This window comes from Pseudomonas sp. MWU16-30317, assembly GCF_020515695.1.
GTDB lineage: Bacteria > Pseudomonadota > Gammaproteobacteria > Pseudomonadales > Pseudomonadaceae > Aquipseudomonas.
Map to the genome: position 1 here is coordinate 55,578 of NZ_JAIWJA010000011.1, position 113,727 is coordinate 169,304.

The window sequence follows — 113,727 nt, forward strand, 5'->3', positions numbered from 1 at the left end:
AAATAGTCCAAGTTCTTTCTGGGGCAGAAGCCGGTATCGACTATCCCCACCTCGATATGCTGCTCACCCAAACGCGCAGCCCCAGCTTGACTCCCGCTCAAGTACTGGCAGTGGTAACCGAACTGCTCAACAGCGGAGTTATTGTTTATGGTGTCAAGGGTGGCCGATATACGAAGGGGCCGCAGTGGACCGCCGTTGATACTTCAAGGCTGAAGAGCTGACTTATCTGCAATACTGCCGATTATCGTGAGATCCCTGCGCCCGCAGAGCTGTTTGAATAGTTCGCGGGCCCAGACCGCCCCCCCCCACAAGCGGGGCGGTGCCTTGATCAAAGCTCAGGGGTGTTCTTCTTCCACTCACCGCCACCTGGCAGCAGAAGGTTCAAGGCAATCGCTACAACCGCGCACAGTGCAATCCCCTTCAGGCCGAAGTCGCTTGGCCCCGTCCCGGTACCGATCAGTACCCCGCCAATCCCGAACACCAGGGTCACCGAAACGATCACCAGGTTTCGCGCTTCACCGAGATCGATCTGGTTGCGGATCAGGGTATTCATCCCCACCGCCGCGATCGAGCCGAACAACAGGCACAGAATCCCGCCCATCACTGGCACCGGGATGCTTTGCAGCAACGCGCCGAACTTGCCGATGAACGCCAGGCTGATGGCGAACACCGCTGCCCAGGTCATGATCTTGGGGTTGTAGTTCTTGGTCAGCATCACCGCGCCGGTGACTTCCGCGTAGGTGGTGTTGGGCGGTCCACCGAAGAGTCCGGCGGCTGTGGTGGCGATGCCATCACCCAGCAACGTGCGGTGCAATCCCGGTTTTTTCAGGTAGTCGCGACCGGTCACGCTACCCACCGCGATCACCCCGCCGATATGCTCGATGGCTGGCGCCAAGGCCACCGGCACGATGAACAGAATCGCCTGCCAATTGAACGCTGGCGCGGTGAAGTGCGGGATGGCCAGCCAGGGCGCGGCGGCGATCTTGGCGGTGTCGACCACGCCAAACCAGAATGCCAGGGCAAAGCCCACCAGCACGCCTGAGATGATCGGCACCAGGCGGAAGATGCCTTTGCCGAACACCGCCACCAGCAGGGTGGTCAGCAGTGCCGGCATGGAGATCAGCATGGCGGTGCTGTAGGGGATCAGCTCGCTGCCATCGCCGGCTCTGCCCATCGCCATGTTGGCGGCGATCGGCGCCATGGCCAGGCCGATGGAAATGATCACCGGGCCGATCACCACCGGCGGCAGCAGGCGGTCGATGAATCCGGTGCCTTTGATTTTTACCGCCAGGCCCAGGAAGGTGTAGACGAAGCCTGCTGCCATCACCCCGCCCATGGTCTCGGCCAGGCCGAACTGGCCCTTGGCGAGAATGATCGGGGTGATGAAGGCGAAGCTCGAGGCCAGGAACACCGGAACCTGCCGCCCCGTGACGATCTGGAACAGCAGCGTGCCCAGGCCGGCGGTGAACAGCGCCACGTTGGGGTCCAACCCGGTAATCAGTGGCATCAGCACCAGGGCGCCGAAGGCCACGAACAGCATCTGCGCGCCAGACAGAATCTGGCGCCACAGCGGGTCGTTGAACTCGTCCTGCATGCTTAACCGTCCTTCTGCTTGGTGCCGAAGATCTTGTCGCCGGCATCGCCCAGGCCGGGAATGATGTAGCCGTGTTCGTTGAGCTTTTCGTCGATCGAGGCGGTGTAGATCTGCACGTCGGGGTGGGCTTTTTCCACTGCGGCGATGCCTTCTGGCGCCGCGACCAGGACCATGGCGCGAATGTCCTGGCAACCGGCTTTTTTCAGCAGATCGATGGTGGCGACCATTGAGCCGCCGGTGGCCAGCATCGGGTCGATGATCATCGCCAGGCGCTCGTTGATCTCGGGCACCAGTTTTTCCAGATAGGTATGCGCTTGGAGGGTCTGCTCGTTGCGGGCGATGCCCACGGCACTCACCTTGGCGCCCGGGATCAGGCTGAGCACGCCGTCGAGCATGCCGATGCCGGCTCGCAGGATGGGCACTACGGTGATTTTCTTGCCGGCGATCTTCTCGACCTCGACGGTACCGGCCCAGCCTTCGATGTTGTAGGTTTCCAGGGGCAGGTCCTTGGTCGCTTCGTAGGTCAGCAGGGCGCCGACTTCTTGGGCGAGTTCGCGGAAATTCTTGGTGCTGATATCAGCGCGACGCATCAAGCCGATTTTGTGGCGGATCAGCGGATGGCGGATTTCGCGGATGGACATGTGAAAAAACTCCCTGATCGGTCAGAAAAATGCGGGCTAGATTAATCTATTCGACACAATGTGTCTGTGAGCACATAGGACGTTAGTCCAGAAAAGCTTGATCTGATCGAAGCGGGTGCGTACCTTTGCCCGCTTTTATTCCGCCACCCCCCAGGAGAGCGCCATGTCCGCTGATCTCGAGCACATCCGTCAAGTCATGCGCGAGGCCGATTGCCTGTACAGCGAAGCTGAACTCGAGGCGGCCATCGCCCGTGTCGGCGCACATATCTGCAGCGAACTGGCCGACACCAACCCGGTGGTGTTCTGTGTCATGAACGGTGGATTGATTTTCGCCGGCAAGCTGCTGACCCATCTGAATTTCCCGCTGGAAGCCTCGTACTTGCACGCCACGCGCTATCGCCACGAGACCCGCGGCGGCGATCTGTTCTGGAAGGCCAAGCCGGAAATCTCCTTTATCGACCGCGATGTGCTGATCATCGACGACATCCTCGACGAAGGGCACACCCTCAGCGCCATCATCGATTTCTGCAAGCATGCCGGCGCCCGTGCGGTGCACACCGCCGTGTTGATCGACAAACTGCACGATCGCAAGGCCAGCCCGGATCTCAAGGCCGATTACGTCGGCCTGACCTGCATCGATCGGTTCATCTTCGGTTACGGCATGGATTACAAGGGTTACTGGCGCAACGCGGCCGGGATCTACGCGGTGAAGGGGCTCTAGGCGTTTCACGCGCCACTGTGGGACTGGGCTCTACCCAGGGAGGCGCATGTCGAGGCACCTCGGTGTCTGCTTCGTGGGCAGAGCCCACTCCTACATTAGAGCGGTCTTTGCCCTTCGGGCTCTAATTCACCGTGCTAAAGTGCAGGCCTGCCGATCTGGAGCCTGCCATGCGCCTTGCCGTTGCCGCCCTCGCTGTTCTCGTCAGCCTGCCCCTGGCTGCCGCCCCTTTGCACTCCCAGTACCTGCCCCCTGATGACCAGTCGCTGCGCGAAGGCGAGCCTGAGCAACAGCAATTGTTGCAGGTGACCGAGTATTCCATCGTCGCGGGCAACGAACGGCTGTCAAATCAGCAGCCGATCCCGGTGACGGCGCCGCTGTTTCTGCGCCTGAAGGGCAAATCCCTGGCCAAGGCGGCGACGCTCAATCAGGTGCTGATCACCTTCGACGGTGAAAGCAAAAGCCTGAAAAAACCGGCGTTCGACGACGACACCAAGACCCTCACCCTCAACTACCCGTTGTCGATGTACCGCAGCTTGATCGACATGCTGCGCAATGAAACGGTCTACGTGCAGTTCCTCACGTACGCCAACGGCCACATCTGGGCCGACCTGCATACCATCGGCGGCCCACGCGCGCGTTGAGTGTCGGCTGCAGGCAGGTATAAACTGCGTGCCCCGTGAAATGACCGCGACAGCAAGTTGGAGTCGGCAATGCGTAAAGACAAGAAGCAAGTGATCGGTGACGAGATTGGCGATGGGCAAATCAAGCTGTTTCTGGATTTCGAACCCGTCGATGCCACTTCGCCTTCGTTGCACAAGCTGATCAAGGCATACCGCGGTTTGCGGGTGGATGATTTCGAGCGTTTTCTGGTGTTCTTCCGCGAAGCCGGCCTTGATCTTGACGGCAAGGACGAGCACGGCCAGACCTTCATCGAGCTGATCAAGGATCAGCGCAACGCGCCGGAATATATTGAATTGATCGAAAAAGCCCGCGGTTGATCGAGCACAGATGGCGCTCTCACGATCCTCTTCGCGGGCAGGCCTTGCCCCCACAGGTGTGCGCTTGACACTGTGAGAGCAGAGCTTGCCCGCGAAGGGGCCGGTACGACCAGCCCATCAGCGTCAGACAGCGTCAGAGCGATGAAACGATCGGCTCTGGTGTCGCCTGAACCAGCTCCAACCGCGTATTACTCTGCGCACTGACCCGGTTGTACAGCTCGGCATCGCTTTCGAGGGCCTTTTCCCGCGCCGGGAAGATTTCCTTGAGCTTGGCTGTCCAGGCCTCGGACCTGTACTGCTCAGGGAAGCAGCGCTCGATCAGCTCCAGCATGATCGACACCGTGACGGACGCGCCCGGAGAGGCGCCCAGCAACGCTGCCAGGCTGCCATCGGCCGCTGACACCAGCTCGGTCCCGAACTGCAGCACGCCGCCTTTCTTGGCATCCTTCTTGATGATCTGCACACGTTGGCCGGCCACTTCCAGGCGCCAGTCTTCAGCCCGCGCGCCCGGATAGAAGCGCCGCAGCGATTCCAGACGTTGCTCCATGGACTGCATCACTTCGCTGATCAGGTACTTGGTCAGGTCCATGTTGTCACGGGCCACGGCCAGCATCGGGCCGAGGTTGCCGGCGCGTACCGACTTGGGCAGGTCGAGGAGCGAACCGTGCTTGAGGAACTTGGTAGTGAAGCCGGCGTAAGGCCCGAACAGCAGCGATTTTTTGCCATCGACCACACGGGTGTCCAGGTGCGGCACCGACATGGGTGGCGAGCCCACGGCGGCCTGGCTGTAGACCTTGGCCTGGTGCTGCTTGACGATTTCCGGGTTGTCGCAACGCAGCCACTGGCCGCTGACCGGGAAGCCGCCGAAGCCTTTGCCCTCTTCGATGCCCGAGGCTTGCAGCAGCGGCAATGCCGCACCGCCCGCACCCAGGAACACAAAGCGCGCATCCAGCTGGCGAGTGCTGCCGCTGTTGACGTCCTTGATGTCGACGGTCCAGCCGCTGCCGTTACGGCGCAGGCCGGTGACGCGCTTGGAGTACTTGACCTGGGCATCGGCGGCGCTGGCCAGATGGCCAAGCAGCTTGTTGGTCAGGGCGCCGAAGTTGACGTCGGTGCCTTTTTCGACGCGGGTCGCGGCGATGTGCTGGTCGGCCGGGCGGCCGGGCATCATCAACGGCATCCACTCGCCCATCAGCGTTTTGTCTTCGGTGTACACCATGCTGGCGAAGGCGTGGTGCGGCTTGAGCGCCTCGAAGCGTTTTTTCAGATAGGCCACGCCCTTGTCGCCTTCGACGTAGCTCAGGTGGGGGACGGGGCTGATGAACGACTTGGCCGAGCCGAAGGTGCTCTTTTGCGTGAGGTAGGCCCAGAACTGCTTGGACACCTCGAACTGGGTGTTGATGTGTACGGCTTTCTTGATGTCTATCGAACCGTCGGCAGCCTGTGGCGTGTAGTTCAGCTCGCACAGGCCAGCGTGGCCGGTGCCGGCGTTGTTCCAGGGGTTGGAACTCTCGGCGGCTCCCGAATCCATCAGCTCGACGACTTCCAGTCGCAGGGTCGGATCAAGCTCTTTGAGCAGTACGGCCAGGGTGGCACTCATGATGCCCGCGCCTACCAGTACTGCATCGACTGCTTCATTCTGCGCCATTAACGCGTCTCCAAAATCTTCAGCACCAAATTGACAACATGGGATCCTGATTCTGGACAGCCCATGTCCGATTCGTAGCAAAATCCTTGCAGTGTCAGCGGGCGTCTGCTGTCCGGCCAGAGTGAGTATGAACTCACGTCAGCGCGCGGCAGGCAATTCGACCATTGGTCGAGACGGCCGGAAACACTCGATGCGTCACTCTTGTTGTGAACAGGAGCTGCCTGGTCGGTTCATTTGGGTCTGTGCTTGCGACTGGGGCCCCAGACGCGATGGACGGAGTAACGGTGCATTTGCTGATGCAATATTGTTCATTTTGCTCGCCACACTCTTGTGAAGTTGTGAAAACCCGTGTTTTTCACGCTCTTTTGGAGTCGTGAACCTCAAAAAAAGGTTCGCCGTGCAGCGTGTGGCGCAACCCTGGGATCAAGACAAGAGTACCGAACAGGCAGGCACACTGTAATGCTTGACCCTTGTGGGCGGCTCTCTGTGGGCGGTGCGAGGGGGCAAATGCTGAGCATTGGCGGTGCTGCGAGGCCCGATCAGGAGACGTCCTTATAATCGGGGGAAGATTATAACGGCGAACGCCGCGCATTTGTCCTGATTTATGGACTTTTATTGCGTGCCCACATCACGGTCCGGCGAGACCCACGGCACGCGCGGGTTACAGCCCGATGACGGGAACGGCCAGCGGTAACAAGGGTCTAGGAATCGAGGCTGTACCGCGCGGCTGTCGCGCCCGCTATACTGCGCCGCTAGTGCCTAACCCTGGAGACTTGAGCATGTTGCAACGCCTGTTGTTCGGTTTGATCGCAGTGACCACCCTGACGCTGGCCGGTTGTGCCAACAGCCCGCAGCAACTCAGCCCGCAACCTCGCGTGACCGCGCAGCTGGCGGCGGTCGGCCACGGCCAGCCAGTGGTGGTGCGCGTGGTCGATGGCCGTGCTTCGCCGACCCTCGGTACTCGGGGTGGCCTGTACCCTGAGACCAGCGCCGTGACCGTCAATGCCAACGACATAGTGCCCAAGCTGCAGGCACAAACCGAAGCCGCCGTGCGTTTGCTGGGGTTCACCCCGAGCAGCAACGGCCCGCAGCTGACCGTGACCCTGACGGATCTCAAGTACCAGTCGCCTAAAGAAGGCATGTACGTGACCGAAGCGACCATCAGCGCCAATTTCCGCGCCGATGTACGCAACTCGGGCGGCAGCTACAGTGGCCGTTACGCCGCGTCGCTGAACCAGCGTTTCGGCATGGCGCCGAATCAGGAGACCAACACCAAGCTTGTCGGCGATGTATTGAGCGACGCGCTGACCCGTCTGTTCCAGGACCCGACCATCGGCCAGAAGCTGTCTCAGTAAGCGCCTGACGTAAAAAGCCCGCCGCCATCTCATCGATGGGGCGGGCTTTTTAGTGGGCGCGTGATGCCTGGGCAGCGGCCTGTACGACGGCTCAGGCCGCCTCGACGGAGAAGTCCAGCATGCTGATGCCGGTGCCCGCGTCGAGCTCCGGCCAGTGCTCGTGCTGATGGCCGCCCAAGGCGCAATAGACCAGCCAGTTGCGGTCTTGCACGTTGAAGGCGAGGGCATCGATCAACGCTTCCTGCTCGTCACTGGGGGCGATCAGGTAGAGGCGATCCTGGTTCTGGGCGTGCAGCATGACAAGCTCCGTGGCAATCCGGTTCGATTCGGTGCAGCAGCATGGCTTGTTTGAATGACGAGCGTGTGACAGGGGGATTTAGCGGCGCGGTGATATTTTGTTGTGATGTTGCTGGCCTCTGCGCGAGCAAGCTTTGCTCCCACAGGTGTACATATGTGGGAGCAAAGCTTGCTCGCGAAGAGGCCCGTGAGGTTACCCTCGAATCAAAGGGGAATACCCGCCTTGACCCGATACTGATTGCGCACCGGCGTGGCGTATTGCAGCACCAGGTAGGGCCGCTGCTCAACCGGGCAGGCATCCAGACGGCGCTGCCATTCGGCTTTGGCGCGCTCCAGTTCATCGGCGGGGAACAGCGTGCTGGCGGCAGGCACCTGCAGCGCCGGATCGGCTTCGGCCCACTGCGCGTAGGCCAGGTAGTGCACCGGGAACAATCGGTACCCGCCCAGGATCTGCCGATCGATCTCGATGGCCAACAACTTGGTGTCCTCGAACGACTCACTGATCGGCGCGGCGAAGTTCACATGCACGCGGCCTTTGTAGCCGGTGATGCCCAGGGCGATGCTGACGTCATCCTCGCCCGGCGCCTTGGTATAGCTGCCGGTGGTGGCCCGGATATACAGCTCGCGCGCCTTGGCCTGATCGCAGGGGTCGTATTCGTAGCTGATCGACACCGGGGTCAGGTTGAGCGACTGAATGACTTCACCGAATGGCTCGTCCTTGCGGCTCATGTGGAACATCTTCAGGATCGCCGACTCGGTACGGTCGTCACCGTCCTTGGCGCGGCCTTCGGCCTGGGCGATCCAGATCGAGGCGATATCGCTGCGGATCGAGTGGTTTATGTACGCCGACAGCAGTTGGTAAGCCGCGAGTTTTTCGCGTCGGCCGATGATCGAGCGGTGCACGATGAAGCTCTTGTTCAGGCGCATCAGATCGCTGACGAAAGGCTTTTGCAGGAGGTTGTCGCCAATCGCGATACGCGGGGTCGGCAAGCCGGCGTGGTATACGGCATAGTTGACGAAGGCCGGGTCCATGACGATGTCGCGGTGGTTGGCGAAAAACAGATAGGCGCTACCGGACTTGAACTGCTCGACGCCGGTATAAGTCACACCGTCTGTGGCGCGATCGATGGTGTGGTCGACGTAGAACTCGACCTTGTCCTGCAAGGTAGCGACACTGTCGATGCCGGCGAACTCACGGCGCAGCTTCTTGGCGATCATGGGCTTGAGCAACCAACCCAGGGCACCGGCAAATTTGGGGAAGCGGAAATGAACGAGGATATCGAGAAACGCCTGGTCACTGAGCAGACGCTTCAGAACAGCTGCGACTTCGCTATCGTCGTACGGTCGGATGGCATCGAATTCGCCCATCATGCTCTCTTGTTGGAAACGGCTAATGTAATTAGGCAGGGCTCGAACACCGGGCGATACGCTCTCGGCGGCACGACTGACCCTGCAGCAGACCGCCGATTATACGCATAACTGATCAACGAGGCCCTGATGCTCGAAACCGAACCCTATGATTGCCCGTATTGCGGCGAGCCGGCCGAGGCGGTACTGGACCTTTCCGGTGGCGACCAGCAGTACATCGAGGATTGCCCGGTGTGCTGCCGGCCGATCAGTTTTGTCCTGCAGACCGATGGCCAGGAATGGCAACTCGACGTCTACAGCGAGAACGAGTGATGCAGCGCATCTACGAGCCGGCCAACCTGATGGAAGCCGAGATGCTCCTGTCGATGCTTGCCAGCGAGGGCATCAACGCGCACCTGGCCGGGCGTGATCTGCTGGGCGGCATGGGCGAGCTGCCCGCTATGGGCTTGCTGGGCATGACGGTCGACAATGACCAGGCCGAGTACGCACGCCAGCTCATCGCCGAGTACACTAGTGCCCTGCCGGTCCTGGGCGATGAGCCCGAGAACTACGCGGGCGAGCTGCTGTGTTGAGCCTGCCGGTGTCGATGGCACCCTTTGCCGAGAGTTGTGTTTAGCCATGTGTGGACGTTTTGCCCTTTTCCGCTGGTCGCCGTCGTTCGCCGCGCTGCCGGGGTTCCCCGCCGACCAGCAGGCGCAGTGGAATATTTCACCCGGCGACAACGTGTTGATCCAGCGTGTTGCCGGTGAAGGGCGCGAATTGGTTAGAGCGCGTTGGGGCCTGACCCCGCCATGGCTGACCGATCTGTCGCGCACGCCGGCCCACGCCCGCGCCGAAACCCTGGCCGAGCAGCCGATGTTTCGCGACGCCTTTCGCTTGCGCCGCTGCCTGATCCCGGCCAACGGTTTTTATGAATGGCGCGGTACGCTGCGCAAGCAGCCGTTCTGGCTGACGCCGGGGGAGGGCTCGTCGCTGTTTTTCGCAGCGGTATGGGAGGCTTATCCGGTAGAAGGGCATACCTGGCTGAGTACGGCGGTGGTCACTCAAGCGGCCGCCAGCCAGCGTCGGCCCTTGCTGCTCGATGCGGCTGGGCAAGCCGCCTGGCTCGACCCCGCAACGCCCGTGGCCGTGCTCCATTCGCTGCTGGCCAGCCCGCAGCAGCCGTTGCGCGAACGGCCGCTGGCCAATCTGATCAACGATCCCAAGCTCAATGCGCCGGAGTGTCTGACGCCGGCGTAATGCACGCAGTTCTGTCATGTGTGCCGATCATCCACGCATGTATCGGATCTGACACCTACTGTTGATTTTCTATCTGAAAACTGGCATCCAAGGCGCGGCCGTCCTAGGCTATCGGTCATTTTTCAGGGAGAGCGTCATGCGTAAGGTTTTAGTTACATTGTCGGCCACCATTGCCCTGGCGGGCTGCCAGGCGGTCAACACCACCCATGGCGACGCCGTAGGTGTCGAGCGCAAACAGTACATGTTCAGCATGTTGTCGACCGATCAGGTCAACCAGATGTACGCCCAGTCCTACAAGGAGACAGTCGGTGAGGCGAGCAGCAAGGGCGTGCTCGAAAAGGACACCGCCGATGCCAAGCGCGTGCGGGCGATCGCCGATCGCTTGATCGCCCAGGCGCCCAAATTGCGTGCCGATGCAGCCCAATGGCAGTGGGAGGTCAACGTCATCAAAAGTGACGAGCTCAATGCCAATTGCGGGCCCGGCGGCAAGATCATCGTTTATAGCGGCCTGATCGATCAGCTCAAACTCACCGATGGCGAGCTGGCGGCGGTAATGGGTCATGAAATCGCCCACGCCTTGCGCGAGCATGGCCGCGAAGCCATGTCCAAGGCCTATGGCGTGCAGATGGCGCGTCAGGGAGCAGGTGCGCTGCTGGGGCTGGGCGAGAACAGTCTGCAGTTGGCCGATACGGTGGTGCAGTACAGCCTCACCTTGCCCAACAGCCGCAGCAATGAAAACGAAGCGGACCTCATCGGCCTTGAGCTGTCGGCGCGGGCCGGTTATGACCCGAACGCGGCGATCACTTTGTGGAACAAGATGGGCGCCGCCGCCAACGGCTCGGCACCACCGGAGTTCATGAGCACCCACCCGGCGTCGGCCAACCGCATCAGTTCGCTGCAAGCGGCGATCCCCAAGGTGATGCCGCTGTATCAGCAGTCGAAAAAATCCTGAGACCGGCGCCTTCTGCGGCCAGCGATTTAGCCGCGGATGGCGCTGTAGATCTTGAACCCACCCCCCTCGTGCAGCGTCTTGCAGGGCCCGACATGCTCCTGCATGAGCGGCTGATAGCGCAGGAAAGCATTGGCGACGATTCGTAGCTCGCCGCCTTTTTGCAGATGCTCGCGGGATTTTTTCAGCATGGTTTCCGACGCGCGATAATCGGTGTGCACGCCGGTATGGAACGGCGGATTGCTGAGGATCGCTGCCAGTGGCTGCGGGGCGGCGTCGATACCGTCACCGATGAGCACTTCGCCTTCCAGGCCGTTGGCGGCCAGGGTCAAGCGGCTGCTGGCCACGGCGAAAGCGTCGACGTCCAGCAGGGTGACCTGGGATTGCGGGTAGCGACGTTTGATCATCGCCCCCAGCACCCCGGCGCCGCAGCCAAAATCAAGCACATGCCCGGTCGGCAAGCCGTCGAGGAAATCGAGCAGCAGCGCGGTACCACGATCCAGCCGGCCGTGACTGAACACCCCAGGCAGGCTTATGACGCTCAGCGGACCGTCGGCCAGCTCCAGCTCGTAACGTTGCGCGAGGCTTTCGAGGGCCAACGGTTGCGGTGCGACCTCGATATCTACCGCCCACAACTGGCAATGCCGGGCGCTGTCGATCTTGCGCGGCTTGCCGAAGTCCTGCAGTTGCTTGGCCGCACCCTCGATGCCACCGCGCTTTTCGCCGACCAGGTACAAGGTGCGGCCCGCCAGGCGCGAGGCCAGGGCATTGAGCAGGTAGTGGGTCAGGTCGCGGGCCTTGGGCAAAAACAGCACCGCGCCGTCGATCTCGTCATTCGGTGCTTCGGTGCCGAAGTGGCTGCGTCCGGCGAAGCGTGCCTCCAGGGCGGCATGGTCGCCGGCATGCCAGCTCCAGCCGCAGGCCTGGGGCAGTTGCCCAAGCAAGTCATCGGCCGGGAGACCGGCCATCAGCCAGCGACCCTGAAAAGAATCGGCCTGACGAAGCAACACTTCACTGCGCGGGTCCATGAAATGGCTCCTGAAAAAAAGTCCGGCAGTCTATCAGTTCACCTGTCGCAGCGGCGTGCCGGCAAAGAACCCTGCGGCGTTGTCCGCCAACTGCCCGACGATACGCTGACGTGCCTCGCGGCTGCCCCAGGCGCTGTGGGGGGTGACGATCAGGCGCGGGATGTCGTCGGCCAGCAGCGGGTTGCCGTTGACCGGCGGCTCGACGCTGAGTACGTCGGTGGCAGCGCCGCCCAGTTGGCCGCGGCGCAGCGCGTCGGCCAGTGCTTGCTCATCGATGATGCCGCCGCGGGCGGTGTTGACGATAAAGGCGCCGGGTTTCATCAGGTTCAATTCACGGGCGCCGATCATGTGCCGGGTATGTTCGTTGAGCGGGCAGTGCAAGGTCAGTGCATCGACCTGGCCGAGCAACTCATCGAGCGGCATGCGGTCGGGGCGTGCCGGGCGGCCGGGAATCTGCCCGGGCAGCACGCGCATGCCGAAGGCTTCGGCCAGCCGCGCGACGGCGCTGCCCAGTTCGCCTTGGCCGAGCAGCCCGAGGGTCTTGCCTTCGAGCTCGACGATCGGGAAGTCCAGCAGGCAGAACTGCCTGGAGCGCTGCCACGCACCCGCAGCGATGGCTTGCTGGTAGTCGCTGACGCGGGTAGCCAGGGCCAGCAGCAGCATCAGGGTGTGCTGGGCCACCGACGGCGTGCCGTAGCCCTGGCAGTTGCTGACGCTGACACCTTGGGCGCGGGCCGCCGCCAGGTCGACGTTGTTGGTGCCGGTGGCGGCGATCAGGATCAGCTTGAGGTCGGGGCAGGCCTGGAGCACAGTGGCATCGATCACCGCCTTGTTGGTGATGGCCACGCTGGCGCCTTGCAGGTGCGCGATGGTCTGCTCGGGTAGGGTGCTGGCGTGCAGCTGCAGATCGTCGAAGGCTGCATGCAGCGGGGCGAAATCGAGATCGCCCAGATCCAGTGTGCTGTAGTCGAGAAAAACCGCGCGGCGAAGATTGCTCATCAACTGTACCTGTCCTGATCCGTGGTGGAGCTTCTATGATCGTGTAACGAGGAGGCTTGGCCCTCGCTACAGGGTGTTCGAGATGGGTCATCCTACAAGAATTGTTTCTGAATGAATCGTGAGGTAGTGGCATGTATTGGGCAGAGTTTTTGACCGTGGCGCTGATTCACCTGCTGGCAGTGGCCAGCCCCGGTCCGGATTTCGCCGTGGTGGTGCGCGAAAGCGTAGCCCACGGTCGACGCGCCGGCACCTGGACCGCACTGGGCGTGGGCTCGGCGATTTTCCTGCATGTCGGCTATTCGTTGCTGGGCATCGGCCTGATCGTGTCGCAGTCCATCGTGCTGTTCAACCTGCTCAAATGGCTGGCAGCGGCCTATTTGCTGTACATCGGTTTCAAGGCCTTGCGCGCCAAGCCGGCAGTTGCGGGCGCAGAAACCGTCGCCGCGCTGCCGGTCGAGCGTTCAGCGGGCGCGGCCTACCGTGCCGGTTTCATGACCAACGGCCTGAATCCCAAGGCCACGCTGTTTTTCCTGTCGCTGTTCACCGTGGTGATCAACCCCCATACGCCGCTGGCGGTGCAGGCCGGTTATGGCGTGTATCTGGCAGTGGCCACGGCGGCGTGGTTCTGCCTGGTGGCGCTGTTGTTCAGCCAGCGGCGGGTGCGAGCCGGTTTCGCGCGCATGGGCCATTGGTTCGACCGCACCATGGGGGCTGTGCTGATTGCGTTGGGTGTAAAAATTGCGCTGACCGAGATGCATTAAGCGAGTCAGTTAAATTTGCGTTGGTGCCGATGGCCTCTTCGCGAGCAAGCTTTGCTCCCACAGAGCAAACAGCACTAGAGTCGAACACCTGAGGGAGCAAGGCTTGCCCGCGAAGAGGCCGGTTCAGACACCATTGTCAGACAGGTCCTACGGGCGAAATTGGCATGCAGTGCTAGGGTAATCATCAGACTCTCGCACTTAGCCAAAGGACTCCCGAGATGCAGACTCGCGTTATTCCACCCGCTGACGGTGCCTATACCTTCCCCCTGCTGATCAAGCGCCTGCTGCTGTCGGGCAGCCGCTACGAGAAAACCCGCGAAATCGTCTACCGCGATCGAGTGCGCTACAGCTACCCGACCCTCACCGAACGCATCTCGCGCCTGGCCAACGTACTGGTCGCCGCCGGGGTGCAGCCGGGCGACACCGTGGCGGTCATGGAGTGGGACAGCCACCGCTATCTGGAATGCATGTTCGCCATCCCGATGATCGGCGCGGTGATCCACACCATCAACGTGCGCCTGTCGCCCGAGCAGATCCTCTACACCATGAACCACGCCGAGGACAAACTGGTGCTGCTCAACAGCGAGTTCGTGCCGCTGTTTCAGGCGTTGGCGGGCCAATTGACCACGGTGGAGAAAACCCTGCTGCTGACCGATGGCAGCGAAAAGACCGCCGCGCTGCCCAATCTGGTGGGTGAATACGAGCAACTCCTCGCGGGCGCCAGCAGCCGGTACGACTTCCCGGATTTCGATGAAAACTCGGTGGCCACCACGTTCTACACCACTGGCACCACCGGCAACCCCAAGGGGGTGTACTTCACCCATCGTCAGTTGGTGCTGCATACCCTCGCAGCGGCCACCATTACCGGCAGCATCGACAGCGTACGGCTGATGGGCACCGATGACGTCTATATGCCGATCACGCCGATGTTCCATGTGCACGCCTGGGGCATCCCGTACGTGGCCACCATGCTGGGCATCAAGCAGGTCTACCCCGGCCGCTACGAGCCGGACATGCTGGTCAATCTGTGGCGCACGGAAAAGGTCAGTTTCTCCCATTGCGTGCCGACCATCCTGCAGATGCTGCTCAACGCCAAGGGGGACACCGATTTCGGCGGCTGGAAGATCATCATCGGTGGCAGCGCCCTCAATCGCGGCCTCTACGAAGCGGCCAAGGCTCGCGGTATTCAGCTGACCGCCGCCTACGGCATGTCGGAAACCTGCCCGTTGATCTCCTGTGCGCATTTCAACGAAGAACTCCAGGCCGGCACCGACGAGCTGCGCGTCACCTACCGGATCAAGGCCGGGGTGCCCGTGCCGCTGGTGGATGCCGCCATCGTCGACAGCGACGGCAACTTTCTCCCGGCCGATGGCGAAACCCAAGGTGAGCTGGTACTGCGTGCACCTTGGTTGAGCATGGGGTATTTGCGCGAGCCGCAGAAGGGCGCCGAGTTATGGGACGGCGGCTGGATGCACACCGGTGACGTCGCCACCCTGGACACCATGGGCGTGATCGATATTCGCGACCGTATCAAGGACGTGATCAAGACCGGCGGCGAATGGGTCTCGTCGCTAGAGCTCGAAGACTTGATCAGCCGTCATCCCGGCGTGCGCGAGGTGGCGGTGGTGGGCATGGCCGATGCGCAATGGGGCGAGCGGCCCTTCGCATTGCTGGTGCTGCGTGACGGTCAGACACTGGATGCGCAATCGCTCAAGGCGCACTTGCTACCGTTCGTCGAATTGGGCCTGATCAACAAGTGGGCCATCCCGAGTCAGATCGCGGTGGTCGGCGAGATCCCCAAGACCAGCGTCGGCAAGCTCGACAAGAAGCGAATCCGGGTTGAAGTCCTGGCCTGGCAGGCCGATAACAGTCCGTTCCTGTCGTCATTGTGAGCGATGCAGGTGAGGACCTGATGGCCGTGAAAACTCTTCATTGAGGACCTGCCTTCCTGCATATGGCTTGTTACAATCCCGCTTTCGGGCTTGTCATCGCTTTGACGTTGGCCAAATGACATTATCCGTGGGAGAGGGCCAATGGCCTCAGCACCTTCACTTTGGCAGCTGGCCAAGCTGCCATTGGCCATCGGCTTCGCCTCTTCGCTGGCGGCGCCGGCGTATGGCATCGCGTTCAACGTTGGCGATGTCGAGGGGCAGTTCGATTCCTCGCTGTCGATCGGCTCCAGTTGGTCGACGCAAAACCCTGATCGCCATCTGATCGGCGCCAACAATGGCGGCGTGGGGTTATCGCAGTCCGCAGACAACGGCCGCTTGAACTACAAGGCCGGCGACGCCTTCAGCAAGATCTTCAAAGGCGTGCACGACCTCGAGCTGAAATACGGCGACAGCGGCCTGTTCGTACGCGGCAAGTACTGGTACGACTTTCAGCTCAAGGATGAAAACCAGCGGTTCGCCGATATCAGCGACTCGGGGCGCGAACAAAGCGCTCGGTCGTCGGGCGCCGAGTTTCTCGATGCCTTCGTCTACCACAATTTCGCCATTGGCGATTTGCCGGGCACCGTGCGCCTGGGCAAGCAAGTGGTCAACTGGGGCGAGAGCACCTTCATCGGCGGCGGCATCAACAGCATCAACCCGATCGATGTTTCGGCGTTTCGTCGTCCCGGCGCCGAGATCAAGGAAGGCTTGATCCCGGTCAACATGTTCTACCTGTCCCAGAGCCTGACCGACAATCTCACCGCCGAGGGCTTCTATCAAATCGGCTGGAAGGCGACGGTCAATGACAACTGCGGCACGTTTTTCTCGCAGTCCGATGTGATCACCGGCGGCTGCAACGACAACCTCGGCGTGCTCGGCACCCAGAGCGCCACGCTGGCGCGCCTGCCTGCCGGGCAGCGCACCGCCGCGGCAGCGGCCCTGGCGGCTCAGGGAGTCAGCTATGGCTCGCCGGACGAGGGCGTGATCGTGCATCGCGGCGCCGATCGCGATGCCCGCGACAGCGGTCAGTTCGGCCTGGCCCTGCGTTACCTCTATGACCCGCTCGACACCGAGTTCGGCGCCTATTTCATGAATTACCACAGCCGCCTGCCGATGTTCAGCGGCCACGCTGCGCCGGCCAGCGCCTACTCCAGCGCCACCGCGTTGCAGGCCGCCGGGCTGTCGCCGGCCGCGGCCCGGTCGCTGGTGCCGACGGTGGTCACGGCCAACTCCAATTACTACCTCGAATACCCCGAGGACATTCGCCTGTACGGCTTGAGTTTCGCCACCACGCTGCCGTCGGGTACGGCCTGGAATGGTGAAGTGAGCTACCGGCCCAATGCGCCGATCCAGATCAACACCACGGATATTCTGTATTCCGGTCTGGCAGTGCCCGGCGTCTCGCAGTTGACCGGCACGCCGGGCAGCGATCAGCAGGGTTATCGCCGCAAGGAGATCACCCAGGTGCAGACCAGCCTCACGCATTTCTTCGATCAGGTGATGGGCGCCGACCGCCTGACCCTGGTGGGTGAAGTCGGCTGGACCCACGTCGGTGGGCTGGACAGCACCTCCAAGCTGCGCTACGGCCGCGACGCCAGTTACGGCCCCGGCCCGCTGGGCAACGGCACCTGTCAGCGCCTCAACAGCGCGACCCTGGCCGGCACCGGGCAGAACGGCGTCAGCCGCTATTGCGAGAACGACGGCTACACCACCACCGATTCCTGGGGCTACCGGGCGCGGGCGATCTGGGAGTTCAACAACGTGATCGCCGGGGTCAACCTCAAACCCAACATCGCCTGGTCTCACGACGTCGACGGTTACTCGCCGGGCCCGGGGGGCAACTTCGAAGAGGGCCGCAAAGCGGTCAGTCTCGGGCTCGATGCCGAATACCAGAACACCTACACAGCGAGCCTGTCGTACACCAATTTCTTTGATGGCAAATACAGTACGGTCGATGATCGGGACTTCGCTTCACTGAGTTTCGGTGTGAATTTCTAGCGCCCGGGGGCTTGATTCGATGAACGCTACCAAAGTCCTGTTACAGATCGGCATCCTCAGCCTGGCCCTGTTCGCCGCTGACGTGTTGGCAGAGGTGTCCGCCGCCGAGGCCAAGCACCTGGGTGCCAACCTGACGCCGATGGGGGCCGAGCGTGCAGGCAATGCCGATGGCTCCATCCCGCCCTGGACGCCGATGGCGAAGACCGCCGCGCCAGTGGACGACCGTGGTTTTCTGGGCAATCCGTACGCCAACGAAAAGCCGCTGTTCGTCATCACCGCGCAGAATGTCGAGCAGTACAAGGCCCGGCTGACCCCAGGCCAGATGGCGCTGTTCAAGCGCTATCCGGACAGCTATCGGATGCCGGTCTATACCTCCCATCGCGGCGCTACGGTGCCGGAGGAGGTCTTTGCCGCCATCCGCCGCAACGCGACGCAAACCACGCTGGTATCCGATGGCAACGGCTTGCAGGACTTCAGCAGTGCAGTGCCTTTCCCGCTGCCGCACAACGGCCTGGAAGTGATCTGGAATCACATCACCCGTTATCGCGGTGGCAGCATCAAGCGTTCGATCATCCAGGCGATGCCACAGCAAAACGGCTCGTTCAGCCCGGTATCGCTGCAGGAGCAGTTGGTGTTCCGGGATCGCATGAAGGATTTCGATCCGGCCAATCCGGGCAATGTGCTGTTCTATTTCAAGCAGGAAGTCACTGCGCCTGCACGTCTGGCAGGCAGCGTGCTATTGGTCCACGAGACCCTGGACCAGGTTGCCGAGCCTCGTGAAGCCTGGCTCTACAATGCCGGCCAGCGCCGCGTTCGACGGGCTCCGCAAGCAGCCTATGACGCGCCTGGGACCGCCGCCGACGGTTTGCGCACCTCCGACAACCTCGACATGTTCAATGGCGCCCCGGATCGCTACGACTGGCAATTGGTGGGCAAGCAGGAGTTGTACATCCCGGAGAACAGTTATGCGCTGGATTCGCCCAGCTTGAAATATGCAGACATACTTCAGGCTGGGCATATCAATCAGGATTTGGCGCGCTACGAGCTGCGCCGGGTCTGGCACGTGGTCGCCACACTCAAGCCCGGACAGCGGCATGTATACGCCAAGCGTGACTTCTACTTCGACGAAGACACCTGGCAAGCGGCGATCATCGATCACTACGATGGCCGCGGGCAGCTGTGGCGGGTGGCCGAAGCCCATGCCGAAAACTACTACAACAACCAGGTGCCCTGGTATGCGTTCGAGGTGCTCTACGACCTGCAGGCCGGGCGCTACGTGGCGTTGGGCCTGAAGAACGAGGAGGCCCGTGGCTACCAGTTCGGCGTGCCGGCCAGCACCAGCGAGTTCACGCCTGCAGCGTTGCGTCAGGAGGGTGTGCGCTAGCAGGCCCGGCCCCTTCGCGAGCAAGCTCGGCTCCCACAGAGGCGGTGTCGTACTCAGGTGCGAGCAAGCTCGGCTCCCACAGAGGCGGTGTTGTACTCAGGTGCGAGCAAGCTCGGCTCCCACGGAGGTGGTGTCGTACTCAGGTGGGAGCAAGGCTTGCCCGCGAAGGGGCCGCAACGGACACCCTGATCCTCCATCCATAAATATTTTTTTACCTGCCCGACCCCTCTCCATAGTGGCACCCCGCCCACTGTCACAAAAGCATTCGACTGACTGTCATCAAACTTACACATTCAAAGCATTAAATCTGCAACGTCTTCTCCAGTGGGCTTTCCCACAAATCCCTTGACTGAGGTGTTGCCGTGATTCTGCTGACCAAAAATCGTCTCTCGATTTTGCTGGCTTCGTTGTGCCTGAGTGGCATGGCGCATGCGACTGATGTAACGGGTGCAGGTTCGAGCTTCGTATTTCCGGTGGTGTCCAAGTGGTCCCAGGACTACAGCAAGGCATCGCCTAACCGCATCAACTACCAGTCCATCGGTTCGGGTGGCGGTATCGCGCAGATCAAGGCAGCCACGGTCGATTTCGGTGCTTCCGACGCGCCGTTGTCGGCAGAGGACCTTCAGGCCGCCGGCCTGGGTCAATTCCCTAGCGTCATCGGCGGTATCGTACCGGTCGTCAACATCGAAGGCGTCGAGCCGGGCAAGTTGAAACTGGACGGCCCGACCCTGGCCAAGATTTTCATGGGCGATATCAAGAAGTGGAACGACCCTGCCATCGTCGCGCTGAACGCTGGCGTGACGCTGCCTGACCAGGCCATCACCGTCGTGCACCGCTCGGACGGCTCGGGTACCTCTTTCAACTTCACCAACTACCTGTCCAAGGTCAGTCCCGAGTGGAACGAAAAGCTCAAGTTCGGTACCACCGTGCAGTGGCCAGCGGGTGTGGGCGGCAAGGGTAACGAAGGTGTTTCGGCCTACGTGAAGCAGATCAAGGGCTCGATCGGCTATGTCGAATTCGCCTATGCACTGCAGAACAAAATGGCTCACACCCAGCTGAAAAACGCTGCGGGCAAGTTTGTCGAACCTAGCGCCAAGGCGTTCGGTGCCGCTGCCGATACCGCTGACTGGGCGAGCGCCAAAGACTTCAACCTGATCATGACCAATGCCCCGGGCGAGGCCGCATGGCCGATCACCGCTACCACCTGGATCATCATGTACAAGACGCCGAAGAACGCCGAGCAAAGCAAGGCCGCTTTCGACTTCTTCAAATGGTCGCTGGAAAACGGTCAGGAACAAGCCGCTTCGCTGGACTACGTGGCCCTGCCGAAATCGCTGGTCGCGAAGATCGAAGGCTACTGGAAATCCGATTTCAACAAGTGATTCGATCCCGTTGAAATCCAAGACTGTAACGCTCTTTCCGGGTGCCCCCACGGGGGTATCCGGATCGGGCTTTTTCTGCGAGTGGACCTGACATGACCGAAAACACTCAATACCTGTCCACTGCGATCTCCAAGAGCGACAGTCCGGGCGACAAGCGTGCCGCCCGCGACCATCGTCATGACGTCTGGTTTCGCCGTACGATGCAAGGCGCTGCCATGCTGGTGCTGTTGTTGCTGGCCAGTATTGCCGGATCGACCCTGTGGGGTGGATTCGAAGCGTTCAAGACCTTTGGCTTCGGGTTTCTGACCAGCACCGAGTGGGACGTCGTAGGCGGCCATTTCGGCGCTGTAGTGCCTATCTACGGGACCCTGGTGACTTCTTTTCTCGCCCTGTTGATCGCCGTACCGGTCAGCTTCGGCATCGCGATTTTCCTTACTGAAGTAGCGCCGCCCTGGTTGCGCATGCCGATCGCTTCGGCCATCGAACTGCTGGCGGGCATTCCATCGATCATCTACGGCATGTGGGGCCTGTTCATCTTCGGCCCGTTCATGGCCGAGTACATGGCTCCCTGGATCAACGACAACCTCGGCGCACTGCCGCTGATCGGCAGTCTGTTTCAGGGCCCGCCACTGGGGATCGGCATGCTCACCGCCGGTATCGTGCTGGCGATCATGATCATTCCGTTCATTACCTCGGTGATGCACGAGGTGTTCCGCACCGTGCCATCGGCGCTCAAGGAGTCGGCCTACGCCTTGGGCGGCACCACCTGGGAAGTAGTCTGGGACATCGTCCTGCCATACACCCGCACCGCAGTGGTCGGCGGTATTTTCCTGGGTCTCGGCCGGGCGTTGGGGGAAACCATGGCAGTGACCTTCGTGTTGGGTAACGCTCACCAGTTCTCTTCTTCGCTGATGATGCCCAGCAGCTCGATTGCCTCGGTGATCGCCAACGAGTTCAGCGAGTCGTATACCGACCTCCACCGCTCTTCGCTGATTGCCCTGGGCTTCCTGCTGTTCGTCGTGACCTTCGTCGTGCTGGCCTTGGCGCGATTGATGCTGATGCGCCTGTCGCGCAAGGAGGGCCTGTGAGTAACGAAAGCATTTATCGCAAGCGCGCGTTGAAGAACCGCCTTGCGATGGTCCTCAGCTGCGCCGCCACGCTGTTCGGCCTGTTGTGGCTGGTGTGGATTCTGCTGACCACCATTATCAAGGGCGCCAGCGCGCTCAACCTCGCCCTGTTCACCGAAATGACGCCGCCGCCCGGCAGCGCCGGTGGCCTGGCCAACGCCTTTTACGGCAGCGCCCTGATGTCGCTGATCGCCTTGCTGATCGGTACGCCGATCGGCCTGGCGGCCGGTGTCTGGCTGGCGGAGTTCGCGCGCCACAGCAAGCTGGGCAATACCGTGCGCTTCATCAACGACATCCTGCTGTCGGCGCCGTCCATCGTGCTGGGGCTGTTCGTGTACACCGGGGTGATTCTGCCGATGAGTGCCTTGAGCAATCATCAGATCGGTTTCTCGGCCTTCGCCGGCTCGCTGGCTCTGGCGCTGCTGGTCATCCCGGTGGTCGTGCGGACCACCGACGAAATGCTCCAACTGCAACCTTCCACCATGCGCGAAGCAGCCCTGGCACTGGGTGTCCCGCAATGGAAGCTGACCTTGCAGATCGTTCTGCGGGCGGCCAAGGCCGGGGTGGTGACGGGGGTGATCCTGGCCCTGGCGCGTATTACCGGCGAGACCGCGCCGCTGCTGTTCACCGCCTTCGGCAACCAGTTCTGGAGCAGCAACCTGCTCAAGCCGATCGCCAGCGTGCCGGTGGTGGTGTTCCAGTACGCCATGAGCCCCTACGACGACTGGCACTCGCTGGCCTGGGCCGGTGCGCTGGTCCTGACCCTGTTCGTGTTGATGCTCAGCTTGCTCTCTCGCCTAATCCTTTTGCGCAATAGGTCTCACTGATGAATGTTCTTCCTGCGGCTCCGCAAACCAAGATTCAGGTCCGCGATCTGGAGTTCTACTACAACGATCAGCGTTCGTTGAAGAAGATCAACATGGACATCCCGGAAAAGCACGTCACCGCCATCATCGGCCCGTCGGGCTGCGGCAAGTCGACCCTGTTGCGCGTGTTCAACCGCATCTACGCCATGTACCCCAAGCAAGAGGCGCGCGGCCAGGTGCTGCTCAATGGCGAGAACATCCTCGACTCGCACTACTCGATGAACCGCCTGCGCAGTAACGTCGGCATGGTGTTCCAGAAGCCGGTGCCGTTCCCGATGTCGATCTACGACAACATTGCCTACGCCGTGCGCCATCACGAAAAGCTCTCGCGCCGCGAGATGGACGAGCGCGTCGAACAGGCTCTGCGTGGCGGCGCGTTGTGGGATGAGGTCAAGGACAAGCTCAAGCAAAGCGCCCAGAGCCTGTCGGGTGGTCAGCAACAACGCCTGTGCATTGCCCGCACTATCGCCTTGCGCCCGCAGGTCCTGCTGCTCGACGAACCGACCTCGGCGCTGGACCCGATCTCTACCGGCCGCATCGAGCAACTGATCACCGAGCTCAAGGAGCAGTTCACTGTGATCATCGTCACTCACAACATGCAACAAGCCGCGCGCTGCTCGGATTACACCGCATTCATGTTCATGGGCGAGCTGATCGAGCATGGCGACACCGACACCATCTTCACCAAACCCAGCAAGACTCAGACCGAGGATTACATTACCGGGCGCTTTGGTTGATGGCGCGGCCTGCCTGGCAGGCCATTCGCAATATGCGGTTAAAAATCTTGTCACGGAATTTTTCTTCACAAATGGGTCAAACTCCAAGCAGAGTTGTGCAGCATCTGTCTTCTGCCTTTCGAATTACTGCCCAGGAGTTTTCCATGTTCACCTCGCATCGCTTGTTGATCGCCGCCACCGCCGTTGCCATGCTGTCGGGCTGTGTTTCGCAGGGCAATCCCTATGACAATCAGGGCCAGGCTCAGCAGGGCGGGGGCGTGAGCAAGACCGCCAAGTACGGTGGCCTTGGGGCGCTGGCAGGGGCTGTAGCGGGTGCGGCGATCGACCATAACAACCGTGGCAAAGGCGCGCTGATCGGTGCGGCGGTGGTCGGTGCCTCGGCGGCCGGCTATGGCTATTACGCCGACCGGCAAGAGAAGGCCCTGCGTGCGAGCATGGCCAATACCGGCGTCGAGGTGCAGCGCCAGGGTGACCAGATCAAGCTGATCATGCCCGGCAATATCACCTTCGGTACTGATTCTTCCGCGATCGCCAGCAGCTTCTATGCGCCGCTCAATAATCTGGCCACCTCGTTCAAGCAGTTCAACGAAAACACCATCGAGATCGTCGGCTTCACCGACAGCACCGGCAGTCGCCAGCACAACATGGACCTGTCGTTGCAGCGCGCCCAGGCGGTCAGCACCTACCTGACCTCCCAGGGCATCGATGCCTCGCGCCTGTCGGTGCGCGGTGCCGGGCCTGATCAGCCGATCGCCAGCAACGCCGATGCCAATGGCCGGGCGCAGAACCGTCGGGTCGAGGTCAACCTCAAGCCGATCCCCGGTCAGCAGTACCAGCAGGCGCCTCAGCAGTAATCGCCGCATCCCAGAATCCCGCTTCCGGCGGGATTTTTTGTGGGCGTGTGGATTATCCGTCGCTGGTTTTCAGCGTGCGTGCGGCCGACGAAAAAGTGCGACAATAGCCCATCTATCTGCTCTGGCCCCGAGCCCCGTGCTGGCCTTGAGCTGCGCCTGCCGAAATGGCACCGCGACCGTCCCTGGAGGCAACGTTCCATGAAAATCCTTGTGGTTGAAGACAACCGCGACATCCTCGCCAACCTGGCCGATTACCTCGGGCTCAAGGGTTACACCGTGGATTGCGCCCAGGACGGCCTGTCGGGCTTGCACCTGGCCGCCACCGAGCATTACGACCTTATCGTCCTCGACATCATGTTGCCGGGTATCGATGGTTACACCCTGTGCAAGCGCCTGCGTGAAGATGCCCGCCGCGATACCCCGGTGATCATGCTTACCGCCCGCGATCAACTGGATGACCGCCTCCAGGGCTTCCGCTCCGGGGCCGACGACTACCTGCTCAAGCCGTTCGCCTTGTCGGAGCTGGCGGCGCGTATCGAAGCGGTCATGCGTCGCGCCCAGGGTGGCGGACGACGCAACCTGCAGGTCGGCGATCTGGTCTACGACCTCGATACCCTCGAAGTGACCCGCGATGGCCGCCTGCTCAAACTCAACCCGGTAGGCCTCAAACTGCTCGCCGTGCTGATGCAGAAAAGCCCCCACGTGTTGCGCCGTGAAGTGCTCGAAGAAGCCTTGTGGGGCGACGACTGCCCAGACAGCGACAGCCTGCGCAGCCATGTTCACCAATTGCGTCAAGTGATCGACAAGCCCTTCGACAAGCCGCTGCTGCACACGGTACACGGCGTGGGCTACCGCCTGACCGAGGGGCGGGATGGAGTTTAAACAAAGCCTCTCCCAGCGCATCATCATCGCTTTCGGCTTGATGAGCGCACTGGTAGCGGGGGCCTTTGCAGGCGGCATCGTGTTGACGGTTCACCTGGTGGAAGAGCGGTTGATCTCCACCGAGCTGGGCGGGGACCTGCAGCGGCTGCTGGCAGCTGACACGCTTGAGGATTGGAGTCATACCCCCGAGCCCAACCAGCTGTTCTACTTCAGTGGCGGCGAGGGCGAGTATCGCCTGCCCCACGACCTCAAGCACCTGTCCACCGGTTTTCACGAAGTGTTCCGCGGCCCGCTGTCCTATCACGCGATGGTGAAATTCGTGGACGGGCGACGCTATGTGCTGTTGCAGGACCAGAGTGATTTCGAGGACCGCGAGCGACTGCTGTTCGCCGTGGTATTCGTGGGCTTCGTCCTGAGTTTAGGCGTGGCGGCGCTGTTGGGCTGGCTGCTGGCGCGGCGGGTCATGGCGCCGGTCATTCGTCTGTCGCGCCAGGTCCGCCATCGCGATCAGTTGCTGGGGCTGGCACCGCCACTGGGGCCCGACTACGCCGGCGATGAGGTCGGGCAACTGGCCGTAGCCTTCGATGCCGCCCTAGGTCGGCTGCGCCATGCCTTGACCCGCGAGCGGCTGTTCACCAGCGATGTCAGTCACGAACTGCGCACACCCTTGATGGTGTTGGCCGGCTCGTGCGAGTTGCTGCTGGAATACCCGATGCTGGATGAGGCTTCGCGCAGCCAGGTGTTGCACATTCGCCATGTCAGCGAGGAAATGCGCGAACTGGTGCAGACCTTCCTGATGCTGGCCCGGGCCCAAAGCAACGAAGGTGTCAGCACCAAGACCAGCCTGGTTCGGGTGGCCGACGATGTGGCCGCGCTGTGGCGTGTACCCGTCGAACGCAAGGGGCTGCAGTTGGTCTACGAGCGGATCGATGTTGACGACACCCACTACAGTTCGACCTTTCTACACGCGGTCATGGGCAACCTGTTGCGTAACGCCTTGCATCACACCGAGCAGGGCATGATTCGCCTGCAGGTTCGCACGCACAGCTTCGTGGTCGAAGATGTCGGGGCCAGTGTGGCCGAGTCGCAGCGCGATCTGCTGCTCTCCCAGGCGAGCGCTCTGCCCATGGAACGTATGGGTTTGGGGCTGTCGCTGGTGCAACGCATCTGCGCCGACCAGGGCTGGCGCATCACCTTGACCCCACTTGCGCCCACGGGCTGTCGTTTCCAGGTTGATTTGGAACCGCTGCACTGACATCTGCGTACTGCCTCGCTTAACGAAACTTTCACATAGGCATCACTGCGCTATCACTTCGGCGCGCCTATCGTCGGCCGGCATGATCAAGGACCCGTGGCAGGTGTGGCACCATTCGTCGCTCAGGGCTGCGTCACGATAGGAATTAATCTACTTTTATCGGACGGCGTTTGGCAGCGTTGTCAAAGGGTTGCAGTCATGAAGCTAGAAATCGCTCGAAGTTTGTTCCTGGTAGCAGCGCTAGCGGTCACTTCGGTCGCCATGGCGGCGTGGCAGGAGCCACGTTCGCAGGTGCTGAGTGCCGAAGACGGTGAAGGAATCGGTGGGATGTCCAAGGCACCAAAAGCCCAGACCACCGAGCGGCCGGATCACAGTCTGCTGCTCCTGATGTTCGGTCTGGCGCAAGGCAAGAAGGCAGGCTGACGTGCTGTAGTCGATGCAACAACTAAAAGGCCCCGGGATGGGGCCTTTTTGCGTGGGGTCAATCACCTGTCGATCTGATCATTCGACCCGGCGGGGCGAGAACTCCAGGACTTTGTCAGGGGCGATGCTCACCACCGTGCCATTGCTCAACTCGGATTGCCCGACGGTGACCACGCGATCGCCCGGCGCCAGACCATCGTTGACCACCACCAAGCCTTCACGTGTTTCGCCGGTATCGATCGAGCGGCGCTCGACGATGTGCATCGGCTGATCGTTGCTGTCAGCTTTGTCGATCACTACGTAGACCGAGTCACCCGACAGGGTATACGCGATCGCACTTTGCGGAACCACGATCTGGCGGCCCTGCCACTGGCGTTGTTCGACGGTGGCGACACCCACGCTGACGGGGGCCTTGAAGGCACTGAACCGCTGGATCTGATGGTAGACGGTAAGGCCCTTGTAGCCTGCGAGGGCCAGTACCAGCAACAACACCACGGCCAACATGATCAGCAAACGCCGACGGAGCATATCCGCTTCCTTGGAAAGACTTTGAAAAACAACACTGCACATTATGCGCGATGAGCAAGGGTTTCCAGTAGCCCGTGTTGCTGGATATGAAACAAGGTCTGTCAGCGCAAGGCGTGCAAGTGGTTGTCCCACCAGCCTGAAGGCAGCGTGAGCGCAGTTGCGATCGGTGTATCCGGCCGGCAATCGTAATAGCGACAGCGACCCTGCCCAGAGGTCACCACAAAGCCGTCATGCACTGCGGCCACCCCTGCACAATCGGGCAGAGGGGCATCCAGGCGCACGGCCGCGGTGTCCAGGTCCCAGATAAAAAAACGGTTGGCCCTGGGCGCTGTCAGTGCCACCAGGCGCTGGCCGTCATGCACGGCGACGCTGGCGGTGTAGTGAGCCATGGACTGCAGTTGCGCGTCGGCCACGGCAAAGGCGGCGAAGGCGGCGCCCGGTCGCTTGATCGCCAGCAGCGGTGCGACTTCTCGGGCATCGCCCATGAATTGCTGGCACGTGAGAATCGTGCCGTCATCGGCGATGGCCAGGTGGCGCACGCTGTTCATGGCCTGAGGCAGGGCTTCGTGGCTGATGAGGGTACCGTCGCGGCGCATCAATACCAGGCTGGGCTGCATGGCGTGCAGGTTCATGTCCACCCGGCTTTCGGCCTCGGTGCGAATGCCGCCATTGGCCACGACCAAGGTTTCGCCATCCGGCAGCCACGCCACTTGATGAGGGCCAATACCATGGGTGGCGATTTCGCCCGTGCGTTGCAGGTGGGGCCCGTCGAAACGGTAGACGCCCAACAGGCCACGCCCGGGGTCGGTGGTGTCGTTCTCGGTGGTGTACAGCCATTCGCCGCCTTTGTGGATCACGGCATGGCCATAGAAGTGCCGATCGGCGGGTGTGTGCAGCGTCTGCAGCAGGCGCCCGTCGCGCAGGTCCAGCAGATAGCTTTCGGTGCCTGGGCGACGGGCGACGAACAGTGCGATGGGCTGGCTGGGGTGGTGGATGATGTCGTGGCACCGCTGCCCGACCTCGGTAGCGAATACCTGCCGGCCGTCCAGCCGATAGCCGACGGCGTAGTGGCGGCCGTCGCTGTCGTCCCGTGCCGACAACAGCAATGGCGACGCCTGGCGGCTCTTGAACAGTTTCCAGCCGCCGAGGGTCACCGCGCTCAGCAACGCGCTGCCCAAGTTGAGGCGCTGAGGGATGGCCATATCAGTCACCGTCGTTGGCATTGAAGCCCAGTTGAATGTTCAAGGCCTTGGCCAGTTCGTTCTGGTGCAAGCGATGGACGCCATCGAGGCGCGCGTAGATATCGTCGAGCACTGGCTTGCCGGCGGGGTCCTCCAGCAGCGCGGTGAGCGAGCGGCTGTTGGCATCCAGCGCGTGCAGGGCGGCGGCGTAAGCGCTATCGATTTTTTCCGCCAGTGCCTTTTGATCCGCTGGCAGCAGGCCGCGCAAGCCCTTGCCATCGACCCCCAGCCATACGCTCTGGGCCGCCAGCAGCGAAGCCTGCAGGCTTTTCAGCGACGATTGGCTGCGCCATGCCTCGGCCTGATACGGCTGCGGCACGCCTTTGCTCTGGCGGCCCATGGGCGTGCCGAGTTTTTTCTTGAGGGTGTCGAGTGCAGTCACTTGCACGCGCAAGACTTCGGCGATGGCCTCGTGGGAATCGGCGTAACGCTGGTTGGGGAATTTCGACATCTGCGCGAGCACGCCGTCGGTGCCGGTCCAGCCCGCGAGAATGGCCTCGGCGAGGTGTTTCTGCCGTTCGCCAATGGCTACCAACAGTGGGCAGTAGCTGGCCTTGCGCGTGGCATCCGCCAGTTCCGGTTTGCTGTCGAAGAGGATGTATTCGTAAGCCGACAGCCCCTGCACCACCACGCTGGCGTTGGTCAGGGACTGGGCGTCGATGGGCTGCCCGGCGCTGATCAGCGCCTCGACCTGGCGCCCCACCAGGTTCTTCTTGTCTGGCCAGAACTGTACCGACCAGGCGCGGTTGCCCTCGGCCAGGGGGCCGATCAACAGCGGCTGCAAGGCGGCCCAGGCCTTCTGTGCGTGAAGAAAGTCAGCGCGAGCCGTGGTCAGGTCGGCGGTGCCGGCGCAGAAGGCGAGGGCGCTGATCGCCAGTTGCCGATCGGCCTCGACCCAGCGGGAGTAGGTGGGCAGGATCACCTGATTGGCGATGGCGGCACTGGTGTCGGCCTGTGGGTCCTTGGCCTGTGGCGGCGAACAGGCCCCCAGCGCCAGCGCGGCGAGGGTGGTGAACAAGAGCTTGGGGCGCAGTAACAATTTGTGTGGAGGCATGGAATGGGCGCTCGTGCGAATCACAGTGAATTGAGGAACGCCAGCAGGGCATCGCGCTGCTCGGCATTGAAGGTCAGGACGTGGCGTTTGGCGGGCTCGGCCTCGCCGCCGTGCCAAACCACTGCTTCGAGCAGGTTGCGGGCACGGCCGTCGTGGAGGAACTGGCTGTGGCCACTGACCGTTTCGCTCAGGCCTATGCCCCATAGCGGCGGTGTGCGCCAGTCGCTGGGGCCGGCCAGGAACTCGGCACGGCCGTCGGCCAGGCCGGGGCCCATGTCGTGCAGCAGCAGGTCGGTGTAAGGCCGAATGATCTGGCTCGCCAGGGCAGGATCGTCGGCGTCGCTGGCGGTGGTGTACTGCGGCACGTGGCACGCCTGGCAACCGGCCTGATAGAACAGATTCTTGCCGGCGAGTACCTGCGGCGCGGCAACATCACGGCGCGCCGGTACGCCCAGATGGCGGGTATAGAACTGCACCAGGCGCAGGATGTTGTCGCTCACTTCCAGACCGCCGTCCGGCTCGTTGCCATTGGCCGCAGCAATGCAGGCGGTTTGCGCGGCCGTACAGTCATCGGCCGGTTTGAGGCGGCTGGTCAAGCCCATGTCGCCCGCAAAGGCGTGAGCGTTCTGCTGCAGGAGGCTCGGTTGCCCGGCCTTCCAGCCGAAGCGTCCGAGTACGGTGCTGCCCAGGGTGTCGTCCCACACGCGATTGGCTTTGCCTTGCACGCCTTTACCCTGCTTGGCCTGGGTGCTGGCGTTGGCCAGGATCGCCTCTTCAGGGATGGCTTCGAGCAGGCCCAGGCCGATCATCGGCGGTGCGATGCGTGCGGACATCTGTGTGTCGGGATGCAGGGGGCCATAGCCAAGTTGGCTGATCTGCACCTGCGGTTTGCGCAACGCCACTCGAAAACCGTCGTCGAACCACACCTCGACCGCGCTGTACTCGACCCGCACCTTGCCCTCCGCAGGCACCCCGGGGATGGCCATGTCCTGCAATTGCGTGCCATAGGTGGGTTCGGGGATCACGCCGGTGCGTTCCAGCAGCGCTTGCTGGCCGGTCGCCGGGGCGATCGAAAGGCGCACCAGCATCGATACTGCATTGAGCGTCTCGGGCCCTGGTGGATGGCCGCGACCGTCGCGGATATGGCAGTTCTGGCAAGCATTGGTGTTGAACAGCGGCCCCAGGCCATCCCGTGCTGTGGTGCTCGATGGCGCGATGACCCAAGGGTTACGAAAGAAACTGTTGCCCACGCTGAAATCCAGGCGTTGTTCGCGAGACAGATTGGCTGACGGCTGGGAGTAGGCCAGCCGATCCTGACGCTTGACCGTCGCCTCCCCGGCCGAACGCGCCTCACCGGGCTCGGGCTCGGTGAAGCGCGGTGGCGCATCGCAGGCGCTCAGGCATGCGCTGAGGGCCAGGGCAAATAGGCGAAACCATGAGGCGTACATCGGCGAGCCTGTTGCCGGATAACCTGTGGGAGCGAGTTCTGCTCGCGAAGCTGGCAAAGGCTTCACGGGCAGCGCCGCTCCCACAGGTATTCTCCTTGCAGGATCAAAACTCGTGATCAGCGGTATCCGGGTTCAGATCCGTGATGCCCAGTTTGCCCGCTGCCTGTTCGATGGCACCGGTCTGCTTCACCAGCGCAGCGATGGCATCGCGGATCACCTGATTGCCGGCACTGTTGCCCGGCGCAATCAACTGGTCGAAATGCTCGCCCTTGTTGGCGTGATCGACAATCACTTGCATACGCGCTTCGGTGTCGGCGAGATCGGCCTGCAAGGTGAGGTCGGTGGTCTTGTCGGCCTTGGCCACCAGCGACGACAGACTGGCGCCTGTCAGTTTGCTGCCATCGACGCGGGTGTATTCGCCCAGGTAGATATTGCGGATGCCCTTGGCGTTATAAAACGCCGAGTTGTAGGTGTTATCGCTGAAGCAATCGTGCTCGTCTTCCGGCGAGTTGGCTTCCAGCGCCACCTTCATGCGTTCGCCGGCCAGCTCACCCAACGACAGGCTGCCGATGCCGAACAGCATCTTGCGCAAGCCCGCGTCAACGGGTTCCTTGGCCAGGGTGGCGCGGTAGTTGTCGGCCACATTGGGCTGCCATTGGCCGACCATTTCCTTGAGGTCGCTGACCAGCAGATCGGTCACAGCCTTCAGGTAGGCACGGCGACGCTCGTTGTGACCGCCGGTGGCGCCAGCGCCTTCGAGGTAATCGGACGACGGGCGATTGCCGGCCCCCGGGCCGGTACCGTTGAGGTCCTGGCCCCAGAGGAGGAATTCGATGGCATGGTAGCCGGTGGTGACGTTGGCTTCGGAGCCACCCAGCTCGTTGAGGCTGGCGAGTTTTTCAGGGGTGATGTCCTTGACGTCGACTTTGTCTTCGCCCACCTGGATTTCGGTGTTGGCGATGATATTGGCCGTGGCTGCGGGGTTGCCGAGGGCGTGCTCGTAGCTCTTGTCGGTGTAGTCGATCAGGCCCTCGTCCAGGGGCCAGGCGTTGACCTGGCCTTCCCAGTCATCGATGAGGGTGTTGCCGAAGCGGAAGGCTTCGGTCTGCAGGTACGGCACGCGGGAGGCAACCCAGGCGTCGCGTGCGGCCTTGAGGGTCGCGTCGCCGGGCTTGGCGAGGAAGGCGTCGACAGCGCTTTGCAGGGTTTGGGCGGTACTCAAGGAATCGCTGAACGCGGCATAGGCCAGCTCGGCGTAGTGGTCGACCACGACTCTGGCGGCGCTTTCGTCGACGTTGACGGACGCTGTGGCGGTGGTCGCAGTGGCGGTGCTTGCAGCGGGCGTCGGCACCTTGTCGGCCGCTTTTTCCTTGTCGCTGCTGTCACCGCAGCCGGCGAGGGAGATGGCAATGGCCAGCAGACTGGCGCTGGCCAGGGGCATACGAATCATGGCGAAATCCTGCGTCAAAAATGGGCTCGACCGCGCGCTGCAGCACGCGAAACGGCGCCATGATGCGAAGGATTTGCATTTGCTGTAAAGGAGGAATATTAAAAATATTTCATGTAACTTTATGTTGCCAGGCATGTAACTGAATGTTGCAAGTCTTTATCTAAAAAATACTTAAATTTCATAGGGTTACGTCGTTAAGGATTTCAGTCTGTCGGCTTGTTTCAGAAAGGCCAGTAATTCGCGAGCGGGCAGCGGTTTGCTGTACAGATAGCCCTGACCTTCATGGCACCCTTCGGAAATCACATAGGCTTCCTGGGCGCTGGTCTCCACGCCCTCGGCGATCACCTGCATGCCCAGGCTTTTGCCCAGTTGGATGATGGCCCGCACGATGGTGGTGTCATCGTCGTCCTGAACCAGATCCTGCACGAAGCTCTTGTCGATCTTGATCTTGTCCAGCGGCAACGATTTCAGATAACTCAGGGACGAGTATCCCGTACCGAAGTCATCGATGGCGATCAACGCCCCGGAGCGACGCAGGCTGAGCAGATGCTGGGCGGCGGTGCTGATGTCTTCCATCAGGCCGGTCTCGGTGACTTCCAGCTCCAGGCTGCGCGGCGGCAGACGGTACATTTGCAGGAAGTTGTTGACCACCCGCGGCAGCTCGTTGTGGTGCAGCTGCACGGTGGACAGGTTGACCGCCATGCGCAGGTTGCTGAAGCCCAGGTCGTGCCACTCGCGCAATTGCTTGCAGGACTGGTCGAGCACCCATTCGCCCAGGGCGATAATGGTGCCGTTCTGTTCGGCCAGCGGGATGAACTGGTCGGGCGGGACCATGCCGTGTTCCGGGTGGGTCCAGCGCAGCAAGGCTTCCACACCGACTACGCTGTGATCGCGATAGCTGATCTGCGGTTGGTAGACCAGGTGCAGCTGGTTTTTCGCCAGGGCCTCGCGCAGGTCCTTCTCGAGCTCGCGGCGCCGGCGCATTTCGCTGTCGACGCTGGCGATGTAGAACTGATAACGATTGCGCGAACGGCTTTTGGCCAGGGTCATGGTCTGTTCGGCTTTTTGCAGCAGTTTTTCGGTGCTGTCGCCGTCTTCCGGGAACAAGGTGATGCCGATGGTGGCGCGCAGGCGGATTTCTTCGAGGTCCAGACCAAAGGGCGCCTCAAGGCCGTCGAGTACATTCTGGGCCAGCTCGGCGGCCTCGTAGGGTTGTTCGATGTCGGCCTGGACCAGTGCGAACTGATCGCCGCCCAGCCGCGCCAGCGCCCCGAGACGGCCGCTGTAGCCGCGCAGACGGTCGGCCAATGCCAGCAGCAACTGGTCGCCGGTCTGGTAGCTGAACTGTTCGTTGATGCCCTTGAAATCATCGAGGCCGACGCACAGCACCGCCACCCGCCGTTGCAGGCGGCCAGCGTCGACGAGGATCTTGTCCAGTTGCTCCTGGAACTGCTGGCGATTCGGCAGGCCGGTGAGAAAGTCGTACTGGGCCATGCGCAGCAGGCTGTTCTCGGCCTCATGGCGCAGGTGGGTGTTGCGATCGATAGAGGCCAGCAGTTGATTGGCGGTATTGACCCACACGCCCAGTTCGTTTTTCTCGTGCCCCTTGAGCAGCGGAATCTGGTGCTGGCTGGGGCGGTCGGGGTTGATCTGGGTCAGGTGCTCGATGATCTTGGACAGCGGCTTGGTCAGCAGCCAGTGGTAGATCAGGTACAGCACCAGCGCCAGAGCGAGTGCCCGCAGGACGCCGGAAATGAAGATGATCACCGAGCTGGCGATGAAATCCTCGCCATAGGTGGCAGTGTCGAGGGTGATGCTGAGATCACCGTAATACTCGCTGTACTGGCCCTTGCCCACCAATTGGGTGGTGAAGGTGCGTTCCTGACCGAGGATCAGGTCGGTCATCCAGCGCAGCGGGAATTGCTGCAGCGGCCGGGATTTTTCCGCCAGCATGGTTTCGTTCGGGTGGCCGATGGAGGCCATGCGCACGGCATCGTTCTGGAACAGGCCTTCGATGACCTGCATGCCCATCTCGCGGTCCAGGCTATACACCGCCTGGGTGGAGGGATCGCGGAACATGTCGAGGACACGATTGGCATCGTTGGCCACGGCCTGACGCGTCTTGTGAATATCGAAGACGATCTGCGCACAACTGAGCACTACGCCCACGATCAATGCCGAGAGCAGCACGACCCTGAGCAGCTTGACCGACAAGCTGTGTTTAAGCTCCAGCTTCAATGGGGTATTCCTTGGTGGGTGCGCTTAACATCATTTAGCCATCATCTTTCGCAATCCCCTGCGCTACGTCAAGGGATCGGTCAATGAAACCTGGGGGTTTTGCTCTGATGTACTACAAGGCGCAGCATTGGCTGTGTCTATGTGTCGGTCGCCGAGGGCAGAAACTTGAGGAGCCCGGGGGCAATATTGCCACGGGTTGATCTTAGCGTGCTATGAGCTTGGGGCAAGCGTTAATTTATGCTGCTCCAGGCATGAAAAAACCCGGACATACCGGGTTTTTTCAGGGGCTGCATCGTGATGCAGCGACGGCTTACGCCTTGAAAGTCTTGCCTTCGAACTGCTCGGCGACGAACTTCCAGTTGACCAGGTTCCAGAACGCCTCGACATACTTCGGACGGACGTTGCGGTAGTCGATGTAGTAGGCGTGTTCCCAGACGTCGCAGGTCAGCAGCGGGGTGTCGCCGCTGGTCAGCGGGTTGCCGGCGCCGATGGTGCTGGCCAGGGCCAGGTTACCGTCAGCCTTTTTGACCAGCCAGCCCCAGCCGGAGCCGAAGGTGCCGACGGAAGTCTTGGTGAACTCTTCCTTGAACTTTTCGAACGAACCGAACGCGGCGTTGATGGCTTCGGCCAGGGCGCCAGTTGGAGCGCCGCCAGCGTTTGGAGCCAGGCAGTTCCAGTAGAAGGTGTGGTTCCAGACCTGAGCGGCGTTGTTGAAGATACCGCCCGAGGAAGAGACGACGATTTCTTCAAGGGTCTTGCCTTCGAACTCAGTGCCTGGGACCAGGCCATTGAGGTTCACGACGTAGGTGTTGTGGTGCTTGTCGTGGTGGAATTCCAGCGTTTCCTTGGAGATGTGCGGCTGCAGGGCATCATGAGCGTACGGCAGCGCAGGTAATTCGAAAGCCATGGTGGTTCTCCTAATCAGGTCAGTTTGCGAGATACGCTAGGCCGATCACGGGCGGCCTGAGTACGCCGGCGAGTTTGTACTCTTTGCGGCGCAAGCCAAGGATCATAGCACCGGCTGTCCGGTAGAACCACGCAACAACTGTGTGGAATAGCCGCTGCAGACACCTCGTCGCCGAAACGGGCCAAGGCACGTCGACGCGTTCAGCCGGCGATCAATTGCCCTGCCACGGCGAACATCATGATGGCCACCAGCAGATCGATCAGGCGCCAGGTCGCCGGTCGTGCCAGCCACGGCGCCAACCAGGCTGCGCCGAGGGCCAAGGTGAAAAACCACAGCAGCGACGCGCTGGCGGCGCCGGCCACATAGGCACTGGGCGCTGCCTGTTGGGCGCCGAGCGAGCCGATCAGCAGCACCGTATCGAGGTACACGTGGGGGTTGAGCAGGGTCACGGCCAGCGCGCTCAGCAATACCGCCTTGAGCGAGCGCACGCCAGTGTTTTGCCCTTCTTGCAAGCTCTGCCGGCTGAGCGCGCGGCGCAGTGCCTTGCTGGCGTACCAGAGCAGAAACGCGGCGCCGCCCCAGCGTGCGATCGACAGCAGTAACGGGCTGTGCGCCAGCACCGTCGCCAGGCCGAACACGCCGGCGGTGACCAGCAGCGCGTCGCAGACCACGCATAGCGCCGCTACCGGCAGGTGATGTTCGCGGCGCAGGCTCTGCGCGAGCACGAAGGCGTTTTGTGTGCCGATGGCCATGATCAGCCCGGCGGCCACCAGCAGGCCATTGAGATAACTTTGCAGCATGTTGGCAGGCTCCTTTGAATGGGGGCAGTCTGCGCAGATGAGCGGAATAAGAAAAATCAATGTTGCTGATGTCTCATTAGAAAATATGATAACGGCGAGAGCGCTGGGCATCTTCGTTGTCATCAAGCATCATTCCCGGCCCGCGGCGCTGTCGACCCAGCGCGAGCGCCGCACTGGGCCAGGCGCTTGCAGATGCAAGCGCCAGCTCGTTGAAATACTGCAACCGAAACACAGGCGGAGCGCTTCATGAAAATTCTGGTCACCGGCGCGAGCGGGTTTATCGGCGGACGTTTTGCCCGTCACGCCCTGGAGCAGGGCTTCGAGGTGCGCGTCAATGGCCGTCGCGCCGAGGGCGTCGCCCATCTGCTGCGTCGCGGTGCACAGTTCGTCGAAGGTGATCTGAGCGATCCGCATCTGGCCCAGCGCCTGTGCATCGGTGTCGACGCGGTGGTGCATTGCGCAGGCGCCACGGGGCATTGGGGGCGCGCGCAGGATTTCCAGCAGAACACGGTGCAGGCCACCGAGAACATCGTCGAGGGCTGCCTCAAGGAACATGTGCGGCGGCTGGTGTACCTGTCGTGCGCATCGATCTATCGCAATGGCCGCTCGCAGCTGGCGATCAAGGAAGAGCCGCTGGCGCGACGCTTTGCCGATGCGGCTACGCGCAGCCGCCACCTGGCCGAGCAGAAGGTGTTCGGTGCGGCGGAGTTCGGCCTCGAAGTGATCGCCCTGCGCCCGGCCACCGTCATTGGGGCGGGAGACGTCAGCTGGTTGCCGCCTTTGATCGATCTGCAAGCCAGGCGGCGCCTGTCGATTGTCGGCAATGGCTTGAACAAGGTCGATTTCACCAGTGTGCACAACCTGACCGAAGCGCTGCTGAGCAGCGTGCTGGCAGACCCTGCTGCACTGGGCAAGGCCTACAACATCAGCAACGACACACCGATCCCGCTGTGGGACGTGGTCAATTATGCCTTGCGCCAGTTGCAGATGAGTCAGGTGACCCGTTATCGGGGGTATCGCTCGACCTGGCTCAAGGGCGCTGTCAACGAGGGCGCTTGTCTGCTTTGGCCTGGTCGCCCCCGGCCGCGGTGGTCGAGGCATGGCGCGCACAGCCTTAATGCGGATTTCACCCTCGATATTGCACGGGCACGGCATTATCTGGATTATCAGCCGCAGACCACGCTTTGGGCGGCTCTGGATGAGTTCTGCGCCTGGTGGCAGGCGCAGTGAACATCGGGTAACCCGAGCGGTTTATACTGGCGCCCCTGTAGCAAGGGGGCTTGCTCCCGAAGTAGCGTCAGCACCCTCTATGTGGCTGACATACTGCGATCGGCGTCGCACGCGCAGCCCCCACGCTACCGATGTTATCGTTTGTCAATTTTCCAAAGGGCTTTTTCAATGCGTAACGATGCTCACGATGATTTCGACGACGTACCCAGCTTGAGCGCCAGGCAGGGTGATGACGACGATGACCTCGTGCCGGCTGCGGCCTTGCGCGATCGCAACAGCGTGACGTCCCGCACCGCGCCAGTGGTCAAGGTCAAGGCGCCGGCCAGCGGCCCGTTGTGGGCCTTGGTGGTGGCGTTGTTCATCGCTCTGGGCGGCCTGGGTTGGTGGAGCTTCCAGCAGATATCGCTGATGGAGCAGCAACTGGTGGCGACCCAGGAAAGCTTCGCGCGCATCAGCGAAGACGCGGCCGGGCGCCTGCAGGCGATCACTGGCAAAGTGGCAGCCACCGAGAACCTTTCCAGCACCGACAGCGAAGCCATGAAGCTGCAACTCAAGACGCTGCAAACGCGCATGGACGAGCAGACTCGCCAGCAGGCGGGCGTTGGCACGCAGCAGAGCAGTTTGGACAAGCGTCTGGACCAGGTCTTGGCACAAGCGGCCAACCAGCAGGCCAGTAACGACCAGGTGCAAGCGCAGCTGAAGTCGCTGGCAGCGGACATGAGCAGCCTGAAGGCGGCGCAGGGTGATCAGGCGCGTTTGAGCGCCGACTTGAAATCGCTGTCCACCGATGTGGCCGCGCTGAAGAAGCAAGGCAACAACAATGACCGGCTGAGCAGCATCGAGCAGGACCTGATCGTGCTCAAGAGCGAGCAGGACAACCGCCCAGCCGCAGCTGCGCAGGCGGGGCCCAGCACTGCGGAGTTCGACAGCTTCCGCGGCCAGACCACTCGCAATATCACTACCCTGCAAAGCCAGATGCAAAATTTGCAGCAGCAGATCAACGCTCGGCAGTGAGCACTCAGGCAATCCCTGGGGGACCGGGCTGTGCCCGGGAACAGGCCATCACTACCGCTGCATCTCCAGCTATATAGGCTGGAGGTGTATTGCGCGTGATGGCCCTTTCGCGAGCAGAACTCGCTCCAACACGGAGTGTGTTCGCAGTGGAATCTGAATTTACATCGCCGGGTAGTCGGTATAGCCCGCAGGGCCATCGGCGTAGAACAGTTCCGGACGCGCTTCATTCAACGGCGCACCGGCTTGCAGTCGAGCTGGCAGGTCCGGGTTGGCAATGAACGGCACGCCGAAGGCCACGGCATCGGCGGTACCGTTGGCCAGCGCGGCATTGGCGGTTTCGGCGGTGAAGCGTTCGTTGACGATGTACGGGCCTTGGAATGCGTCACGCAATTGCGCCGCCAGGCTGTCGTCAGCTTCGCGCTCGCGCGAGCAGATGAACGCGATGCCACGCTTGCCCAGCTCGCGCGCCACGTAGGTGAAGGTCGCCGCCAGGTCTTCGTCGCCCATGTCGTGTAGATCGGCCCGTGGCGACAGGTGCATGCCCACGCGCTGGGCGCCCCACACGCCAATCACTGCATCGGTCACTTCAAGCAGCAGACGTGCACGGTTTTCCACTGAGCCGCCGTACTGGTCGGTGCGCTGGTTGGTACCGCTTTGCAGGAACTGATCCAACAGATAGCCGTTGGCGCCGTGCACTTCGACTCCGTCGAAGCCGGCGGCCTTGGCGTTCTCGGCGCCGGCGCGGTAAGCCTCGACCACGTCGCTGATCTCTTCGGTATCCAGGGCGCGCGGCGTCGGGAAATCGGCCAGTGGACGCACCAGGCTGACATGCCCGGCCGGCTGGATCGCGCTCGGGCCGACCGGCAGTTCACCGTTCAGGTAGCTCGGGTGGGAGATGCGGCCGACGTGCCACAACTGCAGGAAGATGCGCCCACCTGCGGCATGAACGGCGTTGGTGACCTGGGTCCAGCCACGCACTTGCTCGTCGTTCCAGATGCCCGGGGTGTTGGGATAGCCGACGCCCATGGGCGTCACCGAGGTGGCTTCGGAAAGAATCAGCCCGGCGCTGGCGCGTTGCACGTAGTACTCGGCCATCATCGCATTGGGCACGCGGCCTTCGTCGGCACGGCAACGGGTCAGCGGCGCCATGATGATGCGGTTGGGCAGTTGCAGGTCACCGAGGGTGATAGGGTCGAAAATCGTGGTCATGACAAGCTTCCTGGGGAATGGACAAGGGTTATCGAGTCGGTGAATCACCTGAGCCAGCTCAGAGCTGCTGGCTCAGGTGTTCGAGAAACTGCCGGATGGCGTCCTCGTTACGTTTGAAAAAGTGCCACTGCCCGACCTTTTGACTGGTGATCAGCCCCGCGCGCTGCAGCGTGGCCAGGTGCGCCGACACGGTGGACTGCGATAAGCCGCAGCGCTGGTCGATCTGCCCGGCACATACGCCATGGTCATGGCCGTAGTACTGCTCGGGGAATTGCTGAAGGGGGTCCTTCAGCCAATGCAGAATGTCGCGCCGCACAGGGTGGGCGATGGCTTTTATTATGTCGTCGAGGGGCATGGCAGTTGGTCTCGGCAGTTTGAGGCTGGAGCGAATAACGGTATATCGCGATAGGGCGAAATATAGATCGGTACTTGACGATATACAAATACCCATCGCTGCTAAGGTCATTCCGTTTGACGCTATATGGTTCTAAGTGAGGGGCGTGACAGGAATGCTAAGCTCGCCAGCATGAATTATCTCGCGCACCTGCACCTGGGCGGCCAGAGCCCGGATCACTGGCTCGGCAGCCTGTATGGCGATTTCGTCAAAGGCCGTCTTGAAGGCCGTTTCAGCCCTGAGCTGGAGGCGGGTATCCGCCTGCACCGGCAAATCGATGCCTACACCGACAGCCATCCCCTGGTGCTGACCGCGCTGGAACGTTTCCCAGTAGCACGGCGGCGTTATGCGGGCATCCTCCTCGACGTGTTCTTCGATCACTGTCTGGCATTGCACTGGCGCGATTATGACGATCGGCCGCTCGCCGGGTTCACTTCGCAGGTGTACGCCGTGCTGGCCGCGCAGGACGAACTGCCGGGGCGGCTGGCGGGGGTGGCGCCTTACCTGATTGCCGGCGACTGGCTTGGGTCCTATGCCGAGTTTGCGGTGCTGGAACAGGTGTTCAACGGCATTGCGCGGCGGTTGAGCAAGCCCGAGGGGCTGGCGGGGGCATTCGCCGAGGTGAAGGCGCTGTATGGGCCGCTGACCGAGGATTTTCGGCGGTTTTATCCGGTGTTACAGCAGTTTGCGCGAAGTGCCTGAGTCGAGGTGAGCCGTTGCGGCCTCTTCGCGAGCAAGCTTTGCTCCCACAGTGTCTACAGTGCCAGAGTCTTACGCTTGTGGGAGCAAGGCTGGCCCGCGAACCTCTTGAGGCCCTGTGGCCAACCGCGGCTCTTCGCGACTGTCACCAAACAACGCCACCCGCACCGCTTCCTGAGCCTTGAACGCCAGCGCCGCGCGCTCAACGGCGCGAGTCTCGATAGGCTCCAGCAGATAGATATCCACTTCCCCGGCATCGGCCCGGAGTAGGCGCATCAGGTGCGACAGCAGGTCGTCGTCGCCAATGAAGGGCGCGATCGGGTCCAGCTTCGTCCCGCGACCATAGCGGATTGCCACCGGCTGCACTGCCACGCCGACATCGGCCGCACAGGCTAGCAGCCGACCGTGGAAGGTCCGCAACTGGCGGCCGTCGGTGGTCGTTCCCTCGGGGAAAATCATCAGCGGGCAGCCGTCCTCCAGGCGCAAGGCCATTTCCCGGCGCAGGCGTTGACTGTCGTTGGCGCCGCGGCGGATGAACAGGGTCCCGGCGTGCTGCGCCAGCCACCCGGCGATTGGCCAATGGCGCACCTCGGCCTTGGACAGAAACGACAGTGGCGCGATTTGCCCGAGCAGGGCGATGTCGGTCCAGGACACATGATTGCTGACCCACAGCATCGGCTGTTGCGGCACCACACCATGGACCCGTACGGTGAACGGCAGGGCGCGCGTCAGGCGGCCCATGAAACTGCGCGTCCAACGCTGGCGCCGAGTCATCGAGCCTGCCAGCCCCAGCCGTTCGCCGACGATAAAGGCCGCCGCCAGCACCAGGCCGTAGGCCACCACCAGCACGATCCGCCCGATCCGCACTGCCAACCGCAGCGCGCGCATCACACGGCCGCCCGGAAGTGACGGGCGTAGCGCGGGCACAGATCGTCGCGCTTTAGCAGGATGAACACATCGGCGACCTGGAAATCCTCGTCCCAGCAGGGCTCGCCGCAGACTTTGGCGCCCAGGCGCATATAGGCCTTGAGCAGCGGCGGCATCTGCGCCGTGACGTTACTCGGGATCTGCGCTGCCGGCAGGGGCTTGCGCGGTTCGGCGCGCAGGTTCTGGGTGCACAGATGGCGCTCGCGCAAGCGTTGCATGATTGCCTCGGCCTGCACGCCGCCGTCCTGCATCGGAATGCTCGCGCAGCCCATCAGGTAACTGTAGCCGCCTTCGTTGAGGACTTCGGCCAGTTCGCCCCAGAGCACGGCGATGGTGCCGCCGTTGCGGTAGGCGGGATCGACGCAGGTGCGGCCGATTTCCAGCACCGGGCCTTGCAGGCCGCCCAGGCCATGGAGATTGAATTCCTCTTCGCTGTAAAAGCGCCCCAGATAACGCGCCGCGCGATGATCGAGCAGGCGGGTGGTGGCCACCAGACGACCGTTGCTCAGGTCGCGCACGCCGATGTGCCAGCAGTGGCGGTCGTAGTCGTCACGGTCCAGTCCGTCCTCGGCGCCTTGCAGGCGGGCATTGAATTCGCGGCTGAACACCTCGAAGCGCAGGGCCTGCGCCTCCTGCAGGGCGCGGCTGCCGAGCAGGCGTTCGGCGACCAGACGGCGCGCTGCGGGGGTGTCGCCTGAGCATGCGATGTGAGTCATTGCGAGTCTCCAAATTCGGACTTGGGGTTGCAGCCAATGAACTTTGTTGTGCAATCTCAGGCTAAGTAGCAGCAGTGTCGTCACCATGACGTTTGGGTGATGCTTGTATGACAGCCTCCGAGGACCACACGCCATGACCTGGCTCACTTTGCTGAACCTGCGTGAACGCCTGCCGGCGGGCGCTGAAAATACCGAACCCGAAGCCCATGTCGCCGGCGGCGCGCTGGTCAGCGGCGGGGGTGTTTCCATCGCCGACACTTATGCCGCGTTGCTGCAACGCTGGGGCAATCGTTCGCCGTTCGAACTGGCGGTGCTGGGCGGGCATCTGGCGAGCACCCCGGGCCTGGCGTTTCTGTTCGGTTATCAAGCGGCCCTGCGCGCGCTGTGGCCCAGCGCGCCGTTGAGCCTGGGGGCGATCTGCGCTACCGAGCAGCGCAGTTTGCGCCCGGCCGATCTCACTACCCGTCTGCACAACCTGCGGTTGAGCGGGCAAAAGGATTTCGTCACGGCGGGCCATGCCGCCGACTGGCTGTTGGTAGCGGCGCGCAGCGAGGCTGTCGGCGAGGCGCCGCGCTTGAGCCTGGCGGTGGTCTATCCCGGCGAGGTCGGGGTGCGCCTCGAGGCCTTGCCCGCGCTGCCGCTGATCCCGGACATCAGCCATTCCCGCCTGCACCTCGACAACGCGGCCTGCGACCTGCTGGCGGGCGATGGCTGGGACGCTTACGTCAAACCGTTCCGCAGCCTCGAAGACCTTTACGTGCTCAGTGCCCTGGCAGCTTGGCTGTATGGCGTCGGTCAGCAACAGCAATGGCCGCACTCCCTGCAACTACGTCTGCTCGGTCTACTCGGCGGCTGCGCTGAAGCCACCCGCCAGTGCCCCGATGCCGCCGTCAGTCACCTGTTGCTCGGCGGCCTGTTCGCCCAGTTCGACGCCCTGCAGGATGACCTGGGTGTAGCGCTGGCCAGCGGTGAAGCGGCCAGCGCGCAGATGTGGCAGCGTGATCGTGGCGTACTGACCCTGGCGGCCAGCGCGCGACAGCAGCGTCTGGACAAAGCCCTGCAGGCGCTGGGGTACTGATGGCCGGTCCGATTTTTCCATGGCGCAGCACCAACCGTTTTCAACTGCTGGTCGATGGTCCGCAGTTTTTCCCGCGCATGCTGGCGGCGATCGATGCCGCGCAGACGCAAGTCGATCTGGAACTTTATCTGGTGGAGGCGGGGGCCTGCGCCGATGAAGTCGTGGAGGCGCTGGCCAGGGCTGCCGAGCGTGGCGTCACGGTGCGTTGCCTGTTTGACGGTTATGGCAGCCTGGCGTTTGGTCAGGGGCAGCGCGAGCGGCTGCTGGTCGCTGGCGTCGAGTTGCGCCTGTACAACGCTGTGCGTCTGCATCGCGGGCTGCGCAATCTGTACCGCGATCACCGCAAGCTGCTGCTGGTCGACCAAGCCTTGGCGGTGGTCGGCGGCACCGGTGTGACCGATCAATTCTGGACCCCAGGCGAAACGTCCAGCGAATGGCACGAGATCATGGTCGAGATGCATGGCCCGCTGGTGCTCGATTGGCAGGCGCTGTTCGACCGCCAATGGCGCGCCAACCTGCGCCGCACCGCCTGGCGCCCGGCCACCCATTTCGGCCTGCCGCACCTGCCGCCCACGCCAGTCACCGGCAGTGGCCTGGGCCGCGTGGCGTACGCCGACTCGCGCCAGCACCGCGATATCCTCCGCTCGCTGGTGCGCAATCTCAACAGCGGGCAAAAACGCATTTGGCTGGCGACCCCGTACTTCCTCCCGACCTGGTCGGTGCGCCGTTCTCTGCGCCGCGCGGCCGCGCGCGGGCTGGACGTGCGCCTGCTGCTCACCGGCCCGCGTACCGATCATCCGTCGGTGCGCTATGCGGGGCATCGCTACTACCCGAAGTTGCTGCGCGCGGGAGTGAAGATCTTCGAGTACCAGCCGTGCTTTTTGCACCTGAAGATGGTGCTGGTGGACGACTGGGTGAGCCTCGGCTCGTGCAACTTCGATCACTGGAACCTGCGCTTCAACCTCGAAGCCAACCTCGAGGCGCTGGACCCGGACTTGACCCGCGACGTGGAGGCCAGCTTCGAGCGCGATTTCGCCGCCAGTCACCTGATCAGCCTCGACGCCTGGCACTCCCGGCCACTGTGGTGGCGAGTGCAGCAGCGTATCTGGGGGTGGCTGGATCGGCTGGTGGTCAACTTGCTGGATCGGCGGGGGTGATCGATGTACGGAGCTGAAGAGGGGTGGGAGATTTTGCAGTTTTGCGCAAGCCAAGCAGACCCCTTCGAGGGCAAACCTTGCTCCCACAGCAGTGCGACTCAGGATCAGTCGACACTGTGAGACCCAGGCTTGCCCGCGAAGAGGCCATAAGTATCAGCAGATCTTTTCTGACAGTCCGCAGAGGCACACCCCCGCAGACCTTTCGTTACTTGATTTCGACCGCCAGGCTTTCAGCGATCTTCTTCTGCCAGATCGCAGGACCGGTGATGTGCACCGACTCACCTTTGCTGTCCACGGCAACCGTGACGGGCATGTCCTTGACCTCGAACTCGTAGATGGCTTCCATCCCCAGCTCTTCGAAGGCCACCACGCGCGATTTCTTGATCGCCTGAGCGACCAGGTAGGCGGCGCCACCGACGGCCATCAGGTACACGGCCTTGTAGTCCTTGATCGCTTCGATCGCGGTGGGGCCGCGTTCGGATTTGCCGATCATGCCCAGCAGGCCGGTTTGATCGAGGATCTGACGGGTGAACTTGTCCATCCGCGTGGCGGTGGTCGGGCCGGCCGGGCCGACCACTTCTTCGCGTACCGGATCGACCGGGCCGACGTAGTAGATGAAGCGGCCCTTGAGGTCCACCGGCAGCTTCTCGCCGCGGTTGAGCATCTCGACCATGCGCTTGTGCGCGGCGTCGCGGCCGGTGAGCATCTTGCCGTTGAGCAGCACGGTCTCGCCTGGCTGCCAGCTCTGCACGTCTTCCGGGGTCAGGGTGTCGAGGTTGACGCGGCGTGCCGATGGGCCGGCTTCCCAGACGATTTCAGGGTAGGCGTCCAGGTCCGGCGCTTCGAGCTCGGCCGGGCCGCTGCCATCGAGCACGAAGTGCGCGTGACGGGTGGCGGCGCAGTTGGGGATCATGCACACCGGCAGGGACGCGGCGTGGGTGGGGTAATCCATGATTTTGACGTCGAGCACGGTGGTCAGGCCGCCGAGGCCCTGGGCGCCGATGCCCAGCTGGTTGACCTTGTCGAACAGCTCCAGGCGGATCTCTTCGATACGATTGGACGGGCCGCGGGCCTTGAGCTCATGGATGTCGATGGACTCCATCAACACTTCCTTGGCCATGACCGCGGCCTTTTCGGCGGTACCGCCGATGCCGATGCCGAGCATGCCCGGCGGGCACCAGCCCGCGCCCATGGTCGGGACGGTCTTGAGCACCCAGTCGACGATCGAGTCGGACGGGTTGAGCATGGCCATCTTGGACTTGTTCTCGGAGCCGCCACCCTTGGCCGCCACGTCCACTTCCACGGTGTTACCCGGGACGATGGAGTAGTGGATGACCGCCGGGGTGTTGTCCTTGGTGTTTTTGCGGGCACCGGCCGGGTCGGCCAGGATCGAGGCGCGCAGGACGTTTTCCGGCAGGTTGTAGGCGCGACGCACGCCCTCGTTGATCATGTCATCGAGGCTCATGGTGGCACCGTCCCAGCTGACGCTCATGCCGACGCGCACGAACACGGTAACGATACCGGTGTCCTGGCAGATCGGCCGATGGCCGGTGGCGCACATGCGCGAGTTGATCAAAATCTGGGCGATGGAATCACGGGCTGCGGGCGATTCTTCGCGCAGGTAAGCCTCGTGCATGGCCTGGATGAAATCCACGGGGTGATAGAAGGAAATGAACTGCAAGGCATCGGCGACGCTCTGTATCAGGTCGTCTTGTTTGATCACGGTCATGGCGCGCGCTCCTCTTTAAGGCGGGAACATTCATTAAGGTGACTCAGCCAGGGCCGACTCATCCTTCAAGGTGCGCCGACCCATAGTGGTCAACGCAAAAAGGCGCGGCAGTATACCGCGCATCCATTCGTCGCACACGCGCCTAAGGTCTTGTTGCGGGCGTTTATCGGTCCTGTCGTGAGGGTGTACGGCAGGGGGCAGGGAGCACAAAAGTTGTACAGAAGGTTAAAAATTGGATAGTTATTTTCGGGCCACGGCACTAAAGTGGCATCTGGCCATAAGCCCATCGGCTGCCAATCAGGGATGGAGTCCCTTAGCGTACGGTGAGTCAACGAGTGACCGAAAAAGCCACACAAAAACTACTTCTGAAACGCTTTATCCTTGCCGCAGGCACCTATTGCATGGTGCTGGTGCTGATGTGGGTAGCGATTCTAGGCGATTACTTCCAAGCCGCCATTTTCACTGCCGTTGTGGGCAGCGGCCTCGTGCTGCTCAGCCAATCGGTGCTGCTGGTGTTGTTCCTGCGCGGTGATAACCAGCGTTTCAGCGACCCCAGCCTGACCGAGATCCAAGTGGTCATGGCGGTGTGCTGGCACACTTGGTTCCTGGCCCAGTTGCAGTCGGCTCGGGGTTCGTTGCTGGTGTTCTACGTGCTGATCCTGCTGTTCGGCCTGTTCCACCTCAAGCAACGGGTATTCATGCGTTGCGCGGTGTTGGTATTCGTGGCGTTCTCCGGCCTCAACCTGTGGGAAGGCTACGCGGGAAGCCTGGGCGATCCGGGGCTGGCGTCGCTGCAGGTGTGCGTGCTGTTCGTGGTGCTAGTGTGGCTGTGTCTGTATGCCAGCTATGTGCAGGCCTCTCGCCATCGCATGCGCCAGCGTCGCTTTGCCTTGCAGGCTCACCAGGACACCTTGCGCGGCATGATGCGCCAGCTGGAGGACCTGGTGGCCACCGACGAATTGACCGGCCTGTTCAACCGGCGTCATTTTCTGCGTCTGGCGTCCCGCGAGTTGATGCTGTTAAGCAACGGCGCGCGCCACGGCATGGCGCTGATCGACCTCGATCACTTCAAGCGCATCAACGATATGCATGGCCACGCGGCGGGCGATCAGGTGCTGCAGGCCTTTGCCGAGGTCGCCGCGGGGTGTCTGCGCGAAGGCGACATCCTCGCCCGTTACGGTGGCGAGGAGTTCGTGCTGTTGCTGCCCAACTGCGACAGCGCGCACCTGGTGGCCTGCTGCGAGCGGTTGCGGCTGGCCTTTGCTGGCTCGATGCCGCTGGGTGACAAGATCGATGGCTTGAGCCTTTCGGCGGGCATGACGATGCTGGCTCCCGGCGACGATCTCGATGATGCCTTGCAAAGGGCCGATCAGGCGCTTTACCGTGCCAAGCGAGGGGGGCGCAATCGGTGCGCCGCCGCCTGGGAAACCGCGGATGCCTGAATTGAGTGTGGGCCCGCAGCGTTGGCCGGTCGCACCCGGCAGCAACCTGCTCGATGCCCTTAACGATGCCGGCCTGAATGTGCCCTACAGTTGCCGCGCCGGCAGTTGCCACGCGTGTATGGTGCGCTGCGTGGCCGGCGAACCGCTGGACAGCACCCCTGGGGCGCTGACGGCTGCCCAGCGCCAGGCGGGCTGGCGGCTGGCCTGCCAATGCCGAGTGACGGACGATCTTGAAGTGGCGCTGTTCGACCCACGCCGCGATGGCCTGGATGCCGAACTCATCGCCTGCGACTGGCTCAGCGCCGGGGTGCTGCGTCTTCGCCTGCGCCCGGAACGACCCTTGCGCTATCACGCCGGTCAGCATCTATTGCTCTACAGCGGCGTGGTGGCCCGACCGTACTCGATCGCCAGCCTGCCCCAGCAAGACGATTTTCTGGAATTCCACCTCGACTGCCGCCGGCCGGGGGCTTTCATTGATCGTGCGCGCAGCTTTCAGGTAGGCGACCACCTGCGCTTGGGTGAATTACGCGGTGGGGCGCTGCATTATGACCCCGACTGGCAGCAGCGCCCCTTGTGGTTGCTGGCCGCCGGCACCGGACTGGCGCCGCTGTGGGGCGTGTTGCGCGAGGCTTTGCGTCAGGAACACCAAGGGCTGATTCGCCTGGTGCATGCGGTGCAGGAGGACGGTGAGTACTATCTGGCCGAACCGCTGCGTGCGCTCGCGGCGCAATACCCACAACTGGAAGTCGAGTTTCACGCTCCGGCAGATCTGCCCTCGGCGCTCAGTCGGCTGCGCTTGCCGTCGCGCCAGACCCAGGCGCTGGTGTGCGGTTCACCGGCCAGCGTCGAAGCCTTTTCACGCAGGCTGTTCCTGGCGGGACTACCCCGTAGCCAGTTGCTGAGCGACGTTTTTACCGGCCGAGCCTGAGCGGGGGCTGCAGCCAACAATGGCGGGCGTGGTTTACCTGTCAGTTCTGCTAGTTACGTCGATCTTCCATAGCCGCTTGAATAGACGGGCAATTTCTTGCCCAACTACTCAAGGATTCGACATGACCACTGTGACCGCCCCGCGCTCGAAAACCCGCGCTGATGGAATGCTGCCGATTGACGGCGACATCGTTTCCATTCTGCAACTGCCCGAATCGACTAAAAAAATTCTGGCGATCAATCAGGGCTACGAATATTGCGTAGCCCGCGTCGATGATCAATTGAACCTGGACCCTTCATTCGGTCCCAATGGCACCGGCTTTCTGGAAGACACCTTTTCCCAGGACAGCTTCGGCTTCCCGGCGCTGGCTACGGTCTCTCGGCAAGGCGACAAGTTGCTGGTCGTCGGTGCCTTTTTCGATCTGATGACCTCCCTCGACTGCCTGGCGCTGGCCCGGTATGACAGCGAAGGCAATGTGGATAGCAGCTTCGGTGACAACGGCAAGGTGATCGTCAACCTGCCGCACGCTAGCCGCCGACGTCGACAGACGGGCGTACAGCGTGCTCCCGGGGTGCAAATCTGCCGAGATCCCGTGGTACAGGCCGATGGCAAGATCGTGTTCTTCTTCCTCGAGGTCAGTGACGAGTATCGCGACGGCCGGGCATTCCTGATTCGCCTGACCGCCGAAGGCGACCTGGATTCAAGCTTCAACGCGCAGGGTTTCACCCATGTCACCTTTGGCGAGGATGAACTCAATCCCAAGGGTGTGTGGGTCCAGGCTGACCAGAAGCTGTTGGTCTACGGTGGAACCCAGCCGGACGCCGGTGGTACCAGCACCGCTATCATCGGTCGATTCAACAGTGATGGCAGCCTGGATCGCACCTTCAATGCTACCGGTTACGTGGCCGTGGGCACGGTGGGCGTCGTCTCGCGCTTCACTTCGCTGCTGATCGACGCCCAGCAGCGAATCGTCGCGATCGGCAATGATGATGATTACCTGCTGATGACGCGTCGTCTGGCCAATGGCCAAGCCGACGGTGACTTCAACGGCGGTGCACCATTGGTGCTCGATCTGCCGATGGCCGTGCAGGCGCTGCCAGGCTTGCTGGAGCAAGACGGTGCGCTACTGGTCGCCGGGACGTGCTCCACCGTCGATGGCCGCGAGGACAGAGGGGTGCTGTTGCGTCTGTTACCGACTGGCGAGCTGGATGGCCGCTTTGCTGACGGCGCAGGCTATCGTATGGCCGAGCAGGAGTCGGAGTGGCTGGATCTGGCCATTGAGCCTGACGGTAAGATCGTCACTGCTGGCTATGCTTACGAGCAAGGCTATGTCGCGTGGATTCAGCGGGTTGGCAAGGACGGTTGAGCCTGGGCTGGTCGTCGTGAAGATGGCCATGGTTGCAGGGTTTTTTATCGTCGCATGCAGGGTCTGGGGAACTTGAGGAGGCTGGGGTGGCCGCCCCCACCATTGGCCCTTCGCTGACGCTCCGGGCTCCCGCGTGAAGGCACGCTTGCGGCCTGCTGAAAGGGGACGGCGACCCCAGTGGCCGACTCGAAAGCAGAACACCCAAATCCCAAACTCCCAAGCCAGCGGGCCAAAAAGAAAAAAGCCCTGACACTCACGCGTCAGGGCTTCTTTCGTTACAGCATGTGCATCAATCCAACTTGTCACCCACGTGGAGGATCTTCATGCCATTGGTGCCACCGATCGTATGATAGGTATCACCCTTGGTGAGGATCACCCAATCGCCTGGCTCGACAACGCCACGCTTGAGCAGCTCGTTGACCGCTGCCTGGCTGACTTCGCTGTGGGGCATCGACGACGGATCGAAAGCCACCGGGTACACGCCGCGGAACATGGCCGCGCGGGCCTGGGTGCCACGGAGCGGCGAGAACGCGTAGATCGGCACCGAGGAACGCAGGCGCGACATGATCAACGGGGTGTAGCCGCTCTCGGTCAGGGCGATGATGGCCTTGACGCCCTTGAGGTGGTTGGCCGTGTACATGGCCGCCAACGCGATGCTTTCGTCCGGACGGGTGAACTCGGTGTACAGGCGGTGGCTGGATTTCTTGCCGGTAGGGTGCTTTTCGGCGCCCAGGCACACACGGGCCATGGCCTGAACCGCTTCGATCGGGTACGAACCTGCAGCGCTTTCAGCCGACAGCATCACGGCGTCGGTGTTGTCCAGCACGGCGTTGGCGACGTCGGACACTTCGGCACGGGTCGGCATCGGGTTCTGGATCATCGACTCCATCATCTGGGTCGCAACGATCACCGCCTTGTTGTGGCGACGGGCGTGCTGGATGATCTTTTTCTGGATGCCAATGAGCTCGGCGTCACCGATTTCCACGCCCAGGTCGCCGCGGGCAACCATGACCGCATCGCTGGCCTTGATCAGGCCGTCGAGGGCTTCGTCGTCGGCGACCGCTTCGGCGCGTTCGATCTTGGCCACCAGCCAGGCAGTGCCGCCGGACTCGTCACGCAGGCGACGGGCGTATTCCATGTCGGCAGCGTCACGGGGGAAGGACACCGCGAGGTAATCGACTTCCATTTCCGCAGCGAGCTTGATGTCAGCCTTGTCCTTTTCGGTCAGGGCGGGCGCGGTCAGGCCGCCACCCCGGCGGTTGATGCCTTTGTGGTCGGACAGCGGGCCGCCGACCAGTACCGAGCAATGCAGGGCATCGCCAGTCGCAGTCTCGACACGCATGACCACGCGGCCATCGTCGAGCAGCAGCTCGTCGCCCACGCCGCAGTCCTTGACCAGGTCCGGGTAGTCGATACCGACGACTTCCTGGGTGCCTTCGGTCAGCGGATGGCTGGTGGAAAAGGTGAACAAGTCACCGACTTTAAGCTCGATCCGCTTGTTGGCGAACTTGGCAATGCGGATTTTCGGGCCCTGAAGGTCACCGAGAATCGCCACATGCCGGCCGTGCTTGGCCGCGATTTCGCGAATCAGGCGCGCGCGAGCCTTATGCTCGTCTGGCGTGCCATGGGAAAAATTCAGACGGGCGACATCCAGGCCAGCCAGAATCAACTGTTCGATCACTTCCGGCGAGTTGCTCGCAGGGCCAAGGGTGGCAACGATTTTTGTACGGCGAACGGTCATGCACTGACTCCTTTATTGAAGCGCAGCGCAAGGCTACTCCTCAATCGCCCTGTAGTCATTGTTGTGCTGCACTACGAGGCATTGATTGTGATGATGGAAGTGGGGCTACAGCAATTGACGAGCCATTATGGCTGAAGTTTTTCCCGGATGAGTCGATACACTGCCAAGTACAGGAGAACCCCCATGCGCCTTTTTCTCGTTTTTGCCGTCACCCTCAGCCTGGTGGGCTGCACCCGCTATGCGATGAACACCCATCTGAACAAAGCCTATCTAGCTTACGACTCGGGTGATTGCGCGACTGTGACACTGGAATTGTCCAAGGTCGACCGCGACAGCCGTGCGCGCCCTTATGTATGGCCGGAGGTGTCGATGCTGCGAGGCCAATGCCTGGAGCGCCAGAACCTGTTCGTCGATGCCGCCCAGACCTATCAATACATCATTACCCAGTTCCCGCAGAGCGAATATGCCTATCGCGCCCAGGCGCGACTGGTAACGCTGGAGCAGCTGGGGCACTATCGTCCTGGCAGCAGCCCGGTACAAGTCCGACCAGTGGCGTACTAGAGAGCTGCATTGGCAGATGGCATTAGGCTAGCTATGCGCTAGTCTCTCTATCAGGATGTATTGACCGAGGTTGCAATTTTCGGTGGGCCGTATGGTCCACTTTACTATTCAGACCCCCAACACAGTGACGCGAGCATGTTTATCGAACGCCGAATCGAACGACATCAGTTGCCGTATTTTCTGAAAGTCTTCAACCGTCATACCGACCAGCCCATGGGCTACCTGGGCAATGTCTCGGAAACCGGGCTGATGCTCATCAGCCAGTTGCCATTGCTGGTAGGGCCCGTGTTCGCCTTGCAGATCAAGGTGCCCGAGAATGATGGCAGCGTGAAGCTCATCGATCTCGATGCCCATTGCCTGTGGTCCCGCGAGGATGCCACGCCTGGCAACTACGACTCCGGGTTCAAGCTGGTCAGCACGCCCCCGGAATACGAGCAGTTGGTCAGCGCCCTGCGCGGGTATTTCAGCTTTCGCCCCATGAGCGCCTCCGCCTGATCGGTGCTTGCCGAGCCGCTATAGCAGTCCGGCTTTCTTCCAGCTCAGATACCGGCTGATCAGTCCAGCCCCCAGCTCGGCTGGTCTGGCGTCCATGAGCGCCACGCCGTGGGCCTTGAGGCTGTCGTTAAGCGTGTCGCGAGTCTGCAGATAATCCACCGCCCCGCAGTAATCCAGTGCCTGCTGCCAGGTGTGCAGTGGCGCTTCCCGGATCTGATCCAGTACGCCTTCGCGCAGGCTGGCGACCAATACTCGATGGTAGCGCCCGATCTGCTTGACGGCGCTGAGCAGTTGTTCGTCGTCTTCGTCACCCAGGTTGCTGACCAGTACCACCAAAGCGCGACGGCGCTGGCGCTGCAGCAACTGGCGAGCTGCTTCGCTGAAGTCGGCCTGGTGCCGAGAGGTTTCGAGGTCGTGGACGGCATCGAGCAGGACGTTGAGTTGGCGTTGGCCTTTTTGCGGCGCTACGAAGCGCGGCGGCTCGCTGGCGAATGTCAGCAGGCCGACCGCGTCGCCCTGACGCAGCGCCACGTGACTGAGCAGCAGACAGGCGTTGAGGGCGTGGTCGAAATGGCTGAGGCTGTCGTCCTGGCTGCGCATGCGCCGACCGCAGTCGAGCAGAAAGATGATTTGCTGGTCTCGCTCGTCTTCATATTCGCGCACGATCGGTCGGCTGTGCCGCGCCGTTGCCTTCCAGTCGATCTGGCGCAGGCTGTCGCCGTCGCGCAGTTCACGCAGTTGATTGAACTCCATGCCCTGACCGCGGCGCGGTTGCTGGCGTACGCCCAGTTGATTCAGCCAGCTGTCCACGGCTGACAGGCGATCGCCTTGCAGGCCGGCGAAGTCGGGGTACACGCGCGGCTGGTCGGCGAGGGGCAACGCCCGTGCCTGGCGCCAAAGCCCCAAGGGGCTGAGCAGCTCCACCTCGCAGTGGCTGAACGGCTGGGGGCCGCGTCGTTGTGGGCAGATGCGGTAACTCACGCGAGTGGATTGTTCCGGTTGCAAGGTTACCGCGCGGGGCAAGCCCTCGAACTGCAGGCCGGGGGGCACATGATCGAAGACGCTGACCTGCAGTGGGCGTTTGCCCGCAGGCTGCAGGGTCAGCTCGACCTCGGCCCACCGCGCCAACGCCAGGCTTGCGGGCAGCCGGCGGGTGGCAAGGGGCGAGGGCAGGCGTGCCAGCCACAAGGCATCGCCCAAGGCCGCCAGCAGCAGTAGCACGAGCGCGCTCCAGGCGACCGCATCCATGGTGGTTTCGTCCAGCCAGCCCAGGGCCTTGGCGCTGCCTATCGATATCAGCGCCAGCAAGGGCACAAGCAGCCAGGCGAGCAGTCGGCGGGCGGGGCGGATCAGCATGGGCGGCGCCTCACACCCGCGGCGCCGGCACTTGGTCGAGCAACTGTTGCAACAGCTGATCGACTTCCATGCCGTCGATTTCCAGCTCTGCCGACAGACGCACGCGGTGGCGCAGCACCGCCAGTGCACAGCCCTTGACGTCGTCCGGCAGCACGAACTCGCCACCGCGCATCAGCGCCCGCGCCCGCGCACCCCGCACCAGCGCGATGGAGGCACGCGGGCCGGCACCGAGGATCAGCCCTGGCCAGGTGCGGGTCGCGCGGGCCAGACGCACGGCGTAATCGAGCACGCGCTCGTCCATCGGCAATTCGCTGGCCAGGCGCTGAAGGATGACCACGTCCTTGGCCACCAGGACCTGACGCACCGGCTGCACATCAAGCATGTCGGCACGGGTCGAGCGGGTGACCTGGCGGACCATGGCCAGCTCCTGCTCGGCATCGGGATAGCCCAGACGCAACTTGAGCATGAAGCGGTCGAGTTCGGCCTCGGGCAGCGGATAGGTGCCTTCCTGCTCGATGGGGTTCTGGGTCGCCAGCACCATGAACGGCTGGGCGATCGGCAGGGCCGTGCCTTCCAGAGTGACCTGGCGCTCCTGCATGGCTTCGAGCAACGCGGCCTGGGTCTTGGCCGGCGCGCGGTTGATTTCATCGGCCAGCAGCAGATGGGTGAACACCGGGCCCTTGCGCAGGTTGAACTGCTCGCTCTGGCGGTCGTACACGGCATGCCCGGTGATGTCGCTGGGCATCAGGTCGGGGGTGAACTGGATGCGCGCGAAATCGCCGGCGAAGCAGCGCGCCAGGGCTCGTACCAGCAGGGTCTTGCCCAGGCCGGGGACGCCTTCGATCAGCACGTGGCCGCCCGCCAGCAACGCGGTCAGGACGTCATCGATCACCGCATCCTGGCCGATCAGCACCCTGCGCAATTCGTGTTGCAAGGCGTGGATGCGCTTGGTGGCGCGCTGACGTTGTTGGGCGGCATGTTCTTCTTCGGTTTCTGGGGCGGCGGGTTGCGGTGCGGGAGTCTGGTGATCGCTAATATCTGCCGCATCGGCATCCACGGGCGCAGGTGCCTCATCGACCGCAGGCGCGCCGGACTCGCCGTCCAGATGCGCGTCGGGTGCGGCGACGCTGTGCTCGGGGGCATCCAGGCCGGTGTCGGTCAGGTGTTCGTGGTGTTCGTGTGGCGCATCGCGCTCGCTGGGCTCAGCGTGCTCATCGAGTGGCGGCTTGCGGTCGTCGGTCATAGGGCATTCCTGATGCGTTGCAAATAGCCCACTTGGCGGGTGAATTCGCTTTGGGACATCTTTTGCGCCGGACGCGGGCGCAAGGCCTGGCCCACCGCGCTGGGAGTTTCGCCGGTCAGCCGGGCCAGGACGTGCCATTGCTCGGCGATGGGCAGGCGTTCGAAGCCAGGATGGCGTTGGCGTGCGCGGCGCACGATGTCGTGCTGCAGGCTGCGCAGCAGGCGCTGATGGCCACCGTGGCGGAGCATGAATTCGGCGCTGGCGTGCAGGTATTCGCGCAGTTGTCGGCGCGCCAATGGCGCGGGCTGGCTAACCGGGCCATGGCGCGCGCCGCTGTACCAGGCAAACAGCAGCAGCCACACCAGCAACAGCGTCAGAGCTTGTGGGAAATAGCGCCACAGCTGGCTGGCCAGCGTGTCGTGCTCGGTCTGGTAGATCAGCGCCACGTCGCGGTTCTGGTTCAGGTACCAGAGCAGCCAGGCGTTGTCGTAGCGAATCAGCGAAGAGTTGCGCCATAGATCGGCATCGGTGACCACGGTGATCAGCCCGGCGCCGTAGTCCAGCTGCATCAGGTGGGTGGAATCGCTGCTGTTGGCCCACGAGCGAGTGATGTCGGTGGGGTCTTCGAGGTGGAAGGCCGGATTGAAGCTGAAGTACGCCGGCGCCTCTTCGTTGTCCAGATACAGCTTGGTCAGGCGCGGATAGGGATCGTCGGTCGGCTCGGCGGGCGGCAGCTTGCGGGTCTCATATTGGCGCAGTTGCAGGCGGTCAAGCAGCAGATCGCCGCTGCGGCCCTTGCGCTCGTCCCAGAGCGCTTCGGCGACGAACAGCAGGCGCCCGCCCTGGCGCACCCAGGCGAGGACTTGCTCGGCCTGGCGGGGTGTCATGCGACTGCGATCGCCCAGCAGCAACAGGCTGGTGGTAGCCGCAGGCAGGCGCGGCAGGATGTCGAGGCGGTTGGCCTGATCGACCCGCAAGCCGCGTTGGCGCAGGAAGCTCTGCGCTGCCAGGTACGGGTTGGCGGCTACTGCAGGGGCGGCGCCCTTGTCGACGGTTTCGCTGTAGCGCTCCAAATGCAGGGACAGGTAGATGCCCAGGGCGAGCAACGCCAGGGCAAGCATTAGCGTCACTATCAGATAGCGTGGCTGCGGTCGCCAGGCCGAGCTGCTCATGCCTGTACCTTCTTGTCGTGACTCGGCTTGTCGAACAGCGCTCGCCAGTCGGCCAGCAATTGCTGTTGCTGGACGATCGTGACTGGCCGGTGGCCATAAGCGAGGGCCTGCCAATGCTGGGTCAGGCGACGGCTGAAGTCTTCCAGCGCAGGCTGTCGCAGGCGGACGATCTGGGCGAGCACCTGGCCCTCGGTGTCAGCGCTGCGCAGCAGCAGATGATGATCGGTCTGCAGGCGCGACAGCAACCCGCGGTACAACAGGCTCAAGGCTTCCCGTGGCTGGCTCGCCCACAATTGTTCGGCGGTAGCCGCGATGTCCAGGGGCAGCACGCTGTCGGACACGATTGCCTGATGCTGTACCGGACTGGCAACAGGGCGAGGCTTGCGTCTTGGCTGCAGACGGCTGACCAGGGTCGCCAGCCATTCGCGCCGACGCCACACCAGTAGGATCGCCAGCGCCAGCAATAGCCCCCACAGCAGCACCTCGACGACCTTGGCCAGCCGTTGCGGCCAGACGGGCAAGTGCGGTGTCAGCGTTGCCGCGGGCAGGTGGGTGTCGTTTTTGTCGTCGGATTTCCAGCGCCAGCGATTGACGGTCTGCATGTTCTTGAACGGCGGCGCCTGCACGATGGACTGCGCCGTCTGCCGCGCCACTTGGCTGGTCAGCGCCTGGTGCAGCAGGCGCGGGCTTTGCGGGCCGGCGACGGTGTCAGCCGGGGCCAGCGGCGAGGGGGGCAAAGGCACCGTGGTCAGGGGCGTCGGGGTCAAGGGCGTCGGCGCCGCTGCCTGGGAGGGGGCCGTCGACGCTGGAATGGTCATCAGCGGGACGGGTTGCGCCCAGGCTTCGTGGCTAGGATTGGTCAGGGCGGTCAGCACTGCCAGTGTCGCCAGCAGGGCTGGGGTTTTGCCGACGCCGCTGGCGAGGCGCTGGCGCAAGCGCCGGAACTGCAACTCGATGTCCCAGGCTTCCAGTACGGTGCGCCGATTGAGGTAGAGGGTAAAGCCACAGGCCACGTAGATCGGGTCCCAGATCAGCAGGATCACTACATAGAAGGCGTTGCGCAGGTGGATCAGCCAGGGCGCTTCGACATACTTCGCATCGAGTACCAGTTGCTGGTCGGCGAAAGAGCTGAAGGCATGGGGCGTGAGCATGTACAGCAAGCCCACGGCGCCCAGGCTCAGGATCAATTCCAGATGAATGCCCACCAGCGTCAGCCAGCGCGCGGCGCCACCGTTCTGACGGCGTAACACTGCCAGGCGGCGCAAACGCTGTTGGCCGCCCAGGCCTTCGAGTTGCAGCACCGGCAGGGTAAAACTGCGGCTCAGGCTCAAGCGCCGCCAGGTCAGGCTGGCCAGCAGTTGCGGGCGCAGCAGGCGCACCCATTGGCGTAAAGCCTGGCGCACGCTGGGCGCGGCCCCGAACAGTGACTGCGCGAGAATGTGCAGCGGCAAGCGCTCGAAAGCGGGCTTGAGCCACCAGATCAGGGCAATGACGATGCTCGGGTGATCCCACAGCAGCAGCGTCAGCAGCGCGAACAACGGCACGGTGGCGATCGCCCAGCTGCTCAGTAACAGGCGCCAGTGCCGCGCCGCGAGCAGTACGCCGAGGTCGATGGCTTCCCATGGATTGCGCGGGCGGATGACCAGGGTGGTTTCATTCAGCTGCATGCTGACCTCGGCCGGCACGGCTCAAGTAAAGCATCAGCAACAGCCACAGCGTGGCCCCTACGGCATATTTCAACGCGGGCGCTATGGCCGTCTTGGCCGACCAGTACGCCTCGACGAATGCTGCGAGCAGGAGCATCAACAAGGCGCCGTAGACCAGCTGCATGCTGGCTCTGGCGGCCACCCGCAATGCCTCGCCGCGGGTAAGCCGCCCCGGGGCGATCAGCGCCCAGCCGATGCCCAGCCCGGCGGCGCCGGCCAACACGATGGCGGGCAGTTCGAACGCGCTGTGGCCGATCACGAACGACCAGAAGGTCTGGCCCGAGCCGATGTGGGTGAGATGGCCCGCGGCGGCGCCGATGGTCAAACCATTGAACATCAGGAAAAACACACTGCCCAGGCCCGCGAGCAAGCCGCCGGCGAACGTCTGGAAGGCAATGCCGACGTTGTTCATCACGTAAAAGCCGAACATCTGCCAGTCCTGAGCAGCAGGGCGCTCGGCACCTAGGCCCAGACGACTCAGTTGCGGATCATATTGATGCTCCATGGCGCTGACCTGGGCCGGGTCGAGCAGGCTGTAGACTTGTTCCGGGCAGCAGTAGATCCACAGCGCCGAGCCCAGCAGCGTCAGCCCCAGCAGCAGCCCGGCCAGCAGTACCAGGCGCCATTGGCTGCGCACCTGGCGAGGGAAGTCGGCCAGCACGAAGGCGACTATCTGCGTGCCAACCTGGCTGCGGTGGCGGTAGAGCTGGCGATGGCCACGCAGGACCAACTGCTCCAGGTGGTCGACCAGGCGGCTGCTGTAGCCGCGCGAACGGGCCAGCGCCAGATGTTGGCACAGGCGCCGATAGTCGTGGCTGAAACCCTCGCTGTGGGCGGTGCGTGCCTTGCCGCTCTCCAAGGCCTTCAGGCGCAGGCTGAAGGCTTGCCAGAGTGGTTGATGGCGAGTTTCGAAAGGCTGCTGTTTCATGTCGGCCCCAACAAGCCCTGTGCCAGGCTGTCGAGCCGGGTGCGGGCGAGGGACGCCGAGCTGACGCCCAGCGGTTCGGCCAGAATGATTGCCAGTTCATCGGCGCGGGCACGGCTCAGTTGCTCCTGGCGTTCGGCGAAACCCAGGATCGCGCGCTGATCGGCCAGTGTCAGGGTAAAGGTCGGCAGCAGTGGCGCGGCGGCCAGCCGGGGCGGTGCCGGGCTGGGTGGCTGATCCTGGTAGACCACCATACTGCCCGCCGCGAGGTCTCCGAGGCGCCGAAAAGCCGGCTGATACAGGCAGCACAGCGCACCCAGGCAATAGCCGAGGGGCAGCAGGTCGACGACACGCAGCAGATTGCGAATCAGCGACGCCGACCAGCCCACGGCGGTGCCGTCTTCCATGACCACCGCGAGCTTCATCCATTGCTTGCCCGGTGTACGTCCTTGATTGAGTACTTCGAACAGCACCATGTACCACCAGTTGAGCAGAAACAACAGCAAGGCACCCAGGCCCATGCCAAACTCGCCCAGCGCGTCCAGCAAGAAATACAGGCCGATCAGCAAGGCGCCGCGAATCAGCAGGTCGATGCTGAACGCGATGGCCCGGACCACCAGCCCGGCCGGCCTCAGGATCAAATCGATCCCCTCGGGGGTTTCCACCGCCTGGCGGGTATCCAGGGGCAGCGTTGCATTCCTTGGCGTTGCTGAAGTCTGGGGCATCGGAGTCTTGGCGTCTGCGCAGAGGGCACTCAAGTCACCGACGATACCTGTCTGCGCGCCCGCTGCCCAGCGCCCGCTGGCCCTGTCACCGGGCAAAGCCTAGAATTCCCGCAAACTTTGTACAGGACCACCCCGTGACCACGAGCATTTTCTGGTACGACTACGAAACCACCGGTATCAACCCGCGCAGCGACCGGCCGTTGCAGGTGGCGGGTATTCGTACCGATGTCGACCTCAACGAAATCGCCGCCCCGGTCAATCTCTACTGTCGGCCCAGCGACGACATCCTGCCCCATCCCATGGCCTGCATGATCACCGGTATCACCCCCCAGCGCCTGGCCGAGTCCGGGCTGGGCGAAGCCGAGTTCATGACTCGGGTGCACGCCGAACTCTCGGCGCCGGGGACCTGCGGGGCCGGTTACAACACCTTGCGTTTCGATGATGAGATGACCCGTTACAGTCTTTATCGCAACTTCTTCGACCCCTATGCGCGGGAGTGGCAGGGCGGTAACAGCCGCTGGGACCTGATCGACGTGGTGCGCACCGCTTATGCCTTGCGCCCCGAGGGTATCGAATGGCCGCAGCATGACGGCCGCGTCAGTCTCAAGTTGGAGCTTTTGACGGCGGCCAATGGCCTTGAACATGGCCAGGCCCACGATGCCTTGTCGGATGTTCGAGCGACCATTGCCATGGCGCGACGGGTACGCGATCGCCAGCCGCGGTTATATCAATGGCTGTTCGAGTTGCGCAGTAAACACAAAGTGCAAGAGCAAATACGCTTGTTGCAGCCATTGGTACATATTTCCGGGCGCTTCTCGGCGGCGCGTCATTACTTGGGGGTGGTATTGCCACTGGCCTGGCACCCGCGCAATCGCAACGCCCTGATCGTCTGCGACTTGCACCTGGACCCGCAGGGCATGTGGCAAGACAGCGCCGACTCTTTGAAGGCGCGCTTGTACACCCGAAGCGAAGACCTGCCAGAAGGGCAACTGCCAGTGCCTTTGAAGTTGGTACAGATCAATCGTTGCCCTGTGTTGGCGCCACTCAGTGTGTTGCGCCCTGAAAATATCGAGCGATTGCAACTGAACTTGCCGTTGTATGAAGCACGGGCCGCCGCGTTGCGCGAACATCAGGCTGTTTGGCAGGAGCATCTCGGATTGATTTATCAGGACGAGAAGTTCGATGCGGTCGAAGACCCCGAGCAGCAGTTGTACGATGGATTTATTGGGGATCGTGACCGTCGGCTATGCGAGCAGCTGCGATTGGCTGAACCGGAAACACTTTCTTCGTCGCGCTGGATGTTCGATGACGGGCGTTTGCCGGAGCTGCTCAAACGTTATCGGGCACGTAACTTTGCCGATACCTTGAATAGCGCTGAACATGAGGCATGGCTGGCATTCTGTCGCGATCGCCTGACCCGTCCGCAGGCGGGGGCGCCTCATACGCTGGAGGCGTTCGACCTGGCCATGCTGGAGGCGCTGCCCCGTGCTGATGGCGAGCAGCAGGCTGTATTGCAACAGTGGCAGGCCTATGCCCAGGCATTGCGCACCAAGTTGCAGATATGAACAGCAGTCATTGAGGCAATAAAAAACGCCAGCAAGCTGGCGTTTTTTATCAATTGTAACCAGCTGAATTAACCCAGCAGGTTTGCCCAGCTTTCAACCACATCACCGCCCCACTTGGCTTTCCATTCTTTCAGGGTCTTGTGGTTGCCGCCTTTGGTTTCGATGATTTCGCCATTGTGCGGGTTTTTGTACTGCTTGACCTTGCGCGCGCGCTTGGTGCCAGTGACTTTGGCAGCGCCGCTACGGGGTGCCTTGTTGAACTTGGCTTCTGGGTCCAGCAGGGCAACGATGTCACGCAGCGATTTTTGATATTCGCCCATCAGCGTGCGCAGCTTGCCTTCGAATTCCAGTTCGGTTTGCAGTTTGTCGTCTTGCGACAGGTTCTTCAAACGCGCTTGCAGTTCTTTGATGGCTTCTTCTGTGGCGCGGTATTCGTTGATCAGGGACATATTGATGACCTTCGCAATTCAGGGTGGCAGGGAGTCGATGACTCAATAATAGACACTGTATTTAATGAAGTAAACATCCAATCAGCAACGCGACAAAATAAGCTGCCTGCGCTAATTACAGGCGACTCTGCTGAGAAATGAATGTTGCTAAAAAATAATTGCAAAAGGTTTCACGTTGCGAACGGGTTGAAGGGTCGATTAAACAAACTGTTCAGATCGTTTATACGCGCGGCTACCCTTGCAATCAGGTCCGTCCTGCGCATTGATCGCAGCGGGTCGTCGGCACCGCTGGAGTTTTGCCCCGCAGTCGCTAGAATGGCGGCCTTTGCGAAGTTCTGGAGTTTAGCTAATGCGCACTTTTCGGCTGGTCATCGCGTGCCCCGACCGCGTCGGCATCGTGGCCAAAGTCAGTCACTTTCTGGCGTCCCATAATGGCTGGATCACCGAAGCCAGCCACCACTCCGATGATCAGAGTGGCTGGTTTTTCATGCGTCATGAAATTCGCGCCGACAGCTTGCCATTTGGTATCGAGGCATTTCGAGAGGCTTTCGCGCCGATCGCCGACGAGTTCTCCATGGTCTGGCGGGTCACCGATACCGATCAGAAAAAACGCGTGGTGCTGATGGCCAGTCGCGAGTCCCACTGCCTGGCAGATCTGTTGCACCGCTGGCACAGCGACGAACTGGACTGCGCTATCGCCTGTGTGATTTCCAACCACGACGATCTGCGCAGCATGGTCGAGTGGCATGGCATTCCTTACTACCATATTCCTGTCGACCCCAAGGACAAGCAGCCGGCCTTTGCCGAGGTGTCGCGCCGTGTTGCCGAGCATCAGGCCGACGTGGTGGTGCTGGCGCGCTACATGCAGATCCTGCCGCCACAGCTATGCCAGGAATACGCGCAGAAGGTCATCAACATCCACCACAGCTTCTTGCCGTCTTTCGTGGGCGCCAAGCCTTACCACCAGGCGTCGATGCGCGGCGTGAAGCTGATTGGCGCGACCTGCCACTATGTAACCGAAGAGCTCGATGCCGGGCCGATCATCGAGCAGGACGTGGTGCGTGTCAGCCATAGCGACAGCATCGAGGACATGGTCCGCTTCGGTCGCGATGTCGAGAAGATGGTGCTGGCGCGCGGCTTGCGTTATCACCTCGAAGACCGTGTACTGGTGCACGGCAACAAGACGGTGGTGTTCTAACCGATTTGAAGCGAGGAGGTTGCGATGAGTGATCCACGTGACAAGGCAGCCTCCAAAGCCCCACCCACCTTGGGTGAGGGCTGCTTGAGCCGCTACGACCCCGAGGCCCTCTCGGAAGACGACGGCACCGAGTTCCCTGGTGCCGCTGAACTCTGGGAACGCACCCAGCGTCCCCAGAAGCCTGCCGACTCCGACGACAGCACCGCCTAGCCGCGCTTGCGGCCCATCAATTTGCTCAGCAGCGGGCGCCCGAGCATCAGCACGAAGATCGGGCCGCCGACGATCAGATAGAAGTAATAGGTCACGCTGCGCCAGATCAGAATGGCGGCGGCCGCTGTCGATTTGCCGACCATCGGTGCCAGCAGCGCTGCGCTGGTGAGTTCGGCCGTGCCGGCGCCGCCGGGCAGCAGACTGAATTGCCCGGCGCTGAGTGAAAGGATCTGGATCAAAAAGCTCCACGCCCATTGAAAATCGACCCCCAGGCCCTGCAGCGCCAGGTACAGGATGCTGTAGCGCAGCCCCCAGTGCACGCAGGTCAGGCTGAACACCATGATCAGCGTGCTGCGCGGCAGCTTCAGGGCGTTCGTGAACGCCGCGATGAAGCGCAGCCATTTGCGCGTCCAGCGCCAGCGCGTGGAGGATTTGAGCCTTACCCGGCGCATCAGGCGGCCGATCAGCAGCATCACCTGGCGGTGCCAGAGCCCCAGCGCCACGCAACCGACCAGACTGCCCGCGACCAGGCAGGTGCTGATCACCAGCATCATCTGCTGGCTTTGGCTGATGCTATGGGCCAGCGCGTAAAACAGCACGCCGATGAGCGCACAGAGGAAGAACAGCAGATCGCTGAGTTGATCCATGGCGAACACCGCGCTGGCCTGGGCAGGCCGCACGCCATAGCGGCTCAGCAAGGCCATGATGGTCAACGGGCCGCCACTGCCGGCCGGGGTCGCGCACCAGGCGAACTCGGCGGACATCACCACGCCCAGGCTCTGCAGACGAGTGACCTGGCCGCGTTGATCGCCCAGCAGCAGGCGCAGGCGCAAGGTATTGAGGACCCAGCACCCAAGGATGATGCCGATCAGGCCGAGCATCCACGACAATGGAAAACTGCGCAGGCGCGCGAAGATCGCCGTGCCGCCCAGCAGCATGGGGATCAGTACCGCAGCGACGATCGCCACCAATAACCACGGCAGGCGCCTCATGCGAAGGTTCCGGTGATCGACACCGGCCACAGGGCGTTTGGCAGACAGACTGGGCGGGTGGGTAATAGGGGAAGAATCATCAGCACGGTTCGGCAAACTCTCGAGTCGGGGCAGTCCACAGGATTGACCTCCGGCAGACGTACATGTTCGCCATGATACATCGCGCGAGTCTCGGACGACTGCCCGGCTGTGCCTATAATCGGATATCGCTGCAGTGCGCCATTCGTTGGCAAGCGGGTCTTTCAACCGGATACAAGGATTTGAAACATGGCCGATAGCGCACAACTTCTGCTGGGTGCCGACCTCGATGGAACGCCTGTGGCGCAGGCCATGCGCCTGAGCAATCGCCACGGTTTGATCGCCGGCGCGACCGGTACGGGCAAGACGGTCACCTTGCAGCGCCTGGCCGAAGCCTTCAGCGACGCTGGTGTGGCGGTGTTCGCCGCCGACATCAAAGGCGATCTGTGTGGTTTGGGGGCGCCCGGCCAACCCACGGGCAAGATTGCCGAGCGGATTGCCGGCATGCCGTGGCTTGGGTATCGGGCCAAAGCCTGCCCAGTGACGCTTTGGGATGTGCACGGCGAGAGCGGCCACCCGCTGCGCACCACCCTCAGCGAGATGGGCCCGCTGCTGATCGGCAGCCTGCTGGAGCTGACCGACAGCCAGCAGGCGGCCCTGTATGCGGCATTCAAGGTGGCTGATCGCGAAGGTTTGTTGTTGCTCGATCTCAAGGACCTCAAGGCGCTGCTCAATCATCTCAAGGACAATCCGCAGTTGCTGGGCGATGACGCGGCCCTGATGACCACCGGTTCCAGCCAGGCCTTGTTGCGGCGCCTGGCGACGCTCGAGCAGCAAGGCGCCGAAGCGCTGTTCGGCGAACCGGCCTTGCAACTTGAAGATCTCCTGCAACCCGATGCCGACGGGCGCGGGCGTATTCATCTGCTGGACGCCAGCCGCCTGGTGCACGAGTCGCCCAAGGTCTACGCGACGTTTTTGCTGTGGTTGCTGGCCGAGTTGTTCGAGCAGCTCCCGGAGCGGGGCGATGCCGACAGGCCGTTGCTGGCATTGTTCTTCGACGAGGCCCACCTGTTGTTCGCCGATACCCCCAAAGCGCTTCAGGACCGGCTCGAGCAAGTGGTGCGGCTGATCCGCTCCAAGGGCGTCGGGGTGTATTTCGTCACTCAGTCGCCCAGCGATTTGCCCGATGGCATCCTCGCCCAGTTGGGGTTGCGCTTGCAGCATGGCTTGCGGGCATTCACCGCCAAGGAGCAGAGATCCCTCAAGGCCGTGGCAGACGGCTTTCGACCCAATCCGGCGTTCGACACCCTCACCGTGCTCACCGAACTGGGCATTGGCGAGGCGCTGGTGGGGACGTTGCAGGACAAGGGCACGCCTGCGATGGTGCAGCGCGTACTGATCGCGCCCCCGCAGTCGCGTATCGGCCCGCTGACCGCGGCCGAGCGCTCGGCGTTGCTAGCGAGCTCGCCGTTGCGAGGCCGTTACGACAAGCCCATCGACCGCGAGTCGGCCTATGAAATCCTATCTGCACGCAGGCTGCAGCCGCCCACGGAGGAAGCCAAGGCGGCTGCGGGCGACAGCCTGGTGGACAAGGCCACGGAGTTTCTCGGGACAGCAGCGGGGCAGGCGATCAAGTCGGCGGTGCGCCAGGCTGCCGGGCAGTTGGGTCGGCAGCTGGTGCGCGGTCTGATGGGGTCGTTGCTGGGCGGCAACAAGCGTCGATAGGCGTGAAAAAGCGCCCTTGGGAGCAAGCCTTGCTCCCACGGGTGTACGGCTCAGGTCCGGATTGTGGAAGCAAGGTTGCGCGTTCGGCGGCGAGGAGGCCAGTCGCATGGATGCAACATACGCGGCCAGCCATGAAAGCGCCTACGACAGGCCGCGTATCAACCCGAGATCAGGTCCCGAGCACCTTGGAGGCCAGCCAGAACAGCCCGGCTGCCAGTGCCATCGAGGCAGGCAGGGTCAGCACCCAGGCCAGCAGGATGGTCTTGATGGTGCCCCCCTGCAGGCCGCTCTTGTTGGCCACCATGGTACCGGCGACCCCCGACGACAACACATGGGTAGTCGACACGGGGAGGGCGAAGATGTTGGCCAGGCCGATCATCGATGCCGTGACGATCTGCGCCGACATGCCCTGGGAGTAGGTCATGCCTTGCTTGCCGATCTTGGTACCGATGGTCAGGACCACACGCTTCCAGCCCACCATGGTGCCGATACCCAGCGCCAGGGCGACAGCGACCACCACCCAGAACGGGGCATACTCGGTGGTTCCGGTCAGGTCCTTGCGCAGCTTGTCGAGGTCGGCCCTCTCGCGAGCATCGAGTACCGGCAGCTTGCTGACTTTTTTCGCGGTGTCATCCAGACACAGCAGATAGCGGCGCACTTCGATGCGCTTTTCTGGCGCGAGCGTATGGTAATCCGCTACGCCCTCGAGGTTGCCCAGCAGCGCGTGGATGGTCGGCTCGGTCTGCTTCGGGTTACAACTGGACTGGGCCGGCAGATCGCTGTCGGACGCCTTGCCGAGGGCCAGAAACTCGCCCAGGGTGGCGCTGTTGCGCTGATAGAACTGGTTCAGGTGCGCGGTAGCGTCGCGGGTGCGTTCGATCTGATAGGTGGTGCTGGTGAGGTCCAGCACGAACTGGCTCGGCACGATGTCGATCAATACCAGCATGATCAGGCCGATGCCCTTCTGGCCATCGTTGGAACCGTGCACGAAGCTCACGGCCATGGCCGAAATCACCAGTACCAGACGATTCCAGAACGGCGGGTGCTTCTTGTCGTCGAGCTTTTTGCGCTGGTCCGGGGTCTTGTGCATCTTGGATGCCGGGCGCCATTTTTTCAGGATCAGCAACACGACGGCCGCGGCCAGGAAGCCGGCCACCGGCGAGAACACCAGCGAAGCGCCGATGTCGATAGCCTTCTGCCAGTTAACGCCGTCGGCCAACGGAATGTTGTTGAGCAAGGCGTTGGCCAGGCCCACACCCAGTATCGAGCCGATCAGGGTATGGGAGCTGGAGGCCGGAATGCCGAAGTACCAGGTCCCCAGGTTCCAGGCGATCGCGGCAGCGAGCAGCGAGAACACCATGGCCAGCCCATGGCCGGTGTTGACGTTGATCAACAGTTCCACCGGCAGCAGATGGACGATGGCATAGGCCACGCCGACACCGCCCAGCAACACGCCGAGGAAGTTGAATAGCCCCGAGAAGAGTACCGCCAGTTGTGGTGGCATGGCCTTGGTATAAATGACTGTGGCCACCGCGTTGGCAGTGTCATGAAAGCCATTGATGAACTCGAAGGCGAGGACGAACGTCAGGGCGAGAATGAGGCTTATCACCACCCAGGCGTCGAGGCCGCTGAATAATTCGATCATGAAGGTTTTGTGACCAGTTCAAAGGGGGCGCGATTATGCCAGAAATCCTTGGCGTTCGATGCACCACTGACCCACCGTTCGAGCGGTTCGGAGTTTTCCGAGCGAGACACTGCGTTGCACTGATGTGCAGGGCGGGGCACTCGGATACCTGGAATACCCCTTGAAATCGGGGGCTCGACTCAGGTGGATCGCTTTCAAACGGCCGTATGAAAAAAGTGTCGAGACCGCTTACTTCATGACCTTAAAAATGTTGTTGCATTCAGCGGCCAGCAGGCAGTCAACGACAAATCTGCCGCACCCGCCTGTGGCCATCGCGGCGCAATGTCATTGCTCAGCCGGTTCCTGCTTGAGTTCCTGCTCGATCTTTTGCAGTTCTTGCTGAAACGCTTGATCCTGGACCGTTGCCCTTTTACGCCAAGGTTTACGCTCAGGGTCCGGTTGGGCCGCATAAGTGGTGATCTCACCGCCGTAAACATCCTTGTAACGTTGTTCCTGGCGCTCGAGTTCTGCGCGCAGTTCGTCTTTTGTCACGTTAATACCTAATAGATTAATAAGACCATTTCGGACGTATTGTCCTTGCGCCTTGCCCACCCGCAGAACTAACGGCGGAGATGGTAAAGGCTGCACGGGCTGCGGCGTCCAAGGGAATTGCTGTCGCAGCGACAGAGTAGGTCGTCGCCGATAGGGCATGTGCAACTCCGGATGTTTTCCAGGAAGCGCTGCATGCAGATCGGTCGAACGTGCCCGCGATAACCATTGATGAGCTGATGATGGGGTATCGCGGAGGTTCTTTGTCCAGGCGCCGATTATAGCAAGGGCGCTGTGGAACACTATCCTCACACCGGCGTGGAAGGTAATCCAAACGCTGCATTTTGTTTCAGCGTGCCGGACAAGTCGTAACTTAATCGGTAAACCCTTGCCTTGTAAAGTTTGAGGTCAAAGGTATTTAAAAGTTTCAGTTTATTAGCGGATGTTTCATCGACGGAAAACATCCATTCTTCAAGTCCGCTGCCGGTCGCTGGCCTGGGGTGTTGCGATAATCGGTCGGTGGTTCGATAATCGCCCAAAGCTGCCAGGTGCCTTTGCGCACCTGGATGATATTCGAGCCGTCAGGAATTGCGCATGAACGACAAATTACGGAGCGCCTTCACTTCTTTGGCGCCGCCCATCGTTGCGTCGGCCGCCAAGCGCATTCAGGCGTTTGCTGGCGATCCGGACTTCATGACCTCGCTGGCCCGCGGGCTTGCCGTGGTGCAGGCGTTTCAGGAGCGCAAGCGTCACCTGACCATCGCCCAGATCAGCCATCGTACCGAAATCCCTCGGGCGGCCGTGCGTCGCTGCCTGCATACCCTGATCAAACTGGGCTACGCCACCACCGATGGGCGCACCTATTCGCTGCTGCCCAAAGTGCTGACCCTCGGCCATGCATACCTGTCATCGACGCCGCTGGCGGTATCGGCGCAGCCCTATCTGGACCGTACCAGCGAGCAACTGCACGAAGCCTGCAACATGGCCACGCTCGAAGGCGACGACATTCTCTATATAGCGCGTTCCGCCACGACCCAACGGTTGATCTCGGTGGACCTGTCGGTGGGTGGGCGTCTGCCGGCCTATTGCACGTCCATGGGCCGCATCCTGCTCTCGGCGCTGGATGATGCGACCCTGCAGGATTATTTGCAAAACGTCGAATTGCAGCCCAAGACCAGCCGCACCCTGACCGACCCAGAGGCGCTGTTTGCCTGTCTGCAGCAAGTGCGCGAGCAAGGCTGGTGCATCGTTGACCAGGAACTCGAGCAAGGCCTGCGCTCTATTGCAGTGCCGGTCTATGACGCCTCGGGTCAAGTACTTGCAGCGCTTAATGTGAGTACCCATGCGGGTCGGGTCCCGCGCAGCGAACTGGAAACTCGATTCTTGCCGATTCTGCTCAGCGCCAGCCGTGAACTGAGCGCACAACTGTTCAGGTAGGCGTGTTCAGGTAGGCGCGCCGCAAACAGGCCGCGACTCGATGGAACAGCATGGCTATGGCCAGCAGGTCAGCGATTGATGTCCGATAAACGCACGGATACGCGTTTGTCGAATTGACGGCCCCGAGCCCGGCTTATTAATGTCGTCGCCACGGATCGTTGCTGCGCGGTCCACAATAATAATGAGCGAGAGGCAAGCCCCACCATGATCCATCTCCAGCACGTGCATCGCCCACGTCCACCAGATATCGGTTCCCAAGGGAGCTGATCAAAGCTTTTGCATCGCAACACCTGTGCCGCGCCACGCTCGGTACGGACGCCCTGTGCGTCACTCTATAAAACGGATAAAAACCATGAACAGTCCCGAAAGCAAAGTCGGACAGTGCCTCGACGTACAGTCCTTCATCAATGCCAGTCCGATCTCTCGCTATCAGTGGCGAGTGGTCATTCTGTGCTTCCTGATCGTTTTTCTCGATGGCCTGGACACTGCGGCCATGGGTTTCATTGCGCCTGCGCTGTCCCAGGACTGGGGGATCGACCGCGCCAGCCTGGGGCCGGTGATGAGTGCCGCGCTGATCGGCATGGTCTTCGGTGCTTTGGGTTCCGGGCCGTTGGCCGACCGCTTCGGGCGCAAAGGCGTGCTGGTTGGCGCGGTGCTGGTGTTCGGCGTGTTCAGCCTGGCCTCGGCATTCAGCGGCAACGTTCAGGAACTGCTGATCCTGCGCTTCCTCACTGGGCTCGGCCTGGGGGCGGGTATGCCCAATGCCACCACGCTGTTGTCCGAATACACCCCTGAACGCAAGAAGTCGCTGCTGGTCACCAGTATGTTCTGCGGCTTCAACCTGGGGATGGCCGGTGGCGGGTTTATCTCCGCCAAGTTGATTCCCGCTTTTGGCTGGCACGCCTTGCTGCTGCTGGGTGGCATCCTGCCGTTGATCCTCTGCGTAGTACTGCTGTTCTGGCTGCCGGAGTCGGCGCGTTTTCTGGTGGTGCGCAATCGGGGTACCGACAAGGTGCGCAAGGTGCTGGCGCCTATCGAGCCGATCCAGGTGGCACAGGCGGGCAGTTTCAGTGTGCCGGAGCAGCAGACGGTCAAATCGCGTAACGTGCTGGCGGTCATTTTCTCGGGCACCTACAGCGCCGGCACCTTGCTGCTGTGGCTGACGTATTTCATGGGCCTGGTGATCGTCTATCTGCTGACCAGTTGGCTACCGACGCTGATGCGCGAAAACGGCGCGAGCATGGAACAGGCAGCCTTCATCGGCGCCCTGTTCCAGTTCGGTGGCGTATTGAGCGCGGTAGGCGTGGGCTGGGCCATGGACCGCTTCAACCCGCACAAGGTCATCGGCACCTTCTATTTGCTGGCCGGTGTCTTCGCCTACGCCGTGGGGCAGAGCCTGGGGCATATCACGGTCCTGGCCACGCTGGTGCTGGTCGCCGGTATGTGCGTCAACGGCGCGCAGTCGGCGATGCCGTCGCTGGCCGCGCGTTTCTATCCGACCCAGGGGCGTGCCACGGGCGTCTCGTGGATGCTCGGTATCGGTCGTTTCGGCGCGATTCTCGGAGCCTGGATCGGCGCGACGCTGCTGGGCCTGGGCTGGAATTTCGAGCAGGTACTCACTGCGTTGGTGGTGCCTGCCGCAGTGGCTTGCACCGCCGTGGTGATCAAGGGGCTGGTCAGCCACGCCGATGCCACCTGAGCATCTTTGTTCGATAATCGAACTGATAGTCGATTATCGGATTGTTTGCCGTGCAGCAGACGCTTACTCTGCTGCACTTTGCGGCGCATGCCTCGCGCCTTTTTTATTCTGCACGGTCTAATCTGCCTCGGGCCTGCAAAGGCCCAGTATCAGGAGAAGCATGATGCGTGATGTTTTTATCTGTGATGCCATTCGTACCCCTATCGGTCGCTTCGGCGGTGGTCTGTCCGGCGTGCGCGCCGATGACCTGGCGGCGGCACCGATCAAGGCGCTGATCGAGCGCAACCCCTCGGTGCAATGGGATCAGGTGGATGAAGTGTTCCTCGGCTGCGCCAACCAGGCCGGTGAAGACAACCGCAACGTCGCGCGCATGGCCGCCTTGCTTGCCGGCCTGCCGGAGAGCATCCCGGGTGTGACCCTCAATCGCCTGTGCGCCTCGGGCATGGACGCCGTGGGCACCGCCTTCCGCGCCATCGCCAGTGGCGAGATGGAGCTGGCGATCGCTGGCGGCGTCGAGTCGATGTCCCGTGCGCCGTTCGTGATGGGCAAGGCCGATGCGGCGTTCTCGCGCAACATGAAGCTCGAAGACACCACCATCGGCTGGCGCTTCGTCAATCCGCTGATGAAGGCCCAATATGGTGTCGACGCGATGCCGCAGACCGCCGACAACGTTGCCGACGATTATCAGGTGTCGCGCGCCGATCAGGACGCTTTCGCCCTGCGTAGCCAGCAACGCACGGCCGCCGCGCAGGCTGCGGGTTTCTTTGCCGAAGAGATCGTGCCGGTGCGTATCGCCCATAAGAAGGGCGAAACCATCGTCGACACCGATGAGCATCCCCGCGCTGATACCAGCCTCGAGACCCTGGCCAAGCTCAAGCCGGTCAATGGCGCTGACAAGACCGTTACCGCCGGCAACGCATCGGGCGTGAATGACGGCGCTGCGGCGATGATCCTGGCCTCGGCCGAAGCGGTGAAAAAACATGGGCTGACCGCACGTGCTCGGGTGCTCGGCATGGCCAGCGCTGCGGTCGCCCCTCGGGTCATGGGTATTGGCCCGGTGCCAGCAGTGCTCAAGCTCACTGAGCGCCTGGGCCTGGCAGTCAGCGATTTCGACGTCATCGAGCTCAATGAAGCCTTCGCCAGCCAGGGTCTGGCGGTACTGCGCGGCCTGGGTTTGGCCGACGATGCGCCGCAGGTCAATCCGAACGGCGGCGCCATTGCCTTGGGCCACCCGTTGGGCATGAGCGGCGCTCGGTTGATCCTCACCGCACTGCATCACCTGGAAAAAACCGGCGGCAAGAAGGGATTGGCGACCATGTGCGTCGGCGTTGGTCAGGGTTTGGCGCTGGCGATCGAACGGGTTTGAGTCATTGTGGGCTGTGCCGACCTCTTCGCGGGCTAGCCCCGCTCCTACAGGTGACGGGCCAACGCTCTGAGAGCAAAGCTTGCTCGCGAACAGGCCCTCGAAATCCCCGATAACAAGCAGCAACAACGCCGGTGCCTTCAGGCGCTGGCGTGTTCACCCCAGCTCGACCGGGGTGAACTAGTCGATCGCCCGAACCCTTTTGTGCCTCCACGCAAGGCAGAAACGGGTTTGGGTAATTGCCTTGTGCCATGAGGATGTTACGGTATATGTCTAAACCGTTAGTACCCTCAACGAGTGAGCAAAAAATGACAACAACTCATTACACGGGAGAGGAGCGCAAGAAGCGCATCTTCGCTATCGTCGGTGCCTCTTCGGGCAACCTGGTGGAGTGGTTCGACTTCTACGTCTACGCCTTCTGCGCCATTTATTTCGCCCCTGCGTTTTTCCCCTCCGACAACCCGACGGTTCAGCTGGTCAACACCGCAGGTGTGTTCGCCGCGGGCTTTTTGATGCGGCCCATTGGCGGCTGGCTGTTTGGGCGTGTGGCCGACAAGCACGGGCGCAAGAACTCGATGATGATTTCGGTGCTGATGATGTGCTTCGGCTCGCTGGTCATCGCCTTTCTGCCGACCTATGCCACCATCGGCGTATGGGCGCCGATCATCCTGCTGCTGGCGCGCCTGTTCCAGGGGCTGTCGGTGGGCGGTGAATATGGCACCACCGCCACCTACATGAGTGAAGTGGCATTGCGCGGCCAGCGCGGCTTCTTCGCCTCGTTCCAATACGTGACCCTGATCGGCGGTCAGTTGCTGGCGGTGCTGACCGTGGTGATCCTCCAGCAGTTTCTCGACGAGCCCGAGCTGAAGGCCTGGGGCTGGCGCATTCCGTTCGTGGTCGGTGCCGTTGCCGCAGTGATCTCGCTGCTGCTGCGTCGCACGCTTGAAGAAACCAGCACCGCCGAAACTCGCGCCGACAAGGACGCCGGCAGCATTGCCAGTTTGTTCAAGAATCACACCGCGGCCTTCATCACCGTTCTCGGCTACACCGCCGGTGGCTCGCTGATTTTCTACACCTTCACTACGTACATGCAGAAGTACCTGGTCAACACGGCGGGCATGCACGCCAAGACCGCCAGCTACATCATGACCGGCGCACTGTTCTGCTATATGTGCATGCAGCCGTTGTTCGGCATGTTGGCCGACAGGATCGGGCGGCGTAAATCCATGCTGTGGTTCGGTGCTCTGGGCGCGCTGTGCGTATTCCCGATCCTGATTGCGCTGAAAACCGTGACCAGTCCGTTCCTGGCGTTTGTGTTGATCACCTTGGCACTGGCCATCGTCAGCCTCTATACCTCGATCAGCGGCCTGGTCAAAGCCGAGATGTTCCCGCCGCAAGTACGTGCGCTCGGAGTTGGCCTGGCCTACGCGGTGGCCAACGCGATCTTCGGTGGCTCGGCAGAATACGTCGCCCTGCAGCTCAAGGCCGGGGGCAGCGAAAACACTTTCTACTGGTATGTGACGGTAATGATGGTGATTGCTTTCCTGTTCAGCCTGCGCTTGCCCAAAGAGCCCAAGTACCTGCACCAGGATCATTGATCCATCCGCGCACCCGATAGTCGGGCGCGCCTAGAGAGGTTGAGTTATGAGCGACAGACCGAGCAATCAGTTGTTCGATGCCTACTTCACCCGCCGCGACATGCGCGAGGTATTTTCCGACCGCGGGCGGGTCCAGGGCATGCTGGATTTCGAGGCCGGTCTGGCGCGTGCCGAAGCCGAGGTGGGGGTAATCCCCAGCGAGGCCGTGGCACCTATCGAGGCGGCGTGTGACGCCGGCCTCTACGATTTCGAGGCGCTAGGCGAGGCGATCGTCAGTGCTGGCAACTCGGCTATTCCACTGGTGAAGATGCTCGGCAAGCGAATTGCCGACAAGGACGCCGGCGCCGAGCGTTTCGTGCACCTGGGCGCTACCAGTCAGGACGTGATGGACAGCGGCCTGGTGCTGCAACTGCGCGCCGCGCTGGGGCTGCTGGAAGCCGACCTCGGCGAGCTGGCCACCGTGCTGGCCGCGCAGGCGCAACGCTATGCGGCCACGCCGATGGCCGGGCGCACCTGGCTGCAGCACGCCACGCCAGTGACCTTGGGGATGAAAATCGCCGGCTGGCTGGGCGCCGTCACCCGTCACCGCGAGCGTCTGGCTGAAATCAAGCCGCGCCTGCTGGTGCTGCAGTTCGGTGGCGCCTCAGGCAGCCTCGCGGCGCTGGGCGACAAGGCCCTGCCGATCGCCGAAGCGCTGGCCCGCACGCTGGATCTGACCTTGCCCGAGCAACCCTGGCACACCCAGCGCGATCGGCTGGTGGAGTTCGCAGCCCTGCTCGGGCTGATTGCCGGCAGCCTCGGCAAGCTGGGCCGCGACGTCAGCCTGCTGATGCAGACTGAGGCCGCCGAGGTATTCGAGCCGTCGGCGCCTGGCAAGGGCGGTTCGTCGACCATGCCGCACAAACGCAATCCGGTCGGTGCTGCAGTGCTGATCGGTGCCGCCAGCCGAGTGCCGGGGCTGGTCTCTACCATGTTCGCCGCCATGCCTCAGGAGCACGAGCGCAGCCTCGGCCTTTGGCACGCCGAATGGGACACCCTGCCGGAGATCTGCTGCCTGGTCTCTGGCGCGCTGCAGCAGGCCCTGCTGTTTGCCAAGGGGCTGGAAGTGGATGCCGCGCGCATGGCCAAAAACCTCGACCTGACTCAGGGCCTGGTACTGGCCGAAGCGGTCAGTATCGTCCTCGCCCAGCGCCTGGGGCGTGACACCGCCCACCACTTGCTGGAGCAGTGCTGCAAGCGCGCGGTGGCCGAAGGTCGGCACCTGCGTGCGGTGCTGGGCGACGATGCCCAGGTCACGGCCGAATTGTCGGCCAGCGAACTGGACCGCCTGCTGGATCCGGCCCACTACCTCGGTCAGGCGCAAGTCTGGGTCGAGCGCGCGGTGGCCGAGCACAGCCGTTTCGAACACTCAAGCCACGCCTGATCAATGCCTGAAGGAGACTGCCCGTGGGAAGCGTACAACTCGCCGATGGCGAACTGAACTACCAACTCGATGGCCCGAGCGACGCGCCAGTGCTGGTGTTGTCCAATTCGTTGGGTACCAACCTGCACATGTGGGACTCCCAGATCCCGGCTTTTACCGAGCACTTTCGCGTGTTGCGCTACGACACCCGCGGCCATGGCCAATCGTTGGTCACGCCGGGGCCCTACAGCATCGAGCAACTGGGCAAGGATGTACTGGCGCTGCTCGACGCGCTGAACATCGACCGCGCGCATTTCTGCGGTCTGTCCATGGGCGGGCTGATCGGGCAGTGGCTGGGCATCAATGCCGGCTCGCGCCTGCGCCGTCTGGTGGTCTGCAACACGGCCGCCAAGATCGGTACCCCGGACATCTGGAATCCGCGTATCGAAATGGTCCTGCGCGATCGCGAGGCCGCCATGGTCGGCCTGCGCGATGCTTCCATTGCCCGCTGGTTCACCCCGGACTACGCCGAGGCGCATCCGGATCAGGCCAAGCGCATCACCGATATGCTGGCCTCGACCAACCCCGAGGGCTATGCAGCCAACTGCGGTGCGGTGCGCGATGCTGATTTCCGCGAGCAACTGGGTGCCATCAAGGTGCCGCTGCTGGTGATCGCTGGTACCGAAGACGCGGTGACGCCACCCGCTGGCAGCCTGTTCATCAAAGAGCACGTCAAGGGCGCCGAATACGCCGAGTTCCACGCGGCGCATCTGTCCAACGTGCAGGCGGGCGACGCGTTCAGCCAGCGCGTGATCGAATTCTTGCTGAGCAAGAACCTTTAAAAGACCATCTGGGAGGTCCGTTGTGGACGAGAAAGAACGTTACGAAGCCGGCATGCAAGTGCGTCGCGCCGTCCTGGGCGAAGCCCATGTCGATCGTAGTCTGAAGAACCTCACCGAGTTCAACTCGGAATTTCAGGAAATGATCACCCGCCACGCCTGGGGTGATATCTGGACGCGCCCGGGCCTGCCGCGTCACACCCGCAGCCTGATCACTATCGCCATGTTGATCGGCATGAACCGCAATGACGAACTCAAGCTGCATCTGCGGGCTGCTGCCAACAACGGGGTGACCCGTGCCGAGATCAAGGAGGTGCTGATGCAGAGCGCGATCTACTGCGGTATCCCGGCCGCCAACGCGACGTTCCACCTGGCCGAATCGGTGTGGGACGAGCTGGGCGTCGAGTCCCGCGAGGGCTGACTTTTGTCTGCTCCAACAAGAACCCCCGCTGAATGCGGGGGTTCTTGTTTATGCCGCCTGGGCGCTTACAGGAACGAAATCGGGTACTGGATGATCACCCGATTCTCGTCGAAGCTGTTGGTGTTGCCATAGTTGCGGCGCAAGGTGGAGTTCCTCCAGCGCAGGGACAGGTTCTTGAAGGTACCGCTTTGCAGCACGTAGGCGACCTCGGTTTCGCGACCGCGATCTTCACCATCGGTGACGCCGTTGGAATGCACGTTGGAGCCTTCGATAAAGCGGTTCATCAAGGTCAGGCCCGGTACGCCGAGGCCGGCGAAGTTGTAATCATGGCGGACCTGCCAGGACTTCTCGTCCTTGAGCTCGTAACTCCAGCCGTAGCTGTCGTTCGCCAGGGTGCCGCCGCTGGTGCCCGCAATGCGCTGCCAGGCGGCTTCGCCCATGACTTTCTGCAAGCCGACGTAGAAGGTGTTGAAGCCGACCTTGAGCGAGAACAGCCCGGACATGGTGCGGTTGTCCTGATCGCCTGCCAGTGCCGAGCCATCGGTATCACCGATGAAGTAACCGAGGTTGGCGCCTGCGGTAATGTTGTCGGTGATCGGTTGCGAGTGCAGGATCTGGAAGTATTTCTGGTGGTAGATGTCTTCCAGCTGACCGTACCAGGCGCCCACCAGAGTACGTTTGTCGTTGAAGGTGTACTCGGCGCCGGCAAAGTTGTAGTGGTCGCTGCTGATGCTCGGTTTGCCGTGGATCGTGGTGCCGGCGGTGTTGAGCGACAGGCGCTCCATGCTGGCGTCGTTACGCTGGCTGTTGCCGCTGAACTGGCCGGCGTACAGGGTCACGTCCTTGATCTCCTTGGAGGTGATCTGGCCGCCTTTCAAGGTTTGTGGCAGCGAGCGGCCATCGTCGGCACGGACGATCGGCAGCACTGGCATCCATTCGCCGATTTTCAGTTCGGTCTTGGAGATCTTCGCCTTGCCAGCGATCGCCAGGCGGCCGAATGAGTCGGCCGGGGTGTTGTTGTCATGCACCGGCAGCAGTTGCGAGCCATAGGTGCCTCTACCGCCATCAAGTTTGTATGACATCAACCCCAATACGTCGACACCGAAGCCAACGAAGCCGTTAGTGAAGCCGGACTTGGCGTCGAGAATGAAACTTTGTGTCCATTCGTCTGCCGCGCCGCGTTTGGTCGCGCCCGGCACGACGAGCGATTTGCCGTTGTCGACGAAGTTGCGGTTGAAGTAGAAGTTGCGCAGGTTGAGGTTGACCTTGGCGTCTTCGACGAAGCCATGGGCGTCGTCAGCGAAGCTCGGTGCGCCGGCGCCCAGGGTCGCCAGCGTCAGGAGGCTGAGGGTAACGCGGTGTTTGCCTGTGTGTTTGCTCATTTTTATTGTGTGCTCTTTTGGTGATCTGAATGCAGGTGCAAGCCGCAACGTCGATGTCGCAATCGTGATGTTCAGTCGTTCGGATGCCGTCAGCGCAAAACGCTGGCGCATCTTGAAGAGATCAATCGGGTAGGGGAGTGCGCATGGACATGGGGCTCAACCTTTTGTTATTTATTGTTGGTTATCGTGTGGTCTGACGCTTTCTTTAGCCTCTGCTCCGCGAAGGTACAGGAGGATGTTTCGGTAAGCGGATGGTGCAATCTCGACCCGGAGTGGGTCAATTCGCCGCACGGGAATCTGGGCGATAAGCGAACACTAACTGTTTGGTTAATTTTGTGTCAAGTTGTCGGACAGGTACGGTTGTGGAATTTGTAGCAGGGGAATCTGACGGCGTCCAGTCTTTACTCTAATTTGGGTCGGCCGCCCTCAGCGATATCGTTTCAGCCCAGTTACAGTGGGTATCAAATAGAAGTTGATCGTCGTACAAGCAAAAAAAAGCCCACCAGAAGGTGGGCTTTTTCAGTCCGCAAAGGCCGTTATCGGGTCTTTGTGGGCTGCGCATCGGCCGCCTGAATCGGTTGCCCGGTCTGTTCGACCCAGCCACCGCCCAGTGCCTTGTACAGGGTGATCTCGGCGCTCAGTTGCGACAGGCGATCGGTAATCAGTGTCTGTTGGGCACTGAACAGCGAGCGCTGGGCATCGAGGAAGGTCAAGTTGCTGTCCACACCGATACGATAACGACGCTCGGCCAGGCGGTAGTAATCCTGGTTGGCCTGGACGAAGTCACGCTGAGCTTGCAACTGATCGTTGTAAGTCTTGCGTGCGGTCAAGCCGTCCGAGACTTCCTGGAAGGCGGTCTGGATGGCTTTCTCGTAGTTGGCGACGTTGATGTCTTTTTGCAGCTTGGCGTAATCCAGATTCGCCTCGAGCTGGCCGAAGTAGAAGATCGGCACGTTGATGGTCGGGGTGAACGACCAGCTGCCTTGCCCGCCCTTGAACAGGTTGCCCAGTTCGGCGCTGGACGAGCCGGCGCCTGCGGTCAGAGTGATGCTCGGGAAGAACGCTGCACGTGCCGCGCCAATGTTGGCGTTGGACGCCTTCAGGGTGTATTCGGCCTGGAGAATGTCCGGGCGACGGGTCAGCAGGTCCGACGGCAGGCCTGCTGGCACTTCGGTGAGCATATCCCCGTCCAGAGGCTGGTTGGGTGCCAGGTTGGCCGGCAGGCCGGTGCCCAGCAGCAACACCAACGAGTTTTCGTCCTGAGCGACCTGGCGCTGGTAGCGCGCCAAGGCTGCGCGGGCGCTTTCGACCGAGGTCCGCGCCTGAGCAAGATCCAGTGCGGAGGAGACGCCGACTTCGCTGCTGCGCGAGGTCAGGCGCAAGCTTTCTTCGTAGGTCTTGAGGGTGTCCTGAGTCAGCTTCAGCAGTTCGCGGTCAGCTTCCCAGGTCATGTACGCCGTCGCCACGCTGGCGACCAGGCTGATCTGGGTAGAGCGCCGCGCTTCTTCGGTGGAGAAGTAGCTCTGCAACGCTTGCTCGGTGAGGCTGCGAACCCGGCCGAACAAGTCCAGCTCGTAGGAGGAGATCCCCACCTGGGCCGAGTAGCTGCCGCTGGTGGTGGTCTGTTGCGAGATGCTCAGGTCGGCGGGCGTACGCTGACGCGTCCCCGTGACCGTGCCACCGATGGCCGGGAACAGATCAGCACGCTGAATGCGGTACTGGGCCTGGAAGGCTTCGACGTTCAGGGCCGCGACCTTGAGATCGCGGTTGTTGGTCAATGCCACCTGGATCAGCTGCTGCAGCGCCGGGTCGCGGAAAAACTGCCGCCAGCCCTGTTCGGCGGCGGCGACGTTGGCCGCCTGGGCTGGCGCGTACGCCGGCCCTTGCGGGTACTGATTGACGACCGGCGACTGCGGCGTCTTGTAATCGGGGATCAACGAGCATCCGCTGAGGATGACGGCGGTCACCGCGATGGAGATCAGTGACTTGCTCATTGGCCAGCCTCATCGTGTGAAATTTGGTTCTTTGGCTGGTTGTCCTTGTCCTTGTCCTTGCCCTTGAAGAGCGACGACACGGCCACGAAGAACATTGGCACCCAGAAGATCGCCAAGGTGGTGGCTGTGAGCATACCGCCGATCACACCGGTACCGATGGCGTGCTGGCTGCCTGAGCCGGCGCCGCTGGAGATGGCCAGCGGCACAACACCCAGGATGAACGCCATGGACGTCATCACGATAGGGCGAAGTCGCATGCGGCAGGCCTCGACAGCAGACTCCACCAGGCCCTTGCCCTGTTCGTGCAGCTCTTTGGCGAACTCGACGATCAGGATGGCGTTTTTCGCCGCCAGCCCCACCGTCACCAGCAGGCCTACCTGGAAGAACACGTCGTTGGACAGGCCGCGCAAGTGCGTTGCGATCAGCGCACCAACCACGCCCAGCGGCACCACGAGAATGACCGCGATCGGGATCGACCAGCTTTCATACAGCGCTGCAAGGCAGAGGAAAACCATCAGGATGGAGATCGAATACAGGACTGGCGTCTGCGAACCGGAGAGTTTTTCCTCGTAGGACAGACCGGTGAACGAGTAACCGATGCCGGCCGGGAGTTTCTTGGCGATGGCTTCGACTTCATCCATGGCCTGGCCAGTACTGTAGCCCGCTGCCGGCGTACCGAGGATCTCGACCGCCGCTACACCGTTGTAACGCTCCAGTTTCGGCGAGCCGTAGACCCACTTGCCGGTCGCGAATGCCGAAAACGGCACCATGGTCCCGGAGGAGTTGCGTACATACCACTTGTCCAGGTCTTCCGGGCTCATGCGCGCGCTTGGAATGCCTTGCACGTAAACCTTCTTGACCCGACCGCGATCGATGAAGTCGTTCACATACGAGCTACCCAGCGCGGTAGAGATGGTGGTGTTGATGTCAGCAATGGAGAGGCCCAAGGCGCGGGTTTTCTCATCATCGAGTTCAAGCTGGTATTGCGGTTCGTCGGCCAGGCCGTTCGGACGGGTCGCGGCCAGGATCTTGCTCTGGGCCGCCATGCCGAGGAACTGGTTACGCGCTTCCATGAGCTTTTCATGGCCCACGCCACCCTGATCCTGCAGGTAGAAGTCGAAACCGGTCGCGTTACCCAGTTCCAGTACCGATGGCGGCACCACCGCAAACATCATGGAGTCGCGGAAGGAGAAGAACTTCTGCTGGGCGCGTTTGGCAACTTCGAACACGCTCATGGTGGAGTCGCGGTCTTCCCACGGCTTGAGCAGTACGAACGCCAGGCCGGAGCTCTGACCGCGACCGGCGAAGTTGAAGCCGTTGACGCTGAAGACCGAGCCTACCGCCTTGCCTTCACCGTTCTTCTCGTCCAGCAGATACTCGCGCATCTTGTCCAGCTGTTGCTGCGTGCGCTCGGCCGAGGAGCCGGCAGGCGTCTGCACCTGGGCAAAGATCACGCCCTGGTCTTCATCGGGCAGGAAGGCTGCCGGGATGATGGTGAACAGGTAGACCATCGCCGCGATAATGCCCCCATACACCAGGAAGGCCGGGATGCGATGGGTGACGATCTTCTTCACGCCGCCTTCGTAGTGGTCTACGCCGCGGTCGAACATGCGGTTGAACCAGCCGAAGAACCCACGCTTGGGTTGGCCGTGCTTGTCTGCATCGATCGGCTTGAGCATGGTGGCGCACAGCGCCGGGGTGAAGATCAGGGCAACCAGTACCGACAGTGCCATCGCCGAAACGATGGTGATCGAGAACTGCTTGTAGATCACGCCGGTGGAACCGCCGAAGAACGCCATCGGCAACAGTACCGCCGAGAGCACCATGGCGATACCGACCAGGGCGCCCTGGATCTGCCCCATGGACTTCTTGGTGGCCTCCTTGGGCGTCATATGCTCTTCAGCCATTACCCGTTCGACGTTTTCCACCACAACGATGGCGTCGTCCACCAATAGACCGATGGCCAGGATCATACCGAACATGGTCAGGGTGTTGATGGTGAAGCCGGCCGCCGCGAGGATGCCGAACGTACCCAGCAATACCACCGGTACCGTCATGGTGGTGATGAGGGTGGCACGCAGGTTCTGCAGGAACAGGTACATCACCAGGAACACCAGGATGATCGCCTCGACCAGGGTTTCCACTACACCGCTGATCGATTCCTTGACCACTGGCGTGGTGTCATACGGGTAGACCGCTTTCATGCCTGGCGGAAAGAACGGCTCCAGGGTGGCGATGGTCTTGCGGATCGCTGCGGCGGTGTCCAGGGCGTTGGCGCCCGGTGCCAGCTTGATGGCCATACCCGAGGCAGGCTTGCCGTTGAACTGTGCGTCGATGGCGTAGTTCTGGCCACCCAGGGCGACATCGGCGACATCCTTGACGCGCACTTGCGAGCCGTCAGGATTGACCTTGAGCAGGATGTTCTTGAACTGATCGGCAGTCTGCAGGCGCGTCTTGCCGATGATGGTCGCGTTCAGCTGCTGGCCTTTCACCGCAGGCAGGCCGCCGATCTGGCCGGAGGACACCTGCACGTTCTGGGAGGAAATCGCAGTGGAGACATCACCTGGATTGAGCTGATAGTTGTTCAGCTTGGCCGGGTCGAGCCAGATGCGCATGGCGTACTGCGAACCGAACACCTGGAAGTCACCCACGCCGTTGGTACGCGAGATCGGATCCTGAATGTTGGAAACGATGTAGTTGGACAGGTCGTCCTTGGTCAGGCTGCCGTCGGTCGACACCAGGCCGATCACCAGCAGGAAGTTTTTCACTGCCTTGGTGACCCGGATGCCCTGCTGCTGTACTTCCTGCGGCAGCAGCGGGGTGGCCAGGTTGAGCTTGTTCTGCACCTGGACCTGGGCGATGTCGGGGTTGGTACCCTGGTTGAAGGTGGCGGTGATGGTCATGCTGCCATCGCTGTCACTTTCCGACGATACGTAACGCAGGTTGTCGATACCGTTGAGCTGCTGCTCGATGACCTGAACCACGGTGTCCTGCACGGTTTGCGCCGAGGCGCCCGGGTAGGTGACCTGGATCGCGATGGCGGGCGGTGCGATCGACGGGTACTGGTTGATCGGCAGGTTGAAGATCGAGATCGCTCCGACCAGCATGATCACCAGGGCGATTACCCAGGCGAAGATGGGGCGGTCGATAAAAAATTTCGACATGGTTTACTTCCCTTGGCCGCCGACGGCATTAGCGTCTACGGGGGTGGCTGGCTTGGCGTTGCCGGCTTCGGTAGCCTTCACTTCAACGCCAGGCTTGACGTACTGCAGGCCTTCGGTAATGACGCGGTCGCCCGCGTTGAGGCCCTTATCGACCAGCCAGAAGGTCCCGGCAGTCTGGGTGGCTACCAGCTCGCGCGACTCGACCTTGTTGTCCTTGTTCACCACCATCGCGGTAGGAACGCCGCGGATGTCGTGGGTGACGCCTTGCTGTGGTACCAGCAGGGCCTGGGCGGCTACGCCGGTCTGCAGGCGCGCATGGACGAACATCCCCGGCAGCAACTGGTGGTCGGGGTTGGGGAACTTGGCGCGCAGGGTCACGGAACCGGTGGTCTGGTCGACCGAGACTTCGGAGAACTCCAGGGTGCCGTCCTGGCCGTACTCGCTGCCATCTTCGAGGGTCAGCTTGATCTTCGCCCCGTTTGCCCCGGCTTTCTGCAGCTGGCCGCTGGCCAGTGCACGGCGCAGCTTGAGCATGGCGGTGCTGGATTGAGTCACGTCAACGTAGATCGGATCCAGCTGTTGTATGGTCGCCAATGCGGTGGTCTGGCCGTTGGTCACCAGCGCGCCTTCGGTCACGGCGGAGCGGCTGATGCGCCCGGAAATAGGCGCCAGCACCTTGGTATAGCGCACATTGATCTGTGCGGTCCGCAGGGTGGCTTCGGCTTGCAGGGAGGTGCTGCGTGCGTTGTCGTATTCCTGACGGCTCACAGCCTGTTCATCGATCAACTGCTTGTAGCGATCGGTCAGGGACTTGGCGGCCTGCAGGCTGGCTTGCGCGCTTGCCAGGGTGGCCTCGTAGGTGGCCGGATCGATCTGATAGAGCTGCTGACCTTCCTTGACGTCGGTGCCCTCGGTGTACAGGCGTTTGAGGATGATGCCGTCGACCTGCGGGCGGACCTCGGCGACGCGGAAGGCCGTGGTGCGGCCTGGCAGATCGCTGGTCAGGGTGTAGGACTGGGGTTGCACGGTAACCACGCCGACCTGAGGAGCAGGAGCGGGGCCGGGGGCCGCCGCTTCTTCCTTCTTACAGCCACTGAGCACGGAGGCCAGGGCGATGGCGGATACCAAGGCGGTAACAGCTGGCTTGAATTGCATGAAGATCCTCGGTCATGAGCACGCATGGGGGCTCATAGGATAGTGGAATTGAGTAAAAAAATGTTTCGACTAGATAAGTAGCTTACTAACGAATATACTTACGTTCACGGCTGTTTGTAAACACCTTTATCGGATACATCCACCCGCCGAAACCGTTTGTTCAAAAAGCCCGGGAAGAAAGCGCAACAATGGCTCACCCGGTTCCGATCTCAGGGCGCTTCAAGGCCCGCCCGAGATATCCTGATCGAGGTTCTACTGCCATGGTTCGTCGTACCAAAGAGGAAGCGCTGGAAACACGCCGGCAAATTCTCGAAGCGGCAGAAAAAGCGTTCTACGACCGTGGTGTCGCACGCACGACGTTGGCAGATATCGCTGCCATGGCGGGTGTCACGCGCGGTGCCATCTATTGGCACTTCAGCAACAAGGCGGATCTGGTGCAGGCGATGCTCGACAGCTTGCACGAGCCGCTGGACGAACTGGCACGTGCCAGTGAGGATGAGCAGGAGCTTGACCCGCTGGGATGCATGCGCAAGCTGCTGGTGCAATTGTTTCAACAAATCGCCATGGACCCGCAGACCCGACGTATCAACGAAATCTTGTTTCATAAGTGCGAATTCACCGATGAAATGTGCGACTTGCGCCGTCAGCGCCGCGAAGTCAGCGCAGACTGTAATGTGCGCATTGATTTGTCATTGCGCAATGCGGTGAATCGCGGCCAATTGCCGCAGGAGCTGGATACGGCACGTGCTGCGATGAGCCTGCATGCCTTTATCGACGGTAATATTGCGCAGTGGTTGTTGCTGCCTGACAGCTTTGATTTGTATGTCGAGGCTGAGCGCTTGGTAGATACGGCGCTCGACATGCTGCGATTGTGCCCGGCGTTACGCAAATGAATGTTTTTTTCCAGATGTAACAATTTGCGCCAACGCCTGCCTGTACCCACGCAAAACGCCGCCTGCTGAGTCCACAGCAGGCGGCGTTTTCGTGTGCCAGTCGCGAACGTCAGTCGTTCGAAGGGTCCACCGCCTCGTAGGGCAGGCCCACGTAGTTCTCGGCAATGGTGGTACGGCCGGCGGCAGAGCTGACGAAATAATCCAGTTCGGTCTGCTGCATGCGCTGGGTAAAAGGATCGGCATCCGGGAAACGGTGCAGCATCGATGTCATCCACCAGGAAAACCGTTCGGCCTTCCACACGCGGCGCAGGCAGATGGCCGAGTAACGCTCCAGCAGGTCGGTACGGCCGTGCTCATAGACTTTGCGCAGGATGTCGAACAGGGTACTGACATCGCTGGCGGCGAGGTTCAAGCCCTTGGCGCCGGTGGGCGGGACGATATGCGCCGCATCTCCCACCAGAAACAGCTTGCCGTACTGCATGGGCTCGACGACGAAACTGCGCAGCGGCGCGATGCTCTTCTCGATCGAGGGTCCGGTCACCAAGCGTTCGGCCAGGTCTGCTGGCAGACGGGCCTTGAGCTCGTTCCAGAAGCGATCATCCGACCAGTCCTCGACTTTGTCCTCGGCGTCCACCTGCACGTAATAACGGGTGCGGGTGGGCGAGCGCATGCTGCACAGGGCAAAGCCCCGTTCGTGGGTGGCGTAGACCAACTCTTCGTTGACGGGGGGCGTATCGGCGAGGATCCCCAGCCAACCGAACGGGTAGACGCGCTCGAACGTCTGCAGCACTCCGGCGGGGATCGATTGCCGGGCGATGCCATGATAGCCGTCGCAACCGGCAATGTAGTCGCAGTCCAGGCGACAGGTTTCGCCGTCCTTTATAAAGGTGACATAGGGCTGTGCGCCTTTCATGTCGTGCAACTGCACGTCACTGGCCTCGTAGACGGTTTGCGCGCCGACCTCCTGGCGCGCGGCCATCAAGTCGCGGGTGACTTCGGTCTGGCCGTAGATCATCACTGCTTTGCCGCCGGTCAGCCCGGCCAGATCGATATGCACGCGACGGCCCTTCAAGGCCAGCTCGAACCCATGGTGAGGCAGGCCTTCGATGTCCATGCGCTGGCTGACGCCTGCTTTGCGCAGCAGGTCGACCATGCCCTGTTCGAGCACGCCGGCACGGATGCGACTGAGCACGTAATCGGGGCGTTGGCGTTCGATAATGATGTTGGCGATCCCGGCGTTGTGCAGCAACTGGCCGAGCAAGAGTCCGGACGGACCGGCACCGATGATTGCGACTTGAGTCTTCATTATTGTTGTCTCGGGCAAATTCGCTGCGGGCGTGTCGCGGCCCGGCGAAGGTATTTTTATGATTGCTCTGCCGGTATTTTTCGCTTGTGGCCTAGGCTTTAACAGAGGAAATTGGCGTATTTCTCTGTACTTTTCGCCAATCGGGGCGATTATCGGATGGGAGGTTGGGTGGTGCTGTCGACAGTGATCCCGGTGTTCAAACTCTATGGAGAAGGCCAGGACTGGGCCACGCCTGATTTGCTGCATTGCGAAACCATCCCCAAACGCAGCCGCGTGCACCACTGGGAGATCCAGGCGCACCGTCATGCCGACCTGTGCCAGTTGCTGTACTTGCACAAGGGCGTGGCGCAGATCGAAATCGAAGGGCAATCCTTCACCCTGGACAAACCCGCCCTGCAGGTCGTCCCGCCGCTATGCGTGCACGGGTTTCGGTTTTCCGAGAACGTCGACGGTTTCGTCCTGACCCTGGCGGCACCGCTGGTGACGCAGTTGCACGCGCAACCCGGCGTGAGTAGCGATGTGCTGGGTAGCGCGGCGACCTATCCGGCCGGGCGGGATCGCGCCTACCTCAGCCGGTTGTTCAGCACCTTGCAGCATGAATATCAGAGCGAGCAGCCCGGACGCGATCTGTTGATGTTGTCGCTGGTCAACGTGCTTGGCGTCTGGGTCAGGCGGCAGTTCATCGAGCGCCATGCGGCCGCGCAGGCGCCAGAGCGCGGGCGTGAGTACTTCAGCCGTTTCAGTGCACTGGTCGAGCGTCGTTATGTGCAGCACCGCAGCATCGAGCAGTTGGCGCACGAGGTCGGTATCTCGGTCGCGCACCTGAATGTCATCTGCCGGGAATTGGCGGGGCAGTCGGCCTTGCAGGTAGTCCATCAACGCCTGCTGTTGGAGGCCAAGCGCAACCTGATCTACACCAACATGACCATCAACCAGCTGGCCGAGCGCCTGGGGTTTGCCGATCCGGCTTATTTTTCGCGGTTCTTTCGACGCCTGACCGGTGTATCGCCCAAGGTCTTCCGGCAGCAGGACGTCAGCCTTCGTCGTTGAGCGGGCGTCGTGTGCCGACCTTGGAGCAGGTAGAATGCGCGGCAATTTCCCGGTCAATGTTGGAGCACAAAGATGGCACGCAAAGCATTCAAGTGGCACGAGGCCGTATCGGCGGTGGTCCCCGGCGAAGGCGGTTATCGCGCGGCCATTGCTGTGAAAAACCTGGAGGGCGGTGGCGCCCCGCAATTTCACAAGGTACTGGACGGTCAGACTTTCAAGACCGCCTTTGATGCCGACGTGGCTGCTTGCGAGGTGCTGGCGCAACTGACCGATGTCGATGACGAAGGGCAGCTGCACTGGCAACCCTGATGTATCAGGCCTTGGGGCGATACATCTGGAACAGCGCCTCGGGGCCCAGCCGGAAATAATCCGCCGGACCGCCACCGCGCAGGATCGGCTCGGCCGCTGCAGTGTCGTAGATGCCGTCCTTCAGCAGCGACTGGGCAATGTGCACGGCGACGACTTCGCCGAGTATCAACCAGCTCGGCACCAACTGCTGATCGGCGCGTTGCAGCTGAATGATCTGGGTGACTTTGCACTCGAACGCCACCGGCGTCTCCTTGACCCGCGGCACGCCGACGATCTGCGAGGGCACTGCGGTCAGGCCGCTCAATTCGAACTCGTTGACATCGGGGGCCACCGGTGCGCAGCTCTGGTTCATCGCCTCGGCCAGCGGCCGGGTGGCAAGGTTCCAGACGAACTCGCCCGTCGCTTCGATGTTGTTGAGGCTGTCCTTGCGGCCGATGCTGCAGAAACCGATGATCGGCGGGATGTAGTTGAAGGCGTTGAAGAAACTGTAAGGCGCCAGGTTGAGTTTGCCGTCGGCGCTTTGCGAGGAGATCCAGCCGATGGGCCGTGGGCCGACGATGGCGTTGAAGGGGTCGTGGGGCAGGCCGTGGCCGTTGGCGGGTTGGTAGCTATAGATGGTGTCTGTCACGATGGCGGATCCTCATGGCGGCGAATGCCCCAGTGTACGCCAACATCGGGGCAGACGACGCTCAAGTGCGGACGGTCAGTCGGCGTCGATCCTTGAGTTGTCGCGGGTGTCCTTCATGAACACATACACCAGCAGCGAGCAGGCGATGCAGGCGGTGACATACCAGTAGTAACCGCTTTCCATGCCGGCTTGCTTGAACCACAGCGCGATCAGCTCGGCGGTGCCGCCGAAGATCGACACGGTCAGTGCGTACGGCAGGCCGACCCCCAGGGCGCGGATCTGAGCCGGGAACAGCTCGGCCTTCACGATCGCGTTGATCGAGGTGTAGCCGCTGACGATGATCAGCGCCGCCATGATCAGGAAGAACGCCCCCCACCAGGTTTCGATGGCGTGCAGGGTGGTCAGGATCGGCACCGTGAACAGCGTGCCCAGTACCCCGAAGGCGATCAGGATCGGCCGGCGGCCGATCTTGTCCGACAGTGCGCCGATCACTGGTTGCAGGCACATGAACAGGAACAGCGTGGCGGCGGAAATCGCCGTCGACTCACCCTTGCTGAAGCCCACGGTGTTGACCAGATACTTTTGCATGTAGGTGGTGTAGGTGTAGAACGCCAGGGTGCCGCCCATGGTCAGGCCGACCACGGTGAGCAACTCCTTGGGGTGGCGCATGAGGATGGTGATGGTGCGTTCTTTCTTTTTGCTCTGTTGCGTCTTGGTGAAGGATTCGGTTTCTTCCATGCCGCGGCGAAGGTACAGGGCGACCACCGCGCACATCGCGCCGATCACGAAGGGCACGCGCCAGCCCCAGCTGATCAGTTGCTCTTCGGTGAGGGTCTGTTGCAGGACGATCAATACCGCCAGAGCAATGAGCTGGCCGGAGATCAGCGTCACGTACTGGAAGCTGGAGAAGAATCCGCGATGTTCCTTGCTGGCCATCTCGCTGAGATAGGTCGCCGAAGTACCGTATTCGCCCCCCACCGACAGGCCCTGCATCAGGCGCGCGAGCACCAGCAGGATCGGCGCGGCGACACCGATGGTTTCATAACTCGGGGTCAGGGCGATGACCAGGGAACCGAAGCACATCAACAGTACCGAGGCCATCAGCGCTGCCTTGCGGCCTTTGCGGTCGGCGTACAGGCCCATCAACCAGCCGCCCAGCGGGCGCATCAGGAAGCCGACGGCGAAGATCGCGGCGGTATTGAGCAGTTGGGCGGTGAGGTCCCCCTTGGGGAAGAACACTTGAGCGAAGTACAGCGAAAACGCAGCGTAGACATACCAGTCATACCACTCGACCATGTTGCCCACCGAGCCGCTGAATATGGAGCGCAGGCGACTTGAAGTGGTGCGGGTGGTTGTCGCATCGGCAGATGCAGGTGCAGGGCTCTGCATAAAATTTCCCCAGGGGTTGTTTTTTTAAGGCGCGCAAACTAACACGGTCGATGACCAGGGCCTGGGAGGCATATTTACAAGTTGTTTCAGCGAGTGCCGAGGAAGGGCGGGAAGTGCGCCACAGCACTGTTACAGCAAGGGAGGGGGATTTGTAGGCAATTATGTAACAAGATTTCTGGAGCCGCACATGCAAGCGCAGGATGCCCTGCGCTTGCGCTTGGCGACTTACAGCAGTTCGAAACTCTGTTGCTTGACGGTCTGCGAATCCAGGCCGATCTGCACGTTGAACTGACCTGGCTCGGCCACATACTTGAGCTGAGCGTTATAGAACTTCAGATCGTCCTCACTGATGCTGAAGTGCACGACTTTCTGCTCGCCTGGCGCCAATTGCACCTTCTCGAAGTTTTTCAGCTGCTTGACCGGGCGGGCGATGGAGGCGGTGACATCGCGCAAGTACAACTGCACCACCGTCGCACCGGCGACCTTGCCGGTATTGGTGACGGTCACGCTGGCGTCGAGCTTGCCGCCTTTCTTCAGGGTCTGTGCCGAAAGGGTCACGTCCGACAGGTTGAAGTCGGTGTAGCTCAGGCCGTAGCCGAACGGATAGAGCGGGCCGGTTTCATCATCGAAATACTGGGACTTGTAATTGCCAACCTGTCCCGCCACGACCGGGCGGCCAATGCTCACGTGGTTGTAGTAGGTCGGGATCTGGCCGACGGAACGCGGGAAGGTAATGGGCAACTTGCCCGACGGGTTGTAGTCGCCGAACAGCACGTCGGCGATGGCGTTACCGCCTTCAGTGCCGCTGAACCAGGTCTCGAGCATTGCGTCGGCCTGGTTGCGCTCATTGACCAGCGACAACGGCCGACCGTTCATGAGCACCAGCACCAGGGGCTTGCCGGTGGCCTTGAGCGCCTTGATGAGATTGCGCTGGACCTCGGGAATTTCCAGAGTAGTGCGGCTGGCGGATTCATGGGACATGGGGCGCGCCTCACCGACCGCTGCGACGATGACATCGGCCTGTTGGGCCGCTTGCACCGCTTCGGCGATCATCTGCTCATCAGAGCGCGGATCGTTCTGGACCTCGACACGGTCCTGGGTAATGCCGTTGAGGAAATCGATGGTCTTTTTGTCGTCGGTGATGTTGGCGCCGCGTGCATAGACCACCTTGGCCTTGTCGCCGACCGCATTTTGCAGGCCTTGCAGCAAGGTGACGGTCTGCTCGTAACGGCCCGCGCCCGACCAGCTGCCGAGCATGTCGGCGTGGGAATCGGCCAGCGGCCCGACCAGGGCGATGGTGCCTTGTTTCTTGAGGGGCAGGGTCTGGTTGCGGTTTTCCAGCAGCACCATGCTCTTGCGGGCGACCTCGCGGGCAGGTTCGCGATGCAGGCGGCTTTCGGCATTGATATCCACCGGATCGTCGCTGGCCTTGCCGATGCGGCGGTAAGGGTCGGCGAACAGACCCAGGTCCCACTTGGCGCCGAGGACTTCGCGCACGGCGTTGTCGATCTTGCGCTCCGGCACCGCACCGGACTTGACCAGCGCCGGCAGTTCGGAGCCGTACAGCGAGTCGTTCATGCTCTGATCGATACCGGCGGTGATCGACTGCTGCGCCGCGTCGGCGCCGTCGCGGGCGACACCGTGCTTGATCAGTTCGGCGATAGCGCCATGGTCACTCACGGTCAGACCCTTGAAGCCCCAGTCCTTGCGCAGCAGATCCTGCATCAGCCAGGTGTTCGAGGTGGCTGGCACGCCATTGATCGAGTTCAGCGCCACCATGACGCCACCAGCGCCGGCATCGAGGGCGGCGCGGTAAGGCGGCAGGTAATCGTTGTACATGCGCACTGCGCTCATATCGACGATGTTGTAGTCGCGTCCACCCTCGACCGCGCCGTACAGGGCGAAATGCTTGACCACCGCCATCAGGCTGTCCGGATTGCTGAGTTGCTTGCCTTGATAGCTCTGCACCATGACCTTGGCGATGCGCGACACCAGGTAGGTATCCTCGCCGAAACCTTCGCTGGTGCGGCCCCAGCGTGGATCGCGTGCGATGTCGACCATCGGCCCATAGGTCATGTCGAGGCTGTCGGAGGTGGCTTCGATTGCCGCAGTACGCGCGCTCAGGGCAATGGCGTCCATGTCCCAGCTGGACGCCAGGCCCAGGCTGATCGGGAATACCGTACGCTGGCCGTGGATCACGTCATAGGCGAACGACATGGGGATTTTCAGACGGCTGTGCTTGACGGCTGCGTCCTGCATCATGCGGTTGTCGGGCCGGTTGACCGAGTTGAACGTGGCGCCGATATGACCGGCGGCGATTTCTTTGGCGATCTGCTCGCGGGTCATCTCCGGGCCGATGCTGATAAGGCGCAACTGGCCGATCTTTTCTTCCAGGGTCATGCGTTTCAACAGATCGTTGATAAACGTGTCCTTGTCTTTGTTCGCGACGGTCGAAACTGCGGCCTGGACCGGTTGAAAGGCCAGGCCAACGCACAGGGCAAGCAAACACAACTTGTTCATTGAATATTCTCGGGGCGTACTGCGGTATCGATAGGGATACGGCGCCGCCAAAGTGAAAAAGGCAAGCGGCTGTTATTGTTCGAAGCTGGGCATCTTTTAGCCGATTGCGCGGCCGCAATCCAGCCCCGACGCATCATGGCTTGCCGTGTGAAGGCCTGACGCCCGCAAATACGGCACCTTGGCGCGAGTGAAAAGTGACTGAACGTCGGCGTACGGCATTTACCCCGTGCTCGCGAACGCGCAGCGCCGTAAAATACCCGGCTTTACCCGTGCGCGGGCGTCCGAGGTTTTGCTGTATATGTCTGCTTCCCTGCCTTCTGCCAAAAACAGCGCTGCCCAGAGCCTTGGCTCCGAGGATCCCTGCGCGCAGTTTCTGTCGGTGCTCGACACCAGCCTGCACCACAATGCCCTTATCAAGATGGTGTTCTCCCGCCACGTTGGCCCGGAGGCGGAGTTGCAGCGCGTCAGCGTCAAGCCGCTGATGGTCAAGGACCAGCCTTGCCTGTCGTTCGTCTATCGCTACAAGACGCGCGATATCACCCGCAACCTGAGCCTGGCAGAGGGCGTTGCGCAGGTGGCCGAGTGGTTGCCGCAGGTGTTCAAGACCGCGCATTTGCTGACCCTGACCGACGAGTTGCAGCTGGAATTCAGCAAGAAGGGCAAAGCCATGCTCCATCGCAGCAAGGCCGCCCAGGCCCGGACGCTGCCATCGGCCGAGCACGATCGCGAGAAAAAGCGTTATCTCGAATTGTCTCGACCCTTCCTGCAGGACCTGGGCGTCACCAATGGCCAGCACGAGCTGATTCCGGCGATGTCGCGCAAATGGAAGCAGATCAACAAGTTCATCGAAGTGTTCGCTCACGCACTGAGCACCTCCAGCCTGCCCACGGACAGACCACTCAAAGTCGCCGATTTCGGTTCGGGCAAGGGTTACCTGACGTTCGCGATCCACGATTATCTGCGCAATACCTTACAGCGAGAGGCCGAGGTCACGGGCGTGGAGTTGCGCCAGGACATGGTTACCCTGTGCAACAGCGCCGCCGCTCGACTGGAGCATTCGGGGCTGGTGTTCGAGTGTGGCGACGTGCGCAGCGTGGTGCCCAGCCAGATCGACGTGATGATCGCGCTGCATGCCTGTGACATCGCCACTGACTACGCGATCCATACCGGCATTCGTTGTGGCGCGGCGATCATCATGTGCTCGCCTTGCTGTCACAAGGAGATCCGCCTGCAAATCCAGAGCCCTGGCCTGCTCAAGCCAATGCTGCAATACGGTCTGCACCTCGGGCAGCAGGCCGAAATGGTCACCGATGCGTTGCGGGCCCTGTATCTGGAAGCCTGTGGCTACGAGACCAAAGTGTTCGAGTTCATTTCGCTGGAGCACACCAATAAAAACAAGATGATTCTGGCGGTCAAGCGCGCCACACCGCAGAACGTCGAGGCCCTGCTGGAAAAGATCCAGGCGTTGAAGGCCTTCTATGCGATCGAATCGCAGTCTCTGGAATCCCTGCTGCGCGCCGATGGCCTGCTGCCAGGCCCGGCGGTTTTGTCGCCTGTGCAGTGACAAGCGCAACTGATGGGACGGGGCTGTCCTGTTGTTCAAGATGATTCGGTCTTGAACAATAGGGAGCCAGGCTTATGGCATCTCGACTCATCGAAGCTTGCGACCCCGTGTACCTGACCCCTCGGGAGCGTGAAGTGCTGTACTGGTATGGCAAGAGCAAGACGTCCTGGGAAATCGCGCTGATCCTGGGATGTGCCGAAACCACGATCAATTTCCATTTCGCCAATATCCGCAGCAAATTCGCCGTGGGCAGCCGCGGTGCGGCCTGGCATCTGGCGCAGGCGCGGGGAATGCTGCGTACCGATTGACACTTGTGCCACGCCCACGCCAACGCCCATCCCTTGATGGGCGTTGGCGTTTTTGTGTGCGTTGTTGAACCTGTTTGTACGCGTGGTGCGGACAAACCCGGGGCGTTGTTCCAAGACAGAGCGGACAACACTATAGGGGCATGCGGCACCGCATCCGGTGCCCCCTTCGTTTGGTGAGCGTCAAGCATGCAGACCTTATTCGAGGACGCCTCGGCACTACTCCCGCCGTGCCGTTTGCGTCATGACCCTTTCTGGCCGCCGGTGCACTGCACGCAGGTGCGTCAGGCCTTGAACCTCGGGCAGACAATCAGCGACCAGCGCCTGGCGGTTGCCCTGCACAGTGCATTGATCCGGGTGGAGCGCGATTTGGCGGGCGCCCGCTGCCTGTGGCGACGCCAAGGCTACAAGGCGCTGGAACAGGTCCCATGTGCGCTGGATGGCGAACTCCCGGTGGTCGTGCGCCAGTATCTTGAAACACTGTACGAACACGTGCGGATGTTGCTGGCAGAGCAGTTGCACATCAGGGAGTGCTGGCATGGCTAACAGCCTCGCGACTCTTTATGTGGGCCTGGGCCTGGCCACACTTGCACCGCTGATCGATGGCGACGCCTTGTTCGGCGCCTTGCTGGGCGGCTGGCTGGTCACTACCACCCAAAGTGAACTCAAGGCTTGGCAACGGCTGGCGTCGTTGCTGATGTCGGCAGGGGTGGGCTATCTGTTCACGCCGGTGGCACAGCCCTTGTTACCGGTACTGTCCAATGGCGCCGCGGCGTTTTTCTGCGCGATGCTGGTCATTCCGGTCAGCGTCAAGATCATGCACTGGACGCACTCCGCCGATTTGCGCGACATCGTCCAAAAACTGCGAGGTGGACGACCATGACCCTTGGATTGATTGTGCCGTTGATCACGGCCAGTGCGTTTCTGGTGAGCGCGTTGCTGCTGGTCTGCGGTCGGCAGACTGCGCCGAGGCCTTCGAGGCGGGTCAAGCTGTTCAGCAGCTTGCTGGGGGTCTCATTGTGCCTGGCCAGCCTGGAAATCCTGCTGTTCCAGCCCTCGGTGAGTTTGTGGCATGCGACTACCAGCGTGCTGCTGTGCTGCCTGATTATTCGGGTGCGGGGTCAGATGGCGCTGCTGCTGGGGGGGGCGGATGATGAGTGATCAGAGGCCATGGCCAGGGTCAGGATCAAGCGTTCGGCCCGCGCGAGCCTTGTTCGTACAGGCTGTCCAGGCGTTGCTCCAGGTCGCGCAAGCGTTGGCGCTCCTGGGCCATTTGCTGAACGAACTGCTGGTCGGCTGCCGTCAGCGTACGAAAGATCGCCAGCATCCGCTGTTCTGGTTCCGACGCCGACTCTTCGAGTTGGGCCGTGCGCCGCATGGGCCCCGCGCCGGTCAGCAACCAGTCGAGGCTGATGCCGTACTGTTCGGCCAGATCTATGCAAACTGAGTAAGGCATGCGCTCCCGGCCTTTCCAGCTGCTGAGGGTCTGCGGGCTGACCCCTAGCTGCTCGGATAGGCCGCTATCGGTGCTCGTAGCGGTTATCTGCTTGAGCCGTGCGATGATCTCGGTCGACTTGGAAATACTCATAATGAATACACTCGTTTGACTTATCCACATTTTGTAGCATAATTTTACTCGGGGTGCGTACATTCCCCGATCCATGGATAGGCGAAGTTGAGCTGGGAAGCACCGCATTGAAACGAACTACGCAAGTTGAAGAAAATTCCTACAGATTCCGAGGAAAAGTCCTGTGAGCAGAATCTACTTTCAAGCCTTTGCTTGTTACAGCTTACAAGAGACGACTCTTCGGAAAAAGAAAACTCAGGGGCTGCTGAATAAGGCCCCGCTGTCCTGACTCATCAATCGGAGCTATCCATGAGCACATACAAGATGGTCTGTCCGCATTGCGCGAGCCGCATGCGTATTCGTACCAGTGAAGGCCGCCATATCTTTCTGCGAGTGGCTTACCTGCAATGCACCACCGAAGCCTGTGGCTGGTCGGTGCGTGCGGAATTTGAAATGACCCACGAACTGTCGCCCAGTGGCATGCCCAACCCAGAGGTCAGGCTACCGCGAGCCGATTGCGATTTGCGCCGGGCGGCGATCAAGCCTGTCGTACCGGCTCCGGCCTTGGCGGCGACGGATTAGCACTTCGCCTCAACGGCGCGGGCGTACGGGCTTGTCTTTGATCACCGGCACGTTGAGCTCCGGCAGGCCCAGGGGATGGGACGTCGCATCGAAGAATTCGAGGGCGGTGGGGGACTCGCGAAAGAGCGTCGCGTAATGCCGCTTCTGGCTGATGATCCAAGCGTCGCTCAGCGGGAAAATGGCAATCGCCAGGTGCTCGACCTTGGCGCTGAGCAGGCTGTCGATGATGTGCTGATCCTGTGCGTTGAGGTTATGTCCGAACAGGCAAAGAGGGCCTTGATGTTGCCGCAACTGTTGCAGGCAGTTGCTCAAGTAAGCGCAATCACGAATGCTCGCCAGTTTGTCGTGGCTCGGGCCTTCGGCGACGAACAGCGGGACGTCCCCCGGAGTGTTGATGGCAAAGCCATCGAGCAGCGCGCTGTCGACCGCCGTGCGCCGCCGGATGCTGCCGTCGGCATGCTTGATCAGATGCAATCCACCGTGCAGGTAGAGCAGGCGCGTCGTACCGGGCGTGGCGGCTTGCGGATCAAACTCGCCCTCGGCGTCCATCCAGTCATCGAAACCCTCGGGGGCGTGCAGCATCGCCCAGTGGCAGAGCAAGTCGTAATTGCTCGAGTAGACGGTCGGGTACTGACGCAGTGCCTGATTCAAGTGAGCCAGGGTCTTGGTGCTGACCAGTTGCCACGGAATATGCACGCTGCGCATGGCATGGATCAACGCTTCCTTGATCGCATAATAGCGATTGAGCGGTGCGGTCGAGCTGATGGCTAGCGCGGCGTTGATGCGTACTGTGGTGTTCAAGCCGCTGAGCACGCGCTCGAAGTTCTCGGTGTTCAGGTGCTTGAACAATGCCAGGTCGGATTGCCCCAATGGCCGATTGCGCACTTTTTGCGCTCGTTCGAACAGCGAGTCATAGCCGAAGTTACGCGATATCGCGCGGCTGCCACCGTTACCCAATAACAGGCCGGTGCACGTGTTGGCGAGGGGCAGACTTTGCCATTGAGGCAGGTGGGCGTCGAAATCTTGCTGGTCCATGGGAACGTTCGTCGGGCTCGGCGATGGGCGAGGCGCGACTTTAACATGGGCGCCAGTGCGCACGGGGACTGTTCAAGACAACGCTTGAGCAACCGCGCGAGGGTCACGATGTAATCGGCAGTTCCTTGAGCTGATGGATCATCTTGCCGATCTGCTCGGCGTTGCGATCCAGTGTCTCCAGGGCGCCGCGTACATTGTCGGCCACAGCAACATCGTCGCCGCGGACCTCGACCCACAGTGCCAGCTCTTCGATGGCTGCCGCCAGGGCGACCTGATTTTCGTAAAGCTTGTCCAGAACCGCCGGAACTATCTGTTTTTCCGTCATGGCGTGCATCTCTTGGGCATCTAAAAGAACTCATCACAGAGGACTGGCCAATTACTGCAGAGTTCTATTTATTTCGTAAAGCCCAAAAAGTCCATCGGTTTACCCGATGGACTTCAATCGCTGCTTCGGCAACTACGGCATACGTGGCAGTTCCTGCGGGCGCAGATCGAACACCAGCACCTCGGCATCGATACCGCGGGCCAGGTGCAGCGCGGTTTCTTCGCGGACTCTCACGCCGTCGCCCTCGTTGAGCCGTTCACCGTTGAGCTCGACACTGCCGCAGGCGACATGCACGTAGGCATAGTGACCCGGATCGAGGTTGAGCGTGGCCTGCTCTTCACCATTGAACAGCCCTGCATAGACGCGAGCCTGCTGACGAACGGTCAGCGAGCCATCGGCGCCGTCCGGTGAAATGATCAACTGCAGGCGACCGCGTTTCTGCTCGGCGCTGAAATGCTCCTGCTGATAGCGCGGTTCGGCACCGGCTTCGTCGGGCACGATCCAGATTTGCAGGAAGTGCACCCCTTCGGTCTGCGAATGGTTGTACTCGCTGTGCGCTACGCCGGAGCCTGCACTCATCAGTTGCACGTCACCAGGGCGGATCACCGAGCCGGTACCCAGGGTGTCCTTGTGTTCCAGAGCGCCTTCCAGCACATAGGAAAAGATTTCCATGTCGCGGTGCGGATGCTGGCCGAAGCCTTTGCCGGCGATGACCCGGTCATCGTTGATCACCAGCAGGTCGGAAAACCCCTGCTCGCGGGGATTGCGGTAATGCCCGAAGGAAAAGGTGTGGAAAGATTTCAACCAGCCGTGGTTGGCAAGGCCGCGTTCAGAAGCTTTACGAAGGGTCAGCATGATCGTCTCCAGAGTGGGTGGGCGAGCGGCCGAGGCGTTTCGCCGGTTCGACGGCAAGAGGTTTGCGTCGCGTTGGAAGAAGATTAATGCTTTTGCGGATTACTAATAAGGCGCTGAAACAGGTATCACTGTCTCCATAAGGTTGACAGTCATTTATTCTGCCTGCCTGAGGTATCTACAGGGATAATTGCGGCCGTGCGTTGGGCGCTCTAACCTGCCATTCAATTGATGTTGTCGGCGCGGGGCAGGCCGTTATCACCCCCTCTTTATTTGCGAGATGCCCAATGATCCGCATCGCACAGGTGACCGTGTCACTGGAACGGCGCGAGCTGTTCGCCGGTTCCCAGCCGATCAAACTGGGCAGCCGCGCCTTCGATATTCTTGAGTTGCTGATCAATGCCAGAGGGCAGTTGGTCACCAAGGATGAACTGTTGGCAAGGGTGTGGCCGCACTCGGTGGTCGAGGAAAACAACCTGCAGGTGCACATTTCGATGTTGCGCAAAGTGCTGGGGGGCGGTCGGGATCTGATCAAGACCGTCCCCGGTCGCGGCTATCGGTTGCTGCTCGACGACGAACACGATTCAGCGCCAGCAGCGCTGGATCGCCCGCCCATCGATGCGGCGCTGCCGACGACCGAGCCTACCGGGCGCGATCACTTGTTGATTGCCTTGCTCGAGCGTCTGGGGCTGCAGGACATGCTCGACGAAAGCCGTGGCCAGCCCAGCGTTGTGCCACTCCCTGCCGCAGAAGAGCCCGCCGGACCCTGGTGGCAGGGCTCGGGAGTCACAGTGAACACTCCTTTGAACAGCATGGATGCGGTGGTCTATATAGTCGACGATGAAAGCTCGGTGCGCTCGGCGCTGGCGCGCTTGTTGCGTTCGGCGGGTGTCGCGTCGAAAGCCTTCGCCTGCGCCGAGGATTTTCTTCAGGAGCCCTACGCCGAGCAGTTGGCGTGCCTGGTGCTCGACGTCAACCTGCAGGCCAGCAGTGGTTTCGATCTGCAGCAGGAGTTGCGTCGACGCGGCTGCGAGATGCCGATCATCTTCATGACCGGGTACGGCACCATCCCCATGTCGGTCAAGGCCATCAAGGCCGGTGCGCAGGAATTTCTCACCAAGCCTTTCGATGAGGGGCAATTGCTCGAAGCTGTCGACAACGCCCTGGCCTACGCGCGCCGGACCTATGCGCTGACCACCCGGACCCGAGAGATCCGCCGGCGCTTCGAAACGCTTACCCCGCGCGAGCGGCAAGTGCTGGCGCTGCTGATCACCGGGCGCATCAACAAGCAGATTGCCCATGAACTGGGCACGCGGGAGGTTACCACCAAGGTTCACAAGAAACACATCATGACCAAAATGCACGCTGCCACGCTCATCGAGTTGGTGCAGATGTGTGAGTTGATCGGTTTCGACGCCGCCCTGCAGCGGCCCAATGTCATCTGATGCCCAGGTTGTGCGGCGGCCCCCATCAGCGCGCGATCACCTTGGCTGCCGTGAAGATGCCCCTATGATCCAAATCTGTATCGTCGATGATGACGCCTCGGTGCGCAAAAGCCTGGCCAACCTGCTCAAGTCGGCGGGCTTCGCGACGCTGTCCTTCGCCTCCGGTGAAGCTTTCCTGGCCTCCACGGCGGCCGACGACTCGGCCTGCGTGCTGCTCGACTTGCGCATGCAAGGCATGCAGGGGCTCGAGGTGCAACGCTGCCTGCAGGCGGCGGGCAAGCGTCTCGGGGTGATCTGCATGTCGGCACACAACGATGAAGAGTCCATCGACGCCGCGTTGCAAGGCGGTGCCGCGTGTTTCTTGCGCAAGCCCTTTTCCGAAGACGTCCTGCTGACGGCCATTGCGCGACTGGTCGAGGCTGGCTGAGTGACCATACCCTCGGCCCCCCCTTCATCAACCCCCAGCACTGAGGCGGCGCATGTGGCCAGCCTGGCCTCGATTCGGCGTGATGTCGGCGGCTTCAACGACCAGTGGCTGCAACACCTGTCGTGGACCCTGCTGCTGGTGGACGGTGAGGTCGCGCGCTACCGTGTGCGGTCGCCCATTTCGGTGCGCGACTGGCTGATCGTGCGGCCCGTCGCCGCGCCATCCGAGCAGGTATTCCGGCGTATCCAGCACGAGTACGGCTTTCGCCAGTATCTGGATCCGGCCTGGGCGATCATTCCGGTTGCGCTCATCAGCACCGTCGACGGGCCGTTCATGGTGCTCGATGAAACCGCCGGTTCGAGCCTGCACGAGGTGCTTGGCGAGCGACTGTCGATCACGCGGTTCCTGCGTCTGGCCATTGGTGCCGCGCAAGCCGTGGCCAACGCCCATGCCGCCGGTCTGCTGCACCACGACATCAAGCCGTGCAACCTGATCGAGGGCAGCGACGGCGTGGTCCGCCTCACTGCGTTCGCGCTTAGTCGCTACCGGCATGCCGCCCATGTCGATACCGGGGAGGCCATCTCGGGCAGCTTCGCCTATATGCCCCCCGAGCAGGCCGGGCGCCTGCAACATCAAGCCGATGAGCGCAGTGATCTGTACGCCCTGGGGGTGAGTTTCTACGAGTTGCTGACCGGCTGTCTGCCCTTCGAAGGCAACGACCCGGTGGAGTCGCTGCATCAGCATCTGACCCAGCCACCGCCGCCCATCGAACAATGGCGCGCGAGCGTGCCGCCACCGTTGCGGCGTGTGGTACTCAAGCTGCTGGCCAAGGAACCGGCCGCTCGCTACGCCTGCGCCGGTGACCTGGCGGACGACCTGCGCTTGTGCCTGGTGCAGTGGAGCGAGTTTCAGCATATCCGTCGCTTCGAGCCCGGTGGCAAGGGCCCCCGCGGGCTGGACCTGCCGGTGGCGGTGCTGGTGGGGCGCGAGCGCGAACTGGCGCAGTTGCATGGGGCGTTGGCCCGTTGTATCGCCAGCGGGCAGGGCGAGATGGTTCTGCTCAGCGGTCAGACCGGCACGGGTAAAAGTGCCTTGGTGCGGCAACTGCATCAGGACCTGATCATCGGCCGCGTACTGTTCGCGACCGGCAAATTCGACCAGTCCAGCAAGACCACACCCTATGCTTCGCTGTCCTTGGCGCTGCGGTCGCTGGCCTTGCGGATACTGGGCGAACCGCCGTTGGTGCTCGATCAATGGGGGACGCGCTTGCGCGAGGCGCTGGGCGCCGATGGGGCGCTGGTAGCGCCGCTGGTGCCGGAGCTGGAACTGATCACCGGCCCCTTGTCGCCACTCACTGATGCCGCCGCACACGGTGCCCGTCACCGTTTCAATGACGTACTGCGTACCTTCATGGGTGCCTTCGCTCGTGCCGACACGCCATTGGTGCTGTTTTTCGACGACGTGCAATGGCTCGATCATGACACCCTGAGCTTCATGCGTTCGTTGATCGAGGCGCCGCTCCCGCACTTGCTGCTGATCGCCGCCTGCCGCGAAGTCTGCAGTGAGCCGACCCAGGCGTTCTACGGTTTTGTCGAATCCGCCAGGGCCCGGCCGGCGCACCTCACCGAATTGCAGCTCAATCCCCTGAGCCCGGCGGCCCTGCATGACATGGTCTGCGCTTTGCTGGGCTGGAATGCCCCGCAACTGGCGCCCTTGACCGTCATCATTCACGACAAGAGCGCCGGTAACCCGTTCTTCGTTCACCAGTTGTTGCGCACCTTGCTCGAAGAAAAACTGCTCTGGCCCGATCCTGTCGGCGAAGGCTGGCTGTGGGACACCGACGGCCTTGCGGGTTTCCCGGTGGCCGACAATGTCGTCGATCTGATGGTCGCTCGTATCGCTCGTTTCCCGCGCCGTACCCAGTATCTGCTGGGCCTGTTGGCGATGGTCGGCAATCGCGCCGACAGCAGTGATATTGCGCGTATCAGCGCATTGAGCCTGAGCAAGATCCAGCGTTTACTGGCCCCGGCCGTCGAAGCCGGCCTGTTGATCGAGGATCGCCAGGGCCTGACCTTCAGCCACGACCGGGTGCGCGAAGCCGCCTACCAACTGATCGCCCCCGAACGTCGCGCCGCCGAGCACACGCGCCTGGCGCGCTCGCTGCTCAAGACCCTGCCGGCGCAGCGCGTGCAGGGCGATCTGTTCCGCATCGCCCTGCACATCCAGCAGTCGGCCCATGACGCGTTGATGGAGCACGAAAAGCCGCATTTCATCGATGCGTTGCTGAGCGCCGCCGAGCGCGCCCGGGAAACCGCCGCGCTGCCGTTCGCGTTGCAATACTTGCGTCTGGCCAGGGAGCTGGGCGGCCCTCAGCGCTGGAGCGACAACCCTGCGCAGAGCTACGCCGTCGATTACCTGCATGCGCAGTGTCTGGTGCACACCTGCGATTACATCAACGCCCATGCCTGCATCGACCAGTTGCTGGAGCGAGTGTCGTCGCTGCCTCAGGTGTCGTCGCTGTACGTGCTCAAGATCGAGGCCTTGTCGCTGGCGGGTGATTATGCCGCCGCGCTGCGCACTGGGCTCGGCGGCTTGACGCTGTTCGGCATCGACTTCCCGACGCAGCAATTGCTGGTCGATCTGCAAGGGCCCTACCAGCGGCTGCGCCAAGCCCAGGGCGAGCGCACGATTTTCTCTTTCATCGATCACTTCGCGCTGAACAACGCGTTCATCAAAGCCGCGCTCGATCTGATGGCGGCGATGCTGATACCGGTGTCGTTCAGTGACCGCGACATGATGTTCCTGCTTAGCTGCCGAATGGCCGAAATGACCTTGCGCCACGGTGTCTGCACCTCGGGTGTGCGCGGCCTGTCGTGGTTCGGGGTGGTCTTGGCCGAGCGCTTCGATGCCCCGGAGGACGGCCTGCGTTTCACTGATCTGGCTTCGCGGCTGGCGGGGCAGCCGGCCTACGCGGCGGCGCAGGCATCCACCGACCTGGCGCTGGGGCGCATCAGCCTGTGGCTGCGCACCCCCAGTTTTGCCTTGGAGTGCAGTGAGCGGGCGTTCAATGCCAGCCGTGCGCAAGGACGCCCGGGCCTGGGCTGTTACGCCAGCCATCAGGCGGCGGCCACGCAGCTGTTCATGGGCGCGCCGCTGGCGCAGGTGCAGGTGCAGCTCGAACGTGGCCGGGCGCTGGCGGGCCTGCTGGATTTTCGCGACAGCCAGTTGTTGTTGGACCTGCTGGGTTGGTGGCTGCGAGCGTTGCGCGAAGGGCTGATAGCCGAAGCTGAGCGGCCCGCGCTGGCGGACGAGATCGTGGCGCTGGAAGCGCGGGTGCATAGCAGCAGCATGACCCCCGCGCACTTCTGGCTGTGGCTGGTCAAGGGCATGCACGCATACTTCGCTGGCGAACATCTGGCCGCGCGGGAGTTTTTCGCTCAGGCGCAGCGCTGCAGCTGGAGCGTACCGGGCCATGTACCCTTGGCCGACCTGGCCTTGTACAGCGCGCTCAACCATGCACAGCTGTGCGCCGGGGCAGAGGACATCGAGCCGACCTTGCAGGCCATCGCCCCGCACCTGCATCTGTTGCGGCGTTGGTCGCATCTGAACCCGCAAAGTTTTCGCGCCCGCTTTTTGCTGGTCGATGCCCAGGTCGCGAGTCTGCGGGGTGACAGTCTGCGCGCCTTGGGGCTGTTGGAGTCGGCCGTGGCCCAAGCGGCGAGTGCCGGCTTCGTGCACCTGCAGGCGCTGGCCCATGAAGTGGCGGCGCAGTGCAATGCCGCGCTGGGCCTGAGCACGGCGGCGCGGGCTCACCGAGTCAACGCTCGCGATAACTGGCAGCGCTGGGGCGCAGCGAGTCAGGTGAAGCGCCTGGAAAGTGCCCATCTGTATCTGCAGAGTCGCACCCCGGACTCCCGTGCCTCCGTCGACCTGCTGCGCGGCCAGCAGTACCTGGATCTGGTCTCGGTGACCAAGGCGTCGCAGGCCTTGTCCCGGGAAATCGTGTTCGAGCGGCTGGTGGAAACCCTGGTTGCCAACACCCTGGTGCACGCTGGTGCACGCCGCGGGCTGTTGATGCTGTTGCGCGATGGCGAACCCTGGATCGTCGCCACCGGTCGCAGTGCCGGCACTGGCGTCGAGGTGATGCTGGAGCGCAGCGCGGTGCAGGGGCATCTGCCGTTGTCGATCCTCTACCGGGTCATGCGTACCGGCCAGACCGTCGCCCTGGAGCGTGCCGAGCGCGACGACAGCTTTGCTGCCGACCCGTATTTTCTCGACCATTGCGGTGGCTCGGTGCTGTGCCTGCCGCTGCTCAAGCAGGGCGAAGTGATTGGCGTGCTGTACCTGGACAATTCCTTGGCGGCAGGGGTGTTCACCCATGCGCGAGTGGCGATGATCGAGCTGCTGGCGGCGCAGGCGGCGATCTCCCTCGAGACCTCAAGGTTGTATGGTGAGCTGCTGGAAGAAAACAGCCGTCGGCGAGAAACCGAGGCTTCGTTACAGATGGCTCGGGCCGAGCTGGCCCAGGTCAGCCATTCCACGGTATTGGGTGAACTGGCGGCGTCCATCGCCCATGAAATCAACCAGCCGCTGGTGTCGATCGTGTCCAATGCCAGCGCCAGTGTGCGCTGGTTGCAGCGTGCGCACCCGGAGGTCCAGGAAGCCCTTGAGGGGCTGCGCGATATCACCAAGGACGGCAAGCGCGCGGCGGACATCATCCACGCCTTGCAGGCGCTGGCGCGGCAGAAAGCCTCCAACCGGCGGTTGCTGTCGATCGATGAAGTGATCCGCCATGTATTGCTGCTCACGGCCGTGGAAATAGAGCAGCAGGGCATCACCGTCAAGGCGCGTCTCGAAGCGGGTGAGTGCCAGGTCATGGCCGATGGCGTGCAGATGCAGCAGGTGGTGTACAACCTGATCGTCAATGCCTGTGATGCCATGGCCGGGGTATCGCCGCAGCAGCGCTGGTTGACCATTGCTTCCAGCCTGCCGTGCCGGGATCAATTGGTGGTAACCATCGAGGACACCGGTACCGGGATCAGCCGGGAGAACCAGGAGCAGATCTTCAACGCGTTCTTTACCACCAAGAGCAGCGGCATGGGCATGGGCCTGGCGATCTGCCGGTCGATCATGAATGCGCAGGGCGGCACGTTGCACATGCTGCAAGGGCGGCAGGGGCAGACGATTTTCGTGTTTACCCTGCCGTGTTGAAGCAGGGGCCTTGCGGCGGGCTGGCTGACGTCTTCGCGAGCAAGCTTTGCTCCCACAGAGTCGACTGGACTTGAGTCGTACAGCTGCGCGAGCAAGGCTCGTCCGCGAAGAATTTACCGCAGCGCTACCGGCTGCCGTCAGCGCGCACGCTTACTTGCTGGCGAAGGCCAGCAGATCCTGGTTCAGCTCGTCCTTGTGGGTGAAATAGGTGGCGTGTGGCGCGCCGGCGTACACCTTGAGTTCGGCGCCGGGTACCAGTGCAGCCGCCGCCTTGCCGGTGACGTTGAAATCCACCACCGCATCGCCGTCGCCATGGATGACCAGTGTGGGGATGTCGATGGCCTTGAGGTCAGGCCGAAAATCGGTTTCGGAGAAGGCCGCGACGCAGTCGTAGGTGCCCTTGATACCGGCCTGCAGGGCCAGGAACTGGGTCCATTCGAGCATCGGTTTGCCGACCTTGGAGCCCGGCTTGTCGCTGCCGGTGAACACCGGTCCGAAGGCGTCGAGAAAGCCTGCGCGGTCGTTGAGCAGCCCGGCGCGGATGCCGTCGAAGACCGCCGGGTCAATGCCTTCAGGGTGATCGTCGCGACGAATCATCAGCGGCGTCACGGCGCTCAGCAGCACGGCTTTGGACACGCGAGCGGTGCCGTGGCGAGTCAGGTAGCGGGCCACTTCGCCGCCGCCCATGGAGAAGCCCACGAGCACGGCGTCCTTGATGTCCAGGTGGGTCAGCAGGGTCTGCAGGTCATCGGCGAAGGTGTCGTAGTCGTAGCCGCTCCAGGGTTGGCTCGAACGACCGAAGCCGCGACGGTCGTGGGCGATCACGCGAAAGCCGTTGGCGGCGAGGAAGTTCATCTGGTAGTCCCACATGTCGGCATTCAGCGGCCAGCCGTGGCTGAGCACGATGGGCCGGCCGCTGCCCCAGTCCTTGTAGTGGATTGCGGTGCCATCGGTGGTGGTGATGTAAGGCATGCCTGACTCCTGGGGCGTTGAATTGAGTTGAGGATCAAACCTAAGCGCATGACGCGACAAAGTACTTTAGCTGAGCCTGAATCCTTCTGAAGGGTTCCCCTTGAGGTGTGTTGGAAGTACCGGCCTGTCGGCCAGCACAGATTTCAGAACGTTTAACCTTTGCCAAAGTACAGCGGCCAGGGGGGCAGGGGAGACTGGGGCCGTTGACCTGTCTTCGCAAAGGAACGTCACCCATGAATACGTTGACCCTTGCCGCCCCGGCCGCGCTGGACTCTGTCGCCCTGCAACTGGTGCAGGCCCTTGCCACCGCGCTGGCGCAAGCCAATCATGCCCAGCAGGAGGTGCTGTACACCACCTCCCGCGCCCTGTGCAGTCATCTGCTCGACCGCTACGCCGGCGAATCCGCCGAGGCCTCCCAGCAACGGGTGGCGCTCTCGCCCTGGCAGGAGCGCCTGGCCAAACAGACGATGCTCGAACACATGGCCCACGGCCTGTCGATCGCCGAGGTCGCCAGCCAATGCTCGCTGTCGCGCAGTCACTTTTCCCGGGCTTTCAAGAAAACCACCGGCATGGCGCCGCGCGACTGGTTCCTGCAGGCACGTCTGGACAAGGCCCGGACTTTGCTGGCCGAGAGCCCGGCGTCGATTTCGCAGATCAGCCTGGAATGCGGTTTTGCCGATCAGTCGCACTTCACCCGGGTGTTCACTCGCAGCATCGGCACCACGCCATTCACCTGGCGTCGCGCGGCGGCGGCTCGCAGCGCCTGATGCGGGCGGGCCGGGATGGTATTGGCCCTGTGGGTAACACCCGCAGGGATCGGGGCCGGGCCGATGTTGAAAAAAGCACATTCGTTCAAGGCGCCGTTACCGGCGCCGTGCTTGACTCGCTGCAGACATCTGCCCACCCCTCGGATGAGGCCGCTCCCTCGCCAAGGACGACGCCTGGAGCCTCGCCATGAATCGTAATGACCTGCGCCACGTAGACATGAATCTGCTGGTGATCTTCGAAGCGCTGATGTTCGAGCGCAACCTGACCCGTGTGGCCGAAAAGCACTTCATGGGCCAGCCGGCGGTCAGTGCCGCGCTCGGCCGTCTGCGCGATCTGTTCGACGACCCGTTGTTGATCCGCAACGGCCGCAGCATGGATCCGACGCCGCGGGCACTGGCCATCCTCGAAGAGCTGCAGCCGGCCCTGGACACCATCTCGGGTGCCGTCAGCCGCGCCAAGGACTTCGACCCGGCCAGCAGTTGCAGTGTGTTCCGCATCGGCCTGTCGGATGACGCCGAATTCGGCCTGTTCCCGCCATTGCTCAACACCCTGCGCGAGGAGGCGCCGGGGATCGTCATCGTCGTGCGCCGCGCCAATTATCTGCTGATGCCGACCCTGCTCGCCTCGGGAGAAATCTCCGTGGGCGTGAGCTACACCACCGACCTGCCGGCCAACGCCAAGCGTCGCAAGATGCGCGATATCGGCTGCAAGGTGTTGCGTGGCGATTCACGGCCCGGGCCGCTGACACTGGATGAGTACTGCGAACGGCCGCACGCCATGGTGTCGTTCTCCGGCGACCTGAGCGGCAATATCGATCTGGATCTGGCCAAGGTCGGCCGTTCGCGCCGAGTGGTGCTTGGCGTGCCGCAATTCAACGGCCTGCGCGCGTTGCTCAAGGGCACCGACTTGATCGCCACCGTGCCGGATTATGCCGCCTGCGCGCTGGTGGACGACGGCATGTTGCGCGCCGAGGAGCCGCCGTTTCCGATCGTGCCGGCGGAGTTGTCCATGGCCTGGAGCGGGGTGCATGACAACGATCCGGCCGAGCGCTGGTTGCGTGGCCATATTGCCCGATTCATGTCAGCGCCATTGCCGGGGTCGCCGGCCTGAACGGTGTGGGCAAGCCATGCCGGCCTCTTCGCCAGCAAGCTGTCCTCCCACGGGTGCAAGACCTAGCGCCTGCTTGCTTTGTGGGAGCGAGGCTTGCCCGCGAAGAACGGTGTGGGCAAGCCATGCCGGCCTCTTCGCCAGCAAGCTGTGCTCCCACGGGTGCAAGACTTAGCGCCTGCTTGCTTTGTGGGAGCGAGGCTTGCCCGCGAAGAACGGTGTGGGCAAGCCATGCCGGCCTCTTCGCCAGCAAGCTGTGCTCCCACGGGTGCAAGACTTAGCGCCTGCTTGCTTTGTGAGAGCGAGGCTTGCCCGCGAAGAACGGTGTAGGCAAGCCATGCCGGCCTCTTTGCCAGCAAGCTGTGCTCCCACGGGTGCAAGACTTAGCGCCTGCTTGCTTTGTGGGAGCGAGGCTTGCCCGCGAAGAACGTTATGGGCAAGCCATGCCGGCCTCTTCGCCAGCAAGCTGTGCTCCCACGGGTGCAAGACTTAGCGCCTGCTTGCTTTGTGGGAGCGAGGCTTGCCCGCGAAGGGGCCGGTGAGAGCACCAGGCAATACCAGGCAGCACGGCAGTTCCAAAGGCAGCACGCTCATGCAAGCCGTGCTTGCCTGGCTGATTCATGATGACTTGCATCGACAATGGCCCGAAGGCGGGCCGCTTGCCCCAGGGATGAACCAATGAGTGTCGGCAATCTGCAGCCCAGTGAGTTTGATGATCCCGCCAAGGAGCTGGGCTTGTTGTGGCTGCGTGTCAGCGCTGCCTTATTCCTGCTGTGTGTGCACGGCCTGCCCAAGTTGCTGCATTTCTCCCAGCAACTGCAATTGATCGAAGACCCTTTCCACCTGGGGCCAGCCGTGACCCTGAGCCTGGCCATTTTTGCCGAAGTTGCCTGCCCGCTCCTGATCATCGCCGGCGTGCTGACGCGCCTGGCCTGTTTGCCGGTGCTGTGCGTACTGCTTATCGCCGTTGGCGTGGTGCACCCCGATTGGACCCTGGACCAGGGCCAGTTCGCCTGGCTGCTGTTGATTCTGTTCAGCGCGATTCTGCTGGCCGGCCCGGGGCGTCTGTCGCTGCGCCTGAGCATGCCCGGGCGTCTGCGCTACGCCTGACATATAGCCGTTGGCCGGGCCGCGATGATGGCGGCGCCGTGCTCTTGCGAATTCAGTTCAAGGAGTCACCGTACATGTCCAATTCATCCATCGTCGAGCCTGCGCTGGGCAGCACTGCCAGCAGCAAGGACGAAATGGTCACCCTGGTGGTCAAGCACCGGGTCAAGGCGGGCACCGAGCAGGCCTACGAGGCCTGGCTGCGACGCATCGTCTCGACCGCCCGCACCTTCCCCGGTCATTTGGGTGTCGACGTCATGCCGGGCAAAGAGGCCGGTCTTCGTACCTTCACCAGCGTGCTGCGGTTTTGCTCTACTGACCAGGTGCAGCAATGGCTCGACTCGCCGCAGCGTCTGGCGCTGGTCAAGGAGGCCGAGCACATGCTGGCCGACGGCGACGTCACCGAGATCGCCGACGCTGGGGAGTTCTGGTTCACCCCGCCCAGCGAGCAGGGCGCGGCGCCGCCACCGCGCTGGAAGCAGGCGGTGCTGAGCTTGTTGGTGATTCTGCCGCAAACCCTGCTGCTGCCGATCATCTGGTCGCCGGTTTTCAGCCTCAACAGCTTCTTTGGCAACTACGTGGTCAGCACCTTTCTCGTCACTATCACTATCGTGATGCTGGTGGTGTACGTGTTGATGCCGCCCGCCACCCGCCTGCTTGCACCTTGGCTAAACGCTTCTTCCTCTGCAGAAAAGGACCCGCAATGAACGCCGATCTGATTCTCTTCAATGGCAAGTTTCACACGGTCGACCGTGAAAAACCCCGCGCTACCGCGGTCGCCATCAGCGCCGGCCGCTTTGTCGCTGTCGGCAACGACGCCGAGGCCATGGCACTGCGTGGCACCGGCACCCAGGTGATCGACCTCAAGGGCCGCACGGCGATCCCCGGGCTCAATGACTCGCACTTGCACCTGATTCGTGGCGGCCTGAACTACAACCTCGAGCTGCGCTGGGAAGGCGTGCCGTCGCTGGCCGATGCCATGCGCATGCTCAAGGAGCAGGCCGACCGCACGCCAACGCCACAGTGGGTGCGGGTGGTGGGCGGCTGGAACGAATTCCAGTTCGCCGAAAAACGCATGCCGACCCTGGCCGAACTCAACCAGGCCGCGCCCGACACACCGGTGTTCGTCCTGCACCTGTATGACCGCGCCTTGCTCAACCGCGCCGCCTTGCGTGTGGCCGGCTACACCCGCGATACGCCCAACCCGCCCGGTGGCGAGATCCAGCGTGACGCCAACGGTGACCCGACCGGCATGCTGGTGGCGCGCCCCAACGCGATGATCTTGTACTCGACCCTGGCCAAGGGCCCGAGCCTGCCGCTGGAGTACCAGGTCAACTCGACCCGTCAGTTCATGCGCGAGCTCAACCGCCTGGGCCTGACCAGCGTGATCGACGCCGGGGGTGGTTTTCAGAACTACCCCGACGACTACAAGGTCATCGAGGAGCTGGCCAAGGCCGAGCAACTGACCATCCGCATCGCCTACAACCTGTTCACGCAAAAGCCCAAGGCCGAGTTGCAGGACTTCAAGAACTGGACCGGCAGCGTCACCCTGCACCAGGGCGATGACTTTTTGCGCCACAACGGCGCCGGCGAGATGCTGGTGTTCTCGGCCGCCGACTTCGAAGACTTCCTCGAACCGCGCCCGGACCTGCCGCAGACCATGGAGCAGGAGCTGGAGCCGGTGGTGCGCCATCTGGTCGAGCAGCGCTGGCCGTTCCGCCTGCACGTCACCTACGACGAATCCATCTCGCGCATGCTCGATGTGTTCGAGAAGGTCGACCGCGACATTCCGTTCAATGGCCTGCCGTGGTTCTTCGACCACGCCGAGACCATTTCGCCGAAGAATATCGAGCGTGTACGTGCCTTGAACGGCGGCATCGCGATTCAGGACCGCATGGCGTTCCAGGGTGAGTACTTCGTCGATCGCTACGGTGCGCAGGCGGCTGAAGCGACGCCGCCGATCAAGCGCATGTTGGCCGAGGGCGTGCCGGTCGGCGCCGGTACCGACGCCACGCGGGTGTCGAGCTACAACCCGTGGACCTCGTTGTACTGGATGGTCAGCGGCCGTACCGTCGGCGGTCTGGAGCTCTATCCAGAGGGCTTGTCGCGGGACACCGCCCTGGAACTGTTCACCCATGGCAGCGCCTGGTTCTCGTCCGAGCAGGGCAAGAAGGGCCAGATCAAGGTCGGGCAACTGGCCGACGTGGTGGCCTTGTCGGCGGACTTCTTCAGCGTCGAAGAAGAAGCCATCAAGTGGATCGAGTCGGTGCTGACCGTAGTTGGCGGCAAGGTCGTGCATGCCGACGCGGAGTTCGGCGACCTCGATCCACCGCGCCTGCCGGTGCTGCCGGACTGGTCTCCGGTGGCGCGTGTACCGGGCCATTGGCGTCCCAACGCACCGCTGCAGGCCCAGGTACACCAGTGCAGCGGTCCTTGCGCGGTGCACTCCCATAGCCACGAGCGGGCACGCCAGTCGAGTGTGCCCGTGAGCGACTTCCAGGGCTTCTGGGGCGCCTTTGGCTGTTCCTGCTTCGCGTTCTGATGGCCTGGTCGCCTTGTTCGCTGATCTGTAGCGAGGGGGCTTGCCTCCGACGGGCGACCCCCAGCCTGGCAACTGGCTGTAAGACTTTTCGGGGGCAAGCCCCCACTCTGCAACTAACCCGTAACCCCTGAGGATTGCAAAATGAGCAACGCTCCCCGTTACAACCGCTTGAACAAAGACGACGCCGTGGTCTTGCTGGTCGACCACCAGGCCGGCCTGATCTCGCTGGTGCAGGATTTCTCGCCCAACGAATTCAAGAACAACGTGCTGGCTCTGGCCGATTGCGCAAAGTTCTTCGGCCTGCCGACCATCCTGACCACTAGCTTCGAAAAAGGCCCGAACGGCCCGATGGTCCCCGAGCTCAAGGAGATGTTCCCGGACGCTCCGTACATCCCGCGCCCTGGTCAGATCAACGCCTGGGACAACGATGATTTCGTCGCTGCCGTCAAAGCTACCGGCAAAAAGCAGCTGATTATCGCCGGTGTCGTGACTGACGTGTGTGTGGCGTTCCCGACCTTGTCCGCATTGGCTGAAGGGTTTGACGTATTCGTGGTGACCGATGCTTCCGGTACGTTCAACGAAACCGTGCAACAAGCGGCCTGGGCGCGTATGAGCGCTGCCGGCGCGCAGTTGCTGAACTGGTTCGCAGTGGCCTGCGAGCTGCAACGCGACTGGCGCAACGACATCGAAGGCCTGGGCAACCTGCTGTCCAACCGCCTGCCGAACTATCGCAACCTGATGAACAGCTACTCGGCCAATACTGCCAAGTAACAGGGTCCTCAGCCTACGCTGACGCTAGCATCGCGTTCGCGGGCAAGCCTTGCTCCCACAGGTGTACGAATTGTAGGAGCAACGCTTGCTTACGAAGAGGCCAGTCGCCGTGGCGCAGGAGCATCAGGCCACCGCGCAGTTTCAGGAATTTTCAGCTTTGCCACCGCCTCAACGCTTCTGCAACCAACTCAAGAATCCCCCTTTCCTGATGGTCACCGGCTTGTGCAGCAACAGCGCATGACTGGTCTGCTGCCTGAACGCCTGCAATTTGTTCAGGGCCTTGCCCACTGCGCTGCTTTGCTCGACACAGTGTTGGGTCAGCGTCTTGTCGATGCGGTACACCAGGCTCGAC

At 62.1% G+C, this 113,727-nt stretch carries 106 protein-coding genes (2 of these 106 running past the window's edge); 60 read left to right on the plus strand and 46 right to left on the minus strand.

Going from position 1 to position 113,727, the window contains the following annotated elements; genetic code table 11:
• Positions 1-221: the 3' portion of a hypothetical protein gene (locus LIX93_RS25050; RefSeq protein WP_226506759.1), read on the plus strand. It extends 40 nt beyond the left edge of the window; 221 of the gene's 261 nt are visible here — the last part of the coding sequence; its start codon lies beyond the left edge, outside the window; it ends in the stop codon at positions 219-221.
• 107 nt (positions 222-328) lie between these two features.
• Here LIX93_RS25050 and LIX93_RS25055 read toward each other — a convergent pair whose 3' ends face one another.
• Together LIX93_RS25055 and upp are read right to left on the minus strand one after the other, a co-directional pair.
• A complete protein-coding gene (locus tag LIX93_RS25055) occupies positions 329-1,594 on the minus strand; it encodes a uracil-xanthine permease family protein (protein WP_226506760.1) in 1,266 nt (421 codons plus the stop codon).
• A 2-nt stretch (positions 1,595-1,596) separates the two neighbouring features.
• Positions 1,597-2,235, minus strand: a complete 639-nt coding sequence (gene upp, locus LIX93_RS25060; protein WP_226506761.1) for a uracil phosphoribosyltransferase — start codon at positions 2,233-2,235, stop codon at positions 1,597-1,599.
• 163 nt (positions 2,236-2,398) lie between these two features.
• Between upp and LIX93_RS25065 the strand changes: the two genes are divergently transcribed.
• The 3 genes from LIX93_RS25065 (at position 2,399) to LIX93_RS25075 (ending at position 3,954) form a co-directional block, all read left to right on the plus strand.
• Complete coding sequence (locus LIX93_RS25065) at positions 2,399-2,956, plus strand: hypoxanthine-guanine phosphoribosyltransferase (protein ID WP_226506762.1); 558 nt, start codon at positions 2,399-2,401, stop codon at positions 2,954-2,956.
• 167 nt (positions 2,957-3,123) lie between these two features.
• On the plus strand, positions 3,124-3,597 hold the full coding sequence (locus LIX93_RS25070; RefSeq protein WP_226506763.1) for a hypothetical protein: 474 nt from the start codon (positions 3,124-3,126) through the stop codon (positions 3,595-3,597).
• 69 nt (positions 3,598-3,666) lie between these two features.
• Positions 3,667-3,954: a PA4642 family protein gene (locus tag LIX93_RS25075; RefSeq protein ID WP_226506764.1), complete on the plus strand. Its 288-nt coding sequence runs from the start codon at positions 3,667-3,669 to the stop codon at positions 3,952-3,954.
• A 133-nt stretch (positions 3,955-4,087) separates the two neighbouring features.
• Here LIX93_RS25075 and mqo read toward each other — a convergent pair whose 3' ends face one another.
• The gene (gene mqo, locus LIX93_RS25080) at positions 4,088-5,602 is read right to left on the minus strand and encodes a malate dehydrogenase (quinone) (protein WP_226506765.1); all 1,515 of its coding nucleotides are present in this window, start codon (positions 5,600-5,602) and stop codon (positions 4,088-4,090) included.
• Positions 5,603-6,381: 779 nt separating this feature from the next.
• On the opposite strand from mqo, the gene LIX93_RS25085 reads away from it, so the two are divergent.
• Positions 6,382-6,957: a YajG family lipoprotein gene (locus LIX93_RS25085; RefSeq protein WP_226506766.1), complete on the plus strand. Its 576-nt coding sequence runs from the start codon at positions 6,382-6,384 to the stop codon at positions 6,955-6,957.
• Between the two features lie 91 nt (positions 6,958-7,048).
• On the opposite strand, the gene LIX93_RS25090 is transcribed toward LIX93_RS25085, so the two are convergent.
• A complete protein-coding gene (locus LIX93_RS25090) occupies positions 7,049-7,255 on the minus strand; it encodes a hypothetical protein (RefSeq protein ID WP_226506767.1) in 207 nt (68 codons plus the stop codon).
• A 203-nt stretch (positions 7,256-7,458) separates the two neighbouring features.
• A complete protein-coding gene (locus LIX93_RS25095; RefSeq protein ID WP_226506768.1) occupies positions 7,459-8,625 on the minus strand; it encodes a 1-acyl-sn-glycerol-3-phosphate acyltransferase in 1,167 nt (388 codons plus the stop codon).
• A 126-nt stretch (positions 8,626-8,751) separates the two neighbouring features.
• Here LIX93_RS25095 and LIX93_RS25100 point away from each other — a divergent pair, with 126 nt between their 5' ends.
• The 4 genes from LIX93_RS25100 to LIX93_RS25115 all read left to right on the plus strand — a co-directional run bounded on the left by LIX93_RS25100 (position 8,752) and on the right by LIX93_RS25115 (position 10,813).
• On the plus strand, positions 8,752-8,934 hold the full coding sequence (locus tag LIX93_RS25100; protein WP_226506769.1) for a CPXCG motif-containing cysteine-rich protein: 183 nt from the start codon (positions 8,752-8,754) through the stop codon (positions 8,932-8,934).
• Positions 8,934-9,194 carry a DUF2007 domain-containing protein gene (locus LIX93_RS25105; RefSeq protein WP_226506770.1) on the plus strand — a complete coding sequence of 87 codons (261 nt, stop codon included), beginning with the start codon at positions 8,934-8,936 and terminating at the stop codon, positions 9,192-9,194. The genes LIX93_RS25100 and LIX93_RS25105 overlap by 1 nt, the downstream gene beginning before the upstream one ends.
• A gap of 46 nt (positions 9,195-9,240) precedes the next feature.
• The gene (locus LIX93_RS25110) at positions 9,241-9,861 is read left to right on the plus strand and encodes an SOS response-associated peptidase (protein WP_226506771.1); all 621 of its coding nucleotides are present in this window, start codon (positions 9,241-9,243) and stop codon (positions 9,859-9,861) included.
• A 136-nt stretch (positions 9,862-9,997) separates the two neighbouring features.
• Positions 9,998-10,813 carry a M48 family metallopeptidase gene (locus LIX93_RS25115; protein ID WP_226506772.1) on the plus strand — a complete coding sequence of 272 codons (816 nt, stop codon included), beginning with the start codon at positions 9,998-10,000 and terminating at the stop codon, positions 10,811-10,813.
• 26 nt (positions 10,814-10,839) lie between these two features.
• On the opposite strand, the gene LIX93_RS25120 is transcribed toward LIX93_RS25115, so the two are convergent.
• Both LIX93_RS25120 and LIX93_RS25125 read right to left on the minus strand, forming a co-directional pair.
• Complete coding sequence (locus tag LIX93_RS25120) at positions 10,840-11,838, minus strand: class I SAM-dependent methyltransferase (protein ID WP_226506773.1); 999 nt, start codon at positions 11,836-11,838, stop codon at positions 10,840-10,842.
• Between the two features lie 33 nt (positions 11,839-11,871).
• Positions 11,872-12,837: a 2-hydroxyacid dehydrogenase gene (locus LIX93_RS25125; RefSeq protein ID WP_226506774.1), complete on the minus strand. Its 966-nt coding sequence runs from the start codon at positions 12,835-12,837 to the stop codon at positions 11,872-11,874.
• A gap of 131 nt (positions 12,838-12,968) precedes the next feature.
• Here LIX93_RS25125 and LIX93_RS25130 point away from each other — a divergent pair, with 131 nt between their 5' ends.
• The 12 genes from LIX93_RS25130 to LIX93_RS25185 all read left to right on the plus strand — a co-directional run bounded on the left by LIX93_RS25130 (position 12,969) and on the right by LIX93_RS25185 (position 26,437).
• Positions 12,969-13,598, plus strand: coding sequence for a LysE family transporter (locus tag LIX93_RS25130; protein WP_226506775.1), 630 nt, complete (start codon positions 12,969-12,971; stop codon positions 13,596-13,598).
• Between the two features lie 218 nt (positions 13,599-13,816).
• Complete coding sequence (locus LIX93_RS25135; RefSeq protein WP_226506776.1) at positions 13,817-15,490, plus strand: fatty acid--CoA ligase; 1,674 nt, start codon at positions 13,817-13,819, stop codon at positions 15,488-15,490.
• 141 nt (positions 15,491-15,631) lie between these two features.
• On the plus strand, positions 15,632-17,527 hold the full coding sequence (locus LIX93_RS25140; RefSeq protein WP_226506777.1) for a DUF1302 domain-containing protein: 1,896 nt from the start codon (positions 15,632-15,634) through the stop codon (positions 17,525-17,527).
• A gap of 19 nt (positions 17,528-17,546) precedes the next feature.
• The gene (locus LIX93_RS25145) at positions 17,547-18,911 is read left to right on the plus strand and encodes a DUF1329 domain-containing protein (protein WP_226506778.1); all 1,365 of its coding nucleotides are present in this window, start codon (positions 17,547-17,549) and stop codon (positions 18,909-18,911) included.
• A 362-nt stretch (positions 18,912-19,273) separates the two neighbouring features.
• Positions 19,274-20,293: a phosphate ABC transporter substrate-binding protein PstS gene (gene pstS / locus LIX93_RS25150; RefSeq protein WP_226506779.1), complete on the plus strand. Its 1,020-nt coding sequence runs from the start codon at positions 19,274-19,276 to the stop codon at positions 20,291-20,293.
• A gap of 92 nt (positions 20,294-20,385) precedes the next feature.
• Positions 20,386-21,381, plus strand: coding sequence for a phosphate ABC transporter permease subunit PstC (pstC, locus tag LIX93_RS25155; protein WP_226506780.1), 996 nt, complete (start codon positions 20,386-20,388; stop codon positions 21,379-21,381).
• A gap of 47 nt (positions 21,382-21,428) precedes the next feature.
• On the plus strand, positions 21,429-22,247 hold the full coding sequence (gene pstA / locus LIX93_RS25160; RefSeq protein WP_226506888.1) for a phosphate ABC transporter permease PstA: 819 nt from the start codon (positions 21,429-21,431) through the stop codon (positions 22,245-22,247).
• Complete coding sequence (pstB, locus tag LIX93_RS25165) at positions 22,247-23,023, plus strand: phosphate ABC transporter ATP-binding protein PstB (RefSeq protein ID WP_226506781.1); 777 nt, start codon at positions 22,247-22,249, stop codon at positions 23,021-23,023. The genes pstA and pstB overlap by 1 nt, the downstream gene beginning before the upstream one ends.
• A 143-nt stretch (positions 23,024-23,166) precedes the next feature.
• Positions 23,167-23,877 carry an OmpA family protein gene (locus tag LIX93_RS25170; protein WP_226506782.1) on the plus strand — a complete coding sequence of 237 codons (711 nt, stop codon included), beginning with the start codon at positions 23,167-23,169 and terminating at the stop codon, positions 23,875-23,877.
• A gap of 198 nt (positions 23,878-24,075) precedes the next feature.
• Entirely contained in the window at positions 24,076-24,759 is a 684-nt protein-coding gene (colR, locus tag LIX93_RS25175) for a two-component system response regulator ColR (RefSeq protein WP_226506783.1), read from the plus strand.
• The gene (locus LIX93_RS25180) at positions 24,749-26,014 is read left to right on the plus strand and encodes a HAMP domain-containing sensor histidine kinase (protein ID WP_226506784.1); all 1,266 of its coding nucleotides are present in this window, start codon (positions 24,749-24,751) and stop codon (positions 26,012-26,014) included. Before colR ends, LIX93_RS25180 begins: the two co-directional genes overlap by 11 nt.
• Before the next feature lie 198 nt (positions 26,015-26,212).
• Positions 26,213-26,437 (plus strand): hypothetical protein, encoded by a 225-nt coding sequence (locus LIX93_RS25185; RefSeq protein WP_226506785.1) that lies wholly within the window; start codon positions 26,213-26,215, stop codon positions 26,435-26,437.
• A 78-nt stretch (positions 26,438-26,515) separates the two neighbouring features.
• Here LIX93_RS25185 and LIX93_RS25190 read toward each other — a convergent pair whose 3' ends face one another.
• The 8 genes from LIX93_RS25190 to LIX93_RS25225 form a co-directional block, all read right to left on the minus strand.
• Positions 26,516-26,965 carry a hypothetical protein gene (locus tag LIX93_RS25190; protein WP_226506786.1) on the minus strand — a complete coding sequence of 150 codons (450 nt, stop codon included), beginning with the start codon at positions 26,963-26,965 and terminating at the stop codon, positions 26,516-26,518.
• Between the two features lie 101 nt (positions 26,966-27,066).
• Positions 27,067-28,167, minus strand: coding sequence for a DUF1513 domain-containing protein (locus LIX93_RS25195; RefSeq protein WP_226506787.1), 1,101 nt, complete (start codon positions 28,165-28,167; stop codon positions 27,067-27,069).
• 1 nt (position 28,168) lies between these two features.
• Positions 28,169-29,260, minus strand: coding sequence for an imelysin family protein (locus tag LIX93_RS25200; RefSeq protein WP_226506788.1), 1,092 nt, complete (start codon positions 29,258-29,260; stop codon positions 28,169-28,171).
• Positions 29,261-29,280: 20 nt separating this feature from the next.
• On the minus strand, positions 29,281-30,708 hold the full coding sequence (locus LIX93_RS25205; protein ID WP_226506789.1) for a di-heme oxidoredictase family protein: 1,428 nt from the start codon (positions 30,706-30,708) through the stop codon (positions 29,281-29,283).
• A gap of 103 nt (positions 30,709-30,811) precedes the next feature.
• On the minus strand, positions 30,812-32,158 hold the full coding sequence (locus tag LIX93_RS25210) for an imelysin family protein (RefSeq protein WP_226506790.1): 1,347 nt from the start codon (positions 32,156-32,158) through the stop codon (positions 30,812-30,814).
• Positions 32,159-32,344: 186 nt separating this feature from the next.
• Positions 32,345-34,396, minus strand: a complete 2,052-nt coding sequence (locus LIX93_RS25215; protein WP_226506791.1) for a GGDEF domain-containing phosphodiesterase — start codon at positions 34,394-34,396, stop codon at positions 32,345-32,347.
• Positions 34,397-34,706: 310 nt separating this feature from the next.
• Entirely contained in the window at positions 34,707-35,303 is a 597-nt protein-coding gene (locus tag LIX93_RS25220; RefSeq protein WP_226506792.1) for a Fe-Mn family superoxide dismutase, read from the minus strand.
• A 200-nt stretch (positions 35,304-35,503) separates the two neighbouring features.
• Positions 35,504-36,103, minus strand: a complete 600-nt coding sequence (locus tag LIX93_RS25225) for a LysE/ArgO family amino acid transporter (protein WP_226506793.1) — start codon at positions 36,101-36,103, stop codon at positions 35,504-35,506.
• Between the two features lie 246 nt (positions 36,104-36,349).
• Between LIX93_RS25225 and LIX93_RS25230 the strand changes: the two genes are divergently transcribed.
• Positions 36,350-37,333 carry an NAD(P)-dependent oxidoreductase gene (locus tag LIX93_RS25230; protein ID WP_226506794.1) on the plus strand — a complete coding sequence of 328 codons (984 nt, stop codon included), beginning with the start codon at positions 36,350-36,352 and terminating at the stop codon, positions 37,331-37,333.
• A gap of 168 nt (positions 37,334-37,501) precedes the next feature.
• Positions 37,502-38,347: an ATPase gene (locus LIX93_RS25235; protein WP_226506795.1), complete on the plus strand. Its 846-nt coding sequence runs from the start codon at positions 37,502-37,504 to the stop codon at positions 38,345-38,347.
• Positions 38,348-38,506: 159 nt separating this feature from the next.
• Here LIX93_RS25235 and LIX93_RS25240 read toward each other — a convergent pair whose 3' ends face one another.
• Positions 38,507-39,556: an alkene reductase gene (locus LIX93_RS25240; RefSeq protein ID WP_226506796.1), complete on the minus strand. Its 1,050-nt coding sequence runs from the start codon at positions 39,554-39,556 to the stop codon at positions 38,507-38,509.
• 58 nt (positions 39,557-39,614) lie between these two features.
• A complete protein-coding gene (locus tag LIX93_RS25245; RefSeq protein ID WP_226506797.1) occupies positions 39,615-39,911 on the minus strand; it encodes a helix-turn-helix transcriptional regulator in 297 nt (98 codons plus the stop codon).
• A 171-nt stretch (positions 39,912-40,082) separates the two neighbouring features.
• Between LIX93_RS25245 and LIX93_RS25250 the strand changes: the two genes are divergently transcribed.
• Positions 40,083-40,652, plus strand: a complete 570-nt coding sequence (locus tag LIX93_RS25250) for an ACP phosphodiesterase (RefSeq protein WP_226506798.1) — start codon at positions 40,083-40,085, stop codon at positions 40,650-40,652.
• Positions 40,653-40,721: 69 nt separating this feature from the next.
• Here LIX93_RS25250 and LIX93_RS25255 read toward each other — a convergent pair whose 3' ends face one another.
• Both LIX93_RS25255 and olsB read right to left on the minus strand, forming a co-directional pair.
• The gene (locus LIX93_RS25255) at positions 40,722-41,537 is read right to left on the minus strand and encodes a lysophospholipid acyltransferase family protein (RefSeq protein ID WP_226506799.1); all 816 of its coding nucleotides are present in this window, start codon (positions 41,535-41,537) and stop codon (positions 40,722-40,724) included.
• Positions 41,537-42,292 (minus strand): L-ornithine N(alpha)-acyltransferase, encoded by a 756-nt coding sequence (olsB, locus tag LIX93_RS25260; RefSeq protein ID WP_226506800.1) that lies wholly within the window; start codon positions 42,290-42,292, stop codon positions 41,537-41,539. The genes LIX93_RS25255 and olsB overlap by 1 nt, the downstream gene beginning before the upstream one ends.
• A 133-nt stretch (positions 42,293-42,425) precedes the next feature.
• Here olsB and LIX93_RS25265 point away from each other — a divergent pair, with 133 nt between their 5' ends.
• Together LIX93_RS25265 and LIX93_RS25270 are read left to right on the plus strand one after the other, a co-directional pair.
• Positions 42,426-43,370 carry an acyl-CoA dehydrogenase gene (locus LIX93_RS25265; protein WP_226506801.1) on the plus strand — a complete coding sequence of 315 codons (945 nt, stop codon included), beginning with the start codon at positions 42,426-42,428 and terminating at the stop codon, positions 43,368-43,370.
• A complete protein-coding gene (locus LIX93_RS25270; RefSeq protein WP_226506802.1) occupies positions 43,370-44,527 on the plus strand; it encodes a phosphatidylserine/phosphatidylglycerophosphate/cardiolipin synthase family protein in 1,158 nt (385 codons plus the stop codon). The genes LIX93_RS25265 and LIX93_RS25270 overlap by 1 nt, the downstream gene beginning before the upstream one ends.
• A 205-nt stretch (positions 44,528-44,732) precedes the next feature.
• Here LIX93_RS25270 and LIX93_RS25275 read toward each other — a convergent pair whose 3' ends face one another.
• Positions 44,733-46,256 carry a fumarate hydratase gene (locus LIX93_RS25275; RefSeq protein WP_226506803.1) on the minus strand — a complete coding sequence of 508 codons (1,524 nt, stop codon included), beginning with the start codon at positions 46,254-46,256 and terminating at the stop codon, positions 44,733-44,735.
• A 335-nt stretch (positions 46,257-46,591) separates the two neighbouring features.
• On the opposite strand from LIX93_RS25275, the gene LIX93_RS25280 reads away from it, so the two are divergent.
• The 3 genes from LIX93_RS25280 to LIX93_RS25290 all read left to right on the plus strand — a co-directional run bounded on the left by LIX93_RS25280 (position 46,592) and on the right by LIX93_RS25290 (position 49,992).
• Positions 46,592-47,698: a GGDEF domain-containing protein gene (locus LIX93_RS25280; protein ID WP_226506804.1), complete on the plus strand. Its 1,107-nt coding sequence runs from the start codon at positions 46,592-46,594 to the stop codon at positions 47,696-47,698.
• Positions 47,691-48,626: an iron-sulfur-binding ferredoxin reductase gene (locus tag LIX93_RS25285; protein WP_226506805.1), complete on the plus strand. Its 936-nt coding sequence runs from the start codon at positions 47,691-47,693 to the stop codon at positions 48,624-48,626. Before LIX93_RS25280 ends, LIX93_RS25285 begins: the two co-directional genes overlap by 8 nt.
• Positions 48,627-48,747: 121 nt before the next feature.
• Positions 48,748-49,992, plus strand: coding sequence for a hypothetical protein (locus tag LIX93_RS25290; protein ID WP_226506806.1), 1,245 nt, complete (start codon positions 48,748-48,750; stop codon positions 49,990-49,992).
• 289 nt (positions 49,993-50,281) lie between these two features.
• On the opposite strand, the gene pyk is transcribed toward LIX93_RS25290, so the two are convergent.
• The gene (gene pyk / locus LIX93_RS25295; RefSeq protein ID WP_226506807.1) at positions 50,282-51,733 is read right to left on the minus strand and encodes a pyruvate kinase; all 1,452 of its coding nucleotides are present in this window, start codon (positions 51,731-51,733) and stop codon (positions 50,282-50,284) included.
• A gap of 183 nt (positions 51,734-51,916) precedes the next feature.
• On the opposite strand from pyk, the gene LIX93_RS25300 reads away from it, so the two are divergent.
• On the plus strand, positions 51,917-52,294 hold the full coding sequence (locus tag LIX93_RS25300; RefSeq protein WP_226506808.1) for a tetratricopeptide repeat protein: 378 nt from the start codon (positions 51,917-51,919) through the stop codon (positions 52,292-52,294).
• Positions 52,295-52,429: 135 nt separating this feature from the next.
• Positions 52,430-52,789 carry a PilZ domain-containing protein gene (locus LIX93_RS25305; protein ID WP_226506809.1) on the plus strand — a complete coding sequence of 120 codons (360 nt, stop codon included), beginning with the start codon at positions 52,430-52,432 and terminating at the stop codon, positions 52,787-52,789.
• A gap of 18 nt (positions 52,790-52,807) precedes the next feature.
• On the opposite strand, the gene LIX93_RS25310 is transcribed toward LIX93_RS25305, so the two are convergent.
• Genes LIX93_RS25310 through LIX93_RS25335 form a run of 6 tightly spaced genes read right to left on the minus strand, consistent with a single transcriptional unit; the run spans position 52,808 to position 59,916 of the window.
• Complete coding sequence (locus LIX93_RS25310; protein ID WP_226506889.1) at positions 52,808-54,139, minus strand: DUF58 domain-containing protein; 1,332 nt, start codon at positions 54,137-54,139, stop codon at positions 52,808-52,810.
• A 16-nt stretch (positions 54,140-54,155) separates the two neighbouring features.
• Positions 54,156-55,388: a MoxR family ATPase gene (locus LIX93_RS25315; protein ID WP_226506810.1), complete on the minus strand. Its 1,233-nt coding sequence runs from the start codon at positions 55,386-55,388 to the stop codon at positions 54,156-54,158.
• Complete coding sequence (locus LIX93_RS25320) at positions 55,385-56,560, minus strand: DUF4350 domain-containing protein (RefSeq protein WP_226506811.1); 1,176 nt, start codon at positions 56,558-56,560, stop codon at positions 55,385-55,387. The genes LIX93_RS25315 and LIX93_RS25320 overlap by 4 nt, the downstream gene beginning before the upstream one ends.
• The gene (locus tag LIX93_RS25325; protein ID WP_226506812.1) at positions 56,557-58,227 is read right to left on the minus strand and encodes a DUF4129 domain-containing protein; all 1,671 of its coding nucleotides are present in this window, start codon (positions 58,225-58,227) and stop codon (positions 56,557-56,559) included. Before LIX93_RS25325 ends, LIX93_RS25320 begins: the two co-directional genes overlap by 4 nt.
• Positions 58,214-59,194, minus strand: coding sequence for a stage II sporulation protein M (locus LIX93_RS25330; protein ID WP_226506813.1), 981 nt, complete (start codon positions 59,192-59,194; stop codon positions 58,214-58,216). The genes LIX93_RS25325 and LIX93_RS25330 overlap by 14 nt, the downstream gene beginning before the upstream one ends.
• The gene (locus tag LIX93_RS25335; RefSeq protein ID WP_226506814.1) at positions 59,191-59,916 is read right to left on the minus strand and encodes an RDD family protein; all 726 of its coding nucleotides are present in this window, start codon (positions 59,914-59,916) and stop codon (positions 59,191-59,193) included. Before LIX93_RS25335 ends, LIX93_RS25330 begins: the two co-directional genes overlap by 4 nt.
• Before the next feature lie 134 nt (positions 59,917-60,050).
• Here LIX93_RS25335 and sbcB point away from each other — a divergent pair, with 134 nt between their 5' ends.
• Positions 60,051-61,481 (plus strand): exodeoxyribonuclease I, encoded by a 1,431-nt coding sequence (gene sbcB / locus LIX93_RS25340; RefSeq protein WP_226506815.1) that lies wholly within the window; start codon positions 60,051-60,053, stop codon positions 61,479-61,481.
• 68 nt (positions 61,482-61,549) lie between these two features.
• Here the strand turns inward: sbcB and mvaT are convergent, their stop codons facing one another.
• Entirely contained in the window at positions 61,550-61,930 is a 381-nt protein-coding gene (mvaT, locus tag LIX93_RS25345; protein WP_226506816.1) for a histone-like nucleoid-structuring protein MvaT, read from the minus strand.
• A gap of 349 nt (positions 61,931-62,279) precedes the next feature.
• Here mvaT and purU point away from each other — a divergent pair, with 349 nt between their 5' ends.
• Complete coding sequence (gene purU, locus LIX93_RS25350) at positions 62,280-63,128, plus strand: formyltetrahydrofolate deformylase (RefSeq protein WP_226506817.1); 849 nt, start codon at positions 62,280-62,282, stop codon at positions 63,126-63,128.
• A 24-nt stretch (positions 63,129-63,152) separates the two neighbouring features.
• The gene (locus LIX93_RS25355) at positions 63,153-63,338 is read left to right on the plus strand and encodes a hypothetical protein (protein ID WP_226506818.1); all 186 of its coding nucleotides are present in this window, start codon (positions 63,153-63,155) and stop codon (positions 63,336-63,338) included.
• Here LIX93_RS25355 and LIX93_RS25360 read toward each other — a convergent pair.
• The gene (locus LIX93_RS25360) at positions 63,335-64,330 is read right to left on the minus strand and encodes a lysylphosphatidylglycerol synthase transmembrane domain-containing protein (RefSeq protein WP_226506819.1); all 996 of its coding nucleotides are present in this window, start codon (positions 64,328-64,330) and stop codon (positions 63,335-63,337) included. The genes LIX93_RS25355 and LIX93_RS25360 overlap by 4 nt on opposite strands.
• 267 nt (positions 64,331-64,597) lie before the next feature.
• On the opposite strand from LIX93_RS25360, the gene LIX93_RS25365 reads away from it, so the two are divergent.
• On the plus strand, positions 64,598-66,073 hold the full coding sequence (locus LIX93_RS25365; RefSeq protein ID WP_226506820.1) for a helicase HerA-like domain-containing protein: 1,476 nt from the start codon (positions 64,598-64,600) through the stop codon (positions 66,071-66,073).
• Positions 66,074-66,242: 169 nt separating this feature from the next.
• Here the strand turns inward: LIX93_RS25365 and LIX93_RS25370 are convergent, their stop codons facing one another.
• The 3 genes from LIX93_RS25370 to LIX93_RS25380 form a co-directional block, all read right to left on the minus strand.
• Positions 66,243-67,718, minus strand: a complete 1,476-nt coding sequence (locus LIX93_RS25370) for an inorganic phosphate transporter (protein ID WP_226506821.1) — start codon at positions 67,716-67,718, stop codon at positions 66,243-66,245.
• 324 nt (positions 67,719-68,042) lie between these two features.
• Entirely contained in the window at positions 68,043-68,249 is a 207-nt protein-coding gene (locus LIX93_RS25375; RefSeq protein WP_226506890.1) for a hypothetical protein, read from the minus strand.
• 305 nt (positions 68,250-68,554) lie between these two features.
• Complete coding sequence (locus tag LIX93_RS25380) at positions 68,555-68,785, minus strand: hypothetical protein (protein WP_226506822.1); 231 nt, start codon at positions 68,783-68,785, stop codon at positions 68,555-68,557.
• Between the two features lie 55 nt (positions 68,786-68,840).
• Here LIX93_RS25380 and pcaR point away from each other — a divergent pair, with 55 nt between their 5' ends.
• The 7 genes from pcaR to pcaC all read left to right on the plus strand — a co-directional run bounded on the left by pcaR (position 68,841) and on the right by pcaC (position 77,005).
• Positions 68,841-69,683 carry a pca regulon transcriptional regulator PcaR gene (gene pcaR, locus LIX93_RS25385; RefSeq protein ID WP_226506823.1) on the plus strand — a complete coding sequence of 281 codons (843 nt, stop codon included), beginning with the start codon at positions 68,841-68,843 and terminating at the stop codon, positions 69,681-69,683.
• A gap of 352 nt (positions 69,684-70,035) precedes the next feature.
• A complete protein-coding gene (locus tag LIX93_RS25390) occupies positions 70,036-71,382 on the plus strand; it encodes an MFS transporter (RefSeq protein WP_226506824.1) in 1,347 nt (448 codons plus the stop codon).
• A 160-nt stretch (positions 71,383-71,542) separates the two neighbouring features.
• Complete coding sequence (gene pcaF, locus LIX93_RS25395) at positions 71,543-72,748, plus strand: 3-oxoadipyl-CoA thiolase (protein ID WP_226506825.1); 1,206 nt, start codon at positions 71,543-71,545, stop codon at positions 72,746-72,748.
• Between the two features lie 305 nt (positions 72,749-73,053).
• Positions 73,054-74,343 (plus strand): MFS family transporter, encoded by a 1,290-nt coding sequence (locus LIX93_RS25400; protein WP_226506826.1) that lies wholly within the window; start codon positions 73,054-73,056, stop codon positions 74,341-74,343.
• Between the two features lie 46 nt (positions 74,344-74,389).
• Positions 74,390-75,766, plus strand: a complete 1,377-nt coding sequence (locus LIX93_RS25405) for a 3-carboxy-cis,cis-muconate cycloisomerase (protein ID WP_226506827.1) — start codon at positions 74,390-74,392, stop codon at positions 75,764-75,766.
• A gap of 23 nt (positions 75,767-75,789) precedes the next feature.
• Positions 75,790-76,587: a 3-oxoadipate enol-lactonase gene (gene pcaD / locus LIX93_RS25410; RefSeq protein ID WP_226506828.1), complete on the plus strand. Its 798-nt coding sequence runs from the start codon at positions 75,790-75,792 to the stop codon at positions 76,585-76,587.
• A 22-nt stretch (positions 76,588-76,609) separates the two neighbouring features.
• Entirely contained in the window at positions 76,610-77,005 is a 396-nt protein-coding gene (gene pcaC, locus LIX93_RS25415; RefSeq protein ID WP_226506829.1) for a 4-carboxymuconolactone decarboxylase, read from the plus strand.
• A 65-nt stretch (positions 77,006-77,070) separates the two neighbouring features.
• Here the strand turns inward: pcaC and LIX93_RS25420 are convergent, their stop codons facing one another.
• The 4 genes from LIX93_RS25420 to LIX93_RS25435 all read right to left on the minus strand — a co-directional run bounded on the left by LIX93_RS25420 (position 77,071) and on the right by LIX93_RS25435 (position 84,700).
• A complete protein-coding gene (locus LIX93_RS25420) occupies positions 77,071-78,387 on the minus strand; it encodes an OprD family porin (protein ID WP_226506830.1) in 1,317 nt (438 codons plus the stop codon).
• A gap of 536 nt (positions 78,388-78,923) precedes the next feature.
• Positions 78,924-80,381, minus strand: coding sequence for an AdeC/AdeK/OprM family multidrug efflux complex outer membrane factor (locus tag LIX93_RS25425; protein WP_226506831.1), 1,458 nt, complete (start codon positions 80,379-80,381; stop codon positions 78,924-78,926).
• The gene (locus LIX93_RS25430) at positions 80,378-83,545 is read right to left on the minus strand and encodes an efflux RND transporter permease subunit (protein WP_226506832.1); all 3,168 of its coding nucleotides are present in this window, start codon (positions 83,543-83,545) and stop codon (positions 80,378-80,380) included. Before LIX93_RS25430 ends, LIX93_RS25425 begins: the two co-directional genes overlap by 4 nt.
• A 3-nt stretch (positions 83,546-83,548) precedes the next feature.
• Positions 83,549-84,700, minus strand: coding sequence for an efflux RND transporter periplasmic adaptor subunit (locus LIX93_RS25435; protein ID WP_226506833.1), 1,152 nt, complete (start codon positions 84,698-84,700; stop codon positions 83,549-83,551).
• Positions 84,701-84,960: 260 nt separating this feature from the next.
• Here LIX93_RS25435 and LIX93_RS25440 point away from each other — a divergent pair, with 260 nt between their 5' ends.
• Positions 84,961-85,593, plus strand: coding sequence for a TetR family transcriptional regulator (locus LIX93_RS25440; protein WP_226506834.1), 633 nt, complete (start codon positions 84,961-84,963; stop codon positions 85,591-85,593).
• 109 nt (positions 85,594-85,702) lie between these two features.
• On the opposite strand, the gene pobA is transcribed toward LIX93_RS25440, so the two are convergent.
• Positions 85,703-86,899 (minus strand): 4-hydroxybenzoate 3-monooxygenase, encoded by a 1,197-nt coding sequence (gene pobA, locus LIX93_RS25445; RefSeq protein WP_226506835.1) that lies wholly within the window; start codon positions 86,897-86,899, stop codon positions 85,703-85,705.
• Positions 86,900-87,055: 156 nt separating this feature from the next.
• Here pobA and LIX93_RS25450 point away from each other — a divergent pair, with 156 nt between their 5' ends.
• A complete protein-coding gene (locus tag LIX93_RS25450) occupies positions 87,056-87,949 on the plus strand; it encodes a helix-turn-helix domain-containing protein (protein ID WP_226506836.1) in 894 nt (297 codons plus the stop codon).
• A gap of 72 nt (positions 87,950-88,021) precedes the next feature.
• On the plus strand, positions 88,022-88,258 hold the full coding sequence (locus LIX93_RS25455) for a hypothetical protein (protein WP_226506837.1): 237 nt from the start codon (positions 88,022-88,024) through the stop codon (positions 88,256-88,258).
• 4 nt (positions 88,259-88,262) lie between these two features.
• Here the strand turns inward: LIX93_RS25455 and LIX93_RS25460 are convergent, their stop codons facing one another.
• From LIX93_RS25460 to bglX, 3 genes are all read right to left on the minus strand, one after another.
• Positions 88,263-88,886, minus strand: a complete 624-nt coding sequence (locus tag LIX93_RS25460; RefSeq protein ID WP_226506838.1) for a flavin reductase family protein — start codon at positions 88,884-88,886, stop codon at positions 88,263-88,265.
• Between the two features lie 75 nt (positions 88,887-88,961).
• The gene (locus LIX93_RS25465) at positions 88,962-90,275 is read right to left on the minus strand and encodes an MFS transporter (protein ID WP_226506839.1); all 1,314 of its coding nucleotides are present in this window, start codon (positions 90,273-90,275) and stop codon (positions 88,962-88,964) included.
• 225 nt (positions 90,276-90,500) lie between these two features.
• The gene (gene bglX / locus LIX93_RS25470; RefSeq protein ID WP_226506840.1) at positions 90,501-92,795 is read right to left on the minus strand and encodes a beta-glucosidase BglX; all 2,295 of its coding nucleotides are present in this window, start codon (positions 92,793-92,795) and stop codon (positions 90,501-90,503) included.
• Positions 92,796-93,093: 298 nt separating this feature from the next.
• Between bglX and LIX93_RS25475 the strand changes: the two genes are divergently transcribed.
• The 5 genes from LIX93_RS25475 to LIX93_RS25495 all read left to right on the plus strand — a co-directional run bounded on the left by LIX93_RS25475 (position 93,094) and on the right by LIX93_RS25495 (position 95,825).
• Entirely contained in the window at positions 93,094-94,359 is a 1,266-nt protein-coding gene (locus LIX93_RS25475; RefSeq protein ID WP_226506841.1) for an SAM-dependent methyltransferase, read from the plus strand.
• Between the two features lie 74 nt (positions 94,360-94,433).
• Complete coding sequence (locus LIX93_RS25480; protein WP_226506842.1) at positions 94,434-94,667, plus strand: helix-turn-helix domain-containing protein; 234 nt, start codon at positions 94,434-94,436, stop codon at positions 94,665-94,667.
• A 186-nt stretch (positions 94,668-94,853) separates the two neighbouring features.
• Entirely contained in the window at positions 94,854-95,210 is a 357-nt protein-coding gene (locus LIX93_RS25485) for a head completion/stabilization protein (protein WP_226506843.1), read from the plus strand.
• Positions 95,203-95,547 (plus strand): putative holin, encoded by a 345-nt coding sequence (locus tag LIX93_RS25490; RefSeq protein WP_226506844.1) that lies wholly within the window; start codon positions 95,203-95,205, stop codon positions 95,545-95,547. Before LIX93_RS25485 ends, LIX93_RS25490 begins: the two co-directional genes overlap by 8 nt.
• Complete coding sequence (locus tag LIX93_RS25495; RefSeq protein WP_226506845.1) at positions 95,544-95,825, plus strand: phage holin family protein; 282 nt, start codon at positions 95,544-95,546, stop codon at positions 95,823-95,825. Before LIX93_RS25490 ends, LIX93_RS25495 begins: the two co-directional genes overlap by 4 nt.
• A 25-nt stretch (positions 95,826-95,850) precedes the next feature.
• On the opposite strand, the gene LIX93_RS25500 is transcribed toward LIX93_RS25495, so the two are convergent.
• On the minus strand, positions 95,851-96,252 hold the full coding sequence (locus tag LIX93_RS25500; protein ID WP_226506846.1) for a helix-turn-helix domain-containing protein: 402 nt from the start codon (positions 96,250-96,252) through the stop codon (positions 95,851-95,853).
• A gap of 288 nt (positions 96,253-96,540) precedes the next feature.
• On the opposite strand from LIX93_RS25500, the gene LIX93_RS25505 reads away from it, so the two are divergent.
• A complete protein-coding gene (locus LIX93_RS25505) occupies positions 96,541-96,813 on the plus strand; it encodes an ogr/Delta-like zinc finger family protein (RefSeq protein ID WP_226506847.1) in 273 nt (90 codons plus the stop codon).
• Between the two features lie 9 nt (positions 96,814-96,822).
• Here LIX93_RS25505 and LIX93_RS25510 read toward each other — a convergent pair whose 3' ends face one another.
• The 3 genes from LIX93_RS25510 to LIX93_RS25520 all read right to left on the minus strand — a co-directional run bounded on the left by LIX93_RS25510 (position 96,823) and on the right by LIX93_RS25520 (position 99,028).
• Positions 96,823-97,848: a DUF4917 family protein gene (locus LIX93_RS25510; RefSeq protein WP_226506848.1), complete on the minus strand. Its 1,026-nt coding sequence runs from the start codon at positions 97,846-97,848 to the stop codon at positions 96,823-96,825.
• A gap of 103 nt (positions 97,849-97,951) precedes the next feature.
• Positions 97,952-98,173, minus strand: a complete 222-nt coding sequence (locus tag LIX93_RS25515) for a hypothetical protein (protein WP_226506849.1) — start codon at positions 98,171-98,173, stop codon at positions 97,952-97,954.
• 132 nt (positions 98,174-98,305) lie between these two features.
• Positions 98,306-99,028: a pirin family protein gene (locus LIX93_RS25520; RefSeq protein WP_226506850.1), complete on the minus strand. Its 723-nt coding sequence runs from the start codon at positions 99,026-99,028 to the stop codon at positions 98,306-98,308.
• Positions 99,029-99,312: 284 nt separating this feature from the next.
• On the opposite strand from LIX93_RS25520, the gene LIX93_RS25525 reads away from it, so the two are divergent.
• The 3 genes from LIX93_RS25525 to LIX93_RS25535 all read left to right on the plus strand — a co-directional run bounded on the left by LIX93_RS25525 (position 99,313) and on the right by LIX93_RS25535 (position 106,108).
• Positions 99,313-100,470: a response regulator gene (locus LIX93_RS25525; protein ID WP_226506851.1), complete on the plus strand. Its 1,158-nt coding sequence runs from the start codon at positions 99,313-99,315 to the stop codon at positions 100,468-100,470.
• 73 nt (positions 100,471-100,543) lie between these two features.
• On the plus strand, positions 100,544-100,897 hold the full coding sequence (locus tag LIX93_RS25530) for a response regulator (RefSeq protein ID WP_226506891.1): 354 nt from the start codon (positions 100,544-100,546) through the stop codon (positions 100,895-100,897).
• A 54-nt stretch (positions 100,898-100,951) separates the two neighbouring features.
• The gene (locus LIX93_RS25535) at positions 100,952-106,108 is read left to right on the plus strand and encodes an AAA family ATPase (RefSeq protein WP_226506852.1); all 5,157 of its coding nucleotides are present in this window, start codon (positions 100,952-100,954) and stop codon (positions 106,106-106,108) included.
• 150 nt (positions 106,109-106,258) lie between these two features.
• Here the strand turns inward: LIX93_RS25535 and LIX93_RS25540 are convergent, their stop codons facing one another.
• Entirely contained in the window at positions 106,259-107,080 is an 822-nt protein-coding gene (locus tag LIX93_RS25540) for an alpha/beta hydrolase (protein WP_226506853.1), read from the minus strand.
• A 233-nt stretch (positions 107,081-107,313) separates the two neighbouring features.
• Here LIX93_RS25540 and LIX93_RS25545 point away from each other — a divergent pair, with 233 nt between their 5' ends.
• The 6 genes from LIX93_RS25545 to ycaC all read left to right on the plus strand — a co-directional run bounded on the left by LIX93_RS25545 (position 107,314) and on the right by ycaC (position 113,375).
• A complete protein-coding gene (locus tag LIX93_RS25545) occupies positions 107,314-107,847 on the plus strand; it encodes an AraC family transcriptional regulator (protein WP_226506854.1) in 534 nt (177 codons plus the stop codon).
• A gap of 187 nt (positions 107,848-108,034) precedes the next feature.
• A complete protein-coding gene (locus LIX93_RS25550) occupies positions 108,035-108,958 on the plus strand; it encodes a LysR family transcriptional regulator (RefSeq protein WP_226506855.1) in 924 nt (307 codons plus the stop codon).
• 690 nt (positions 108,959-109,648) lie between these two features.
• Complete coding sequence (locus tag LIX93_RS25555; RefSeq protein WP_226506892.1) at positions 109,649-110,065, plus strand: DoxX family protein; 417 nt, start codon at positions 109,649-109,651, stop codon at positions 110,063-110,065.
• Positions 110,066-110,139: 74 nt separating this feature from the next.
• On the plus strand, positions 110,140-110,769 hold the full coding sequence (locus tag LIX93_RS25560; RefSeq protein ID WP_226506856.1) for an antibiotic biosynthesis monooxygenase: 630 nt from the start codon (positions 110,140-110,142) through the stop codon (positions 110,767-110,769).
• Positions 110,766-112,604, plus strand: a complete 1,839-nt coding sequence (locus tag LIX93_RS25565) for an amidohydrolase (protein WP_226506857.1) — start codon at positions 110,766-110,768, stop codon at positions 112,602-112,604. Before LIX93_RS25560 ends, LIX93_RS25565 begins: the two co-directional genes overlap by 4 nt.
• A 141-nt stretch (positions 112,605-112,745) precedes the next feature.
• Entirely contained in the window at positions 112,746-113,375 is a 630-nt protein-coding gene (gene ycaC / locus LIX93_RS25570; protein WP_226506858.1) for an isochorismate family cysteine hydrolase YcaC, read from the plus strand.
• A gap of 168 nt (positions 113,376-113,543) precedes the next feature.
• Here ycaC and LIX93_RS25575 read toward each other — a convergent pair whose 3' ends face one another.
• On the minus strand, positions 113,544-113,727 hold the 3' end of the coding sequence (locus LIX93_RS25575) for a mechanosensitive ion channel family protein (protein WP_226506859.1). It continues 1,253 nt past the right edge of the window; 184 of the gene's 1,437 nt are visible here — the last part of the coding sequence; its start codon lies beyond the right edge, outside the window; it ends in the stop codon at positions 113,544-113,546.

Coding starts and splice junctions, on each gene's coding strand:
- LIX93_RS25055 (WP_226506760.1), bottom strand. CDS start 1,594: ATGCAGGACGAGTTCAACGACCCGCTGTGGCGCCAGATTCTGTCTGGC.
- upp (WP_226506761.1), bottom strand. CDS start 2,235: ATGTCCATCCGCGAAATCCGCCATCCGCTGATCCGCCACAAAATCGGC.
- LIX93_RS25065 (WP_226506762.1), top strand. CDS start 2,399: ATGTCCGCTGATCTCGAGCACATCCGTCAAGTCATGCGCGAGGCCGAT.
- LIX93_RS25070 (WP_226506763.1), top strand. CDS start 3,124: ATGCGCCTTGCCGTTGCCGCCCTCGCTGTTCTCGTCAGCCTGCCCCTG.
- LIX93_RS25075 (WP_226506764.1), top strand. CDS start 3,667: ATGCGTAAAGACAAGAAGCAAGTGATCGGTGACGAGATTGGCGATGGG.
- mqo (WP_226506765.1), bottom strand. CDS start 5,602: ATGGCGCAGAATGAAGCAGTCGATGCAGTACTGGTAGGCGCGGGCATC.
- LIX93_RS25085 (WP_226506766.1), top strand. CDS start 6,382: ATGTTGCAACGCCTGTTGTTCGGTTTGATCGCAGTGACCACCCTGACG.
- LIX93_RS25090 (WP_226506767.1), bottom strand. CDS start 7,255: ATGCTGCACGCCCAGAACCAGGATCGCCTCTACCTGATCGCCCCCAGT.
- LIX93_RS25095 (WP_226506768.1), bottom strand. CDS start 8,625: ATGATGGGCGAATTCGATGCCATCCGACCGTACGACGATAGCGAAGTC.
- LIX93_RS25100 (WP_226506769.1), top strand. CDS start 8,752: ATGCTCGAAACCGAACCCTATGATTGCCCGTATTGCGGCGAGCCGGCC.
- LIX93_RS25105 (WP_226506770.1), top strand. CDS start 8,934: ATGCAGCGCATCTACGAGCCGGCCAACCTGATGGAAGCCGAGATGCTC.
- LIX93_RS25110 (WP_226506771.1), top strand. CDS start 9,241: ATGTGTGGACGTTTTGCCCTTTTCCGCTGGTCGCCGTCGTTCGCCGCG.
- LIX93_RS25115 (WP_226506772.1), top strand. CDS start 9,998: ATGCGTAAGGTTTTAGTTACATTGTCGGCCACCATTGCCCTGGCGGGC.
- LIX93_RS25120 (WP_226506773.1), bottom strand. CDS start 11,838: ATGGACCCGCGCAGTGAAGTGTTGCTTCGTCAGGCCGATTCTTTTCAG.
- LIX93_RS25125 (WP_226506774.1), bottom strand. CDS start 12,837: ATGAGCAATCTTCGCCGCGCGGTTTTTCTCGACTACAGCACACTGGAT.
- LIX93_RS25130 (WP_226506775.1), top strand. CDS start 12,969: ATGTATTGGGCAGAGTTTTTGACCGTGGCGCTGATTCACCTGCTGGCA.
- LIX93_RS25135 (WP_226506776.1), top strand. CDS start 13,817: ATGCAGACTCGCGTTATTCCACCCGCTGACGGTGCCTATACCTTCCCC.
- LIX93_RS25140 (WP_226506777.1), top strand. CDS start 15,632: ATGGCCTCAGCACCTTCACTTTGGCAGCTGGCCAAGCTGCCATTGGCC.
- LIX93_RS25145 (WP_226506778.1), top strand. CDS start 17,547: ATGAACGCTACCAAAGTCCTGTTACAGATCGGCATCCTCAGCCTGGCC.
- pstC (WP_226506780.1), top strand. CDS start 20,386: ATGACCGAAAACACTCAATACCTGTCCACTGCGATCTCCAAGAGCGAC.
- pstA (WP_226506888.1), top strand. CDS start 21,429: ATGGTCCTCAGCTGCGCCGCCACGCTGTTCGGCCTGTTGTGGCTGGTG.
- pstB (WP_226506781.1), top strand. CDS start 22,247: ATGAATGTTCTTCCTGCGGCTCCGCAAACCAAGATTCAGGTCCGCGAT.
- LIX93_RS25170 (WP_226506782.1), top strand. CDS start 23,167: ATGTTCACCTCGCATCGCTTGTTGATCGCCGCCACCGCCGTTGCCATG.
- colR (WP_226506783.1), top strand. CDS start 24,076: ATGAAAATCCTTGTGGTTGAAGACAACCGCGACATCCTCGCCAACCTG.
- LIX93_RS25180 (WP_226506784.1), top strand. CDS start 24,749: ATGGAGTTTAAACAAAGCCTCTCCCAGCGCATCATCATCGCTTTCGGC.
- LIX93_RS25185 (WP_226506785.1), top strand. CDS start 26,213: ATGAAGCTAGAAATCGCTCGAAGTTTGTTCCTGGTAGCAGCGCTAGCG.
- LIX93_RS25190 (WP_226506786.1), bottom strand. CDS start 26,965: ATGCTCCGTCGGCGTTTGCTGATCATGTTGGCCGTGGTGTTGTTGCTG.
- LIX93_RS25195 (WP_226506787.1), bottom strand. CDS start 28,167: ATGGCCATCCCTCAGCGCCTCAACTTGGGCAGCGCGTTGCTGAGCGCG.
- LIX93_RS25200 (WP_226506788.1), bottom strand. CDS start 29,260: ATGCCTCCACACAAATTGTTACTGCGCCCCAAGCTCTTGTTCACCACC.
- LIX93_RS25205 (WP_226506789.1), bottom strand. CDS start 30,708: ATGTACGCCTCATGGTTTCGCCTATTTGCCCTGGCCCTCAGCGCATGC.
- LIX93_RS25210 (WP_226506790.1), bottom strand. CDS start 32,158: ATGATTCGTATGCCCCTGGCCAGCGCCAGTCTGCTGGCCATTGCCATC.
- LIX93_RS25220 (WP_226506792.1), bottom strand. CDS start 35,303: ATGGCTTTCGAATTACCTGCGCTGCCGTACGCTCATGATGCCCTGCAG.
- LIX93_RS25225 (WP_226506793.1), bottom strand. CDS start 36,103: ATGCTGCAAAGTTATCTCAATGGCCTGCTGGTGGCCGCCGGGCTGATC.
- LIX93_RS25230 (WP_226506794.1), top strand. CDS start 36,350: ATGAAAATTCTGGTCACCGGCGCGAGCGGGTTTATCGGCGGACGTTTT.
- LIX93_RS25235 (WP_226506795.1), top strand. CDS start 37,502: ATGCGTAACGATGCTCACGATGATTTCGACGACGTACCCAGCTTGAGC.
- LIX93_RS25240 (WP_226506796.1), bottom strand. CDS start 39,556: ATGACCACGATTTTCGACCCTATCACCCTCGGTGACCTGCAACTGCCC.
- LIX93_RS25245 (WP_226506797.1), bottom strand. CDS start 39,911: ATGCCCCTCGACGACATAATAAAAGCCATCGCCCACCCTGTGCGGCGC.
- LIX93_RS25250 (WP_226506798.1), top strand. CDS start 40,083: ATGAATTATCTCGCGCACCTGCACCTGGGCGGCCAGAGCCCGGATCAC.
- LIX93_RS25255 (WP_226506799.1), bottom strand. CDS start 41,537: ATGCGCGCGCTGCGGTTGGCAGTGCGGATCGGGCGGATCGTGCTGGTG.
- olsB (WP_226506800.1), bottom strand. CDS start 42,292: ATGACTCACATCGCATGCTCAGGCGACACCCCCGCAGCGCGCCGTCTG.
- LIX93_RS25265 (WP_226506801.1), top strand. CDS start 42,426: ATGACCTGGCTCACTTTGCTGAACCTGCGTGAACGCCTGCCGGCGGGC.
- LIX93_RS25270 (WP_226506802.1), top strand. CDS start 43,370: ATGGCCGGTCCGATTTTTCCATGGCGCAGCACCAACCGTTTTCAACTG.
- LIX93_RS25275 (WP_226506803.1), bottom strand. CDS start 46,256: ATGACCGTGATCAAACAAGACGACCTGATACAGAGCGTCGCCGATGCC.
- LIX93_RS25285 (WP_226506805.1), top strand. CDS start 47,691: ATGCCTGAATTGAGTGTGGGCCCGCAGCGTTGGCCGGTCGCACCCGGC.
- LIX93_RS25290 (WP_226506806.1), top strand. CDS start 48,748: ATGACCACTGTGACCGCCCCGCGCTCGAAAACCCGCGCTGATGGAATG.
- pyk (WP_226506807.1), bottom strand. CDS start 51,733: ATGACCGTTCGCCGTACAAAAATCGTTGCCACCCTTGGCCCTGCGAGC.
- LIX93_RS25300 (WP_226506808.1), top strand. CDS start 51,917: ATGCGCCTTTTTCTCGTTTTTGCCGTCACCCTCAGCCTGGTGGGCTGC.
- LIX93_RS25305 (WP_226506809.1), top strand. CDS start 52,430: ATGTTTATCGAACGCCGAATCGAACGACATCAGTTGCCGTATTTTCTG.
- LIX93_RS25315 (WP_226506810.1), bottom strand. CDS start 55,388: ATGACCGACGACCGCAAGCCGCCACTCGATGAGCACGCTGAGCCCAGC.
- LIX93_RS25320 (WP_226506811.1), bottom strand. CDS start 56,560: ATGAGCAGCTCGGCCTGGCGACCGCAGCCACGCTATCTGATAGTGACG.
- LIX93_RS25325 (WP_226506812.1), bottom strand. CDS start 58,227: ATGCAGCTGAATGAAACCACCCTGGTCATCCGCCCGCGCAATCCATGG.
- LIX93_RS25330 (WP_226506813.1), bottom strand. CDS start 59,194: ATGAAACAGCAGCCTTTCGAAACTCGCCATCAACCACTCTGGCAAGCC.
- LIX93_RS25335 (WP_226506814.1), bottom strand. CDS start 59,916: ATGCCCCAGACTTCAGCAACGCCAAGGAATGCAACGCTGCCCCTGGAT.
- mvaT (WP_226506816.1), bottom strand. CDS start 61,930: ATGTCCCTGATCAACGAATACCGCGCCACAGAAGAAGCCATCAAAGAA.
- purU (WP_226506817.1), top strand. CDS start 62,280: ATGCGCACTTTTCGGCTGGTCATCGCGTGCCCCGACCGCGTCGGCATC.
- LIX93_RS25355 (WP_226506818.1), top strand. CDS start 63,153: ATGAGTGATCCACGTGACAAGGCAGCCTCCAAAGCCCCACCCACCTTG.
- LIX93_RS25360 (WP_226506819.1), bottom strand. CDS start 64,330: ATGAGGCGCCTGCCGTGGTTATTGGTGGCGATCGTCGCTGCGGTACTG.
- LIX93_RS25365 (WP_226506820.1), top strand. CDS start 64,598: ATGGCCGATAGCGCACAACTTCTGCTGGGTGCCGACCTCGATGGAACG.
- LIX93_RS25370 (WP_226506821.1), bottom strand. CDS start 67,718: ATGATCGAATTATTCAGCGGCCTCGACGCCTGGGTGGTGATAAGCCTC.
- pcaR (WP_226506823.1), top strand. CDS start 68,841: ATGAACGACAAATTACGGAGCGCCTTCACTTCTTTGGCGCCGCCCATC.
- LIX93_RS25390 (WP_226506824.1), top strand. CDS start 70,036: ATGAACAGTCCCGAAAGCAAAGTCGGACAGTGCCTCGACGTACAGTCC.
- pcaF (WP_226506825.1), top strand. CDS start 71,543: ATGATGCGTGATGTTTTTATCTGTGATGCCATTCGTACCCCTATCGGT.
- LIX93_RS25400 (WP_226506826.1), top strand. CDS start 73,054: ATGACAACAACTCATTACACGGGAGAGGAGCGCAAGAAGCGCATCTTC.
- LIX93_RS25405 (WP_226506827.1), top strand. CDS start 74,390: ATGAGCGACAGACCGAGCAATCAGTTGTTCGATGCCTACTTCACCCGC.
- LIX93_RS25420 (WP_226506830.1), bottom strand. CDS start 78,387: ATGAGCAAACACACAGGCAAACACCGCGTTACCCTCAGCCTCCTGACG.
- LIX93_RS25425 (WP_226506831.1), bottom strand. CDS start 80,381: ATGAGCAAGTCACTGATCTCCATCGCGGTGACCGCCGTCATCCTCAGC.
- LIX93_RS25430 (WP_226506832.1), bottom strand. CDS start 83,545: ATGTCGAAATTTTTTATCGACCGCCCCATCTTCGCCTGGGTAATCGCC.
- LIX93_RS25435 (WP_226506833.1), bottom strand. CDS start 84,700: ATGCAATTCAAGCCAGCTGTTACCGCCTTGGTATCCGCCATCGCCCTG.
- LIX93_RS25440 (WP_226506834.1), top strand. CDS start 84,961: ATGGTTCGTCGTACCAAAGAGGAAGCGCTGGAAACACGCCGGCAAATT.
- pobA (WP_226506835.1), bottom strand. CDS start 86,899: ATGAAGACTCAAGTCGCAATCATCGGTGCCGGTCCGTCCGGACTCTTG.
- LIX93_RS25450 (WP_226506836.1), top strand. CDS start 87,056: ATGGGAGGTTGGGTGGTGCTGTCGACAGTGATCCCGGTGTTCAAACTC.
- LIX93_RS25455 (WP_226506837.1), top strand. CDS start 88,022: ATGGCACGCAAAGCATTCAAGTGGCACGAGGCCGTATCGGCGGTGGTC.
- LIX93_RS25465 (WP_226506839.1), bottom strand. CDS start 90,275: ATGCAGAGCCCTGCACCTGCATCTGCCGATGCGACAACCACCCGCACC.
- bglX (WP_226506840.1), bottom strand. CDS start 92,795: ATGAACAAGTTGTGTTTGCTTGCCCTGTGCGTTGGCCTGGCCTTTCAA.
- LIX93_RS25475 (WP_226506841.1), top strand. CDS start 93,094: ATGTCTGCTTCCCTGCCTTCTGCCAAAAACAGCGCTGCCCAGAGCCTT.
- LIX93_RS25480 (WP_226506842.1), top strand. CDS start 94,434: ATGGCATCTCGACTCATCGAAGCTTGCGACCCCGTGTACCTGACCCCT.
- LIX93_RS25485 (WP_226506843.1), top strand. CDS start 94,854: ATGCAGACCTTATTCGAGGACGCCTCGGCACTACTCCCGCCGTGCCGT.
- LIX93_RS25490 (WP_226506844.1), top strand. CDS start 95,203: ATGGCTAACAGCCTCGCGACTCTTTATGTGGGCCTGGGCCTGGCCACA.
- LIX93_RS25495 (WP_226506845.1), top strand. CDS start 95,544: ATGACCCTTGGATTGATTGTGCCGTTGATCACGGCCAGTGCGTTTCTG.
- LIX93_RS25500 (WP_226506846.1), bottom strand. CDS start 96,252: ATGAGTATTTCCAAGTCGACCGAGATCATCGCACGGCTCAAGCAGATA.
- LIX93_RS25505 (WP_226506847.1), top strand. CDS start 96,541: ATGAGCACATACAAGATGGTCTGTCCGCATTGCGCGAGCCGCATGCGT.
- LIX93_RS25510 (WP_226506848.1), bottom strand. CDS start 97,848: ATGGACCAGCAAGATTTCGACGCCCACCTGCCTCAATGGCAAAGTCTG.
- LIX93_RS25515 (WP_226506849.1), bottom strand. CDS start 98,173: ATGACGGAAAAACAGATAGTTCCGGCGGTTCTGGACAAGCTTTACGAA.
- LIX93_RS25520 (WP_226506850.1), bottom strand. CDS start 99,028: ATGCTGACCCTTCGTAAAGCTTCTGAACGCGGCCTTGCCAACCACGGC.
- LIX93_RS25525 (WP_226506851.1), top strand. CDS start 99,313: ATGATCCGCATCGCACAGGTGACCGTGTCACTGGAACGGCGCGAGCTG.
- LIX93_RS25540 (WP_226506853.1), bottom strand. CDS start 107,080: ATGCCTTACATCACCACCACCGATGGCACCGCAATCCACTACAAGGAC.
- LIX93_RS25545 (WP_226506854.1), top strand. CDS start 107,314: ATGAATACGTTGACCCTTGCCGCCCCGGCCGCGCTGGACTCTGTCGCC.
- LIX93_RS25550 (WP_226506855.1), top strand. CDS start 108,035: ATGAATCGTAATGACCTGCGCCACGTAGACATGAATCTGCTGGTGATC.
- LIX93_RS25560 (WP_226506856.1), top strand. CDS start 110,140: ATGTCCAATTCATCCATCGTCGAGCCTGCGCTGGGCAGCACTGCCAGC.
- LIX93_RS25565 (WP_226506857.1), top strand. CDS start 110,766: ATGAACGCCGATCTGATTCTCTTCAATGGCAAGTTTCACACGGTCGAC.
- ycaC (WP_226506858.1), top strand. CDS start 112,746: ATGAGCAACGCTCCCCGTTACAACCGCTTGAACAAAGACGACGCCGTG.